The sequence below is a fragment of the Paenibacillus sp. JCM 9796 genome (assembly GCF_055379675.1).
Map to the genome: position 1 here is coordinate 230,143 of NZ_AP043723.1, position 115,343 is coordinate 345,485.

99 protein-coding genes and 2 pseudogenes (1 of these 101 running past the window's edge) are annotated in these 115,343 nt (G+C 53.9%); 13 read left to right on the top strand and 88 right to left on the bottom strand.

Translation table 11 applies throughout. The features are described from left to right. The first annotated feature begins 84 nt into the window (after window positions 1–84). Complete coding sequence (locus tag ACZ439_RS01165) at window positions 85–1,788, top strand: NTTRR-F1 domain (RefSeq protein ID WP_464620527.1); 1,704 nt, start codon at window positions 85–87, stop codon at window positions 1,786–1,788. 277 nt (window positions 1,789–2,065) lie between these two features. Next, window positions 2,066–2,506, top strand: coding sequence for a hypothetical protein (locus tag ACZ439_RS01170; protein WP_464620528.1), 441 nt, complete (start codon window positions 2,066–2,068; stop codon window positions 2,504–2,506). A 151-nt stretch (window positions 2,507–2,657) separates the two neighbouring features. Here the strand turns inward: ACZ439_RS01170 and ACZ439_RS01175 are convergent, their stop codons facing one another. The 16 genes from ACZ439_RS01175 to ACZ439_RS01250 form a co-directional block, all read right to left on the bottom strand. Then, window positions 2,658–3,209 (bottom strand): hypothetical protein, encoded by a 552-nt coding sequence (locus ACZ439_RS01175; RefSeq protein WP_054797989.1) that lies wholly within the window; start codon window positions 3,207–3,209, stop codon window positions 2,658–2,660. A gap of 152 nt (window positions 3,210–3,361) precedes the next feature. Further along, window positions 3,362–3,877: a hypothetical protein gene (locus ACZ439_RS01180; RefSeq protein WP_054800220.1), complete on the bottom strand. Its 516-nt coding sequence runs from the start codon at window positions 3,875–3,877 to the stop codon at window positions 3,362–3,364. Window positions 3,878–3,907: 30 nt separating this feature from the next. Continuing rightward, a complete protein-coding gene (locus ACZ439_RS01185) occupies window positions 3,908–5,947 on the bottom strand; it encodes an ABC transporter transmembrane domain-containing protein (protein WP_464620529.1) in 2,040 nt (679 codons plus the stop codon). A 239-nt stretch (window positions 5,948–6,186) separates the two neighbouring features. Beyond that, entirely contained in the window at window positions 6,187–7,044 is an 858-nt protein-coding gene (locus ACZ439_RS01190; protein ID WP_464620530.1) for a sugar phosphate isomerase/epimerase family protein, read from the bottom strand. Next, entirely contained in the window at window positions 7,037–8,032 is a 996-nt protein-coding gene (locus ACZ439_RS01195; protein ID WP_054797983.1) for a DUF6005 family protein, read from the bottom strand. Before ACZ439_RS01195 ends, ACZ439_RS01190 begins: the two co-directional genes overlap by 8 nt. A gap of 17 nt (window positions 8,033–8,049) precedes the next feature. After that, window positions 8,050–8,328, bottom strand: coding sequence for a petrobactin biosynthesis protein AsbD (gene asbD / locus ACZ439_RS01200; protein WP_054797982.1), 279 nt, complete (start codon window positions 8,326–8,328; stop codon window positions 8,050–8,052). Then, the gene (locus tag ACZ439_RS01205; protein ID WP_464620531.1) at window positions 8,328–9,608 is read right to left on the bottom strand and encodes an AMP-binding protein; all 1,281 of its coding nucleotides are present in this window, start codon (window positions 9,606–9,608) and stop codon (window positions 8,328–8,330) included. Before ACZ439_RS01205 ends, asbD begins: the two co-directional genes overlap by 1 nt. Before the next feature lie 24 nt (window positions 9,609–9,632). Continuing rightward, window positions 9,633–11,492, bottom strand: a complete 1,860-nt coding sequence (locus tag ACZ439_RS01210) for an IucA/IucC family protein (RefSeq protein WP_464620532.1) — start codon at window positions 11,490–11,492, stop codon at window positions 9,633–9,635. Then, window positions 11,465–12,712, bottom strand: coding sequence for an MFS transporter (locus ACZ439_RS01215; RefSeq protein WP_464620533.1), 1,248 nt, complete (start codon window positions 12,710–12,712; stop codon window positions 11,465–11,467). The genes ACZ439_RS01210 and ACZ439_RS01215 overlap by 28 nt, the downstream gene beginning before the upstream one ends. Further along, entirely contained in the window at window positions 12,709–14,055 is a 1,347-nt protein-coding gene (locus tag ACZ439_RS01220; protein ID WP_054797978.1) for a lysine N(6)-hydroxylase/L-ornithine N(5)-oxygenase family protein, read from the bottom strand. The genes ACZ439_RS01215 and ACZ439_RS01220 overlap by 4 nt, the downstream gene beginning before the upstream one ends. Further along, window positions 13,982–14,563 (bottom strand): GNAT family N-acetyltransferase, encoded by a 582-nt coding sequence (locus tag ACZ439_RS01225; RefSeq protein WP_464621180.1) that lies wholly within the window; start codon window positions 14,561–14,563, stop codon window positions 13,982–13,984. The genes ACZ439_RS01220 and ACZ439_RS01225 overlap by 74 nt, the downstream gene beginning before the upstream one ends. 85 nt (window positions 14,564–14,648) lie before the next feature. After that, window positions 14,649–16,490 carry an IucA/IucC family protein gene (locus ACZ439_RS01230; protein ID WP_054797977.1) on the bottom strand — a complete coding sequence of 614 codons (1,842 nt, stop codon included), beginning with the start codon at window positions 16,488–16,490 and terminating at the stop codon, window positions 14,649–14,651. Further along, window positions 16,435–18,021: a pyridoxal phosphate-dependent decarboxylase family protein gene (locus ACZ439_RS01235; protein ID WP_464620534.1), complete on the bottom strand. Its 1,587-nt coding sequence runs from the start codon at window positions 18,019–18,021 to the stop codon at window positions 16,435–16,437. Before ACZ439_RS01235 ends, ACZ439_RS01230 begins: the two co-directional genes overlap by 56 nt. Beyond that, on the bottom strand, window positions 18,018–19,382 hold the full coding sequence (locus ACZ439_RS01240; RefSeq protein WP_054797976.1) for a diaminobutyrate--2-oxoglutarate transaminase: 1,365 nt from the start codon (window positions 19,380–19,382) through the stop codon (window positions 18,018–18,020). Before ACZ439_RS01240 ends, ACZ439_RS01235 begins: the two co-directional genes overlap by 4 nt. 229 nt (window positions 19,383–19,611) lie before the next feature. Then, window positions 19,612–20,607, bottom strand: coding sequence for a FecCD family ABC transporter permease (locus ACZ439_RS01245; RefSeq protein WP_054797975.1), 996 nt, complete (start codon window positions 20,605–20,607; stop codon window positions 19,612–19,614). After that, on the bottom strand, window positions 20,600–21,610 hold the full coding sequence (locus ACZ439_RS01250) for a FecCD family ABC transporter permease (protein ID WP_054800225.1): 1,011 nt from the start codon (window positions 21,608–21,610) through the stop codon (window positions 20,600–20,602). The genes ACZ439_RS01245 and ACZ439_RS01250 overlap by 8 nt, the downstream gene beginning before the upstream one ends. Before the next feature lie 209 nt (window positions 21,611–21,819). Between ACZ439_RS01250 and ACZ439_RS01255 the strand changes: the two genes are divergently transcribed. Then, entirely contained in the window at window positions 21,820–22,821 is a 1,002-nt protein-coding gene (locus tag ACZ439_RS01255) for an ABC transporter substrate-binding protein (RefSeq protein WP_141335673.1), read from the top strand. 52 nt (window positions 22,822–22,873) lie between these two features. On the opposite strand, the gene ACZ439_RS01260 is transcribed toward ACZ439_RS01255, so the two are convergent. Then, window positions 22,874–23,704, bottom strand: coding sequence for a uroporphyrinogen-III synthase (locus tag ACZ439_RS01260; RefSeq protein ID WP_127608938.1), 831 nt, complete (start codon window positions 23,702–23,704; stop codon window positions 22,874–22,876). Window positions 23,705–23,853: 149 nt separating this feature from the next. Next, window positions 23,854–24,778, bottom strand: a pseudogene (locus ACZ439_RS01265) (nitrite/sulfite reductase); the annotation flags it as partial. Window positions 24,779–25,202: 424 nt separating this feature from the next. On the opposite strand from ACZ439_RS01265, the gene ACZ439_RS01270 reads away from it, so the two are divergent. Next, window positions 25,203–25,529, top strand: coding sequence for an ArsR/SmtB family transcription factor (locus ACZ439_RS01270; protein ID WP_127608937.1), 327 nt, complete (start codon window positions 25,203–25,205; stop codon window positions 25,527–25,529). Window positions 25,530–25,683: 154 nt separating this feature from the next. Continuing rightward, window positions 25,684–27,456: a SulP family inorganic anion transporter gene (locus tag ACZ439_RS01275; RefSeq protein WP_464620535.1), complete on the top strand. Its 1,773-nt coding sequence runs from the start codon at window positions 25,684–25,686 to the stop codon at window positions 27,454–27,456. Window positions 27,457–27,634: 178 nt separating this feature from the next. Here ACZ439_RS01275 and ltrA (ACZ439_RS01280) read toward each other — a convergent pair whose 3' ends face one another. The 6 genes and pseudogenes from ltrA (ACZ439_RS01280) to ACZ439_RS01305 all read right to left on the bottom strand — a co-directional run bounded on the left by ltrA (ACZ439_RS01280) (window position 27,635) and on the right by ACZ439_RS01305 (window position 35,973). Then, window positions 27,635–28,801, bottom strand: coding sequence for a group II intron reverse transcriptase/maturase (gene ltrA, locus ACZ439_RS01280; RefSeq protein ID WP_464620536.1), 1,167 nt, complete (start codon window positions 28,799–28,801; stop codon window positions 27,635–27,637). A gap of 924 nt (window positions 28,802–29,725) precedes the next feature. Further along, window positions 29,726–30,991, bottom strand: a complete 1,266-nt coding sequence (locus tag ACZ439_RS01285; RefSeq protein WP_201318757.1) for an L-lactate MFS transporter — start codon at window positions 30,989–30,991, stop codon at window positions 29,726–29,728. Between the two features lie 357 nt (window positions 30,992–31,348). Further along, window positions 31,349–33,151: an FTR1 family iron permease gene (locus tag ACZ439_RS01290; RefSeq protein ID WP_464620537.1), complete on the bottom strand. Its 1,803-nt coding sequence runs from the start codon at window positions 33,149–33,151 to the stop codon at window positions 31,349–31,351. Window positions 33,152–33,179: 28 nt separating this feature from the next. Beyond that, window positions 33,180–34,388, bottom strand: a pseudogene (gene efeB, locus ACZ439_RS01295) (iron uptake transporter deferrochelatase/peroxidase subunit). 105 nt (window positions 34,389–34,493) lie between these two features. Beyond that, window positions 34,494–35,354 (bottom strand): iron uptake system protein EfeO, encoded by an 861-nt coding sequence (gene efeO / locus ACZ439_RS01300; protein ID WP_127608933.1) that lies wholly within the window; start codon window positions 35,352–35,354, stop codon window positions 34,494–34,496. Window positions 35,355–35,634: 280 nt separating this feature from the next. Further along, window positions 35,635–35,973 carry a metal-sensitive transcriptional regulator gene (locus tag ACZ439_RS01305; protein WP_230876248.1) on the bottom strand — a complete coding sequence of 113 codons (339 nt, stop codon included), beginning with the start codon at window positions 35,971–35,973 and terminating at the stop codon, window positions 35,635–35,637. A gap of 169 nt (window positions 35,974–36,142) precedes the next feature. On the opposite strand from ACZ439_RS01305, the gene ACZ439_RS01310 reads away from it, so the two are divergent. Then, window positions 36,143–36,352: a hypothetical protein gene (locus ACZ439_RS01310; protein ID WP_054800488.1), complete on the top strand. Its 210-nt coding sequence runs from the start codon at window positions 36,143–36,145 to the stop codon at window positions 36,350–36,352. Between the two features lie 99 nt (window positions 36,353–36,451). On the opposite strand, the gene ACZ439_RS01315 is transcribed toward ACZ439_RS01310, so the two are convergent. The 6 genes from ACZ439_RS01315 to glgB all read right to left on the bottom strand — a co-directional run bounded on the left by ACZ439_RS01315 (window position 36,452) and on the right by glgB (window position 46,153). Then, complete coding sequence (locus ACZ439_RS01315) at window positions 36,452–38,137, bottom strand: GAF domain-containing sensor histidine kinase (protein ID WP_464620538.1); 1,686 nt, start codon at window positions 38,135–38,137, stop codon at window positions 36,452–36,454. Between the two features lie 174 nt (window positions 38,138–38,311). Then, entirely contained in the window at window positions 38,312–39,478 is a 1,167-nt protein-coding gene (ltrA, locus tag ACZ439_RS01320) for a group II intron reverse transcriptase/maturase (RefSeq protein ID WP_464620539.1), read from the bottom strand. 926 nt (window positions 39,479–40,404) lie between these two features. Further along, window positions 40,405–41,844: a glycogen synthase GlgA gene (gene glgA / locus ACZ439_RS01325; RefSeq protein WP_141335679.1), complete on the bottom strand. Its 1,440-nt coding sequence runs from the start codon at window positions 41,842–41,844 to the stop codon at window positions 40,405–40,407. Window positions 41,845–41,918: 74 nt separating this feature from the next. After that, complete coding sequence (gene glgD, locus ACZ439_RS01330; RefSeq protein WP_164751902.1) at window positions 41,919–43,028, bottom strand: glucose-1-phosphate adenylyltransferase subunit GlgD; 1,110 nt, start codon at window positions 43,026–43,028, stop codon at window positions 41,919–41,921. A gap of 7 nt (window positions 43,029–43,035) precedes the next feature. Further along, window positions 43,036–44,205: a glucose-1-phosphate adenylyltransferase gene (locus ACZ439_RS01335; RefSeq protein WP_141335680.1), complete on the bottom strand. Its 1,170-nt coding sequence runs from the start codon at window positions 44,203–44,205 to the stop codon at window positions 43,036–43,038. After that, window positions 44,198–46,153, bottom strand: coding sequence for a 1,4-alpha-glucan branching protein GlgB (gene glgB / locus ACZ439_RS01340; RefSeq protein ID WP_464620540.1), 1,956 nt, complete (start codon window positions 46,151–46,153; stop codon window positions 44,198–44,200). The genes ACZ439_RS01335 and glgB overlap by 8 nt, the downstream gene beginning before the upstream one ends. A 332-nt stretch (window positions 46,154–46,485) precedes the next feature. Between glgB and ACZ439_RS01345 the strand changes: the two genes are divergently transcribed. From ACZ439_RS01345 to ACZ439_RS01355, 3 genes are all read left to right on the top strand, one after another. Beyond that, window positions 46,486–46,698: a cold-inducible protein YdjO-related protein gene (locus ACZ439_RS01345; protein WP_164751906.1), complete on the top strand. Its 213-nt coding sequence runs from the start codon at window positions 46,486–46,488 to the stop codon at window positions 46,696–46,698. 312 nt (window positions 46,699–47,010) lie between these two features. Continuing rightward, a complete protein-coding gene (locus tag ACZ439_RS01350; RefSeq protein WP_054800273.1) occupies window positions 47,011–47,874 on the top strand; it encodes a class I SAM-dependent methyltransferase in 864 nt (287 codons plus the stop codon). 3 nt (window positions 47,875–47,877) lie between these two features. Next, window positions 47,878–48,567, top strand: a complete 690-nt coding sequence (locus ACZ439_RS01355; protein WP_054798109.1) for an RluA family pseudouridine synthase — start codon at window positions 47,878–47,880, stop codon at window positions 48,565–48,567. A gap of 56 nt (window positions 48,568–48,623) precedes the next feature. Here ACZ439_RS01355 and ACZ439_RS01360 read toward each other — a convergent pair whose 3' ends face one another. Together ACZ439_RS01360 and ACZ439_RS01365 are read right to left on the bottom strand one after the other, a co-directional pair. Further along, entirely contained in the window at window positions 48,624–51,266 is a 2,643-nt protein-coding gene (locus ACZ439_RS01360) for a PAS domain-containing hybrid sensor histidine kinase/response regulator (protein WP_464620541.1), read from the bottom strand. Window positions 51,267–51,393: 127 nt separating this feature from the next. Further along, on the bottom strand, window positions 51,394–51,813 hold the full coding sequence (locus ACZ439_RS01365) for a MarR family winged helix-turn-helix transcriptional regulator (RefSeq protein ID WP_155615343.1): 420 nt from the start codon (window positions 51,811–51,813) through the stop codon (window positions 51,394–51,396). A 191-nt stretch (window positions 51,814–52,004) separates the two neighbouring features. Here ACZ439_RS01365 and ACZ439_RS01370 point away from each other — a divergent pair, with 191 nt between their 5' ends. Further along, window positions 52,005–52,172, top strand: coding sequence for a hypothetical protein (locus tag ACZ439_RS01370; protein WP_164751901.1), 168 nt, complete (start codon window positions 52,005–52,007; stop codon window positions 52,170–52,172). Window positions 52,173–52,176: 4 nt separating this feature from the next. Here the strand turns inward: ACZ439_RS01370 and gyrA are convergent, their stop codons facing one another. The 16 genes from gyrA to ACZ439_RS01450 form a co-directional block, all read right to left on the bottom strand. Next, entirely contained in the window at window positions 52,177–54,612 is a 2,436-nt protein-coding gene (gene gyrA, locus ACZ439_RS01375) for a DNA gyrase subunit A (protein ID WP_464620542.1), read from the bottom strand. Window positions 54,613–54,627: 15 nt separating this feature from the next. Next, entirely contained in the window at window positions 54,628–56,601 is a 1,974-nt protein-coding gene (parE, locus tag ACZ439_RS01380) for a DNA topoisomerase IV subunit B (protein ID WP_054798115.1), read from the bottom strand. 147 nt (window positions 56,602–56,748) lie between these two features. Beyond that, window positions 56,749–57,741 carry an ABC transporter permease gene (locus tag ACZ439_RS01385; RefSeq protein WP_054798116.1) on the bottom strand — a complete coding sequence of 331 codons (993 nt, stop codon included), beginning with the start codon at window positions 57,739–57,741 and terminating at the stop codon, window positions 56,749–56,751. Beyond that, the gene (locus ACZ439_RS01390; protein WP_054798117.1) at window positions 57,734–58,705 is read right to left on the bottom strand and encodes an ABC transporter ATP-binding protein; all 972 of its coding nucleotides are present in this window, start codon (window positions 58,703–58,705) and stop codon (window positions 57,734–57,736) included. Before ACZ439_RS01390 ends, ACZ439_RS01385 begins: the two co-directional genes overlap by 8 nt. 17 nt (window positions 58,706–58,722) lie before the next feature. Beyond that, a complete protein-coding gene (locus tag ACZ439_RS01395) occupies window positions 58,723–59,688 on the bottom strand; it encodes a GDSL-type esterase/lipase family protein (protein WP_054798118.1) in 966 nt (321 codons plus the stop codon). 223 nt (window positions 59,689–59,911) lie between these two features. Beyond that, window positions 59,912–61,351: a peptidoglycan DD-metalloendopeptidase family protein gene (locus ACZ439_RS01400; protein WP_464620543.1), complete on the bottom strand. Its 1,440-nt coding sequence runs from the start codon at window positions 61,349–61,351 to the stop codon at window positions 59,912–59,914. A gap of 159 nt (window positions 61,352–61,510) precedes the next feature. Continuing rightward, window positions 61,511–65,230 (bottom strand): dynamin family protein, encoded by a 3,720-nt coding sequence (locus ACZ439_RS01405; protein ID WP_464620544.1) that lies wholly within the window; start codon window positions 65,228–65,230, stop codon window positions 61,511–61,513. Between the two features lie 84 nt (window positions 65,231–65,314). Next, on the bottom strand, window positions 65,315–65,587 hold the full coding sequence (locus ACZ439_RS01410) for a hypothetical protein (RefSeq protein WP_054797738.1): 273 nt from the start codon (window positions 65,585–65,587) through the stop codon (window positions 65,315–65,317). Window positions 65,588–65,594: 7 nt separating this feature from the next. Then, window positions 65,595–66,326: an endonuclease III gene (gene nth / locus ACZ439_RS01415; RefSeq protein ID WP_373423893.1), complete on the bottom strand. Its 732-nt coding sequence runs from the start codon at window positions 66,324–66,326 to the stop codon at window positions 65,595–65,597. 187 nt (window positions 66,327–66,513) lie between these two features. Then, window positions 66,514–69,279 (bottom strand): S-layer homology domain-containing protein, encoded by a 2,766-nt coding sequence (locus tag ACZ439_RS01420; RefSeq protein WP_464620545.1) that lies wholly within the window; start codon window positions 69,277–69,279, stop codon window positions 66,514–66,516. 57 nt (window positions 69,280–69,336) lie between these two features. Further along, window positions 69,337–69,924: a GerMN domain-containing protein gene (locus ACZ439_RS01425; RefSeq protein ID WP_155614858.1), complete on the bottom strand. Its 588-nt coding sequence runs from the start codon at window positions 69,922–69,924 to the stop codon at window positions 69,337–69,339. A gap of 12 nt (window positions 69,925–69,936) precedes the next feature. Next, window positions 69,937–71,514 carry an N-acetylmuramoyl-L-alanine amidase family protein gene (locus ACZ439_RS01430; RefSeq protein WP_054797739.1) on the bottom strand — a complete coding sequence of 526 codons (1,578 nt, stop codon included), beginning with the start codon at window positions 71,512–71,514 and terminating at the stop codon, window positions 69,937–69,939. A gap of 158 nt (window positions 71,515–71,672) precedes the next feature. After that, complete coding sequence (locus ACZ439_RS01435) at window positions 71,673–73,028, bottom strand: AAA family ATPase (RefSeq protein WP_372814461.1); 1,356 nt, start codon at window positions 73,026–73,028, stop codon at window positions 71,673–71,675. A gap of 139 nt (window positions 73,029–73,167) precedes the next feature. Continuing rightward, window positions 73,168–73,704, bottom strand: a complete 537-nt coding sequence (locus tag ACZ439_RS01440; protein WP_054797741.1) for a hypothetical protein — start codon at window positions 73,702–73,704, stop codon at window positions 73,168–73,170. Window positions 73,705–73,892: 188 nt separating this feature from the next. After that, window positions 73,893–74,390: a cell wall elongation regulator TseB-like domain-containing protein gene (locus ACZ439_RS01445; RefSeq protein ID WP_054800084.1), complete on the bottom strand. Its 498-nt coding sequence runs from the start codon at window positions 74,388–74,390 to the stop codon at window positions 73,893–73,895. Between the two features lie 25 nt (window positions 74,391–74,415). Continuing rightward, window positions 74,416–75,714: an amidohydrolase gene (locus ACZ439_RS01450; RefSeq protein WP_464620546.1), complete on the bottom strand. Its 1,299-nt coding sequence runs from the start codon at window positions 75,712–75,714 to the stop codon at window positions 74,416–74,418. A gap of 272 nt (window positions 75,715–75,986) precedes the next feature. On the opposite strand from ACZ439_RS01450, the gene ACZ439_RS01455 reads away from it, so the two are divergent. Next, window positions 75,987–76,607, top strand: coding sequence for a DUF47 domain-containing protein (locus tag ACZ439_RS01455; protein ID WP_127607985.1), 621 nt, complete (start codon window positions 75,987–75,989; stop codon window positions 76,605–76,607). 59 nt (window positions 76,608–76,666) lie between these two features. Next, window positions 76,667–77,665 carry an inorganic phosphate transporter gene (locus tag ACZ439_RS01460; RefSeq protein WP_054797743.1) on the top strand — a complete coding sequence of 333 codons (999 nt, stop codon included), beginning with the start codon at window positions 76,667–76,669 and terminating at the stop codon, window positions 77,663–77,665. A gap of 60 nt (window positions 77,666–77,725) precedes the next feature. Here the strand turns inward: ACZ439_RS01460 and ACZ439_RS01465 are convergent, their stop codons facing one another. From ACZ439_RS01465 to ACZ439_RS01530, 14 genes are all read right to left on the bottom strand, one after another. Continuing rightward, the gene (locus tag ACZ439_RS01465) at window positions 77,726–78,346 is read right to left on the bottom strand and encodes a redox-sensing transcriptional repressor Rex (protein WP_054797744.1); all 621 of its coding nucleotides are present in this window, start codon (window positions 78,344–78,346) and stop codon (window positions 77,726–77,728) included. After that, a complete protein-coding gene (gene dinG / locus ACZ439_RS01470; protein WP_127608000.1) occupies window positions 78,343–81,207 on the bottom strand; it encodes an ATP-dependent DNA helicase DinG in 2,865 nt (954 codons plus the stop codon). The genes ACZ439_RS01465 and dinG overlap by 4 nt, the downstream gene beginning before the upstream one ends. Window positions 81,208–81,312: 105 nt before the next feature. Continuing rightward, complete coding sequence (locus tag ACZ439_RS01475; protein WP_155614856.1) at window positions 81,313–81,969, bottom strand: tetratricopeptide repeat protein; 657 nt, start codon at window positions 81,967–81,969, stop codon at window positions 81,313–81,315. A gap of 75 nt (window positions 81,970–82,044) precedes the next feature. Further along, window positions 82,045–82,428 carry an aspartate 1-decarboxylase gene (gene panD, locus ACZ439_RS01480; protein WP_054797745.1) on the bottom strand — a complete coding sequence of 128 codons (384 nt, stop codon included), beginning with the start codon at window positions 82,426–82,428 and terminating at the stop codon, window positions 82,045–82,047. Between the two features lie 66 nt (window positions 82,429–82,494). Further along, on the bottom strand, window positions 82,495–83,361 hold the full coding sequence (gene panC / locus ACZ439_RS01485) for a pantoate--beta-alanine ligase (RefSeq protein WP_054797746.1): 867 nt from the start codon (window positions 83,359–83,361) through the stop codon (window positions 82,495–82,497). Between the two features lie 2 nt (window positions 83,362–83,363). Beyond that, a complete protein-coding gene (panB, locus tag ACZ439_RS01490; protein WP_127607983.1) occupies window positions 83,364–84,224 on the bottom strand; it encodes a 3-methyl-2-oxobutanoate hydroxymethyltransferase in 861 nt (286 codons plus the stop codon). Window positions 84,225–84,534: 310 nt separating this feature from the next. Next, window positions 84,535–85,506, bottom strand: coding sequence for a biotin--[acetyl-CoA-carboxylase] ligase (locus tag ACZ439_RS01495; protein ID WP_054800082.1), 972 nt, complete (start codon window positions 85,504–85,506; stop codon window positions 84,535–84,537). Next, on the bottom strand, window positions 85,503–86,834 hold the full coding sequence (locus tag ACZ439_RS01500) for a CCA tRNA nucleotidyltransferase (RefSeq protein ID WP_054797747.1): 1,332 nt from the start codon (window positions 86,832–86,834) through the stop codon (window positions 85,503–85,505). The genes ACZ439_RS01495 and ACZ439_RS01500 overlap by 4 nt, the downstream gene beginning before the upstream one ends. 16 nt (window positions 86,835–86,850) lie before the next feature. After that, on the bottom strand, window positions 86,851–88,017 hold the full coding sequence (gene bshA / locus ACZ439_RS01505) for an N-acetyl-alpha-D-glucosaminyl L-malate synthase BshA (protein ID WP_141335493.1): 1,167 nt from the start codon (window positions 88,015–88,017) through the stop codon (window positions 86,851–86,853). A gap of 48 nt (window positions 88,018–88,065) precedes the next feature. Continuing rightward, window positions 88,066–88,761 (bottom strand): bacillithiol biosynthesis deacetylase BshB1, encoded by a 696-nt coding sequence (gene bshB1 / locus ACZ439_RS01510; protein WP_054797748.1) that lies wholly within the window; start codon window positions 88,759–88,761, stop codon window positions 88,066–88,068. Then, a complete protein-coding gene (locus ACZ439_RS01515; protein ID WP_174817584.1) occupies window positions 88,758–89,177 on the bottom strand; it encodes a methylglyoxal synthase in 420 nt (139 codons plus the stop codon). Before ACZ439_RS01515 ends, bshB1 begins: the two co-directional genes overlap by 4 nt. Before the next feature lie 111 nt (window positions 89,178–89,288). Beyond that, window positions 89,289–90,095: a 4-hydroxy-tetrahydrodipicolinate reductase gene (gene dapB, locus ACZ439_RS01520; RefSeq protein ID WP_155614855.1), complete on the bottom strand. Its 807-nt coding sequence runs from the start codon at window positions 90,093–90,095 to the stop codon at window positions 89,289–89,291. A 30-nt stretch (window positions 90,096–90,125) separates the two neighbouring features. Then, a complete protein-coding gene (locus ACZ439_RS01525; RefSeq protein WP_464620547.1) occupies window positions 90,126–90,650 on the bottom strand; it encodes a tetratricopeptide repeat protein in 525 nt (174 codons plus the stop codon). A gap of 88 nt (window positions 90,651–90,738) precedes the next feature. After that, the gene (locus ACZ439_RS01530; protein WP_054797749.1) at window positions 90,739–91,077 is read right to left on the bottom strand and encodes a nucleotide pyrophosphohydrolase; all 339 of its coding nucleotides are present in this window, start codon (window positions 91,075–91,077) and stop codon (window positions 90,739–90,741) included. 215 nt (window positions 91,078–91,292) lie between these two features. Here ACZ439_RS01530 and ACZ439_RS01535 point away from each other — a divergent pair, with 215 nt between their 5' ends. Next, window positions 91,293–92,114 carry a YitT family protein gene (locus ACZ439_RS01535; protein WP_155614873.1) on the top strand — a complete coding sequence of 274 codons (822 nt, stop codon included), beginning with the start codon at window positions 91,293–91,295 and terminating at the stop codon, window positions 92,112–92,114. A gap of 10 nt (window positions 92,115–92,124) precedes the next feature. Here the strand turns inward: ACZ439_RS01535 and ACZ439_RS01540 are convergent, their stop codons facing one another. From ACZ439_RS01540 to ACZ439_RS01665, 26 genes are all read right to left on the bottom strand, one after another. Beyond that, a complete protein-coding gene (locus ACZ439_RS01540; RefSeq protein ID WP_141335491.1) occupies window positions 92,125–92,997 on the bottom strand; it encodes a sporulation protein YpjB in 873 nt (290 codons plus the stop codon). A 44-nt stretch (window positions 92,998–93,041) separates the two neighbouring features. After that, window positions 93,042–93,731, bottom strand: coding sequence for a DUF1405 domain-containing protein (locus ACZ439_RS01545; protein WP_054800079.1), 690 nt, complete (start codon window positions 93,729–93,731; stop codon window positions 93,042–93,044). A 62-nt stretch (window positions 93,732–93,793) separates the two neighbouring features. Further along, complete coding sequence (locus ACZ439_RS01550) at window positions 93,794–94,681, bottom strand: c-type cytochrome (protein ID WP_127607973.1); 888 nt, start codon at window positions 94,679–94,681, stop codon at window positions 93,794–93,796. Between the two features lie 59 nt (window positions 94,682–94,740). Further along, entirely contained in the window at window positions 94,741–95,412 is a 672-nt protein-coding gene (qcrB, locus tag ACZ439_RS01555; protein WP_127607972.1) for a menaquinol-cytochrome c reductase cytochrome b subunit, read from the bottom strand. Window positions 95,413–95,431: 19 nt separating this feature from the next. Then, the gene (locus tag ACZ439_RS01560) at window positions 95,432–95,977 is read right to left on the bottom strand and encodes a QcrA and Rieske domain-containing protein (RefSeq protein ID WP_054797750.1); all 546 of its coding nucleotides are present in this window, start codon (window positions 95,975–95,977) and stop codon (window positions 95,432–95,434) included. Between the two features lie 238 nt (window positions 95,978–96,215). Then, complete coding sequence (locus tag ACZ439_RS01565; RefSeq protein WP_054797755.1) at window positions 96,216–96,674, bottom strand: DUF2487 family protein; 459 nt, start codon at window positions 96,672–96,674, stop codon at window positions 96,216–96,218. A 120-nt stretch (window positions 96,675–96,794) separates the two neighbouring features. After that, window positions 96,795–96,986: an IDEAL domain-containing protein gene (locus tag ACZ439_RS01570; RefSeq protein ID WP_054797751.1), complete on the bottom strand. Its 192-nt coding sequence runs from the start codon at window positions 96,984–96,986 to the stop codon at window positions 96,795–96,797. Between the two features lie 91 nt (window positions 96,987–97,077). Further along, window positions 97,078–97,590 (bottom strand): gamma carbonic anhydrase family protein, encoded by a 513-nt coding sequence (locus ACZ439_RS01575; protein WP_464620548.1) that lies wholly within the window; start codon window positions 97,588–97,590, stop codon window positions 97,078–97,080. A gap of 59 nt (window positions 97,591–97,649) precedes the next feature. Then, complete coding sequence (locus ACZ439_RS01580) at window positions 97,650–98,768, bottom strand: hypothetical protein (protein ID WP_054797752.1); 1,119 nt, start codon at window positions 98,766–98,768, stop codon at window positions 97,650–97,652. A gap of 166 nt (window positions 98,769–98,934) precedes the next feature. After that, window positions 98,935–99,525, bottom strand: coding sequence for a histidine phosphatase family protein (locus ACZ439_RS01585; protein ID WP_054797753.1), 591 nt, complete (start codon window positions 99,523–99,525; stop codon window positions 98,935–98,937). A gap of 17 nt (window positions 99,526–99,542) precedes the next feature. Further along, window positions 99,543–100,172, bottom strand: a complete 630-nt coding sequence (locus ACZ439_RS01590) for an anti-sigma factor (RefSeq protein ID WP_054797754.1) — start codon at window positions 100,170–100,172, stop codon at window positions 99,543–99,545. Beyond that, the gene (locus ACZ439_RS01595) at window positions 100,169–100,762 is read right to left on the bottom strand and encodes an RNA polymerase sigma factor (protein WP_127607969.1); all 594 of its coding nucleotides are present in this window, start codon (window positions 100,760–100,762) and stop codon (window positions 100,169–100,171) included. Before ACZ439_RS01595 ends, ACZ439_RS01590 begins: the two co-directional genes overlap by 4 nt. Before the next feature lie 450 nt (window positions 100,763–101,212). After that, window positions 101,213–102,613: a group II intron reverse transcriptase/maturase gene (ltrA, locus tag ACZ439_RS01600; RefSeq protein ID WP_054798696.1), complete on the bottom strand. Its 1,401-nt coding sequence runs from the start codon at window positions 102,611–102,613 to the stop codon at window positions 101,213–101,215. Between the two features lie 432 nt (window positions 102,614–103,045). Beyond that, window positions 103,046–104,134, bottom strand: a complete 1,089-nt coding sequence (locus tag ACZ439_RS01605) for a prephenate dehydrogenase (RefSeq protein WP_054799571.1) — start codon at window positions 104,132–104,134, stop codon at window positions 103,046–103,048. Further along, window positions 104,131–105,231, bottom strand: coding sequence for a histidinol-phosphate transaminase (hisC, locus tag ACZ439_RS01610; protein WP_054797288.1), 1,101 nt, complete (start codon window positions 105,229–105,231; stop codon window positions 104,131–104,133). Before hisC ends, ACZ439_RS01605 begins: the two co-directional genes overlap by 4 nt. 139 nt (window positions 105,232–105,370) lie before the next feature. Next, complete coding sequence (trpA, locus tag ACZ439_RS01615) at window positions 105,371–106,180, bottom strand: tryptophan synthase subunit alpha (protein WP_054797265.1); 810 nt, start codon at window positions 106,178–106,180, stop codon at window positions 105,371–105,373. Continuing rightward, the gene (gene trpB / locus ACZ439_RS01620; protein ID WP_054797266.1) at window positions 106,167–107,372 is read right to left on the bottom strand and encodes a tryptophan synthase subunit beta; all 1,206 of its coding nucleotides are present in this window, start codon (window positions 107,370–107,372) and stop codon (window positions 106,167–106,169) included. Before trpB ends, trpA begins: the two co-directional genes overlap by 14 nt. Beyond that, a complete protein-coding gene (locus ACZ439_RS01625; protein WP_464620549.1) occupies window positions 107,365–108,072 on the bottom strand; it encodes a phosphoribosylanthranilate isomerase in 708 nt (235 codons plus the stop codon). The genes trpB and ACZ439_RS01625 overlap by 8 nt, the downstream gene beginning before the upstream one ends. Window positions 108,073–108,079: 7 nt before the next feature. Then, window positions 108,080–108,889, bottom strand: coding sequence for an indole-3-glycerol phosphate synthase TrpC (trpC, locus tag ACZ439_RS01630; RefSeq protein WP_054799572.1), 810 nt, complete (start codon window positions 108,887–108,889; stop codon window positions 108,080–108,082). Further along, window positions 108,879–109,922 (bottom strand): anthranilate phosphoribosyltransferase, encoded by a 1,044-nt coding sequence (gene trpD, locus ACZ439_RS01635; RefSeq protein ID WP_054797267.1) that lies wholly within the window; start codon window positions 109,920–109,922, stop codon window positions 108,879–108,881. The genes trpC and trpD overlap by 11 nt, the downstream gene beginning before the upstream one ends. 32 nt (window positions 109,923–109,954) lie before the next feature. After that, window positions 109,955–111,496, bottom strand: a complete 1,542-nt coding sequence (gene trpE, locus ACZ439_RS01640; protein ID WP_054797268.1) for an anthranilate synthase component I — start codon at window positions 111,494–111,496, stop codon at window positions 109,955–109,957. Between the two features lie 331 nt (window positions 111,497–111,827). After that, window positions 111,828–112,205, bottom strand: coding sequence for a chorismate mutase (gene aroH, locus ACZ439_RS01645; protein WP_127607964.1), 378 nt, complete (start codon window positions 112,203–112,205; stop codon window positions 111,828–111,830). Between the two features lie 4 nt (window positions 112,206–112,209). Continuing rightward, entirely contained in the window at window positions 112,210–113,307 is a 1,098-nt protein-coding gene (aroB, locus tag ACZ439_RS01650; protein ID WP_054797270.1) for a 3-dehydroquinate synthase, read from the bottom strand. Window positions 113,308–113,323: 16 nt separating this feature from the next. After that, complete coding sequence (gene aroC, locus ACZ439_RS01655) at window positions 113,324–114,487, bottom strand: chorismate synthase (RefSeq protein ID WP_054797289.1); 1,164 nt, start codon at window positions 114,485–114,487, stop codon at window positions 113,324–113,326. A 200-nt stretch (window positions 114,488–114,687) separates the two neighbouring features. Continuing rightward, entirely contained in the window at window positions 114,688–114,852 is a 165-nt protein-coding gene (locus ACZ439_RS01660; RefSeq protein ID WP_164751817.1) for a hypothetical protein, read from the bottom strand. 90 nt (window positions 114,853–114,942) lie between these two features. Continuing rightward, on the bottom strand, window positions 114,943–115,343 hold the 3' portion of the coding sequence (locus tag ACZ439_RS01665; RefSeq protein ID WP_127607962.1) for a CheR family methyltransferase. The gene runs 376 nt beyond the window's last position; only the last 401 of its 777 coding nucleotides appear in the window; the start codon falls outside the window, past its right edge; the stop codon is at window positions 114,943–114,945.

Here is a 115,343-nt window from a genome sequence, read left to right on the forward strand (position 1 = left end):
AGCTATAGATGACGTAGCAGAAGAAATTGGACAACATATAATACTATTGCGTCCTAGTTATGGCGCTAAAGGAGGTGAGAACATATGTCTATCACTAACATTATTGTCAATGGCGGGTTTGAAACAGGGTCTTTATTGCCCTGGATTAATTTTAATGCAACCATTACAACCGATTTCTCGCATTCAGGTTTTTACGCAGCGCGTTTGCTCGGCGGAGATTTAAACTCCTTTATTACGCAGTTTGTGCCCGCAACCCCCGGAGAGTCATACGAATTCCTGGTTTCACTTGCGAAGGTCGGAACTGCGCCAAGCCCTCCCATTTCCTTGACTGTCGCCTTTTATAACGATTCATTCACATTTCTGGGATACGGATTGATTACTACGATTCAGACCGACCGATTGCCTGATGTAAACGATGATACTTGGCTGGAAATCTACCAAACAACCTCTGTGGCGCCGGCAGGTACTACGCAAGCTTTAGTCCTGATCAATAAACTTCCTCTGACGGGTAGTCCGGATGTCATTGCGGATGACGCAGCGTTACTGGAGGCGGCAGGGGGTGGAGCTACCGGACCGACGGGACCGACAGGGCCGACCGGAGCAACGGGCGCGACAGGCGCAACGGGCGCAACGGGCGCAACGGGCGCAACGGGCGCAACCGGAGCAACGGGCGCGACAGGCGCAACGGGCGCAACCGGAGCAACGGGCGCAACCGGAGCAACGGGCGCGACAGGCGCAACGGGCGCAACGGGCGCAACGGGCGCAACTGGGGCGACTGGAGCTACGGGCGCGACAGGACCTACGGGCGCAACGGGCGCAACGGGGGCGACTGGAGCCACGGGCGCGACAGGCGCAACGGGCGCGACAGGACCGACAGGACCTTCCGGCGGGCCGCAGGGACCAACTGGAGCAACAGGGCCTACCGGCGCGACAGGACCTACGGGGGCGACCGGACCGACGGGACCGACCGGAGCAACGGGGGCGACAGGGCCTACTGGACCTTCCGGCGGGCCGCAGGGACCAACTGGACCAACTGGAGCAACAGGGCCTACCGGCGCGACAGGGCCTACCGGAACGGTTGAGCCCAATCCGTTTCAAGTTTATGTTCAGGCAGGCGCAATAGGCGGGGATGGATCGCAAGCAAGCCCGTTCGGTACAATCCAGCAAGGCGTAACGGCAGTATTGCCCACCGGAACGGTTCACATTCTGCCGGGAACGTATCCGGTCACATCCACCATTTTGGTTAACAAAGCCGGCGTCAGTTTAGTTGGTTATCCGGGCGCGATCGTCATGCTGCAAGCGAATGTCATTCCAATTATCGTGTTGGGAAGCGGAGTAACGGTCAAAGGGCTGACCATGACCAGCGATATCCCGTATGCAAGGGAATTTATTCAAATTGGAGGTAACAATCATCGAATACTGGACAACACCATATTCGGCCCTCCACAAGCCGGGCCTTCAACGGGCTGGGTAGTCAATCGCGGCTTTGTGACACAAGCTGGCAACATGAACAACCTGTTGGTGCAAAATAATCTCTTCTATTCTCTTCGCCAGCCAGCGTATTTAAATCCGGGTACAAACGGCAATATCCTGGATAATGTTGTCTATAACACCCGCGGATTTGTTGTTGAAGCAGCTGTATTTGTCTTTTCCGGAAATTCATGGGGCATCCCGGAAAACGCTGTAGATATCGCGCTGATACCTGGAACAGTGGTCGGTCCTCCATACGATCCTTTGACAGTACTGGCCGAGAATAACAGTAATGCTTCGATACAAGACACTCGATAACTACAAGCTGCAAGTTTCACTGAAGAGGATGGTAACGTTGTAAAAAGATTTTGGATAGAAAATTGACCTGAAAAGGGTGGCATATGATGCCACCCTTCATTAATTTCTTGAAAATCAACATTAAAATTTAACAGAGCCTTAAAATAAAGAAACGCTGTTTTCGCAAAGATTGTTGTTTTAGGGTAAAGTTTTATAATATCCAGATTTTCTGTAATATTGTAAATAAGAAATAGGATAAATCCGTCTTGTCTCTAAATCAATATTTGGTGGTGATTAGATGATGAAACATCTTTCTTGGATAAAAGGTCTTATCTTCGGTGCTTTATTTTCATTCATTACTGCATTATTATTTATGTTAATAGGTCAAGTTTGGGCTGGTGGAATTACTTCATTCTGGGGTGAAGAGTGGCTATATTTCTCAGTGATAATTCCTTTTGCTATTACCTTTGCAGTTTTAGGTGGATATTTTCACAATAGAAATGTATTATCTAACAAAAAACTTTGGCTGATAAGCCTTATAAGTGCATTTCTCGTAACCTTATACAGCGGAACAGTTGGTGCGATTTTTGGCGAAACTATCGTTAGGGGCGGATTGGAAACGATAAACGTTGAAGGTACATTCGTTTGGGGTACAATCTATGCTTTTATTTTACTTCCCCTTACAACACCATTCGCAAGATTTTTGATAGGAGTTTTTTATAAAATCATTAGAAGATAAACCACTTTCGTGCTGTAAACCTTTATCCTTAGCGAATCAGGGAACAAGTCATTCTTAATCGCTCTGAACAGCTCTATTTGGTCTGCTTTGCTCACGAAAACAGCGTAAAGAAAAGACCATCGAGAATTTCCCAACGGTCTGAAGCACGTGTTCAGTAGACACGGCCTTCGTTTCCTCTAAGTCCATCAGCGGCTCCAAAACGAAGGCAATAGGCCTCCAGCTCATGAAACGAAACCGTATAGAGAGCCAAGTTGTTCACGATGGATTTTGTCGAACCAGGCAGTGCGCTGAATTTCGTGAAGAGCCTTTCCAGCTCCCCCTGACCCTCAGAAGCCCAGAACTGAACCTTCTCGACATTCGGGTTTCCCGCTTTCATCTGGTCAATCAGCGCTTGCAATCCTCGTGCAAACACAAATGTGCGCCGATAAGCCTTCTGAATAAAAGCAACCTCCACCTGACATACTTCCCGGTCCTCATATTGGTTGGCGCCGGTACCATAGACGAAACCGGCCGCACCGACAATCTCGTAAGGCTCTTCACTGAAGATGAGCATGGCTTTGCCAAAAATTAAAGGGCTGCTGATAAAACTAAGCTTAATGGCAAATGAATAAGGCAAATTCAGTTCATCGTGATGCTTGATTACAAACTTTACATACGATTCATAGTCCATTTCCAAATCGCAAGGACGAAATTCGTAGGGCATTACTTCGGTTGTGCTCTTAAGGAATCATTGATGATGACTGATTGCCCAAATCTGTCACCTTTGCCGCCGGTTCCTTTAGAACCAAATCCTTTTGGTGGAATCATTCGGTACCCCTCCTTTTCGAAATCAATCCTTTGTTTTCTTTTTCCTAATTATACCTTGTCGAAAATTTTTAAGATAGTCCTAATCTGGTTAATTTTCACACAAAAGACCAATTCTTTTCCAAGCATACCCTCACGTCTGTTGCTTGTTTCGGAAAATTTGGAATACAATTTGCATAAATATTCATTTTCCTCCAGAGCGGCGAATCTCAATTCCTGCACCTCCGGATGCTCCTTCACGATCTCACGAACCCAAAACCGCAGCCCGGTAATAAATAGCCGCGTCCCCCTGTGGGCTTTGTCGAAAATGACCATATCCGCAAAAGCAACCTCTTTATCCTTAAATTCCTCTTCCGGTGTACCCTGATAATAAGCCAATACTCCGATCACCCGGTTGTCGGCATCCGTGGCTTGAAGCAAATGGCCCTGCGTCAAATAGGAATAAAGCAGGCTAATCGTATCCATGGTTGTATAAGAAAGATGCAGGTCGCGTCTGTTCTCAAGAAAGAATAAACTGACTTTGGCGAACTCATCATCATTGGAACAGCGTCTGCAAAGCGTCGTCATTGCGATCCTTCTTTCTGTCTCCACGAGACGTCAAATTCGCTTCTTCAGCGTTTGCTCCAGCGTTTGAAGAATTTGAGTGTATTGGTTTGTTAATATTTGAAATTGTTCCCGTCTTACAGATAGCAGCACCGATGGGCCCATGGCCCTCACCGTAGCGGTCCTTGGAATATCCCTGAGCAGGGCGATTTCGCCAAAGTGATCACCGTCCTGCAGAACGGCTACCCGCTTATCTCCCTCTTCGGGAACCTGCTTCAAGATTTCAAACTTGCCGCGGACAATAATGTAAAATTTATGGCCTTCCTCTCCCTCACGCACAATAGCCTCGCTCTCTTTGCACGTTTCGGTGGAAAACAGGCTAGCCATGTCCTGGAGCAGCGGAAGCTCGATCCCTTCGAAGAAGGGCAGCTTCGCAAGCCGGTCAACCTCCACCGTTGCATGAAGGCCATCCTGAGACAAGTGAAACCCATGCTGCTTTTCCCAAAGGCTATAGTATAGTCCGTTTTGCTGCAGAAGTTCCTGGTGGGTACCGGATTCGACGATTCGGCCCTCCTTGAACACATGAATCCTATCGGCATTCACAACAGAGGCTAACCGGTGGGTTACGGAAATAATCGTAGTGTGCCTGCGAATCTGTTGAATCCATTGATTGATATCCGCTTCCGTAGCCGGATCCAGTGCCGACGTCACCTCATCAAGCAGCAGCAGCTTCGGATTTCTCAGAATCGCCCGCGCAATCGCGATGCGCTGCCGTTCACCCCCTGACAAAGATCCCCCTTCATGGTGGATCATTGTCTCATAGCCCGCAGGCCAGCTTGCAATGACGTCATGTATTTTCGCCTGCTTCGCGGCTTCAACCATGTCCGCATCCGTGACGTCAACCCCGTCCAGCAGCAAATTATCCCGTATCGTTGTGTTAAATAAAAAAGTATCCTGAGTAACCAACGTGGACAGCTCTCTTAAGGAAGCCTCGCTTACGGTACGCAGGTCATAATCATCCATCGCAACCGTGCCCTGCCTGGGATCGTAGAAACGGGACAGCAGCTGCAACGCGGTGCTTTTGCCGGAGCCGCTTGGACCTACGAATGCCGTATAGCTGCCGGCTGCGATGTGCAGGCTGACGTCCCGCAATTGATCGGTTTCCTCGGTATATCCGAAGGTGACCCGTTCCATCCGGATCGAAGTTATGGAAGCTGGAAGCTCTATGGGGTTGGCGGCTTCCGGAACGCCGGGCTGCTGATCGAAAATTTCCCCGACGCGCCGGAAGCTAACGCTCGAATCAATGAGGTTCGGGATCAGGAACGATAAATTGGAGGCCGCCTGACCAACGCTCATAAACAATGTAAAAAAGGCCATAAAGCCGCCGACCGTCATATCGTCATGGAGTATCAAATATCCGCCGAAGCCGAGCATAATCCCGTTCAAGATCAATAAAGCCGTTAGAGGCAAGCGCTCCATCAGGGAGTTGGTCATGTGCATGTTCAAACCAAAGGAAAACAGCTCTTGAATTTGCTTACGGGCCCGCTCCCGGAACCTGGCCTGCTGATGCAAGCCTTTAATCGTTTTATGACCCTTGACCATCTCGTCGATCGTATTGGAGAAGCGCTCCTGGGCTTCTTTATAGCCCGCATTGGCCGTTTCCGCACGGGCTTGAAGGAGTCTGGGCCCGACAAACATCAGTACGGAGCCGGCAAGCACGGCCAGCGTGAGCTTCCATTCGATTGAAAACAGCATAAAGAGTCCGAGCAGGATGCTTAAAGCCTCCTTCAGAAAGAAGGGACACGAGATGCGGATCACTTTCTCCATGGACGCCATATCCGCTGCGAAACGAGTAACAAGGTCGCCGACTCTGTATCGTTGATAAAAAGGCAGCGATTGCTGCTGCAGATGGATAAACAGCTCGGTTCTCAGCTTCCGAATCACCTCGCCGCTCAGCTTGCCTAACGAGTAATCCCCGCATGCACTTGCGCAAATGTTGAAAAATCCGCCTCCGAGCAAAATGCTCAGAATGATCGTGAACGCTTGGAAGTCCTTAGGTGTGAATGCCTCATCCACCAAGTATTTCAGGCTCAAGGGGGCTGCCACCGCATAAGCGACTTCAAAGAAGATGCTAAACAAAAAAATGGAGAACAGTAGTTTATATTGAGTAAAATGGCGCAACATGGTCCTTATAAAATCCAATTTTAATCGCCGCCTCCCAGTACCCATAGATTACCGCAGTTTCGTCAGGCTGTAAACGATTTCCATGATAGGAGCGAGATTTGATTGCAAAAAAAAGACAGCTTTTAGCGCTGCCTTTCATTCACGAGCATTTACGGAGCTGGCGCGTATAAACGGTCCAGCCTGCGACGCAGCCACCCGATTTCCCCACTCAGCATCCGTCCAGGTTCGGCCCCGAACCATTCCAAAGAGGCGAACTTGCCGCTCGACCCGATGCGGTCGATAATACGACGGTAATCGACCGCTCCGTCCGCCAGCGAAACCATCCCTTGCCGGCTGCCGTTAGCCGCATACACCTGATGGGGTTGAAACACGCTGCAGTGAGCAAGAGAGAGGACATTTTTCAGATGGAAATGCTCCACCCATGGCTCCAACTGCTCATAGCTTTCCAACGGGTCGTCCCCAGCCTCCCATAAGTGAAGGAAGTCCATATTCAGCTTAACCGCTTCATGGCTCACTTCCGTCATCAGCCGATGAGCCGCCGCTTTGTGATCGGCCAGCGTCCCCGGATGTGTTTCCACCAGCAAATCGATTCCATGATCCATACACAGGTCGCCAAGGATTCGAAGCTGCCGAACCGTATCCTCGAACTCGCCTGCGCTCACCTCTCTGCTGCCGCGCCTCCCCGCAAAAGTACGAATCCGCCTCGTTCTAAGCCAGCCCGCCAACGTGAGCAGTTCCTCGCATCGGGTAACGGTATCCGGGAAATTCACCCGGGATCCCACTTCCAAATAATCGCTGATCATTGAAACCGTCAGCCCGGCGGCTTCCGGCAAATGCATCCTGGAGCCCTTGCGCTCCTCATACAGGTGACGGGCGTGAACTCCCCATACTTCCAGTCCGTTGAAGGCATGGACTCGGGCAAATTCGATCAGCTGCTCGAAAGAAATCAACGTGTGGCGAAAAGAGATGGTGCACAACGAGCACCCTAATCTGAATGAATCAGACATCAATAAGACGCCCCCCTGCGTTGGAGTAGCGGGCAGACCATAAGGCAAGCTCCCGCTCCAGTTCCTGTTTAAGCCCACGTTCGATCGCTTCGGCCTTATCCAATGTTTCCAATAGTGAAGGAAGCAGCTCGGTACGGCCGGTCAGCGATAGTTTGACAGCCATATATTGCATCGTGTTGAAGGCTTGAACCAAATCGCGGATTTGCTGCGCCCAATGCTCATAATGTTCCCGTGGCAACTGCAGCTCATCGTGAAAGTACATGAACGCGTAATCATACCCGTATTTGCGAATCACAATCACGTGCAGATGCTTGAGCGCATCCGCGAGCTGAGGCAGCTTCTCAGGCTCCCCGGCCAATCTTGAGACAAGCGCTCGCAGCTTGGATACCAGCTCATTGCCATGGAGATTAAATCCGTCATAAAAGTAAGAAACGACCGTATTCGGTGTCGGCGCCTGGATAGCGAGGGCTTCGATATAAAACCCGTCCGGATAAGGGTTATGAACAAAAGCCTGGAGCACCTGCTCCCGGCTGACGACCCCCTCCCACTTCATATCCGCGTCAAGCATGAACCATTCGCCCTCTCGTTCGGTAGACGAAACCAGCAAATAATGAGGGAACGGATTCAGATTGAACTTATTTTCCCGCTCCGGCATGAGAGACATGTCAATCTGCACGACGACATGCCTGTGCTTAGGGGCATTCTCAACAAGTTCCACCAGTCTGGCCGCATTTGCTGCCGAATCCTGATGCCGGTCATGCCACTGGATCACCCGAGTTCCGAACATTCGTTCATACCACTTCATCGATCGCTCATGCTGAATGGTATCTGAATAATACGACAAACCCGCCTCCGTCCAGGCAAACTCCGCATCCCACACGCCAAAATAAAAAGGGCGGTAATCGACATCGCTGTACCTTTTGACCACCTCGCACAAGCAGCTCACCACACAGTGAACCTTAATGCGCTGCTCCTTCCATCCGAACATAAATTCGCCTCCTTCTGTTACGCTCTTTGCTCCTCGTCAGTACCGGCGGGAGCCAAACGTTCCATGAAATCAAGAAGTGAGCCCACCGTATGAAAGACCCGCGGATCCACCTCCTCCTCCGGTATACGAAGCCCGAATTCCTCCTCAATCCAGACCAACAGCTGCAGCATCATCACCGAATCGACGCGAAGGTCCTCATTCAGCCTGTGCGTTTCCTCCAAGGGAGACAAGTCTGTCAGAAGAAGCCTGGTTTTCATCAATGAATGCAGCTCTGTTATCCGTTGATTCCGTCTCATCAGCTTAGATCCGCCTCCTCCAACATTTTACGGCTGATTTTACCCGTCGCATTCCTTGGCAGCTTCGTGACACACTCCACTTTGGCCGGCACTTTATGGGGAGGCAGCTTGCGTATGCACCATGCGCGAACCGCCTCGGGCGTAACCTGATGATCGGCCGCCACCATGCAGCAAACGACCTCGCCCATCACCGGATGCCGCCCTCGGTAGACGACGCACTCGCGGATGCCGTCCAGTTCGGAGACGACGTTTTCTACCTCCGTAGGATATACTTTAAGGCCGGATACGTTGATCACATCGTCGGCCCTGGCTAGAAGCCGCAGCTCTCCCTGCTCCATATACCCAAGATCTCCGGTGCGGATCACCCGGTCTTGCACGGCTATGATCAGTTCTTTCGGCATGTCTGCTGAAGCCCCGGCTTGCCTAATCCGAAGGTGGCCTAACGGCTTGCCGATATCTGCGCTAAACCGAAGGGAGCGGCTGACACTGATGCATCCGGCTTCGGAGCAGCCATACTGCTGAAGCACACCGTCCGCCAGAGGAGCAAGCTTATCCAACAAACCTTGCGGCAGAGGAGCGCCCGAGCTCATCAACTGATGATAACGAAAGCCGGAAGCGAAAGATGTCAGCACATGCAGCGTCAACGGTACCCCATACACGATATGCTTCGGCGTGTCCCGAAGGAGAGCCAAAGTCAGCTTCGGATTCGTATAGGCCGCGACGTGAGGCACCGCTTGCCGCTTCATAGCGGACAACACTCCGCTGATCAGGCCGTAAGCATGGCTTACCGGCGAGATGATGACCGGGGTAACCGAACCGTCCAGATCAATCGCTTCATTATTAGCCGTGATTTCCTCCGCTACAGCCGACCACGTTCGGCAAATGAGCTTAGGCTTGCCGGACGTACCTGAGCTGAACATACAAAGCGAAGCCTCCTGGGCGGAGTCAAGGGTATCGTTCGCTCCTTCCGGCGGCGTAAGCGTCAGAAAGCCGTCCTCGACGGATCGGTACACGAGGCCGCTGCACCCTGCTTCAATCGCCAGAGACTTGGCCGTCTCCAGCGGAGTTTCTCCGTGGAGCAGAAGCACCGATCCCCCTTGCTCCCGCAAAAAAAGCACCAGTATAATCAACTCGGCCGCGTTCGCCATGCAGACCGCGATCCGGCTTCCAGCTTTCCCCGCGTCCCGATAATGCGGCAAAAGCCCCCAGGCTTTCCAGCGTACATCCACATCCTCTTGGCCCAAATACAATTGGTTGACGGCAAACAGCTTCCCATTCACATGCGGACCTCCTCTCTACTTGTACTAGTCGGGCGATTGGAAAGCCGACAAAGGATTGGGCACCCTGTGCGATAGCCCTTTTGATTGAACCGTCAATCGTTTATACGTCAACTGCTCCACTCTGGTGGTCGGGGCAAACAAATCCAAAGCCTCAAACCGCTCTTTCCAATGCGGATCTTTTGCCTGATGGCGATGTATACATGCAGACGTCATCCGCCAAAATCGCCTTTCCTCAAAGCCGTACCGGTCCGCTAGCATTATAGCCAGTTCACCGAGGTTGACGAAAAATAGCGCCCCCAAAGTCAAATACCGCAGCGGCGTCACATCCTCCGTTTCAAAATTGGCTCTCTCCTCCTGGACAGCATACCGTTCGTGAACAACCGTTAAATCCGGGCAAAACTCCGGTTGCTTCAGAAAGGAACGGCAGTACAGCACATCCTCATGAAAATCTTTGAGCGCCAACCGCTCTGGCCAACCTTCCCGGTGCACCATCACCATATTTTGCGCATGCGATTCCGTAGCGACGCCATGAACTGCGGCCAAGTGGAGGACAGGCAGCACACACCGCTCCAGAAGCCGGTTCAGCCACGCCTCGATCCCATAGGCTTGAAGCCATGGCTCAATGAGCGGGGTGCCATCCCGTTCCGAAGCACAGAGCGCATAGAAGGGCACGCATTCTTCCCCCAACTGTAAATAGCGGTGCAAGCTTTCCCGCCAAATGCAGCCCACTGCTGCGTACAGCGGGTGCGGGGCCTGGTCATGCTCCCGGCCCGAGCGTCTTCCGTCGCCCTTGTGATCCTGCGGATCATACGAGACGGCAGCCACCTCCCGCAGCAAAATCAGTTTCGCTTCCTCCTTCAAATAGCGGTCTCCATCCACTAAGCTTTGAAGCCAGAAGGACAAGACCGGGGCCGTTACCGTATAGTGGGGCAGCAATTGACGGGAACTTGACGTATTCAACAGATTCATCGACAGCTTGATATACGCTTTATGCGGCTCTGTCCGGTTCGCAAGCGTGCGAATCGACTGCTGGGCGCGATAAGCATCAGGAGAACATCCCAGCAGCACCATACGTTTCGTGCGGAGCTCTTCCGCGCAAGCCGGAACGATCGCCCGGCGCCATTGCCACGGGTGTACCGGCGCGAAGAAATAGTCGGCAGGGTCGCAGTTCTCGCTCCGCAACAACGCTTGAAAGGAATCGACAGCAGCATCCCCCAATTCCTCACGCAGCAAGCCGTCGAGCGACATGCCCGGCAGCACGGCCGCCCGGCTCTCCTCCTTCCGCACGGCCAGCCATATAGGCGTCACATCCCGGGCAAACTCGGGGCCGTAAGCAAGATGGTCGGCATAATCAAAGCCGATCCGCGACTTATAGCTCGGATGATACCGATGCCCGTCCATGACCGCCGACTCCAAGTCATCACCGCTTAACCGCCGCAACTCACGGCCTTCCGAATTCCGATGAAACTGAGCTATGGCATCCTTCAGCAGCGTCTGCTCCAGCTCCTCCGCAAACGAGATCAGCTTGGACCGATCCACACCCGGCACATCCAGCACTTCCTCGACAAATAAACGCAGCGAAGACGCCTCCGCTTCTACGCCGCCGCCAAGCCGGATGAGCGGAGATTCCGTTAACATCCGAATCCGGCCGAATGTGAACCTTCTTTGCCCAAGACACCGGTAGATCACCTTCCGGCCCGCAGCATCTTGACCTTGAAGGCTGTATAATATCTTTTCCCCTTCCGCTTCCATCAGCGGCGTGACGATTCCTTCATAGATGACCGACTCCGCCAATTGCCGGAAAATTCTTCTGCGCACCTGCACGCAGGCCTCGGATCGTAAAGCTTGAGCAGCCATTAGGTCTTGCTGCCATGTACATTCCACTTCACTGCCTCCTTCGGCGATCTGTGAATAGCAGACCATCTGAACAATAGGGTATTCACCAGGCACAACAAGGCGGCGGCAAGCAGCGGCGTATTCAACCCCGCCTGGATCGACAGGAACGAGGCAAGCAGCGGAGACAACAACTCCCCGGCCGTCTGAAACGATACCATGACACTGAAGGTCATAGCAGCGCCCGTCCCTCGTTCCCTTTCAAACAGAATGACGTCCAGCACCGCCATCGTTATTGCCAGAAACATGCCGTACAGCATACGCCCAATGATCAATCCTGTAATGCCCTCCGACAGCGCTTGAATCATCAAGCCGGCGGCCATCGTCGCAACGCCCAACGTGTACGCGACATGCAACCGCCCCGGTTTGCAAATACTGCGAAGAAACGGCAGCAGCGTTAAGGCGCATGCATGCGGCAGAAGGAACAGCACCCCGGCTATGCCCGTCGACAGGCGGAAGGCTTCCTCTACGTATGGTGTAAAAAAGGGCCTGACCACTTGATTCGCGACCGTCAAAGTAAAAAACAACAGTCCCAGCGTTACGATGTATCGATCACGCAGCAGCCCTATTAACGAAAGTTTCGAGCCTGCAGACTCAGGTTCGCCCGCTTGCCGGGAGCCGCCCCGCCACCCCCAAAGCACCCCTATGCATACGAGCAATTGAACGACATCGGCGGCCGCCGCTCCATAAAACAGCGTTAGAGGCCGTTCCATTTGGAGCATGTGGGCGCCGGTCAGCGCAGCTAACAGAACGGCTGTATGGTGCACGGTGTGAAACTTGGCCGCCGAACCCGCCTGACCGCCCCTATCGGTCAGTTCCATCAGAATAGGATAAATCAGCATGTAGCTGCTTTTGAACAGGAGCAGACATACGGTCAAAATCAGAAACTCCGTCGCACTATCCGCCGACGCCAGCAGCGCTGTCGTCAATGCCGTGCCGGCCTGACCTGCAAACAGCAGCCGCTTGGCTCCCGCCTTGCGGGCCAGCCAGCCCCAAACCGGGGAGCAGAGAACGACGGTCAACCGGCAGACGAACAAATAAAAGCCCGTGTAGCTGTAGTCCTCGACGCCGAACACCTGACGAAAAAACTGCGGGTAATACGGCGACAGAAGCACTTCGGTGAAAAGGCCGAGAAACACGCAGCCAAGGAGCGCAGCCTGCATGCCGGTTCTCGAGCGAAGCCCTCCCGCCTCTTGAGCAAGCCGCCTCATACGTTCGCTCCGAACTGCTGAAATACGTTTCGTTCCCTTCGAAGATACACCGCGCGTCCCGTCAATTGTTCGATGATCAAGCTGTTCCGGTATGCGCCCAGACCCAGATCCGGGGCGCCGACGCCGTGCGTATGCAACTCCCCATTTTGAATAAATATGCGGTTGCCCCCGCCGATTCGAAGCTTCAGCGCGTAATTCTCGGAAATGTCATACCGGCCTTTCGCATCCCGGCAAATATACGGCTCCAACGGGCTCAAGCAAGCCGGCTCGGCATGCTCGTAGCCAGTGGCCAATATGACGACATCGCTGACATGCTCGAACGAAATGTCCTGCTGCAGTTGTCGGCAAACCAGCCTGTATCCATCGCTTCCCCTCCCGGAGAACGGAAGTAGCTGCTCCACTTCCGTGGAGGCCATGAGCCGAACACGGGGGCTTTCCTCCCCTCCGGCTCCCGCGTCGTACAAGGCATCGTAGATGTCAGCGATGGTGCGGGCGCTGATCCCTTTGTACAGCAGGCTTTGTCCTGCTCGGACAGCATCCTTGCGCTCGGGTGCAAGCCCGTAGAAGTACCGCGTATAATCAGGGGAAAAATGCTCTAGTCCGAGCTTGGAATATTCCATCGGGAAAAATCCCGCCGACCGCGTAAACCAGTCCAGCCGATACCCGTATTCCCGCTGCCCGCTTAGCAGATCAAGCGTAATCTCCGCTGCGCTCTGCCCGGAACCGACCACCGTAATCGAACGGGCTTGAAGGCAGCGCTCCCGATGCGTTAAATAATCCGCCGAGTGAAATACATGCGGACCGCACAGCGATCGGAAGCGAGCCGGCATTTGAGGACGGCTCCCTACGCCTATAACCAGATTACTGGCAAGATAGCTTAACATGCGCGGAGTGCCAAGCTCTCGCACCTCCACCACAAACCGGGCGTCTGATCCGGCTTCTTCCAGCCGGATCCCGGTCACCTCGCAGCCGAAACGGCAAGAGGCCAGCCGCTCTGCCGCCCACCTGCAGTAGTGGTTGTATTCCCGGCGCGAAATATGAAACTTTTCCCGAAAGTAAAAGTGGTACATTCTGCCATGCTCATGCAAATAATTCAAAAAGCTGAGCGGATGCGTCGGATCAGCCATCGTTACCAAATCCGCAAAGAATGGAACCTGGAGGGTCGTGCCCTCGATCATCATGCCGGAGTGCCAATCAAACTGCGCTTTCCGCTCCAGAAAGACAGCTTTCGTCTCCGGTACGCGATCCAGCAGCGCAGCTAAACCGAGATTAAACGGACCGATTCCGACGCCCAGCACATCCAGCACGTCTGAATGATTCAGACCGGCGCCCGTCCTCGACATAAGCCATTCCCCTTTCTCTATCCAAAGCTTCAAAGATCTCACGCTCGCAAAGCATCAGCGCTGCCGTTTTATCCGGAAGCTGCACTTGCCGTTGGAAGCGAAAGCCGCACTTTTCAAAAATATGCCGCATCTTCGCATTCCGAATATCCGGTTCGGCGACGATTCGCATAGTCCCCGGGTGCAGGAACTGCAGACGTGCGAGAGCAAGCAGCAGCGGGAGCGCATAACCTTGCCCGAGATAGTTCGGCGGGCCGATGAGCAGATGCACACCCTGATCTTCCGGAGCCGCCTCGTAATATTGACCGATCAAGTCGGACGCCGCCCAATACGATTCGAAATAGCTCATCGGCTCCCCATCCAGCAGACCGATGCACAGCGTCTGATGCGGGTCGGCCAAGAAGCGCTCCAAGTGGTTGCGGTACGCATCCAGAGGAATTTGGAGCTGCCAAAAGGGAACGACATGAGGCTCCTGATGCCAGGCGTGCAGCCGCAGCAAATCGTGCTCCATCGTGACCGGACGAAAGGAAATCGTTCTACCGATCGTTCGATCCTGGATAGTAGCTAGAGGATGATCCTCGTAAAGCTGGTTTAAATTACGAATCAAGACGCCCGACATCCTCCGGCACCTCCAAGACAAGCGGATTATCCACCAGAACGTAAACCGACTGGTTTTCGAGCGATCCGACCAATTCGTCCATGTCATACAGCCGGGTAAGCAAGTTGGCCTTGCACGGAAGCTTCTCCTCCGCTAACAAGCTTTGGAGGAAGGTGGACGGCTCCCTGTTCATAGGGAGAAACCCGGCCAGCACGGATCGCAGCTCGCGAAGCAGCAGACGTTCATCAACAAGCCCTGCGGTGCCGAAGCCGTTAATTAAGCCAAACAAATGGTTGAAGACCAGATAATAACGAAACCGCTCATCGGCAACGGCGTCATCGCAGAACGTCTGACTTTTGACTCCAAGATCAGGAAGCTCTTGCTTCAAGCGCTCTGACATGGAACGGCAGAAATAATAGCCTTGATTATCCCGATAATAGAAGCGGTTAGGGTACCCTTCACGCAGCTGAACGACGCTGTTTTGCTGATGCGCCTCCAGAGCGATGCCATACGTGAAATACAGCCACAGCATCGGCTTCAGCGACATCTCCAGATAAAGGCGGAACCAGTCCAGACTGACGGCTTCCGTCGTGCGGTCCTCCCGTTCAGCCAAACGGCGGACGATGCGGCTGAGGCGGGATTCGGAACCGGGCAGCGGATCCTGAATGAGTGAAGCGACTAGCGCCGCTTGAAGCGCCCGATCACCCTGAAACGGATTTTCACGCAGCACCACTTCAAAGCCCGATTCCTCCTCCCCTTCCAAAGCAATCGACACATAAGCCGGGTCCTTCACGATTGAAAACGCCGGATAACGGCTTGAAACCTCGCCGATTCGCGTGTTCATCAACCGTGCTAGCTCAACGCCCCGCTCCAGTTCTTTGAATTTATTCACCCGCAGCGAGTTTGTAATTTTCACGGGAACGGATCCTTTAGCCATCCATGGCGACTCCGGGTGATACACGGTCCGAAACGACGATGTCGCCGAATAGAATCGTCCCCGTGCACCCAAATCTTGAAGCAAGCCCTCCCCGATCAGCTTCAGTACGGACGGTTTACGCAGCATATCCCGGGCCTGCAGAGGGTGAAGCGGAATCAATGTGTAGTCGTCGAGCCCCGTATAGGCGGATATAAAATCCAGGTCCGTCTGCGGACCATCCCGCAGTTCCGATTTAATCCATTCCGTCGCCGTCATGCGGTCAAGCGCCGAGTCTTCACGAACAATGGATCGGTGCGCCCTGAAGTAGTGCAACTGAAATTGTCCTTTCAGCTCAGGGGAATACACCGACTGTGCGTTATCGGGAACACCCTCGCGGCTCTTCGGTGCAGGATGCAGCAGATGTCCGAACAGCAGCGATTGCTCTGCAGTAAGAAAATCACCGTCATAGCCGTACAGCTGCTCGCGGTCCCCGTCACGGGCGGAAACAAACTGTTCGATACGTTCACAGCTTTCCCTGATTCGCTGCAGCAGTTCCTCTGTTCGCCCGGACGCGTCAACCTGAACCCGTTGTCCCAATTCCCGGACCAGACGCTCCGCGATCGCCAGCTCGTCCTCCATAACCGCCCCAAGGTCTTCGCTCCCTTTCCATTGAAGTGGAAATTGGAGCAGATGCCTTCCGGTCGGAGATTTATACTTCACCGGGACGATTACCGTCCCGTGTTGGTTGACCAGAGGAAGCTGAAGCATCCAACCCTCGTCTGATTCATGCCAATCTCCCAACCCGGTCTCCCTGAGGAAACTGTTAAGCAAGCTTTGCAGCGTAGCCCTTGCTGCGATTGTACGCGTCTCACAACCCTCTTCCCATAAAACTTCCGTAAGTTCCAGCGGCCGTTCCCCGATCATGTGACAACACTCCTTTCCGAGCAAGCAGCTCCGCAGCATATTGACATTCCAATTCCTTGCCGATGCGTATGACATGCCTCAATATTCCGGCCGTATGCTGCAGCGTCGCTAACGGATTCAACAGCGTAAATTTTAAGCAAGCCTTCCCCTTCGCCTTCGTCCGGGCGACAACCGCTATGCCGCCTTCAAGCAGCCGATCCCGAATCCGGCAGTTCAACTCATCCGTCCAGCCAGCGCCGTCTTCCGCTCCAACTGAAGGTACATACCGGAAAACAACAGCGTTCAATGTCGGCTCTGCTATCAGTTCCAGCGCGTCCTCCTGTCGAATCTGCTCTGCGGTTTCCTCCGCCAGCTTCAGGGTATGATCGATCATCGCGGCAAACCGCTCGCGGCCGACATGCTGCAGCGACATGTACAGCTTGAGCGCGTCAAACCTGCGCGTTGTCTGGACCGACTTGCCTACAAGATTAGGCACTCCCGCCTGATCATCCGCTTCCGGGTTTAAGTAGTCGGCATTAAGCCTCAAATAACGGTAATGCAATCGATCCCGAAGCAAAAAAGCTCCGCAGCTGATCGGTTGATAAAACAGTTTGTGAAAATCAACGGTAATCGAATCAGACAAAGCGATCCCCTTAAGCAGGCAGGCGTGTTGATCGCTCAAAGCGAGCGCGCCGCCGTATGCCGCATCGGTATGGAGCCATAGACCATGCCTTCGAGCCGCTTCTCCCAATTCCGGAAGCGGATCGATACTGCCGAAATCAGTGGTCCCGGCTGTAGCTACGAGTACGAAGGGAAGCAGTTCGTCTTCGCGCAAACGGGCGATTGTGCTTTCCAGAAGATCGCTGTGCATTCGGCCCTTCGAATCCACGGGCACCGTGATGACGGATTGTTGTCCCAGACCTAATAAAGCCGCCGATTGCTTGACTGTAAAATGGGCCTCTTCCGAGCACAGCACCCGGAGGCGGTCAGCCTGTGGAGGCAATCCCCGCTGCTGCACATTCCAGTTCCAGCGCATGCAGCAATAATGGTCTCTGGCAAGCAGTAATCCCATGAAATTGGACTGCGTTCCCCCGCTGGTGAACACGCCGTCGCTGCCTCTGCCTGCGAATCCGAACAACCCGCACAACCAGCCGATGACCTCTTGCTCCAGCATCGTGGCCGACATACTTTGATCCCACGAATCCATGGAAGGATTCACCGCGGAAAGCAGCGCCTCCGCAACCAATGAAGCCTGCAGGGGCGGACAGTGAAGGTGAGCCATACAAGCCGGGTGGGTCACTACCGCTGAATGTTTCAGTACAGCCTCACCTATGAAATCCAGCAGCTCCGCCATACCGATGCCCTGCTCGGGACAAACCGGCCGCTGCCGTAAGGAAGCCGCCAATTGATCAGGCAGAGCTCCGCTGTAGGGATGCTTGGCACTTGCAAAATCGCGAATTAACACGCCCAAAGCCGTATTCATATGCTTGCGGAAGAGCACCTGGCTTTCCTCGCTGTGATTCAAAAAATCCGTTGCGAAGGTACCGTTCACCTGAAGACCCCCTGGGGAATGCGGTTATGGCGTTCCGCCGCCAGAACAGCCTCATGGAAAATTTCCGCGATTCGATCGATTTCTTCTTCCGTTACGATTAACGGAGGCAGGAAACGAACTACGCTGCCATGTCGTCCGCCGAGCTCCAGAATGAGGCCTCGTTTCAAACATTGCCGTTGAATTTCGCGAGCCAGCTCACTGTAGGCGGGATAGCTTCCAAGCCTGTCCGAAGCGCGTTCATGATCGATGATCTCCGCGCCGATCATCAGCCCTCTGCCCCTCACTTGCCCAATGCAATTTACGGCAGAACGGGTTTGCTCCAAGTGCTTGACGAGGCGCTGACCGACACGGGCCGCATGCTCGACCAGCCGTTCTTCGCGGATAAACCGCAGCGACGCTGTACCTGCTGCCATCGCCAATTGATTTCCGCGGAACGTACCCGCATGCGCTCCCGGCTCCCATCGGTCAAGCTCCTCCCGGTATACGATCACGGACAGCGGAAGACTTCCGCCCACGGCTTTGGAAATAACGATCACATCGGGCTGAATGCCCGCATGCTCGATAGCAAACATGCGGCCTGTTCGGCCGATCCCCGTCTGCACCTCGTCAATGATGAGCGGAATCTCCCTTTCGCCCGTTATTCGCCGAATCTCCCGAGCCCAGGCATCGGGCGCGGGAATGACCCCTCCCTCTCCCTGAACTAACTCCATAATCATGCCGGCGGGCGGCAGCACACCGCTCTCCGGATCGTCGAGCAAATGCTCGATATAGCGGCTTCCGACTTGATGCCCTTCCTCCCCGCCGATTCCAAAGGGGCAGCGGTAATCATAGGGATAAGGCAGGAAGTGTGCGCCCGGCATCAACGTACCTACCTGGCGCTTAGGCTGCAAATTCCCCGTCAAACTAAGCGCGCCGCCCGTCATACCGTGGTATCCCCCGTGAAAGGACATCATGACGCTTCTTCCCGTTGCCGTCTTGACCAGCTTCACGGCCGCTTCAACGGCATCTGCTCCCGATGGGCCGCAGAACTGAATACGGGCTTTACCCGCAAATTCCGATGGCAAGGCTTCGAAGAGCTCATCGACGAATCGCTCCTTGACCGGCGTTGTCAGATCAAGCGTAAGCAGAGGCATACCGGAGTTTAAAACATCCTTCATGGCCTCGACCACCACGGGGTGGTTGTGGCCTAAGGCAAGCGTTCCCGCTCCGGCAAGACAATCGTAATACATCCGGCCGTCCGCATCTTTCACCTGCACTCCTCTGGCTTCAATAATGGCTATGGGAAGCTTGCGCGGATACGTACGGGCATTAGATTCGCGTCGCTGCTGGCTTTCAAGATATATCGCATTGCCCTTCGTCATATAAACTTTCCTCCTTTGGGGAATTGTCTCTAACCTGCCTGTTCTTAACTGTCGAGGCATTGGTAATATTTTACACCGCCATAGTTGCTAATTGTAAATGATAATCATTATCAGTGCAATAGTTATTTTGTCCCTCTAACTTGATCCGTCAAACCTACTTTTTGGCCCGAACGCAAACAAAGGAACCCTTCCCTGCGGATGGGTCCCCTCTTCGGAACGGACTGTCGGTTTATCTGCGTTTATACAAAAGATACATGAAAAACGGTGCGCCGATCCCCGCCGTAAATACGCCCGCAGGGATATCCAGCGGCTGGAAAAGCATTCTCCCCGCCAGATCCGCTAACAGTACGATGATTGCTCCAAGAAGCGCGGAAATCGGAAGCAAAATTTTATAGGAATTGCCAGTGAGCTTTCTGGCCATGTGCGGCGCAAGCAGACCGATAAACGAAATCGTCCCCGCTACGCCGACAGCAGCCCCGGCCAGGGAGACGCTAATAGCAAGAAGCATAAAGCGGTTAAGCTGAAGCCGGCTTCCAAGACCGACGGCAACGTCCTCCCCCAGCGATTGAACATTCAGCTCTTTGGCGAAGAGGAAGGCAAGCGGCAGGAACACGGCAACCCACGGGAATAGTGCAGCTATATATTTCCAGTTTGTTCCGTATATACTGCCGGTTATCCAGTTCAGCACCTGGGAGGCCAGATAAGCGGGGCCGCTTATCAGTATGAACGTCGTCAGCGCGCCAATTGCGGTCGATATACCGATACCGATCAGCACCAGCCGAAATGGGGAGACCCCCTTCTTCCATGCCAGCATGTAGTTTAATGCAGCTGCAGCGAACGCCCCCACAATTGCGATGACGGGAACCCAGTGGATGCTGTAGGCGCCTGCGGACAAGGTCATGAACGCCACAACGGCAACAGATGCTCCTCCGGTTACGCCCAACAAATCCGGAGCGGCCAGCGGGTTGCGGATGACCCCCTGAAGCAATGCGCCCGAAACCGCCATGGCGGCGCCGATTAATATAGCGGCGACAACCCTCGGCAGCCGAAACTCCACGACGACCACCCCGCTGCTTTCGCCGTTATGCCCGATGACCGCCATAATCACTTCGGTAAACGGAATACGGACACTGCCCATCGACAAACTGACCAAGGACAGGACGAGTAAAACCAGGCAAAGCACGAGGGCGGTAAGGAGCCCCTTTCGTTTTCCGGATTTAAGCATGGGCCCTCCTTCTTGCCACATAAATCAGGAACGGAACCCCCAGAAGGGCCGTTGCGACACCTACGGGGACTTCCTTCGGCATGATGATAAAGCGGGAGGCGAGATCTGCCGCAACAAGCAGTACCGCGCCTGTGATCGCGCAATAGGGCAGGAGCCACCGGTGGTCGTTCCCCACCAAATAACGGCACAGATGCGGCACAATAAGCCCGACAAAGGCGATCGGACCTGCTACGGCAACGGAGCCACCGGCCAGCAATACAATAGCAATGGCGGACGTCGTACGGATCAGCACAATTCGTTGGCCCAATCCCTTCGCTACATCGTCTCCCAAGGCCACGACATTCAGCGACCCGGATAAAATCATCGACAGCACCCAGCCAGCAGCAACATACGGAAGAACGACCGCGAGATGCTTCAACTCCCGGTCCGCAACAGAGCCGATCATCCAGAACAGCGCTTGATCAAGCGACTGCTTGTCGATCAGGATGACGCCTGCTGTAACTGAAGAAGCTAAAGCAGCGACGGAAGCACCCGCCAACGTCAGCTTGACCGGATCGAAGCCTCCCCTGCCCTGCGAGCCCAGCAGAAACACGAACATCGCGGTGAGCGCCGCCCCCGCAAACGCGACCCAGATCATGCTTCCCAGGGTAAGCCCCGAACCGAGGACCGAAATGCTGAGCACAAGGAACAGTACGGCCCCTGCATTGATCCCGAATACGGAGGGAGAGGCGAGCGGATTTTTCGTCAGTACTTGCATCAAGGCTCCGGCAATGGCCAGGCTCGCGCCTACCACAGCTCCGATCAATGCCCGGGGAACTCGCGTATTCGTAATAATGACGTGCTCATTGGAGCCGTTAAAATGTACATAAGCCTGCCAGACTTCGCTCAGTCCAAACTGTTGAAGGCCGAACAGAACGCTAGAGAGTGTACAGCCGAGCAACAAGAGCACTCCCGCCGCCAATCCGAACAGCTTCATCATGCGACTGCTCATCGAATGAGCCATACAAGTTCATCCCTCCACAAGGTGCAATTTTACTAAAAAAATGACATTTTCATTGTATGGGCGGGCTACCCCCTTGTCAATGATTTTGATTCTCATTATCAATTAGTGGTTGACATCCAAAGTCTAATCCCTTATATTGGCAATGATAATGATTCCCATTATCAGTCTGCGTACGCAGCGAAACTAAATCATTAAGGAGAGACGAAATCATGCTTTCGATTGTTCGACTCAACCGCATTCCCTTGCTGTTCATCCTTATAACTGTTCTGTTCTTAACGGCGGTCGGCTGCGGCAGCGCAGCGAAGGAAACGCCCCCCGCCGCATCCCAACAGGCTGCGACGGAGTCCGCTCCACCCAAAAGCGAAGCCGCAAGAACCATTAAGCATGCAATGGGCGAAGAAACGATACAGGGTACGCCGAAGCGCGTCGTCATTTTGACCAATGAAGGAACGGAAGCTCTCCTTACCGTAGGCGTGAAGCCGGTCGGCGCCGTCCAATCCTGGGTTGGAGACCCGTGGTACGATCATATCAAAGCGGAAATGCAGGGCGTTACGGTGCTGGGGGAAGAAACGCAGCCTAACATCGAGCTGATCGCCGGTCTAAAGCCGGACCTGATTATCGGCAATAAAGTAAGGCACGAGAAAATTTACGAACAACTGAAAAAACTCGCTCCGACCGTCTTCGCACAAGACTTGGCAGGCGACTGGAAAATCAATTTCAAGCTGTACGCCGAAGCGGTGAACAAGAAGGAAGAAGGGGAAAAGGCGCTGGCAGCATTCGATAAGCGCGTCTCTGATGTGAAGGCCAAGCTGGGCGCTAAAGCGGCAACCCAAGTATCCGTCGTACGCTTTTCCGCCGGCGATGTGCGGATTTATCAGAAGCAGACGTTCAGCGGCGTGCTGTTTAATCAATTAGGCATTGCCCGTCCCGCTTCCCAGGATAAGGACCAGTTCGTCGAGAAGCTGACCAAGGAACGTATCCCGGATATGGATGGCGATGTGCTGTTCTACTTCCTGAACGAAACCCCGGGCAAGAACGATGCCGCCAAGATAGCTGAGGAATGGATGACGGATCCGTTATTCAAAAACTTGAAAGTGGCCAAAACGAACAACGCCCATAAAGTGAATGAAGTGGTCTGGAATCTGGCGGGCGGCTACAAAGCGGCCAACCTGCTCCTGGATGAAATCAGCAAATACTTTGAAATCAAGTAGGATCTCATGGCGGCTTCTGCCACATTAAGACACAAAAACCCACCGCTCAGCTTTATCGGTGGGTTTTTACTGTAGATTTATTCTGATAATAATGAGCGAGCTCGATAATCATCGCGCCCATCCGCTCGCTTTCAGGGGCTAATACACGCTCGACCCCTTCCTCTTTCAAAGCTTCAGCCGTCACTTTGCCAACCGCTGCCGCCAGCACCTTCTTTTTGAAGCTTTCATGAATAGCCGGATAATACCCGTTGCTTTTGACAAATTGAAAAAAATACCGGACTTGAACCGCCGTCGTGAAACAGACCGCATCCACGGAACCATCGGCCAGTTCTTGGCACAATTGGCGCGACACGGTATCATCCGGAGCCATATGTTTATAAGGTAACAGGGTCCTGACAACGGCTCCTTTGTTCTCCAGAAAGTTCACTAACGATGGCATAGGCTCGCCATGCAGCTGAATAGTTACGCCTTGACCCGTAAATTCATAAGTTTCAAGCGCTTTAATAAGTCCTTGTGTCGTTCCGTCATCATCAACGGCAACGGGTTGAATTCCCATTTTTTTCAACAGGGCATAGGTTTTATACCCTCTTGCCGCTACTTTGGACTGTTTCACAATTTCGAGAAAAGCGGAGCGAATACCGATTCGTTCCGCCTGATTGAACAAAGCTTCAAGCCCGGTTCCCGTTGTGAACATCATCCAGTCCGATCCACTTTCCACTACACGAAGGAGATCGCGCTCTACCTCGCTTTCTGCAAGGAACAAGGTCCCTTGCTGTGAACGAACAACGGGGATGCCTCCTTGCTTTTCAATAATGGTGCTCAGTTCACTTATTTTTCGGGACCCCGCAATGACAATGCGTTTTCCCTCCAACCCTCCAGTCATTCCGGATACTCCTCTCTTAAGCAGCGACACTGATGTTATGAAATCAAACTTTTTGCTGGACGAGCTATTGCCTCATCGAATCGTTGTTGAAATTGTTGAATGCCCACACGCTTGAAAAATTGATGAAAAGTTTCCTGACCCGTACGATGCGGATGCACACCGTGAAAATAAGCTGCGTGCCATCCGATAGTCTGGTCTTCTCCACGCTCGGGCAGCGACCGACCAGCTCCTCCAGCTTGGCCTGAAACTTCTCGGGTCCCCAGTCGGCTACAAGGAGTTTCATCCGGGCATGATGCCGTTTTTCTCTAAACCCATAATCGCTAAAGATGGTCGTCACAGCGATGGAGACCTTCAGTACCTCTTCCGGACGCACAAAAATATTCAACGGTTTGGCGAGAAATGGTTTAGCCGATAGCACGCCGCCCACTTGGACATGAAAACCGATGACGGTCTCTCCATCCATCACTTTCGTAGCCGGGGTAAAAGCCAAATCCTGAATTTCCGCATGGGCATTGTTGTAACGGTTTGCCGAAATCGATATTTTATACTTCCGAGGCAGATTTGAAAAATCGCGGTTTAGAACAAAAAAAATCATTGACCTGCTGTACAATTTCGGACGTATCCATCATTTCATCCGGGTCAATGCCCGCTAATGGATTACCGACAATGGCCCTCGGGCAATCGCCGCAAGCCTCATAGGAGTACAAGCCAACTTCTTCAAGCCGATTAAAGATGTCGGGCAAGTGTTCTACCAAAAGATTGCCGCGTCGTCACGTCCAACAGATTACGGCCATAATCGAGTGAAATACCTGCAAGTGTCCGCGCTTGCCTGGCAGTGAGCATGCCCGAAGGAATTCGAATGCGCATCATGAAATGGCCATCCCTCGGCTTCTGCTCATACACGCCGGCCCATTTGAACCGGTTCAACTCATCTTCAGGTATGGATTCATATCCTTACTTCGCATACCTTTCAATAATGGTACGAATAACATCCAGACCGTCCTTTTCGAGCTTCATCATTTCGATTTTGTTAAGCTTCGATGGATCTTCTGCCCAAACGGTTTCATAAGCCATCTTATCATCCCCCTAACCCTATGAATGTACTTCAAAACCAAACGAGAAAGGAATTCCAACTTAACAACTATAATAAAAGAAAAAGCGATAAAACGAACCATCCAAAAGGTCACTAATTATGACCATCCATTTCGCTGGAAGAACCCATCCAATGATGAGCCCATATCACCATCCATGTTCAACAGATTGATATACATTCGTCATTTTTTTTGATGGAAAAAGAAAAACGCTTTATTTCAAATCAAATGTTATGATAAAAACAAATCACGGGCATTGATTAGCGGCCTCATGAAGTCCCTCCGGCTCCGGGGATATATTCGCTGCTGCCCGGATGCCCCCATTCTCTGAAACTTTATTCAACGATTGCCGGTTTGTGATATGATATCTGTATATTCAAATTTCCGATCATGTAGGAGAGAACGTTATGTATCAAGAAATACAAGATTTTAAAGCCGACTTTTTCAAGGCGTTAGCCCACCCCTTGCGTATTAAAATTCTTGAAGTTTTAGCCGAGGGCGATAAGAACGTGAATGAGATTCAAACGATTTTGGGAAGCGAAGGGTCTGCGGTTTCCCAACAGTTAGCCGTACTAAGAAATAAGAACGTGGTCTATGGGATTAAGGATGGAACCTCTGTTATTTATTCTTTAACCGATCCTTTAATTAAGGACTTGCTGCTGGTTGCGAAACAAATTTTTGACAATCACCTTGTGAATGCCATTTCCATGCTGGAAAACATTAAAAACAATTAAATCGCTTCTTCATAAGGAGGAATTGGAGTTGTTATACTCGATTTTCTCCTTTTTTTTGAACATTTCTACGGAATCCGAAATTGACAATTAAACGTTTTCCTTATATGTTTGTATATATTCAAATATTCAAATATTCAGAAAGGCGATGCTGGATATGAAATTTTCGTTTACCGGCAGATTTCAGGGCTATAACAGAGAAAGCTTTCAGAAGGACTTCATTTCGGGGTTGATTGTAGGTATTATCGCCATTCCATTAGGAATGGCGTTTGCCATTGCTTCAGGTGTCAAGCCTGAATACGGGTTATACACAACGATTGTTGCTGGAATCATCATATCCTTATTGGGCGGGTCAACCTTTCAAATTGGCGGTCCGACTGGAGCTTTCATTCCTATTCTGTTTGCCATCGTGATGCAGTATGGATACGAAAACTTGCTTATCGCCGGTTTTATGGCTGGGGTCCTTCTGGTAATCATGGGTCTGTTCAAACTTGGTAAAGTGATGAAATTTATTCCGCGCCCCGTTATTATCGGCTTTACCTCTGGCATCGCCGTTACTATATTTACAGGTCAAATTGCCAGTTTCCTTGGTTTGCACCAGCTTGAAAAGCACGAGAATTTCATGGCCAACATGAAGGAATTAGGTATACACATGGCGTCAACCAATAGTTACAGTGTAGGAACAGCGCTGATATGTCTCGTGTTTATCATCCTAACACCAAGACTGTTCCCGAAAGTTCCCGGATCCTTAGTCGGGTTATTGATTTCGACTGTTGTCGCTTCTTTGTTGTATCCTGACAAGGTTGCAACGATTGGTTCGACCTACGGCGCAATTCCAAACAGCATCCCCGCCATTCGCATGCCTTCGCTTTCCATTGAACATATGATGTATTTAATAAAACCAGCTCTAGTCATTGCCATGTTAGGCGGCATCGAATCCTTGCTTTCAGCCATAGTTGCTGACGGAATGACAGGCACTCGACATAACAGCAACCGTGAACTGATCGGTCAAGGCATCGCCAATATGATCACTCCGTTGTTCGGGGGGATTCCTGCCACCGGGGCTATAGCCAGAACGGCAACGAATATAAAAAGCGGCGCGGCGTCTCCCCTCTCCGGGGTCATTCACGGTATTGTCGTCTTTTTAGTCTTGTTCCTATTTGCTCCATACGCTTCGAATATCCCTCTTGCCAGTATGGCTCCGATCTTAATGGTTGTCGCTTGGAATATGAGCGAACGTAAAGAGTTTGCCCACATCCTGAAAACCCGAACTGCGGAATCTTTCGTTTTGGTAAGTACATTTCTTCTTACTGTCTTTACAGACCTGACGACCGCGGTTGAAGTGGGATTAGTATTATCAGGCATAATCTTTGTGAAGCATATGAGCGTTCTCCTTAGTACGACCAAGGTACTGCCCGACCCTTCCGACAACAACAAAAAAGTATCCGCTCACATCATCCACGAGCAGCGTAATTGCCCGCAAATCAGCATTTACACCGTAGAGGGAGCTTTATTCTTCGGGGTTGCCAATCGTTTTGAAAAGTCCATCATGGACGAGATTCATAACAAACCTAAAGTGCTCCTATTGAAAATGAGCCATGTTCCATATATGGACGCAACCGGAGAAGCCCATTTAGCAAGTATAGCCAAACACTTAAAGAAGCACGGCGGCGTCGTGATCATTTCTGAAATCCAGGACCAACCGCGCCAACTGCTGAAAAAAACAGGCTTGGACGAAATCATCGGGCAAGATCACTTTTTTGACCAAACAGGCAATGCCATTAGCTTTGCCTTAACCAAACTTAATCACGCTCAATGTCTTGGTTGCGAACATGATGCTTTTCGTGAATGTCAACAATTATCAAGGCCCAGGGCTATTCCGGTTCAACCCCAACTGGTTCATTCCTCTTCGCTTCAGGTCTCCGATTAGGTCCCTGATACTCCATTATTCCATTTCAGGGAGTAGGGTAAGACGGGGAATTACTTCCCCGGACTCCCCGTCAAACCGTGCATGCGGATTTCCCGCACACGGCTTTCCTTCGTCAGTTCCCCATCTTCAGGAGCGAGTCGTCTTCACCCGTCACCGGGCTGCATATTTCACACCTGAATTAGAAACGTGTGGTGAGTAGGTTTGTTAGAAATACCATGCCAGCTTCTTCCAACGCTTTGTTCGGGATAAGCCTGTTTGAAACCGTAGACTTCTTTTTCCGCATGAAAGCTCGTACTCTCATGCGTGACCATTCGTCTAGCCGCTGAAACTTGCTCTTTACGTTCCCAATCCCAAAGTAATTTCCAAATCCTCGCGACACTTCATTCAGCTTCTTGATCATTTCCTCAAGGTTGTTCCCTTGCTGCCTACGGGTGATCTTGCGGACTTTATCTTTGTACTTCTTTACTTTGGCGTCCGGCAAGATGAGATAATTCTTCCAGAAGTCGAACCCCAAGAAGCGGAACCCTTCGTCGAAATGCACCACTTTCGTTTTCTCCGGATGCATCCGCAGCCGCAGTTCTTCTTCCAGTATCGTCCTCGCCGCTCTATAGGCTTCTTCTGCCTGTTCCATTGTCTTGCAAAGAATGACGGCATCATCCGCATATCTGACCACGGCAAAGCCTCTCTCCTTCATTCCCCAGTCGAAATGATTCAAGTACAAATTCGCAAGCAGCGGACTGATGGCACCACCTTGCGGGGACCCGACTTCCGTTTCATGGAACTGGCCATCTTCCATGACTCCCGCGGTAAGCCATCCGCGAATGAGCGTCAGCACTTTCCCGTCAGTTATTCGTTCACGTACCTTTTCCACCAGCATGTCATGCGGTATTTCATCGAAAAAGGACATGATGTCGAGGTCTACCACATAGTCGTATCCGCCGCGTTTTGCTCGCCGAATCGTATGAATCGCTTGGTGCGCGGAATATCCAGGTCTAAAGCCAAAGCTGTAGTAGTAGAAGTCCTGCTCGAAGATCGGCTCTATGATTTGGCGTACCGCCTGTTGGCATACGCGATCTCGAATGGTGGGAATACCGAGCGGTCTTTGCTTCCCGTTGTCCTTCTCAATGTAATGTCGCAGAACAGGGTCGGGCTCATAACGCCCTTGTTGTAGCAACCTTTGGAGCTCCCGTAGGTTCATACCCACATTCTTCTCGAACATTTCGATGCTTACTCCATCGATTCCGCCGCTTCCTTGGTTCTTCTTGACCGATAGCCACGCTTCGTACAGATTGTCCATTTGGTATACTTTGTCGATCAAGGAGTAGTATCTTCGTTTCGGTTTCATTGGTGTTTCACCACCTTTACCGCTACTCACCAAGCTGATCTTGTCCTTGCTACAAAGATCGATTCCTTGCTTGTTCAGCCCTTCGCGGCTGCGTATTAGGCTTTCGCCAATCGCTTCAACCTCGCAGTGCGTACTCAGGTCGCCAGCAGTCCTATGTCCTTTGACGTTCTTTCGCCATCGGCGGGACGCACCCTCTTGGCACTGCCCTTCTGTTTAAGGCGCTTACGATCTCCATTCACTCGAACTCACAGACTTTGACGAAGCACGTTCCCTTTGCCTCTGTCTTCCCTCTTTTGAAGTGGAAGCAGGTTATGCGACTCGCAGTTTTCAAAGCTTACAACCGCTTCAAAAAAAAATCCGCGCATACTCATCCGAGTTTTCCCCTCCAGTCTGTTACCAGCTTTCATCGGCTCGGACTTACTCGCTACTATGGAACGATCCGCCATCTCGCAGCCCGTCGGCTTGGCTTTCCCCTTTGGGTTATACCTCCCCTACCTTGCCCGCGTTTGCGTCAAGGAGACTACGAGACTTCCCTCGGTCATCTGCACATTCTGTTCCATCCATCCTGACCCTAATCACGTCGATGAGCCTTGCAGGTCATATCCCTTTCGTGCTTTCCTGCAAGATATGCGCATTCGCACAGGTTTCCCCGTTTTCTGGGCGGGTCACCCAACATCGCCGCCACCTCTGGTTCACCGCATTCCGGGCTGGACTTTGCCTGTAGGCCCTTCAGATTCTCCCTCGCGAGAGACACCCTGCCAGTCCTTCTCCTTCCGGAGGTAGGACCTCTGCTTCGGCTACGGCACTTTAAAGGGTAAAGTTACCGAGTGGATTTGAACCACCTAGATTGTGCGACTGTGAGGCGCACCAAAAAAGGCACTAACGCCGTGTTAGTGCCCGGGGGTCCTCCCTGTAGCCTGGAGGTTATCTTGCCGGTTCGGTAGCAACGCTCGGATTAACCGACTGAAGCTTCCTGATCTCGATCCGGATCAGCAGCGAAACCACGAGCGCAATGGCAAACAGTCCCGCAAAAATATACAGTGTGCCGATATAGCTGTTCGTCGCGGTGCGCACCCAGGCCGCGATAATAGGTCCGGCCAGCCCTGCCGCCGCCCATGCGGTCAAAATATAACCATGTATCGCCCCGAGCTGTTTGGTGCCGAACAGGTCGCCGATATAGGCCGGTATGGATGCAAAGCCGCCGCCGTAACATGTAAGAATCAAAAAGATCAAAATTTGAAACAGCCAGGCGTTGGAAACGGCGGGGAGCAATAAGTAAGCTCCGATCTGAATGACGAAAAACGCTGTGTATGTATTGGGTCTGCCGATATAATCGGAGAACGACGCCCACCCGATCCGTCCCAATCCGTTAAACAAGCCCATCAGCCCGACCATGGAGGCCGCTGCGAGCGGTGCCATTTTGGCAATTTCCTGTGCCATTGGAGAAGCCACGGAGATGATGGCGATACCGCAGGTGACATTGATAAACAGCATCAACCAAAGCATCCAGAAGCGCGCCGTCTTTACCGCTTCGTTGGCTGTAAGCTGTGAGAGATCGACCTTTATCTTCTTCCTGCCGGACTCGATCGCAGCCTTAAATTGTTCCGGCATCCAACCGGCAGGCGGCGGAGAAAGATAGAGCGAGGAGCCGCCCATCAGAATGAAATAGACGGCGCCCAAGATGTAAAAGGTGTTGGCTATGCCAACCGAGTCGATCAGACGAGCCATGACCGGACTGCTGATCAACGACGCAAAACCAAAACCCATAATCGCAAGTCCGGTGGCGAGGCCCCTTCTGTCCGGGAACCATTTGACCAAGGAAGAGACCGGCGTGATGTAACCGACGCCCAGACCAATGCCTCCGAAAACGCCGTAGAATAAATATAACAACGGCAACGACGATAAGTTCACGGCAAGGCCGGACCCGGCAATGCCGATCCCGAAGAAAACGGTAGCCAGCAGCCCTGCCTTTCGGGGACCGTGCTTCTCGACAAAATGACCCAGAAACGCCGCAGACAAGCCAAGAAATAAGATAGCCAAGCTGAACGTGAAAGTAACCTGTTTAATACTCCACCCGAATTCATTGATGAGCGGCTTCGTAAACACACTCCAAGCGTACACCGAGCCGATCGAGATGTGGATGCCGACCGCTGCGGCAGCGATCAGCCACCGGTTTTTCGTTTTTTCCATAAATCCATTCCTCCCTTTTGTATCAAATAAAAAAGCCGCGAATCGCTTTACACGGGAAGCCCGAAGTAAACCGAATGCGGCGGTTAGCCTTAAGCAGAAATTCTACCAAGCGCCAACGGCACACTGTTCAATTGGTGTGAACCGTTAATCGGTAACAGGATCGCTGTCCCGTGTGAACGGATTTCTACTCGGCTGATTTTGTGAACATTCTGTGTCCTGCTTATCCATTACAATATACCATGAAAACGCTGACAGCGTAAATAGCCATGATTACATTTTGTTCTGTCCAGCAAACGTCTCTTGGTGATAAGGGGATCAAACGAAGGCAGCCGTTCCTTGAAGGAATGGCTGCCTTCGTTACGCCGGCCTGGACTCCAGGCCGGTCGTGCCGGCTTTGCGCTTGCGTTCGAACCTCACCAGCTGGATCACGATGAACAGCAATACGAGCAGCTGCGGAGCCAAGGTCTCCCATGTCGGATAGACGCCAAGCCCCGGGAAGGTCGGCAAGTAACCGGGCACATGAGCGGGTACTCGCCCGGCCACCTGCAGCGAGTGAATGCTCTCGCCGAGAAACTTAACGACCAGATAGTAAATAAGCAGCGTCGCCGTTAAGAAAAACGGTCGGACCGGCAGACGCACGATCCCTTTGACCAGCAGCACACCGAGTACGATCAGAAGCAAAGCTGCAGCGCCGATGCCGAGCAGCAGCTGTAGAGGCTCGATGGAAGGCGCCATCCCGATGTAGAAGATCGTTGTCTCCGCCCCTTCGCGCAAAATAGACAGAGCAGCAATATAGAACAGCGACCACAAGTTGCCGCTCGCCAGCGCAATGCCGATTTTGTCGCGGATGAACCGGTTCCACGATTCAGTCTGCGATTTGCTGTGCAGCCAGGCGCCAACCGTAAACATCAGGACGACAGATACAAGGCCCGTCACGCCCTCCAGCATCTCCCGGGTGCTGCCTGCCTCCGCGCTGGCGAACGCAAGCGTCAACACCAAGGCAAGAGCGCCGCTCACAACCAAACCCGCGACGGCCCCGCTCCAAATCCACTTCTGCTTGGAGGCGTTCCCCGTCCGGTGCACGAATGCGAGCAATGCTGTCAGCACGAGCAGCGCCTCCACCCCTTCGCGGAGCAGGATTAAGGCCGCGTCCGAAGCCGAATAAGCCGCGTTGGCCGTATAAGGCGCCAACGCCTGCTCCATCTCGATCAAGAGACTTTCGGCTTCTGCCGTTCTCGGAGGTTCCGACAACAGCAAGCTGGCGGATTGCGTCATTAACGTTTCAATACGCGTATACGTCTCCGGGGAGCGGGTTTGCACGCTGCCTTCCACCGCAGGCCATAGTCCAATAAAGCTTTGCAAGTCGTCCGTCGCCGTTGACACGCTGCCGTCACGCAGCTCGCGCTGAATGTTCTGCAGCAGTGCGAGCGCACCCGCAACGCTTTGCCCGCCGCCCGACGCCTGCGCCTGGACCGATTTGCCCTGAGCGTAATCGTCGACGAGCTTGATCAAGTCGGCGACGCCGTTCTTCGCCGCTTCCGCTCTCGGCGGTTCGGCCTGCAGCGCGATACGCGTCAGGCTGACTTTCGTTTCAATGCTGCCGTACACGCTTGTGTTATCGGAACGGATCGCGGCTTCGACTTTAAACCAATGATTGACGAACTGTTTGTAGTCCGCATTTGCCTTTGTCCATTGGTTTTGCCCGATTTCAGCCGATATTTGCTTCAGCATCGGCAGCAAAGACGCTGCCGCCTGCTTGCCTGCATCCGGATGCTGCTGCTTCTCGTAGGCAGCGACGTAATCGCCCGTCGCCTTCGCAAGCTGCGATACCGCTTGATAGGCGGCATCCGGCTTGATTTCCGCTTCGGCCAGCGCCGTCTTCGCCGCTGTCAAAGCGCTCGCGACCTGTCCGGCCAAATCCGAGCCCGGCGCTTGCAGCGCCTTCCACTCGGTGTCGAACAGCTCCAGCTCCTCGTTCGTTCTCGGCCAGTGGCGCTCGCCCGCTTCGACCAGCGCTCCCCCTACAAGCGGCAACAGCCGCTCGGGGCTCGCCTCTGCTGCCTGTGCTCCCCTGGATCCATACAGCCCCGTCAGCAGAAGGAGAACCGCAAGCACAGCTCCCCATTTGCTGCAGCCGCCGGCCAATCGATTATTGCTCATACGGATCACCTCGAATGTCTTTTCTCCACTAAAATAACCCATCACCGATATAACCGCCCGGCTGCACGCCCGGGAAACAGGCAAATACCGCGCTTCCCACATGCGATATGTATTCGTTCAGGGCGTCCATCTTTGCCAGTCGCTGCTGCATCGGAACAAATTGTTTGAAAATATCCCTCTAATAGCTAATAAACAGAAGTCCGGCATCCAACTGTCCGGTCTGCCTATCTATTCCGCTTGAATACGAGTAGGAGCGCCGCAAGATTTGCATTGAGCCGTCTCCGCGCGCAATCCGCACGTGAGCGTTGACCGGGATCACCGGGTCGCCGGCAGCCGTCTTCGCGTCAAGCTGCACCGGATCGAATTCACTCTTCGCCCCTAAGGGCGCACCGCTATCGCGATGACGGCCGAACGTCGCCTCTTGCTCGTTCAAATGCGTACGGTCCCACACCTCGACCCGTATCCGGATGCGCCGCACTACCATATAACTGCCGCCTCGCATCCACCCCTGTTCATCCGAAGGCTGCACCCAGACAACCTGATTCATCAGCTTCGCGTCCTTCGTATCGGGGTTGGCCGTTCCATCCTTGAAGCCGAGTAAATTACGCGGCGTATCGCCGCTGCCCGAAGCGGCAGCCGTGCGTTGAAAGCCTTCCTGTGTCCAGCGCAGAACGGCAGTGCCGCGAGCAATTCGCGCCAAGTTGCGCACTGCATGGAAGGCAACCTGGAGATCGTCCGCGCATACCTGCACCCCGATGTCCCCTCCGCACCATTCGGCGCGCAGCTGATCGCCGGGAAATCGCGGCAACTCGCCTAAGGCCGAGGGCCGTTTGGCCGCCAGCCCGAATCGGCTGTCGAACAGCGCAGGGCCTACGCCGAACGTGAACGTCAGCTTCGACGGGCTGAGCCCAAATGCCTCTCCCGTATCCGCCGGCGGCAGGTTGGGATTGCTGTTCTCGTCGCCGACAGGACGGCCTTCGGTCATACGGGCGGCGGCGTCCGTCCATTTCCGGAGCAACACCGGAAGATCCTCCGCCCGTGTCGTGATCAGATCGAAGGCGGCGAAGCAAACAAAGTTTTGCGAAGGGGTTACAATCCCGGCTTGAACATCTCCGTGAAACGGAATTTGCTCGTTCGAACGGGGTGCGGTGCGTCCCCTCCACATACCGGACTCCGCAAGCACGCTGCCGACGCCAGCCGAGCCGACCAGTAACCCGAGCCCGCCGACACCGGCCATTTTCAACAATTCCCTGCGGCTGACAACCGACTTCCCCGACTGGCCGGGTCCTCGCCCTTCGTCCGCAGGCGGCAACGGTTGTTGATTTCCGTTAAGCTTCACGTCTTAGCCCTCCAGTACTTTGCCCATCTGGGACAGCGGCTCGGCGAGCGCATCGAGTGCCTGGCTAAGCTTTTTTGTCTGATCCGGCGTCAATTCCGTATACAGCACATACCCGTCGCCTTTTTTATAAGGTGCCAACGCGGTGCTTAAATCGTTGAACCGGTCGGCGATTTGCTTTGCAAGTACGCCATCCTTTTTCTCCACTTCCGGCTTGAGGATGTCAAAAATTTTATTCGCCCCCTCAACGTTCGCGGCAAAATCGTATAAGTCCGTGTGCGAATACCGCTCTTCCTCGCCCGTCACTTTAGAGGAGGACACTTCATTCAAGAGCTCGACCGCACCGGTTACGAGCATTGACGTATCAATCTCCACATTCTCCACTTTAGCCCGCAGCAGCTTGCTGTCGCTCAGCAATTGGTCGGCGTAGATCTCCTGTCCCTTGGTCGTCTTGTCTGTCCATAACGCTTTTTCGATCCGATGGAACCCTCTCCATTCCTTCTCGTCGACGTCCCCTTCGCGTGCATCCAAGTTAGGATCCAGCTCCCCGAGCGATTCCGCGATCGGTTCGATCCGCTCGTAGAACATGCGGGTAGGCGCGTAGAGCGTCTGGCTCTTGGCCACGTCGCCCGCTTTGACAGCGGCTGCGAATTCGCCCGTAGATTTCACGAATAAGTCGCACTGCTCAATGACGTATTTGCGGTAAGTTTCGGCGGCTTGCTTCAGTGCGGCGTTGTCTGCGGCATCGGCGGGCTTCTTCGCTTCCGTCCCTTGCGTCGCCGCAGGCGTTGTTTGGGCAGCGCACCCGCCGAACAGAAGCGCTGACCCTAGTAAAACGGATGAAAGTATACAGCCTTTATGATTCATAACCTCATAACCCCCCACATATGATAATGATAATTATTCTCAAAATAAAATATCATAGAATACTGGGGCTGGCAAGTTGTTTAATGCTAAACTATTGAATGTTCAATTATTTGCCACAAGCAAGGTCAAGGTTGTATGATTGGTGGAGGCGCCCATTATCCCCTCTCTTGCTATGACAGCCGCGACTGAAACAGGAGCACCTCTTGCGCTGCAAATCAAAAAAGCCCGCGGCAACCCATGCGGACTTCTAAGAATTTCGATTGTCGTCAACCCGGCGCAGCTACTTCAGCAGCTTGTTCATCGTGACGAGAATTTCGTCGATGACCTCCCGGTCGCCCGACTGAATCCGTTCGACTACGCAGCTTTTCATATGCCCTTCCAGGAGCAACTTTCCTACGCCGTTCAACGCCGATTGAATGGCCGCGATCTGGTTCAACACGTCGTCGCAGTATGTATCTTTCTCGATCATCCCGCGAACGCCGCGAATTTGGCCTTCGATCCGGTTGAGCCGGGTGACGAGGTTGCTTTTCATTTTATCGGAGTGGTGGCTCTTGCGTTCGCTTCCGGCATCGGCGCTCCCGTTCTCCGTATGACATCCGTTCTGGTCTTGCGTCTCCATGGCCATTCCTCCTATCAACCTTCATTATAACCGCTCCCGAATCGAATTTGAAGCGTCCCTCCCGTGATACGGGAAAGAGTTGTCATATTCAATCCGATCCTCGCATATACTTAATCTCGCGTCCGTAAACAGGACGACCGAATAACAATAAGGGACAGGTGATACCGTTATGTGGGAAAGCGTATTAAAAATGCAGCAATTGGAAATTCAAATCAACTCCGGAGACAAGGCCGTCCGCTTACGCATCAGGGAGGAAGCGGCTGCGGCGTCGCCGAAGGCGCTGGAGCTGAGCCAATCGGAGTTATTCGAACTGATGCATACGTTCCTAACCATCAATCGCACATTCAACCAAGAAGTGATGTACTACGACGAAGCATAGATGCAGCGCCTCCAAACCGGATGAACCCGCCGATTTATAGATGGTCCTGAATTCCTGCACACCCTCCCGGCAGCCGTCTTTCGGACGGTTTGCTGAAATTCAGGGGGAGGGTATTGCATACTTATCCATCGCAAGCGTGAATGAAGAGCCTTGACCAACCTCCGATACATAATGAATGGAGCCGCCGTGCGCGGTGACGATTTGTTTCACAACGGCAAGACCGAGTCCGGTCCCCCCCATTTTACGGCGATCCGAATTGTCGACGCGGTAAAATTTCGTGAAAAGCTTCTCCCTTGCCCGCTCCGGAATTCCCAGCCCGTAATCGCGAACCGTAACGTGAATCCTTCCATCCTCTTCCATCAGCTTCACTTCGACCCGATCCGACTCCGGCGAGTATTTCACCGCATTGCTGATCAAATGAACAAGCGCCTGCTTCATCCGTTCCGGATCCGAAAAGACAAACAACGGGTTCGGGCCGGCTTGCAGCAGGATGCGGTGCGTCGCATGCTCCTTCCAGCCTTCGACGGCCTCGGCCGCAAGGCTGCGCATGTCCGTTGGCGAGAACGAATAACTTTGCTGCCCCGCCTCCATCCGCTGCAGATCCAGCAGATCGTTCAACAATAACGTAAGCCGCTTCGCTTCCCGGTGTATCGTTTGCAAATAGCTATGCCTCTTGTCCGCCTCCGGATTCCGTTCCTTGATGATTTCCGCGAAACCCATGATGCTTGTCAACGGTGTCCGCAGTTCGTGCGAAACGACGCTCATAAACTCGCTTTTCATCCGATCGATTTTCTCCTCGTCCGTCCGATCGCGAATGCCGATGTAATAGTGCTGCGGCGAGGTTTCCGTTAAGCCGATGACATATCCCGTCACCTCATAGACACGGCGCTCGCCGTCCTTCAACCGGTAATCAAGACGTTCGGCGAACAGCTCCACATGTCCGTTTAACAGTTGCTCAAGACGTTCAAGCAGCTGGGGGGAACGAGCCTCGCCGCTTTGCAGCAGGTGCTCGGCGAAAGCTCTGACATCCGGATAATGGGCCGGTTGAACGCGAAACCATTCCACCAGCTTTTCGTTATGCAGTACGATACGGCCGCTCCCGTCGCACAGCAGCCTTCCCTCCAAGCCCGACTCAAACGCTTGTCGGATCAATACCGCTTGAGACTCGCTCTTCGCGATCACCTGCTGCAGTCGTTCGGCCAGTAATTCCTTTTCCCGCAAGTCCCGGCGAAGCTCGATTTCGGTCACGACCCAACGGCCAAACTCGACAAGCCGGGCCAATTCGCGCTCTCCGATCGTTCGCGGCTCCGTATCGATGATGCACAGTGAGCCGAGAATGTTCCCCTTCGATGTCTGGATCGGGACCCCGGCATAGAAGCGGATCCCGTTCTCTTGGCGTACGAACCGGTTGTCCGCGAACCGCTCGTCCAGACGGGCATCCGTCACAACGACCGGTTCCCGTTCCGCGACCACATATTGACAGATGGCGGCTTCCCGCTCCGTCGAGCGGGAACGCTCTAATTCTTCCTGAAGCCCGAAGCACGACTTGAACCATTGCCGGTCTTCGGTAACCAGCGTAATTAAACAGGTCGGCACCTGGAACACGTCCGCAACCAATCGAGTAATCCGATCGAAGGCCGGCTCGCCGGGCGTATCCACGATATCTAAAGCATACAGCTCCTGAAGTCTTCGTCGCTCGTCTTCATCCGAGAACTTTACGATGTTCAACCGCACCCTCGCCCACGCACCCTCGACTTGAAATGTAGTCTTGATATTATTCGACACAATGCGGTCCAGCTCCTTCATCCATGCAGTAGGGTAAGACGGGGAATTACTTCCCCGGACTCCCCGTCAAACCGTGCATGCGGATTTCCCGCACACGGCTTTCCTTCGTCAGTTCCCCATCTTCAGGAGCGAGTCGTCTTCACCCGTCACCGGGCTGCATATTTCACACCTGAATTAGAAACGTGTGGTGAGTAGGTTTGTTAGAAATACCATGCCAGCTTCTTCCAACGCTTTGTTCGGAATAAGCCTGTTTGAAACCGTAGACTTCTTTTTCCGCATGAAAGCTCGTACTCTCATGCGTGACCATTCGTCTAGCCGCTGAAACTTGCTCTTTACGTTCCCAATCCCAAAGTAATTTCCAAATCCTCGCGACACTTCATTCAGCTTCTTGATCATTTCCTCAAGGTTGTTCCCTTGCTGCCTACGGGTGATCTTGCGGACTTTATCTTTGTACTTCTTTACTTTGGCGTCCGGCAAGATGAGATAATTCTTCCAGAAGTCGAACCCCAAGAAGCGGAACCCTTCGTCGAAATGCACCACTTTCGTTTTCTCCGGATGCATCCGCAGCCGCAGTTCTTCTTCCAGTATCGTCCTCGCCGCTCTATAGGCTTCTTCTGCCTGTTCCATTGTCTTGCAAAGAATGACGGCATCATCCGCATATCTGACCACGGCAAAGCCTCTCTCCTTCATTCCCCAGTCGAAATGATTCAAGTACAAATTCGCAAGCAGCGGACTGATGACACCACCTTGCGGGGACCCGACTTCCGTTTCATGGAACTGGCCATCTTCCATGACTCCCGCGGTAAGCCATCCGCGAATGAGCGTCAGCACTTTCCCGTCAGTTATTCGTTCACGTACCTTTTCCACCAGCATGTCATGCGGTATTTCATCGAAAAAGGACATGATGTCGAGGTCTACCACATAGTCGTATCCGCCGCGTTTTGCTCGCCGAATCGTATGAATCGCTTGGTGCGCGGAATATCCAGGTCTAAAGCCAAAGCTGTAGTAGTAGAAGTCCTGCTCGAAGATCGGCTCTATGATTTGGCGTACCGCCTGTTGGCATACGCGATCTCGAATGGTGGGAATACCGAGCGGTCTTTGCTTCCCGTTGTCCTTCTCAATGTAATGTCGCAGAACAGGGTCGGGCTCATAACGCCCTTGTTGTAGCAACCTTTGGAGCTCCCGTAGGTTCATACCCACATTCTTCTCGAACATTTCGATGCTTACTCCATCGATTCCGCCGCTTCCTTGGTTCTTCTTGACCGATAGCCACGCTTCGTACAGATTGTCCATTTGGTATACTTTGTCGATCAAGGAGTAGTATCTTCGTTTCGGTTTCATTGGTGTTTCACCACCTTTACCGCTACTCACCAAGCTGATCTTGTCCTTGCTACAAAGATCGATTCCTTGCTTGTTCAGCCCTTCGCGGCTGCGTATTAGGCTTTCGCCAATCGCTTCAACCTCGCAGTGCGTACTCAGGTCGCCAGCAGTCCTATGTCCTTTGAAGTTCTTTCGCCATCGGCGGGACGCACCCTCTTGGCACTGCCCTTCTGTTTAAGGCGCTTACGATCTCCATTCACTCGAACTCACAGACTTTGACGAAGCACGTTCCCTTTGCCTCTGTCTTCCCTCTTTTGAAGTGGAAGCAGGTTATGCGACTCGCAGTTTTCAAAGCTTACAACCGCTTCAAAAAAAAATCCGCGCATACTCATCCGAGTTTTCCCCTCCAGTCTGTTACCAGCTTTCATCGGCTCGGACTTACTCGCTACTATGGAACGATCCGCCATCTCGCAGCCCGTCGGCTTGGCTTTCCCCTTTGGGTTATACCTCCCCTACCTTGCCCGCGTTTGCGTCAAGGAGACTACGAGACTTCCCTCGGTCATCTGCACATTCTGTTCCATCCATCCTGACCCTAATCACGTCGATGAGCCTTGCAGGTCATATCCCTTTCGTGCTTTCCTGCAAGATATGCGCATTCGCACAGGTTTCCCCGTTTTCTGGGCGGGTCACCCAACATCGCCGCCACCTCTGGTTCACCGCATTCCGGGCTGGACTTTGCCTGTAGGCCCTTCAGATTCTCCCTCGCGAGAGACACCCTGCCAGTCCTTCTCCTTCCGGAGGTAGGACCTCTGCTTCGGCTACGGCACTTTAAAGGGTAAAGTTACCGAGTGGATTTGAACCACCTAGATTGTGCGACTGTGAGGCGCACCAAAAAACCAATGTCCATGCGGACATTGGTCGTTGATCGTTGATCGTTGATCGAGGGATTACACTTTCACGGATGGAACTAACGATTCGTACAAATCGATATATTGCTGGGCCGACTTGCGCCAGCTGAAATCTTTCTTCTTTATATTCGCCAGCAAATTCGCCCACACGTCCGGCTGCCGATACAACCTGACCGCACGGTCGATCGTATACAGCATGTCATGCGCGTTGTAGTTGGTGAACGTGAAGCCCGTGCCTTGTCCGGTCTCCTCGTTATACGGGCTCACCGTATCCTTCAAGCCGCCCGTCTCCCGTACGATCGGCACGCTGCGGTAACGCATCGCGATCAGCTGGCCGATGCCGCAGGGCTCGAATAACGAAGGCATCAGGAACATATCGGAGGCCGCATACACTTGCCGTGCAAGCGACTCGTCGAACAATATTTGCGCCGACAGCTTGTCCGGATTTGCGGCAGCCGCCCACCGGAACAGCTCCTCGAAGCGCGGTTCGCCCGTTCCGACGATGACCCATTGCGCGTCAAGCTGCATCAGTTCCGCGATGACGCGGTCGATCAAAGAGAGCCCCTTCTGATCGACCAAGCGCGTAACGAGCGCGATTAACGGCACCTCTTTGTTGACGGGCAGGCCAAGCCGTTCCTGCAGCTTCAGCTTGTTTTGCTGTTTTTTCGGGTAGGAGTCGCGGTATCGGACCTCGAGGTTTGGATCGGCCATCGGATCGAACTCTTCGTAATCCAGCCCGTTGATAATGCCTTGCAACCGGTGATTTTGGCTGCGCAGCAGACCGTCGAGACATTCGCCGTAATAAGGCGTTTGAATCTCCTCCGCGTAGGTCGGGCTTACTGTTGTCATATAATCGGAGTAAAGCAGCCCGCCCTTCAGAAAGCTGGCTCCGCCGTGCAGCTCCAGCGCATAACCGTGCAGATGCTCGTCGCCGAGCGCGAAGTAGTCCTTGAACGCCTCCTTGTCGAAGACGCCCTGATACTTGAGGTTGTGAATCGTAATGATCGTTTTGATGTGCGCGTACGGGGGCTGGTAGCTGAAATGAGCCCGATACAAGACCGGAATCATGCCGGTCTGCCAGTCGTGGCAATGGATCAAATCCGGTATGAAGCCGATGTGCGGCATCGCGTCCAGAACAGCGCGACAGAAGAACGCGTAACGTTCGGCGTCGTCCCCGTAACCGTAGCAGCCTCTGCGGCGATAGTAATATTCGTTATCGACAAAATAAAAGACGATACCCTCGTGCACCAGCTTCAAGATGCCGCAGTACTGCTTTCTCCACCCCATCTGAAGGTCGAAGGAGGCCACTTGCTCCATCCGTTCGACGTACTTGGCCGGAATGTCTTCGTATTTGGGTAAAATGACGCGAACATCCGCACCCTGCTTGACGAGCGCTTTGGGGAGCGAGCCGATCACGTCGGCGAGTCCTCCCGTTTTGACAAAGGGGACGGCTTCAGAGGCTGCAAATAACACTTTCATGGCTTCCTACCACTCCTTTATATAGAGCGCATCCGGCCGTGCGCTCGGTTGCAAAGGCCGGACGCGCCGATTTATTAAATCACTTTGGTTTTGGAAGCGATAAACGGTGCTTGTTTGTCTCCGGTAAGCACGCGGCCGCGATTGATGAACACGTCCTTGTCGAGGATAGCGTTCTCGATGATGACGTTCTCTTCAATTTCGCAGTTTTGCAGGATAATACTGTTTTTCACGTAGGCGCCTTTGCGAATCTTCACCCCGCGGAACAAGATACTGTTCTCTACCTTCCCTTCGATCATGCATCCGTTAGCGATCAAAGCGTTACGGGCGTGGGCGTTCTCGGCATACCGTGCCGGCGGTTCGTCCTTCACCTTCGTATAAATGAGATTGCGCTGGAAGAACAACTCTCGCCACACCTTCGGGTTGAGCAGCTGCATGCTGTGCTTGTAATAGCTTTGGATCGTATTCACAATACCTGTATACCCTTGATGGTGATACGCGTAAACGCTTAGTTTATCGATATTTTTCATAATGCCGTCGCGCACGAGATGATCGTAGCCTTGCGCCAGGCAAGATTCCACCATATCGAGCAGCAGCTCCTTGCTCATGATGTACATCTCCATGGAGATGTTGTCGGTGCGCAGCCGCCCGGACTGGTCCTCCATCAGCGTGACTTTTCCGTCATCCTTGACGGCCATCCGGCGGAATTTGGCGTATTCGGTTTCTTCCGCTTTCTTATAGACAACGGTAATGTCCGCATTTTTTTCCAAATGGTAATCGAGCACTTCGTTAAAATCGATATTGCACACCATATGAGAGCGGGTGATGAGCACATATTCCTCGCGTCCGCGGTAGAAATAATCGCGATGGTTGTAAAATTGGAACAAATCGCCGCGCGCCATACCGGTCGTCTCGTGCAAAACCGCGGGAAGAATGAACAAACCGCCGCGTTTGCGGTCCAAATCCCATTCCTTGCCGGAGCCGAGATGGTCCATCAGCGACCGGAACTTGTGCTGCGTGAACACCGCAACGTTGCCTATGCCGGAATTGACCATATTGGACAAGGCAAAATCGATCATGCGATAGCGGGAGCCGAACGGTACCGATGCGACGCAGCGCGAGTAAGTCAGCTCCTCCAGTTCATCCGGTTCGTTCACCAAGTTGATTACGCCCATCAAACGTTTCATACGCCCGTCATCCTTTCACCGAGAACGAAGTGTTTTTGCCAATGTACTCGTTGCTGCCGATTAATACGATGGATTCGTCGCCTTGCCCCTCCGGACTGCCGACGACCGCACCGTCCTCGATGACCGTTCCTTCGCCAATAATCGCTTTGTGGATACTCACATTGCTGCCGATCTTCACGTTCGGCATAATAACCGAATCGCGGACAAGGCTGCCTTCGCCCACCTGAACGCCATAGAACAAAACAGAGTGATCGACTTCCCCGAACACCGCGCAGCCTTCGTTGACGAGCGAGCGTCTGACCTGTGCGGTCGGCGCGATGTACTGTCCCGGCTGGAACGGATTGACCGAGTAGAAGCGCCATTCGCGATCGTTCAGATTAAACTCGGGCTCATCCTCAAGCAAATCCATATTCGCTTCCCACAAGCTTTGAATCGTTCCGACGTCCTTCCAATACCCGTCGAACGGGTAAGCGAACATCTTCTGTTGATCCCGCAGCATCGCCGGTATCAAATCTTTGCCGAAGTCTTTGCTTGACTCCGGATCCACTTCGTCTTTGATCAAGTAAGACTTAAGCACCTGCCAGTTAAATATGTAAATGCCCATCGAAGCCAGGTTGCTCTTCGCTTCCTTCGGCTTCTCGGCGAATTCGGTAATCCGCTGCTCCGCATCGGTGCTCATGATGCCGAACCGGCTCGTTTCTTCCCATTTCACTTCAATGACGGCGATGCTTGCGTCCGCGTCCTTGCTCTTGTGGAAGTCGAGCATCAGGTCGTAATCCATCTTGTAGATGTGGTCGCCGGAAATGACGAGCACATATTCCGGGTCGTATTGATCGATGAACGGAATATTCCGGTAAATGGCATTGGCCGTTCCTTTATACCAATCCCCGCCGCTTTGCTCCATATACGGAGGCAGGACGGTTACCCCGCCGTGCTTACGGTCCAAGTCCCACGGCGTGCCGATGCCGATGTACGTATTCAGTACGAGCGGTTGATATTGCGTAAGCACGCCCACGGTATCGATTCCAGAGTTCGTGCAGTTGCTTAGCGTGAAATCGATGATGCGGTACTTGCCTCCGAAATGCACCGCCGGTTTGGCCAACTGTGTCGTCAGCACGCCCAACCGTCTTCCTTCGCCTCCTGCAAGCAGCATGGCTACACATTCTTTTTTACGCATCGGTTTGACCCCTTCCCCGCTTCGCATTCGTTGCTTTACGATTGACAATCTTGATCGGTTTGAAAATGACCGTGGCCAGCGGAGGCAGCGCTACATGCAGGCTGTCCGGATGACCATGCCACGCTAACGCTTCCGTCTTCAGCCTGCCGGGGTTCAGCTTGCCAGAACCGCCGTATTCGCCGGCATCGCTGTTGAATTGCTCGACATACTCTCCAGCGAACGGGACGCCGATTCGATATTTCGCATGGTACACCGGCGTAAAGTTGGTCACGATGACAAGCGCATCCTCCGGCTTGCGCGACTTCCGCATAAACGTCGTGACGCTTTGCGCCGCGTCGTTCGGGTCGATCCAGGCGAACCCATCGGGCGAGTGGTCGAGTTCCCACAACGCCGGCTCGCGCAAGTACAGATGATTCAAGTCGCGTACATAACGGTGCATGCTGCGATGGCTGTCATAAGCCAACATCTCCCAATCGAGATCCTCGAGATCCTTCCATTCGTCGAATTGGCCGAATTCCCCGCCCATGAACAGCAGCTTTTTGCCGGGATGGCTCATCATGTAGCCGTATAAGGCGCGAAGATTGGCAAACTTTTGCCAGTAATCCCCGGGCATTTTATTTAATAACGATTTCTTTCCGTGCACAACTTCATCATGAGACAGCGGCAGCACGTAGTTTTCGGAGAAGGCGTACATGAAGCTGAACGTCAATAAGCGATGACTCCCGCCGCGGAAGTACGAATCGGTTTCCATATACTTGAGCATGTCGTTCATCCAGCCCATGTTCCATTTGTAATTGAAGCCAAGTCCGCCTTCGTGCACCGGAGCGGTGACAAGCGGCCAGGCGGTGGAATCTTCCGCCATCATCAGCGCGTTCGGATAATAACTGAATACCGTATGATTCAGCTTCTTCAAGAATTCGATGGCATCCGGATTCTCGTCCCCGCCATGGGCGTTCTTCACCCACTGATCGCGCGGCTTGCCGAAATTAAGATAAAGCAAGCTTGCGACCGCATCCACGCGCAGCCCGTCAATATGGTACGCGTCCATCCAGAAAAGCGCATTGGAGATTAAAAAATTCACAACTTCACGTTTGGAAAAATCGAAGGTCAGCGTGCCCCATTCCGGTTTCTCGGCCAGGCCCGGATCGTTGTACTCGAAGAGCGGTCGCCCGTCGAACTGGCGAAGCCCGTGCTCGTCTTTGACGAAATGGCCCGGCACCCAGTCCATAATGACGCCGAGACCGGCGTTGTGGCAGCAGTCGACGAAATACATGAACTCGTGCGGCGTACCGAATCGGCTGGTAACCGAATAATACCCGGTAGCCTGATACCCCCAGGATCGGTCGTAAGGATGCTCGGCCAGCGGCATCAGCTCCAGATGGGTGTACCCCATATCCTTCACATACGGGACGAGCTCATCAGCCAGTTCGCGATACGTGTAATAGGCGCCGTCCGGCTTCTTTTTCCAGGTGCCCAGATGTACTTCGTAGATGTTCAGAGGAGATTCGTAGACGGAAGCGCTCTGCTTCCGGTCCTGCCACGCTTGATCCGACCAAGCGAAATCGCCCAGATCGAATACGCGCGAGGCGGTGCCCGGCTTCAGCTCGGACCAAAAAGCGTACGGATCGGCTTTATACAGGAGCGCCCCGTCGGGGGTAAGGATTTCGTACTTGTAATACTCGCCGGGTCTGACCCCGGCAATGAACGTCGACCAGACGCCCCAAGTGCTCACCTTATGCATCGGATGTCTGGTTCCGTCCCACTCATTAAAGTCGCCGACAACGCGAACTTCACTCGCGTGAGGGGCCCATACGGCAAAACGGACGCCGACGGTTCCGTCCCATTGCGTGACATGAGCGCCGAGAAGCTTGTAGCTCCGATGCAAGTTGCCTTCATGAAACAGATACAAGTCCTCCGGACCGGGGATTGCGGTGTTCAAAGTAGACATCCCCCTCAAATAAAGTATTCTGTCACTATTACACAAATACTACATGACAGCTAGAAAATCCTTTCCGTTTAGTAAAAATCTTCTAGAAATTGTTTCGAGTCTCTGCCGGATGGCGAATAGCGGGAATGGAGGAGCGGTGTTGGAGGATGGGGACGGGCTGCCCGATGGATGACGAACGGCGGACAAACGACGAAAACCGTCATGGTTGGCGTAAAGAAACCCGTTGTTGGGTTTCGGCTGTTTTTCTTGCGTTTTTTTTCGCGCAGGTACTGGCATAAACCATCCAACCTCGGTTAAAATACAGAGGTTTGGAGAGGAGGTGTCACAACAAGATGCAGCAGAACAACGAACAGAAACCGGAACTCAAACCGACCGTGATTTGGAAATGCAGGGATGCCTCCTGTAAAGCCTGGGTTCGGGAAGATTTCGCGACCGGCACTTACCCGCCTTGCCCGATTTGCAAAGGAGAGACGATTCGAAGCTATAAACATTTACCGGCGGTGGCGATTAAAAAACCCAGAAAATCAAAAAAGGTCTCCCCTTAGTTGACGGGAAGACCGGGAACCAGCCTTATTTATTTGTTCTTCGATTTGTTGCTTGATTCCGCTACTTCGGAGTCCTGGTTGTTGCCTGGTTGGGACTTTTTACCATTGTTATTGGCGTTGTCACGAGACATACCTGTTTGCCTCCCTTCGATTCGATGCCCTTCAGTATTTCCTCTGCCCAAGAGGGCTATTCGAGTGGAATTGCGTCTCTCCTTCATGTAAAATAGATAGAATGGCGCAAGCTTCGCAGCGGTTGACGCATGACCTGAAACTTGCCATACATATGAGAACGCAAAGGATGGACGAAGACGCATGTATGCAGCTCAAGATTGGAAAGATTACGAAGTGATCGATACCGGAGACGGAGAAAAGCTGGAGCGCTGGGGGACGGTCGTTCTGCGCAGGCCTGACCCGCAAATCATTTGGCCTCTGATCAAAGAAACGGGCGAGTGGCGCCAAGCGGACGCGCATTATCACCGGAGCTCGAGCGGCGGCGGCCAATGGGAGTACAAGAAGCAAATTCCGGAGCGGTGGACGATCTCGTATCGCAACCTCTCTTTCCACATCAAGCCGACCGGCTTCAAACATACCGGACTGTTCCCGGAACAAGCGGTCAACTGGGCGTGGATGATGGATAAAATTCGCGGCGCAGGCCGTCCGATCCGCGTGTTGAACCTGTTCGCCTACACCGGCGGCGCCTCGGTTGCCTGCGCGGCGGCCGGAGCCGAGGTTTGCCACGTGGACGCTTCCAAGGGCGTCGTCCAGTGGGCCAAGGAAAACCTGCAGCTGTCCGGCCTCGGCGACCGCCCGGTACGCTTCATCACCGACGATGTATTCAAGTTCGTGCAGCGGGAGCAGCGCCGCGGAAGTAAATACGATGCGATCATTATGGACCCGCCTTCCTACGGACGCGGCCCGAACGGCGAAACGTGGAAACTGGAAACCAACTTGTATCCGTTCGTTGAATCTTGCATGAGCATCTTAACGGACAAGCCGTTGTTTATGCTGATCAATTCGTATACGACCGGCATCTCGGCGTCCGTGCTCAAGAATGTGCTGTCGCTATCGCTTGGACGCCGGTACGGCGGCACGATCACCTGCGGCGAGATCGGACTTCCGATTACCGCTTCCAAGCTGATGCTGCCGTGCGGCATTCTGGGACGCTGGGAGGCTTAACGAATGGCCGGTGTTCCCTCTATCCCCGTGTTATATGAAGACAATCATGTGATTGTCGTCATCAAACCGCCGAACTTGCCGACACAGGAAGACGATTCGCGGGATCCGGATTTGCTAAGCTTGATTAAAGCGGACCTGAAGGTCCGGCACCGAAAGCCGGGCAACGTGTATCTCGGTCTGGTGCAGCGGCTTGATCGTCCCGTAGGCGGAGTGATGGTGTTCGCCAAAACGTCGAAAGCCGCCTCCCGGCTATCCGATGCGGTACGGACGCGGACGATTCGCAAGCAGTATCGCGCCGTCGTGAACGGCAAACCGAAGGAACCAAGCGGAACGTTGCGCCACCATCTGCTGAAAGATTCACGCACGAATATGGTTAAGGTCGTACCGGCCGACAAGGAAGGTGCCAAAGAGGCGATTCTCGATTACCGGATCGTCGGCTCTCAAGACGGCCTGTCGCTCCTCGAGATCGAGCTGCATACCGGCCGGCCGCACCAAATTCGGGTGCAGTTCGCCGCAATCGGCTGCCCCTTGGTCGGCGACCAGCGCTACGGCGGCGCTTCGGCAGTCCCCGGCCAGCAGATCGCGCTCTGGTCGGTAAGCCTTGCGTTCGAGCACCCGGTAACGAAAGAGGCGCTGCGCTTTCATTCGCAGCCGCCGACAGCCTATCCGTGGCTGCTGTGGGAGCAACGGTAGCTCGATGTCTGCGCCGCTCCGCTCGCGGTTCTGACCCCTGAAAAATAAACACATACCTAACGAGGTATGTGTTTATTTTTATAGAATTGTTCCATCAGATTCGAGACAACATCACATTTAATGGGCTTACTTATGTATTCATCCATGCCAGCGGCTAAACATTGTTCGCGATCGCCATTCAGCGCATTGGCGGTTACGGCGATAATGTAAGGGCATCGTTCCGGCGGCAGCGATGCTTTTATCGATTTTGTGGCTTCCAGACCGCTCATCACAGGCATTTGAATGTCCATAAAAATAAGATCATAGGTCTCGCGGGCGACAGCCTGGATCGCCTCTTCGCCATTCTCAACAATGCTGGCGCGATAACCGAGACTTTCCAGAATCCTTTGCAGGACCAGCTGATTGATGACGTTGTCTTCTGCAATTAAAATGTTCAGAGGCTGTCGAACATAATTATCCTCCTCTATAGACGGATGCTGCTGCAGCGACTCCTTATCGCCTTCCGCCTTAACCATAACCGTAAATACAAAGGTTGCCCCGGATCCATGCGTAGGCTCAATCCATATTTCCCCGCCCATCAGATCGACGAGCCTCTTGCTAATCGCCAGGCCTAACCCGGTTCCTTCCGGTTTGCGGTTCAAGAAGTGATCTATCTGGTAAAAGGGCTCAAACAACCGATGGATCTTATCTTCCGGTATGCCGATTCCGGTGTCCCTAATCATAAATTGAAGCTGCACCTGATTCCGGGCTTCCATTACTTTCTTCACGGAGATGGTGATTCCGCCGCTATACGTGAACTTGATGGCATTGCTGATCAAATTCAACAGCACTTGCCTCAGCCTGTTCGAATCTCCGATAACGGTTTGAGGAACTTGGGGATCGATGAATACAGTCGATTCCAAATTTTTTGCAAGCGCTTTTGAAAGCAGGACGTCAAGCGTCTCGGAAATATTGTCCTGCACACTAAAAGGCTCTTCCGCCAGTTCCGTCTTGCCGGCTTCAATTTTGGAGAAGTCCAGAATATCGTTGATCAGGGCTAGAAGTGTATGTCCGCATTTGCTTATGATTTCGACATACTCTTGTTGTTGAGCGTCGAGATCCGTCGTTTCTATAAGCAGGTCTGTCATCCCGATAACACCGTTCATGGGCGTGCGGATTTCGTGACTCATCATAGCTAGAAACTCGCTCTTTGCTTTATTCGTGCTTTCCGCCGCTTCCTTTGCGATTAACAGCTTTTTCTGTTCGGTTATATCCTTGGCAATAATATAATAGCCAACGGTTTCCCGATTGATGATGATGGGGGCAATGGTTGTTATCAGCTCCACGACATGACCAGCTTTATGTTTGAATTTATCAATGTGTTTTTCTGCGAATGTATGGTTAGCGGAATCTAACAATATTCTTTCCAGATTGCGGACCCCAATGAAGGCTGCAATCTTCATGCCGATCATCTCATGAACACTATAGCCGGTCAGCTGTTCGGCCCTTACATTTGTGTTCGTGATCTTGCCGTTCAAATCAAATGAAATGACAGCATCGTGGTTATATTTTTTTAATGAGGTATATCGTTCAATGGTCTCTTGCAGTTTTAATTCGATAGTTTTACGTTCGGTAATATCCTGGATAATTCCTTTTACGATCAGGGGACGACCGTGATCATCAAATGAAACAGATACGCGAATATGCAAATATTTGGTCGAGCCGCCAGGGTTCAATTGACGAAATTCCGAGCTGAAATCATGACCTTGGAAGGCTTGTTCCATGCAAGCTGCAAACCGCTGCCGATCGTCCGGATGAATCAGAGACGCAACATCGCTTGGAAGAAGTTCATTTTTGTTCAGGCTGAATATTTCATAAGCTTGATCCGATAATGAAAGTTTATTGCAGGAGATATTCCATTCCCAGCTTCCCACCAGCGCAATGCGCTGTACCTCGGCAAGATTATCCTCGTTTCTCTTTCGTTCTGTTATATCGCGGGCAATCCCCAAAATTTTTTCAATTTGGCCGTGCTCATTCCTGATCGTTCTAAGCGTGGATTCAAACCAGATATAGCTGCCGTTTTTATGACGCACCCGGTAGGTAATGACATCGTTATCGGATAGAGACATCGTCCGCAATTTTTCCAGGTCGTCAGGATGATAAAAGGCAGGGCTGCTTTTTCCAATAACCTCTTCCGGCTCGTAACCTAGTATTTCGCGAATGGAGGGGGAAATATATCGGGTTATTCCATCCGGCGTGTTGTACGATATAATGTCTAATGCATGTTTCGTTATCAGATTGTACAATTCCTCTGTTGCAAGCAATTTCTGTTCGGCAGCTTTTTTCTCAGTAATGTCAATAATATGGGAAATGAAATAGAGGGGAGTTCCATGCGGTTCTTCGCGAACAAGCGAAACATGCAGGGACGTCCAGAGCTCGCTGCCGTTTTTTTGGACATACCGTTTTTCCATTTCGCGATTGGATGAGCCCCCGTCCAGCAGCTCATCGATGAAATCGTCCGTCCTTTGCAAATCATCCGGGTGGGTGATGTCCCTAATGGTAAGCTCAAGCAATTCTTTTTCCGAATAACCCATAATTTTGCATAAAGCGGGATTCACCTTAATCCATGTTCCGTCCATGGACACCAAGGCGATGCCGATTGGAGCAAAGGTGTATGCTTGCTCAAAATAAGTATGGTGATCGAGTTGTATGTTCCGCATACAAAGATCCTCCCGTTCAAATGTAGTACGTTATATTCAGGCCCAATACGAAGCAGACCTCCTCGCCATGTCGGCACGGGAGGTCTACTTCGTATTCGGCATTCGTATATATACAAGGGCACAACTGTTAGGCGTTCGCCACTTTACCGAGCAAATACACGAGCAGTTGCTGATTGTGCGATGAAATCCGGCTTAAATATTGCTGCAGAAACTGTTCGCGGACTTGCACGCCGCGTTCACACTCCGTCCGTCCGTGCTCCGTTAAGATTACCCAAACAATGCGCCGGTCTTTCTCGTCCCGCTCGCGGGCGATCAAGCCGCTCTTCTCCATCCGATCCAGTAGCGTTGTAATCGCCGCAGGCGTCGTGGCCAAATAATCGATAAAATCGGACGGCTTCATCTTCGTCTTACCGGCGACCTGCAGCAGCTCGAGCACGGTTAATTGACCTTCTGTCAGCGAAGGCGCCAGCTCTGTTTCCATATGCGTGCGGAGGTCTTTGGACAATTTCCACCATAGTTTGGCGAATTCTTGAGTTATCACTACCATCACTCCCGAGAATCCTATCGTTTTCCTTATTATAACATCTCTTCCTGTCCTATAAAAGGTTAATCACCTAAATATTTTATGACATGAAACGATAAATTCGGGTACCATTTGACGGGCTTCAACATATCATGCAGCAGAGGGCGATCGCCCATAGGGGCAGCTTGTCAATCCTTGTAGCAAGGAGGAACATTATGGAGGACTGGAAAACAAAAATCGGAGAAATCGCTTTGCATAAAGGCATCATTAAAGACCCACACTGGCTGGATCGCTTGGACGATCCGATGCCGGTGTGGGCCGTGTTGGAGCTGATGCTTGAATTGTTGGAACGGGTGGAACCGACGTACTCGAGTTACGATTAATCCGTCACGTAATTTTTAGCAGATCGACGATCCAATCTTTCTTGTCCAGCGCGATCATCTGCTTCCCTGACGACTTTCGCTCATCGATCGGCGTTTGCTCCGTGGAGAAAGTCGCTTTCTCCCCCGAGTTTAGAATAGCGGTCAAGTCGAACGGTTCTTTTACTGTAAACGCGCCGAGCAGCATGGAACCGTTCGGTTTCACACGCTTGCCTTCTTTGAACTCGAAGGTGAGAATCCCCTTGCCCCCGCGTCCTTGAACCGGATAATCGGCGACGAGCGAGCGTTTGGCGTACGCAAGCTCTGTCACAACCACCACTTCGCCTTCATCGCCTTCCACCAAATCGGCCGCAACCACTTCGTCGTCTTCCTTCAACGCGATGCCGCGAACGCCCGCAGCCGCCCGGCCCATCGGGTTTACTTCCTCTTCTTTGAAGCGAATGGCCATTCCCTGCTTCGTAATCAGCAGGACGTCCTTCGTTCCCGTACTGAGCAGCACGTTCAACAGCCCGTCCTGTTCGCCGACCTTGCACGCCACGATTCCGCTCGAGCGGTTGGTCGCGTAATCCTTTAATTCCGTACGTTTGACCTGGCCTTTGCGCGTAAAGAACAGCAGCGACTTCCCGGGCTCGTCGAAATCTTTCAACGGAATCACGTTCACGATTCGGTCGTCCTTCGGGATCGGAATGACGTTGACGATCGCCGTTCCGTTTTCCTTCCATTTGTACTCCGGAATCTGATGGACGGGAAGCAGGAAGTACTGCCCTCTTTGCGTGAAAATGAGCAGATTTTCCAGCGTGTTCACGTCGAACAAATGCCGGAGATAATCGCCTTCCTTCAAGCCCGTCTTATCGATCTCGCCGCCCGAGCGGATAAACGAAAGCTTGCCCGTTCGTTTAATATACCCGTCTCTGGACAGCGTAACGAACACGTCTTCCGCCGTTACCATGACTTCGAGATTGACCTTCAGCTCTTCAACCTCGTCCTGAATGACCGAACGCCGGTCGATGCCGTATTTATCGCGAATTTGCGAGAGTTCGTCCTTGATAACGCCCAGCAGCTTTTTCTCGCTGCCCAGAATGCTCTGCAGGTAAGCGATCGTCTTCTGAACTTCCTTCAGCTCTTTCTCAAGCGAATGGATCTCCAGATTTGTCAATCGGTACAGCTGCAGCGTAAGAATGGCGTCCGCTTGCCGCTCGGTGAAACCGAACATCCAGACCAAGTTGTTCTGCGCGTCTTGGCGGTTTTTGGAAGCCTTGATCGCGGCAATCACTTCGTCCAGTATATTCAATGCTTTCACGAGGCCTTCCAGCACGTGCCCGCGGTCCTCGGCCTTCTCCAGCTCATACTTGGTGCGGTGGGTAACAACTTCCTTCTGATGCTCGATATACGCCTGGAGCATATCCAGCAAACCAAGCTGCTTCGGCGTTTTGTTCACGATCGCGACCATGTTGAAGTTATAAGTGATCTGCAGATCCGTTTTCTTCAGCAAATACGCCAAAATCCCCTGCGCATCGGCATCCTTCTTCAGCTCCACGACGATTTTCATGCCTTCGCGGCCGCTTTCATCGCGCACCTCGGCGATGCCCTCGATCTTTTTCTCCAGCCGTATATTTTCCATCGCGGTCACGAGCCGGGACTTCACCACTTGATACGGAATCTCCGTAATGACGATTTGCTGCTTGCCGCCGCGCAGCTCCTCGATCGCTGTCTTTGCCCGCACATAAATGCGGCCGCGGCCCGTACGGTACGCTTCGCGTATGCCTTCCGAGCCCATAATGATGCCTCCGGTCGGAAAGTCCGGACCTTGGACAAACATCATTAGCTCCTCCAGCGTACTGTCCGGGCGGTCGATCAGCGAGATGCAGCCGTTAATGACTTCCCTCAGGTTATGCGTCGGAATTTCCGTGGCGAAGCCCGAGGAAATACCGCTGACGCCGTTAACAAGCAAATTCGGATAACGCGAAGGCAGCACGACCGGCTCCTTCGTCGTGTTGTCGAAATTGTCTTTGAACAGCACGGTCCGCTTATCGATGTCCCGCAGCAGCTCCATGGCGATCTGCGACAGCCGGGCTTCCGTATACCGCATCGCGGCCGCCGGGTCGTCGTCCATCGAGCCCCAGTTGCCGTGGCCGTCTACGAGCACATGCCCCATCTTCCAAGGCTGTGCCATCCGCACCATCCCGTCGTAAATGGACGAGTCGCCGTGCGGATGATAGTTGCCCATCACATCCCCGACCGTCTTGGCGGACTTGCGGTATGTCTTATCCGGCGTGTTGCCGGCATCGTACATCGCATATAAAATCCGCCGCTGCACCGGCTTCAGGCCGTCGCGTACGTCGGGTATGGCGCGGTCTTGAATAATATATTTGGAATACCGGCCGAAGCGGTCGCCGACAACCTCTTCGAGAAAGGCCGGCAAAAAGTTCTCAAGTATGCTCAACTTGCTGCCCCCCGTTTATTCTTCATATTCCGTGAAGTCGACGTTCTCGATAATCCAGCGTTTGCGCGGATCGACCTTGTCGCCCATGAGCGTAGACACCCGTCTCTCGGCTTTGGCCGCATCCTCGATCTGCACCTGAAGAAGCGTGCGCGTCGCCGGATCCATCGTCGTTTCCCACAGCTGATCCGGGTTCATCTCGCCGAGTCCTTTATACCGCTGAAGCTCAACGCTCTTGCCGAGCTCCTTCATGAGCGCTTGCAGCTGCTCGTCCGTCCAGGCGTAACGCACTTCGCTGGATTTACCCGATTTCTTGGTCACTTTGAACAGCGGAGGCTGGGCAATATACACCTTGCCGGCGTCGATCAACGGCTTCATGTAACGGTAGAAAAACGTAAGCAGCAGCACTTGAATGTGCGCGCCGTCGGTGTCGGCGTCGGTCATGATGATGATTTTGGCATAATTGCTTTCGGAAACTTCGAATTCCGGTCCGACACCCGCGCCGATAGCGGCGATAATCGCCTTGTACTCGTCGTTCTTCATGATGTCGGCCAGCTTCGCCTTCTCGGGATTCATCGGCTTGCCCTTGAGCGGCAAAATCGCCTGATGCTTCGAATCGCGTCCTTGCTTGGCCGAACCGCCTGCCGAATCCCCTTCGACGATAAACAGCTCGTTGCGGGTATAATCTTTGGACTGCGCGGGCGTCAGCTTGCCGCCGAGGTTCGAGCTCTCGCTCTTGCCCTTCCTGCCGCTGCGCACTTCCTCCCGCGCCTTACGGGCCGCCTCGCGCGCACGGGCCGACTGGATCGCCTTCTTCATGATCATTTGCGCGACCTGCGGGTTTTCCTCGAGAAACACAGCCATCTTATCGGACACGACCGCGTCGACCGCGCTTCGCGCCGAGGCGCTGCCGAGCTGATCTTTCGTCTGTCCGACGAATTCGACCTCGCCCATCTTGATGTTGATGACTGCCATCAGTCCCTCGCGCAAATCCTGACCGTCGAGATTTTTCTCCTTCTCCTTGAGCAGTCCGGCTTTCCGCGCGTAATCGTTCATAACGCGCGTATACGCCGTCTTGAATCCGGTTTCGTGAGTACCCCCGCCGCGCGTCGGAATCGAGTTGACGAACGAAGCGAGCGTCTCCGTGTAGCCGTCGTTGTACTGCAGCGCTACTTCGACCTCGATCTCGTCGCGTTCCGCCATAAAATGAATGACGTCGTGCAGCACGTTCTTCTCTTCGTTCAAAAACTGGACGAACTGACTCGCGCCGCCCTCGTATTGAAATACGTCCTCTTTATTGTTGCGCAGGTCGGTCACCGTTACTTTCAGACCCGAGTTCAGGAACGCGATCTCCTGCAAACGTTCAGATAACGTATCGTAATTGATCGTCGTGCCGCCCTGAAATACCCGCTTATCGGGCTTGAACGTCACTTTCGTGCCGGTTTTGCGCGTATTGCCGATCACTTCAAGACCGGTTACAGGCTCGCCGACATGCTCTTTCCCGGTATCGTCAACCCAATATTCAAACCGCTGGCGGTGCACTTTGCCCTCGCGGTAAATTTCCACTTCGAGCCATTCGGACAGCGCGTTCGTCACGGATGCGCCGACGCCGTGCAAGCCGCCGGATTTCTTGTATCCGCCGCCGCCGAATTTACCGCCCGCATGCAAAATTGTAAACACCACCTGCGGTGTCGGAATGCCCGTTTTGTGCATACCGGTCGGGATGCCTCGGCCGTTATCCTGCACCGTCACCGATTGGTCCTTATGTATGATCACATCGATTTGCGAGCAGTGCTTGGCCAAGTGCTCGTCCACCGCGTTATCCACGATCTCCCAGATCAGATGATGCAGACCGGACGTCGTGGTGCTGCCGATATACATCCCCGGGCGCTTGCGCACCGCAACGAGTCCTTCGAGCACCTGAATATCGTCCGCCCCGTAATCCGCAGGCGCCGCCGTTGTATTTCCAAACAAATCGAGTTGTTCCGTCATCGCAGCCTCCCAAACAACACAGCACGAGAAATCAAAGTTTCGCTGAGTTTTCATTAGCCGAAGGTGACGAACTTGGACCGCTTGTCCATTTCTGCCAAATCGTCCAAGTATGCTTTCAGCTAACATGCATTATAACATTTGAACGGATTAGTTCAACACATCTTTTTTCGTGAAAACGGCAAATGATACGAGGATCGACAACGCGACCCAGACGCTGAGCACCGTTAACGAAAACGGCAGGTCCATCCCTTTGATGGGCGGAAGACCGCCGGTCAAGTAATCCGTCAGGTCAAGATTGACCATAAATAAATATTTCGCCGTCTCCCACGAGGAGACCATGCTTGTCAAGATCGTGCCGGAAATTAGCACCGCCAGCATGATGCCCATACCCGCCGCCGTGCTGCGGACGAGCACGGAAATCATCATCGTCATGATCGCCACGGCAACGGCCGCAAACCAGACGAGCCCCAGCTCAAGCAGCAGGTAAAACCACTGCTCCACCACGCGAACGCGGGAGAAATCGACGTCCGTTCCCGTCACCGAGAAGCCGAGCAGCCGCGGCATATCCCATCCCCCGTAACCGAAGAAGAGCCCCGAGATCAAGTAGCTGAGCAGCGCTGTGGCCACGACGACGACGGAAGTGAACAAGATGAGCGTGATCAGCTTGCTGAGAAGCACCCGCCACCTGGGCACCGGCCGCGTCAGCAGCAGCTTGATCGTCCCGCTCGTATGCTCGCCGGAGACGATATCGGCGGCGATGACCATGACCATCAGCGGAATAAACAAGCCGACGGCGTTCTGAACGAACGTTACTGTAAAGGTTACCCCGTTCGGCGAAGCGGGATTCACATCTTTATCCAAATAGTATTGGGCAAGCTTCACTTCAACCTGCAAACGCTGCTTCCACTCCTCCGGAAGTCTCGCGCTGCCGAGCCTTTGCGTGTAATCGCGCACCTTCTGACGCTGCTCCACGCGCCAGTCGGTCGTGCCGAACTGCTTCTGATTGTTTTGCGCCACTTTCATCTGGGCGTAGGTGAACATCGGAATGATCGCCGCGAGGATGAGCAGCACGACGAGCAGCCGTTTCTTTTTGACCATCTTGATGCTTTCGTTCATCACAAGCCCGTACAAGCTAGCCAATGCGCTCACCCTCCGTCACTTTCAAGAATAAATCTTCCAGCGTCGGAAGCTTGATTTCGATGCCGTGCAGCTCAACCCCCGCTTCAATCAGACGCTTGGACAACAGCGGGATATCGTCCGGGTTCATCTGCATGGCGATCCTCGCCGGCTGCTCGTCCGAACCCGCATCTGCGCTCAGACCCGGCGTGTCCGTACCCGCGCCGTGCGGCTCCAGCACCTGCAGCGCCTTGCCGGCCGGCCGCACGCTCCAGACGACCCTGCTCGCCGATTCGTCGACGAGCGAAGACACTTCGCCAACCTGCAGCACCTCGCCGTGGCTTATAATCGCAACGCGGTCGCACAGCTGCTGAATTTCGCTCAGCAGGTGGCTCGACACGAACACGCTTAGTCCCGTCCGGGCGAGGCGGCGAATAAATTCGCGCAGCTCCTTGATGCCTTGCGGATCGAGACCGTTCGTCGGCTCGTCCAGGATGAGCAGCTTCGGATCGTTCAACAGCGCCTGCGCAATACCGAGCCGCTGCCGCATGCCGAGCGAGTATGTCTTCACCTTGTCGCGGATGCGCGCGTCCATGCCGACGATCTCCACTACCTCGCGGATGCGCTTCTCCGTCACCCCGGGAAGCATGCGGGCGAAATGCTCCAGGTTCTCCCAACCGCTTAAATACGGGTACAGCTCCGGATTTTCGACGATACAGCCGACGTACTGCAGCGCTTCCTCGTGCTGCTTGAGCACGTTGTACCCGCAGATGTGAATCTCGCCTGCCGTCGGCTTGATTAAACCGACCAGCATTCGGATCGTCGTCGTTTTACCGGACCCGTTCGGGCCCAAGAAACCGAAGATTTCGCCGGCACGAACATCGAACGAAATGCCTTTGATAATAAGCTTGTTCCCGATCTTCTTCTTAACCCCTTCCACCGACAAGACGATGTCGGCGTCCCTGCCCTTGCTCGTCCGCTCCGCCATGACCCTCTCTCCCCCGTTTACTGTAAAATGTCCGCGATCCTCTCGGCAATACGCTCATAGCCTTGCTGGTTCGGATGAAAATGATCGGTGTATAAATATTTCGAGCCCTGCAGCTCGAAAAAATCGTACGTCGGAACGACCGTTACATTCGGGTAACGGCTTGCGATTTCGAAAGCGGCCGTATTCCAGCGCTGGATGATCGGAGCGCCGGCACGGTCTTTATCGATGTCGAGAAAAGGATGGTACAGCCCGACGTACAAGACGCGCGCATTCGGATTCGCCTTGCTCACCCGGTCGATGATCTGCTCCAGCCGCTGGAGCGCCTCCGGCATACGCGTGAGTGCCGCTTGCGGGTTGAACGCTTCACCCAGCTGAACGTCGGAGCCTGACGGGACGGGCGCTGCAGTCCGGCCGGCCGTTCCTTCGCCGGGGTTCGCTTCATCAGGCTTGGACGCTTGGCCGGCTTGGCCGTTCGGCGCGTTGAAGATGCCTTCGCCGCCTTGAAATAAATCGTTCCCGCCGATCGTGAGCAGAACGAGATCCGATTCCGAGATCGACCTCGCGATGTCCTTCTTGGCCTCCCAATCCTTCAACAAATCGGTCGTGCGGAACCCCGGAATCGCAAAATTGTTATAAACGTACACCGGTTTGCCGAGTCGCTGCTCCAGCTTGTCCCGTACGCTGCGCACATACCCTTTGCCCGTAATATCCCCCGTACCGGCGGTTAACGAGTCGCCGAGCGCTGCGATCCTTATCTGCGTTTTCGCTTCCCAGGCTTGACCGGATTGTGGTTCGGATGGCGCCGCCGCCCCTTCATTTGCAGCGGGTGCAGGTACGGTACCGACAAGACCGGTGCCTACCCCTGAAGCCGCTTGCGGGAATATGATTTGATTGACGGCATACGCAAAGCCGGCAGCGCATACCGCTGTGGACAGAAGCGCCCCGAAGCCGACGGAACGCCATAACCAGCGTGTAGAGCTCATGCTTCTCCCCCGATCCCATGTCTAATTTTGTCACAGCATCCACTATACTTTTTAGAGTAGCCGTTCATTGACCGATTTGCAAATGTACGGACTTATGCCTATGCTGTATACTACTTGTATAAGGTGCGGACAGAGAAAGTCAGGCAGAAATATAGGATGGTGTATAGGGCCGGAGTGAACTAACATGCCCAAGGGGGATTTATAGCGGCGGAGGTCCTGCGGGTCAACTCAAATATTTCATCGGGTTTTGCTGGGAACCGTTCTTAATAATTTCAAAATGCAGATGGACGCCCGTTGAATTTCCGGTGCTTCCCATCACGCCGATTTTTTCGCCTTTAGTGACGAATTCGTCCTTCTTGACTTCGATTTTGCTTAAATGTCCGTAAAGCGTCTCATACCCGTTCCCATGGTCGATCACAATGCAATTGCCATATCCGCTCTTCCAACCGGCATAAACGACCTTGCCGCTGTCGGACGCCATAATCCCCCGCTGCTCGGACACAAAATCGGTGCCGTTGTGCGACTTGCCCCAGCGCAGCCCGAATTGGCTCGTCACTTCGCCCCGCAGTACGGGCATGGCGAACTTGCCGGACCCGGCGCCGGCAATCACTTTCGTACCTTGTTTGACGACGGTTTGCACCGGCGCTTCCAACAACTCCGCGCCTACGGTCGATTGTTCCGTAAACCGCCCGTTCACATGGATCGATTGAACCGTCACCTTCTTAAGCCCGGGCTTGCCTTGCGATACAATTTGAATGACGCCGGCCCTCAGGCTGTCATCCTTCTCATAAACGACGCCGCTGGGCACCTTCCTCTGTTCGGTGCGCAGCTCGGTCGTTTTGACCGTAAGCAGCGGCTGTTTCACCGTAATCGCAAGCTTCTGCCCGACGCGGATCAAATCGCGTTTAATTTCCGGATTGTTCGCCCGCAGCGTCTCGAGCGGGATCTCAAACTTCTGGGCGATTAAGGACAAGCAGTCGCCGCGCTCCACCGTATACGTTTGCGCTTCGTAGGCCCCTGATAATATGCGAGCCTTCACTACGTCGGAAGCCTCGACCTTCCCGGGCTCGACGAGCGTCTCGTTGATGCTGACGTCTTGGACGAACGTACCGGTTGTCCGCGCTTCGGCTGCGGCAACTGCGGAATCCGGGGAGGATCCGACGAATTCGGCGGATAACGCCCGCACTCTTTTGTTCTTCCCGTCCGGGGACGGCAGGAATGGAGCTTTAATCTGCTCCAGCAGTTCGGCGGCCGCAGCTACATCTTTCACAACCCCGACCGATTTGCCGTCAATGCGGATTTCCGCAGCAAAGAAATAAAACACGATTCTGTCTTTCAGCGCGGCAATAACGGCTTCGTTATCGATAACGCCGTGAAACGTTTCGTTGCCCACGAAATGAAGCCTCTCCATATTCGAGGTTACCCGTAAATTCGGCTGTTGGCGTTCCATTTCCTCGTAACGTTCGTTCTTCCACCTTTTCACCACATCGGGATCCGAGACGGTTCCCATCAGCTGTTCGTCCAGAAACACATCATAGCGCGGAATGGTTTGCGCCTTGATAAACCACCGGCCTGACAGCACAACGGTGACAATGACAGCAAAGGCCGTGACCCATTGAATCGTTCCTAACGTACGCTTCCACAGACGTGTCGAGTTCTTCAACGTCTCTACCTCCCTGAAATTTACGTTCTTCGCGCTCCCGGGCGGGTGTGCTCCGCATCCCCACATGTATATGAGACCTTGCGTCGAAAAAGACAAAAAAATACCCCCGACTTCGCCGTAAGGCTAGAAATCGGAGGTTTGGACGGCCCGCCACCCGGATTAGCTCGGCGGCAAATACTGCAGCAGGCGGCTATGCTTTTCTTTCAACGCTTCCAAGTCAAGCTTCATGTCGAGCGCCTCAAGCAGCCCTTCGGCCTGCTCTTCAAGCGCCGTGCGCCATTGCCCCGCCAGCTCGGCGATGACGCTGCGCAATTGATCGGCGTAAGCCTCCTCCAGCCGGGCGGCTTGCGCTTCCGTAAAGCGGCGCATCGGATCGTTCAGCTTCGCTTCCAGCTCCTTGCGCAGCTGTGACTTGCCCTCTCCTTCGAAAAACTGCTTCGCATTCTTGAAGAAGGACGCCAACCACTTCGTCTGCACCTCGTCCGCCAGCAGCGTGTCCGTCAACTCCGGCGTACGCAGCTTGAACGGCGGCACATCGGCAGGCTCGAATGAAGGAATTTCCGTACGTATCGTCTCCGTCCACGAGTCAGCCGCCTGCTTCGCCATCCGGTTGATTTTGTTCTCGATACGCAGCGTCGTGGCCAAAATCTCTTGGGACAAATCGAAGGAGATCATCCGGCGCAGGTCTTCCCAAGCCGATTGCAGCACCACTTTGGCGTCGCGCGGGTCTTCACGGAACAGCGAAGGGTTAAACGCCACGTTGAACAATTCGCCGAAACGGTATGAAGATCGCTGCTTGACGTAATACAGCAGCTCCTCGATTTCCTTGCCGAGCTCCCGGACGTCAGCCTTATCGGCGTCCTGCTCCAGCCGGGCAGCGCTCGTTCGCAGGGCGCTGCGCAGTTCTTCCGCCTGCTTGGCCCGGTCGGCCGCATCGCTCTTCGCGCTGTTGATCCAGCGCTGCAGCGTGTCCGCCGCGCGGCGGATGTCCGCTTCGCCGGCTCTGACCGCGATGTCGGTCAGTTCCCCGAAGGTGAAGCGGACGAAGTCCCGCTCGAAGCGAACGATGCCCGATTGCTCCGTCGTCTGCGGATCGCCGTTCTGCTTGCCTTCCAGGGCGTAATAACTGGAGAGCGGATAAATGCGCGGATGGCGAATGCCGTGCTGAAGCAAATTGCTTTCGACATGACCGACGACACCTACCAGCTCCTCCGCCGAGGAAGCGAGGTCGGCGGCGTTGACGATGAAAAACATTTTATCCAGTTCGAAGCTGTCCTTGACCCGGCCGAGCTGCAGCAGAAATTGCTTGTCGGCGTGGGAGAACGCATGGTTGTAATACGTGACGAACAGAATCGCGTCCGCGTTCTTGATATAGTCGAAGGCGACGCCGGTATGACGTGCGTTGATCGAGTCCGCTCCCGGCGTATCGACCAGCACGACGCCCTGCTCCGTCAACGGGTTCGTATAATATAATTCGATGAGTTCGACAAAGCACGATTTGGATTCGTCCGCGGCGTAACCGCCGAATTCATCCGATGTGATGCGCAGCTCCTGCCCGAGGAAATCGCTCATGCCGCTCCAGCCCTGCTGAACGGCACGGAGAAACGCATAATGCGGCTTGCCCTTGCCCGGAATCCGGTCGGCCTTCAACCCGCCGATCGCCTGCAGCGCCTGCTCGATCGTAACGGCCTTCTCGCCAAGCACCTCGAGCGAGTACAACACGTCGGCGATCAGCCGGTCGCGGCTCTTCATGCGCACTTTGGCCGTTCCGTGCGGCCAGCCCGCTTCCGGATCGGGCGGCATGATTTTGTTGATCGCCGCCGTCGTCGGATTCGGCGAAACGGGCAGCACCCGTTCGCCGATCAACGCGTTGGCGAACGACGATTTGCCTGCGCTGAAAGCCCCGAACAGCGCGATCGTGAAGCGGTTGCCGGCAAGCCGCTCCGCCTTCTCCAGCAGCGAACGGCGCAGCGACTGCACCGCCGCAACGTCCGCGAGCTCGCCCGCGGCGAGGCGCAGCCGCTCGGCCGTCTCGCGCAGGCGCTCGCGGTGGCCGCCAGCCGCCAGCGCCGCAGCGGCATCGCCGCGCTCGCCGGCGGCGAGCCACGCGAGCGCCTGCGGCTGAGCCGCAGCGGCGGCCGCAGGCGCGGCGACGGCGCCCGCTGCGCCCGGCTGCGGCGCGTCCGCGAGCGACGGCAGCGCGGGCGCTGCGCCCGCAGGCAGCGGCGCCAGCAGCGCGTCGCGATACGCGGCCTCGGCCTGCGCGAGCTGCTCCAGCTCGCGCACGGCCGCCAGCCGCGTGTCAAGCTCGCGCATCCGCGCCTGCAGCGCCTCGCGCTGCGGAGCGAGCGCCGCCGCGAGCTCGGCCGTCAGCCGCTCGGCCGCGGCCAGCGCCAGCTTGCGGTAGGCCGCCTTTGCTTCAGCGGCAATCTGCTTCGAATACGTCAGCGTGTATTCGCCCCCGAACACCGCCGCTTCGTTCACCTGTGCGGCCAGCCAATCCGGCGTCAGGTCGAACGTCACCTCGTCCGCGACAAGCTGGACGCGCTCCTTCGGCAGCCCTTGCCCGTCCAGGTGCCGCTTCAACGTCAGCTGCACATGGCGTTCGATCTGCGTCTGCACCTGCGAGACGAAGTCCTGATGCAAGGCGGCCAGCCGTTGCTCCCGTTCGGCAGCCGTCTTCGCCGCCGAACCGAGCCAGCCGACCTTGAAGCCGGGCCGGCGGCTCTCCAAATACGCGTGAGCGAGGTCGCGCGTCGCCGCCGGGATGACGTTGGCGTTGTCAAGCAGCGCCGTCACATCCTTGCGGAGTAGAGTGAGCAGCGCATGGGGCAGCCCTTCCAACCGCTGCAGCTCGGCGGTGGCCTCACCGTATTCACGCTGCGCCGATTCCGCTTCTTCGTCTTCAGCCAAACGCGCATGCAGCGCTTCCTTGACCGGCTCGTTCGCCTCGGCCTGCTTGGCCGCATGAGCGAGCGCAAGCGCGCGGGCGGACTTCTCCAAGCTTTGCGCCACGAGTCCCTCACGCCGGCCGATCAATTCGCCGATCAGCCAGTCAAGCTTGCTCCATTCGCTGGCCGGATGATCGGGGACCTTGACGGACGTGTAAACGATCCCGTCCGTCCGTACGCCCCAGCTCGCGAACGCTTCCTGTACGCCGGCTTTATAGGTCTCAAGCTTCACTTCGTGCTCGCGATGTTTATCGATCATATTCACGATCAAATAGAGCGGCTTGCCCCATTCGGTCATTTTTTTCGTAAAAGCCAAATTGACTTCCGATTGCACATGATTGTAGTCCATCACATAGAAGACGACGTCGGCCAGATGAAGCGCCGATTCCGTCGACATTTGATGCGCGTCATCCGTCGAGTCGATCCCCGGCGTGTCGAGCAGCGCGGCATGATCCTTCAGGAACGGGATCGGGTACGTGATTTCTACCGTTTCAATCTGTTCCCCGTTGCGGCAATGAGCAGCCAGATCTTCCAGCGGCACCCGCTCGGACCGGGACGCATCGGCAGCTCCAGGCTCCGAATCCGTTCCCCCCCGGTACACGACTCGCGCTCCCGCCTCCCCGCTTGCGATGCTGACGATGTTTGCGCTCGTCGGGATGGGACTTGAAGGCAGCAGCGGATGCCCGCACAGCCTGTTGATTAAACTTGATTTTCCTGCGGAAAAATGCCCGCAGAACGCCAAATTCAGCCGTCCGCTCTCGGCTTTCGCCAGCAGCTGCTTCAGCTTGTTCGCGTGCTCGTAGTCGCCCGCTTGTTCCATAATAGCCTGTAACGCGTTAACCGCTTCAACGGGCGAAGCCGTGACTGCCGGCTTATTGCCCTCCTGAATCGCGGCCAGGTCCGATGATGTTGTCAGTACGCTTTTCATCCGATTGTCTACCCTGCCCTCTCTCTGATCGAAACAATCCGTACGAAGAAAAAACGAAAAGAAAAAAACCGAATCGCTTCGGTTTTAGTGTATCACATTTTCCGTCTCGGGAATAAATATTTCGAACACGTCGCGGTGTTGTAAAATCGTGATGTCCTTATCCTTCACTTTCATCACTACGACTTCCGGGCGCTGTTTCATACGGGTCAAGTAGTTTTCCGGCACGCTGCCGGATTCGGACACGATAATGCCGTCTACCTGCAGCTCTTCATTTTCTTGAAGCGGTGTCTGGAGCACCTTTTCGTAAATATCTGAAAATACCTCAAAGTCGTTCGTATACACCGAAATGCATTTCATTGTAATCCTATCCTTTCTTCGCTTGAATCTCGCGTTTGGTTTCTCGTTTAGTTTCTCGTTTGGGTCCCTTTGGTATAGGTTTCCTGTTTGTGCCCGTTTTCATACGTTTCTTTCCTTCACGGCATACTTCGACGAGCGGACAAATCTCGCATTTCGGCGTTTGAGCCTTACAGTGGTAACGACCGAAAAAAATGAGCCGGTGGTGCGTCTGCGTCCATTCCTCGCGCGGAACGATCTTCATCAGCTTCTTCTCGACTTCAAGCACCGAGTCGTTCGCGCCCGCCAGTCCAAGCCGCTTCGAGACTCGTTCGACATGCGTGTCCACCGCGATGGCGGGAACGCCGAAAGCGTTCGAAACGACGACGTTAGCCGTCTTGCGTCCAACCCCGGGCAGCTCCACCAGCTGCTCGTGCTCATGCGGCACTTCCCCGCCGTGCTTGTCCAACAATATGGCGCACAACGCTTGAATGTTCTTCGCTTTGTTGCGGAACAACCCGATCCGGCGAATGTCCTGTTCCAATTCCTCCAGCGGCACGGCCAAATAATCTTCCGGTTTCTTATACTTCTGAAATAACGTCGCGGTCACTTTGTTAACCGTCTCGTCGGTGCACTGCGCTGAAAGCAGGACGGCAATCGTCAACTCGAACGGATTGGAATGAGTAAGCTCGCAGTGGGCGTCGGGAAACATTTCTGCCATCGTGTCCAGGATCGCTCGCACTTGTGTTCGATTCAATGGCATCCCGCCCCCTCCTTCGAAGCTGCTGTCTATTTAGTTTACCGAATCATGGAACCCGAATCAATGAAATCTGATAAGAAAATAAGAATTTTTTACGAAATTCGTGTTAATCAGCGAAAAACCGCCTAACCAGCAGGAAATCCTACTAGCTAGACGGTTCCAATGCGTAAAAAGTTTCAATAAAGTGCGGTTAAGGCTTCTCAATTTCAACAATTTTATCGTCGATCACGAATACGTTCACTTCTTCGCTGTCGGCGAATGCGCCTGGCGTTACGGTTTGGGCGCCTTTATGCAGATAAGCGCGGGCAAACAAGTTATAACGATCTTTGCTGCCGTTTCCGATCGGTTTGAATACGACCTGATTCAAGACGCTGTCGAAGGAGGCGAAGGTTCGTTTCGCTGCGGCTGCAACGCGCAGGATCGTCTTCTCGCTTGCATCTTTCACGATCTCGACACGATCGTTTGCTTTCAACGAGGTCAAGGTCGCCGTGACGGTGCCGTCCGCTTGTTTGACCGTAAAGTTTTGTCCGAGCGGCAGCACGTGTACGCCGCCCTGGAAGTCTTGAACCGTTACCGTGCCGATGGACGCATCAACCGCGTTCACTTTCCCGCGAATCGTATTCAATATCGTAAGCTGATCCAGCTTGGCGCCGGTGAAGCTCACCTTCACATACTCATCGGTCAGAATATCTTCGAACGCGGCCGCAGGTTTATACGGGTTGACGATTTTATCGAGACTGTCCACCGTGAACGTCACCAGACCGCCGCCGTTCTCATCTTTTACGCTAACCTGTTTCGTGTTCGCATTCGTCACTTGCGTTTTGTACAGACTCGATTTCTTCACGGCGAATGAACCGATCATATCCTGCGTGAACAGAAGCGTTGCGCGTACGGGATCGCCTACCTTCAGATCGGCCAGCGTGCCGTTTGCTTTATCCTGCATTTCGACGGTAGCCCCCGGCGCTTTAAAGACCAGACTCTTGCCGCCCGCCGTACGGATCGTCACTTCGAAGGTCGCCGTATTCACTTGCGTGACCGTCGCATCCAGCGTTTGAGTCATTTCGAGGGCTACGATACGTTTTTTCGATACCTTCAAGTTGACTTTCTTGTTACGGTCCGTGTTCGTTGCGCCCGACTGGGTTCCAATAAACGTCGTTTGGAACTGCGAGACCGGCAGCGTCGAACCGGCATACTTGATCGTCGTTTCATCTGTGATCTGGAATGCATCGACCTCATCGTTGCCTTTGGTCACCGTCAGCACTTTAGACGTCGGTTCGTAATTGATAATGCCGGCGAACTCAATCGTTTCAACTTCGCGGCTTGTCACCGACACCTTCACGACCTTGTCGTTCAGCAAATCAAGCGTAAGCTCGTCGCCTTTCTCCAGATCGAACAAGCTTGCGGCCGATAACCCGTTGATGGACACGATCGCGTTGTCGTTGACGAAATAAGAAGCGAGCGAGCTTCCTCCCGATTTCGTGATCGTAATGATTCGCGAATCTTTGCTGACATCGGCCGTGAGCGTCCCTTGTACCGTCGTCACCACGTCCGCCTGTTTCTTCACGGAAACGGACACAAGCTTATTCGCTTTCACCTCATACCCGACCGAATCGCCCACATGAAGCCTCGATAAGTCGGCCGGCGTTCCGTCCTGCAGCGTCACGAGAATGGGATCGACCAGGGAATACGTTTCGCTTTGGCCGCTCGTTTTCTCCAGCAGACTGATCACGTTCTGCGTCTTGTCGACGCTGAGCACCGTGCCTTCCGCCGTCTTGCTCAGCGGCACCTGCTTCACGACAATATGCGTAATTTTCGTTTCCTTCAGCAGCGTATTGCGCTTCAACTCGATGACACTGCCGAGCGAAATGGAGCCGATGCTTTGGCCGCGACCGTCCTTATCCGTAACGGATACATTGGACGAAAGCTCGAACAGCTTCTTCTGATTGCCCTGCTGAACCGATACGATCATCTGATCCAGGAATACGTCGTTCAGGGTCGCTTCGACGATTTCCATTTTTTCCGATTCGTCCGTCAGTTCCACATACAAGGCGTTATTCAAGTTTTGCACCAGATACACTTGATTCGTCAGCTTGATTTGCGAAAGCGGTATGCGGCTGTCGTCTTTCGCATTGTAAATCACCGTATCGGCCGAAAGGTTGTATGTAATCGTTTCGTTTTTATCGTTCAGGACACTGATTTTCTTATCCGTCAGCACCATCACGTATCCGATCGTAACACGCTCGGAACGCGTCGTCAGCTCTTTGTCCGCCCGGCTCAAGAACGTGGCCATCTGCGCCCGCGTTACTTTCCCGCCCGGTTTAAAGCCCCCGTCCTCGAAGCCTTGCACGATGCCGAGCAGCACAGCCGCATTCACGTAACCTTTGGCCCATGCCGAGAAATCGGCTGCGTCCGTGAACGGCACGGTCGAACTCGCGTGCTGCTTCGCCAAATCCGTTTTGCCGATTGCGCGGATAACCAGCTTGGCCACCCATTCGCGTGACGCATCGCGGGAACCCCAGACCGACTTGGCAGGCGTGCTCTCAAGCTCTTCCGCCGGCAAAATCAAGCCTTTGTCGAAAGCGTACGCGACGTAAGGTTTGGCGTAGTCGCTGACGAGCACCGGAAGCACGGTTTCCGCTTTGTTCGCCAGCGCTTCGTCCTCAAGCCCCATCATGCGGATGGCCATGATGATGACGTCCTGCTGGGAAACCGTATTCTCAGGCCGGTATTCCGCTTTCTCGTACCCTTGTATGATACCGAGCGACGCCAGCTTGGTTACGTGTTTGATCGCCCAGTGACTGGCTTCGACGTCGGAGAAGCGCAGCACGAGGCCGCTGCTGCTCGACGTCGTTGTCGGAACCGGATCCGCCGCGAAAGCGGATCCGCTGAAAGCCAGCGTCAGCGCCAGTACGGCAGCCGTCAGCTTGCGGGTTTGTTTCTTTTTCTTTCTGTTCATGTAAGGGCGAACTCCTCTCGGTCTCTTCGGATGTCAGTTATCGGATGGCTCTTACGGCTATCGTTTGATAGGATGCGGAAGCTCCATATGCCCCATCAAGCTTTCGACTTGTTTGCCGTCGAGCAAAATTTCAATCGTCTTCACTTCGCTGAATTGAAATAACGTTTTCTTCAAAGCGTCCAGCAGCATTTCTTCGCCCGGCGAGCCAAGACGCGCCGCGTCCGGCAGGGAGAGGTCAACGGTGACTTGACCGTCTTTCAGCACGGCCGATTTGAACGAGATCTCTTTGCACAAGGAGATCGTTGTATCGTCCGGCGTTTTTTTCAACTGATTCAACGCGGTCAAATATTGATCGGCCTCGTTCTTGAACTCGATCTTGGCTTGCTGCTCTACGAGCTTCGTGAACTCGGCGTCGCTGTAATACGTTTTAATGACCTTCGATATCTTGGACTGCTCGGACGCTGCGGCAGGCGCTTGTGAGTTCGAACCGCCGCCGGACGTTTGGCCTTGTTCCGTTTGGTGGGCGGGCTGCTCAGCCGTTTGGTTCGGTTGTGTTCCGTTTAACGGTTTGGCTTGTCCGCACCCCGACAGCACGACCGCGAGAATGGCTGCGGCGGTTAAGGTATGACGCCAATGGTTTTGCATGGAAACCACTCCTTATTCCAGATGAAGCTGCTTCTTGATGCCTCGTACGATGGCTGCAGCTACCTGGTTTTGAAAAGCATCTTGAAACATTAGTTCTTCTTCGGTCTTGTTGCTCATAAATCCGATTTCCAGCAGCACCGACGGCATGGTCGTTTCGCGGACGACGTGCAAATCCCCGAACTTTACCTTGCGGTCCGGAAAACCTGTGGCGTTCAGCAGTTCCTGATGCATAATCTTTGCAAAAGGCAGGCTTTGCTCCGTGTTATAGAACGTTTCCGTTCCGCCGATTGATTCTTTGCTGCCGGAGTTGGCATGGATCGATACGAACAGATCGGCGTCCGCATTGTTCGCCATCGCGACACGGTCCTGCAATTTCACGAACGTATCGTCCGAGCGCGTCATGGCAACCTGAATGTTCGGCTCCTTCTCGAGCAGCGCGGCCACCTTCTTGCCGACCGCAAGGACGAACGTCTTCTCTTGACGTCCCGTCGCTTTAGAGCTCGTGCCCGGATCTCCGTCTCCATGACCCGGATCTACATAGACGAGAAACTTCGAACGCCGCTCCGGGAATTGAATCGAGAACTGACCCGGCTTATCGGAAGGCGTATAGCTGAATGGAACCTTCTTAGCCAAATCTACTACTATTCTAACGATAGAATCTTCTTTTGAAAATAGAGAGTAGCGAATTTTTGATACCTTGTCGTTGGCAAGCGCCAAGATTCCTTCGGATTGGCCGTTCATTACAGCCGTTAATGCGGTATCGAGCTCTACGCCGGGCACGTCGATCACAAGACGGTCCGGATTCGATAAACGGAAAATTTTCGGGTTTAACACGCTCTCGCTTGACGTGTGTACGACAAGCTCGTCGTTGTTCAGGGCAATCGCATAAACCGCATTCGGCAAAGTCGCGGCGTTACCCGCCCCGACCGGCAGCTCGCCTGCCTTCACCGGCTGTCCGTCCGGTACGGGCAGCACCGCCGTTTGATCTTTGCCTGCTCCGCCGCTCGCCGGGAGCTCTTGCTGCGATCCGCTTCCCCCGCCGTTCGGTTTCGGGTCGTCTTTCGCCGCGGGCGGCTGTCCCGAATTCGGGCTGCCCGGCTTTGAGGCAACGCCTCCGGCGTTAACGTCCGGTTGACCGGCTTCAACAGGCTTGGCGCCGCTGTCTTCTTGCTTGTACATAAAGACCGAACGCGTCAGCTCGTCCCACGTCACTTTCGTATTCAATTGTTCGACCACAAAACGAAGCGGCAGCATCGTATTCCCGCCAATAATGACCGGCGGCGCTTCCAACTGATGCGTTTTTCCGTTCACCACGGCGGATGTTTTGTCGATAAACAGCTGGATACTCGTTTGTCCTTGATCGACGCTGACCTTCCGCTGCTTGGCATCCCAAGACACCTTGGAACCTAGAGATTCTGCGATAATCCGGACCGGCACGATCGTATTGCCGTTGACGATGCGGGGGGATACTTCGGGGACCAACTGCTTTCCGTTCATAAACAATTGAATCGACGGCGATTCGGCAAAAACGGCCGGAATCAGCAATAACGACAGCAGCAGCAGCGTAAACCAAGACGTTAGAAACTTCATCGTACACCTCGAACCTCAAAAATTTGACAATTTCTATTACTCTATTAGACTATGATTCGCCAAAAAAGTTGCAGGTTCGGTCATTTTTTTTGATTTCGCCGGAAATCATGCGAAAAAGGGGCAATCTCATCGGATTGCCCCTTGTTATTATCTAAAATCTATGCGGTTTGCTGTGCAGCTTCAATCTTCTTGAGCAGTTCGCGGAATTGATCGCCGGACAACACTTCCTCAGCGGTCAAAATGTCCAGCGATTCCATGAACACCTGGCGATGACGCTCCAGCAATTCGCGCGTCGACTGCGTCAGCTCGTCCAAAATCGCCGCATTCTCCCTCATCAGCTCCTGCTTCGTCACCATATTGCGGTCGATGATCCCGAGCTTCGTCAAACCGGAATCCATCATCGTGCGAACCATCTGCAGCGCCTGCTCGAAATCGTTGCGCGAGCCGGTGCTGCGGCTACCGTAGAACATCTCTTCGGCCACGGAACCGCCAAGCGCGATCATGATCTGCTCTTCAATTTGCTGTTTCGTGTACAAATACTGGTCGGCCTGCGGATTGTGCCGTACGAATCCGAGCGCCTTGCCGCGCGGACTAAGAGACACTTGAGATACCGATCCCGGGCGAACGCATTCGGCCACGATGGCGTGTCCAAGCTCGTGCAGCGCGACCCGGTCCCGTTCCTCCTTCGTCGATTCGCGGTCCGTCTTCTCGCCCAGCATGACTTTATCGACGGCGAGCGACAAATGCCGGGCTTTGATCGTCTCGGATTGTTCGCGCATCGCATAAATCGCGGCTTCGTTCATGACACTCTCAAGCTGCGCGCCGGAGAACTGGAACGTCTCTTTCGCGACCGCCTCCAAATCGACATCCTCGGCGATCGGTTTATTTTTCGCGTGAATCTTCAGTATATGCAGACGCCCCTTCTTATCGGGCAAATCGACCTCAATATGCCGGTCAAATCGGCCGGGACGCAGCAAAGCGCTGTCGAGCATTTCCTTGCGGTTCGTCGCGGCCATAATCAGCACGCGCGGACTTTCAGTCGTATGAATACCGTCCATTTCGGTAAGAAGCTGGTTCAAGGTCTGGTCATATTCGCGTTGTTGACCGCCTTCCCGCTTCCCCCCGATGACGTCAATCTCATCGATAAAGACAATCGCGCTTTCTTTATTTTCCTTTACGGCGCGAGCGCGGGCTTCTTTAAATAAATCGCGAATTCGGCTTGCCCCGACACCGACATACATTTCAACAAACTCACTGCCGGAAGCCGCCATAAACACAGAATTCGTATAGTGCGCGGCCGCTTTCGCCATCAACGTCTTCCCCGTTCCCGGAGGTCCTGTCAGTAATATGCCCTTCAACGGCCGTATGCCGAGCTTCTTAATATCTTCATGCCGAATAATAAAATCAAGCGCTTCTTTCAGTTCCCGCTTCGCCCGCTCTTGTCCGCCAATGTCGTCGAACGTCATAAATACCGGAGATTTCGCTCTTGCCTTCCGGTCCGAGCTGAGCCCCATGCCGCTGCGGGCACGGCTCATATACAGGAAGGTACCCAAAATGACAGACATAAATACAATCGGGATGATGTTCACACCCAGGAAATATAAGAAAAAGATCACGACCGGCACGGCGCCGATCAAAATTTCTTTACCGTACTTACTCACTTGGCCACACCCCCATTTTCGCAGGCGTTCTAGGCAGCATGATATATTTGCTCGATTCACCGTCCGTTAACGTAATATAAACATACCGATCGTCCATTTCAGTCGTCGCGCGGATCCCGTTCGGGTCAGCTCCCGTATGCGCCTGCAGCGTCTTCGGAATTTGCGCGTATTGCTTCGTTTCCATCGCTTGCGCGACCTCGAACAACACCGAAGACCACCAGGCATCAAGCCGCGGCGAAGAACCGTTTTGCACCTTGATCTGAAGCTCGCGGTCGCCGATGACCGGCTTTCCTTCCGTTTGAATGGTGCTGTACACTTCCCGCAAGCTCTTGCCCGCGGCCAGTTTCACGTCAATGGCAGCCTTGTCCGCAGTCAAATGTGTAGATACGAGCTCAACGCCCTCAATCCCGTTGACGATCTTCTGCAGCGGATTTTCCATCGCATAGCTTTGATAGGCGAAATACCCTCCAAACAATAACGTAGAGGAGATTACAACGCTCAATATGACAGGTAAGAGACGTAACTTCATAAGCTGACGTCCCCCTTTCTTTGAATATATTTAATTGGGTGCGCACAATTCGTATATCAACATTTCTGTATTGAAAGTATATCATATAATATATACGCGTTGTGTATACAAAGTGTGGCAATTCCAAAGCAACGCAAAACCGCCTCGGCTCGTGCATATGCACGAACCGAGGCGGCTGAGGCCGGACTTTATTGGATGGACAAACGCCATGTATCGATCCAGGCGCCATCCTGAAACTGATAATAATCGTAAAAATGCTGTTCGCGATCTTGCCCTTCCGGTGTCAGCTTGTAGAACACTTCCCATACCGGCTTGTCGTTCATGATGCCGGGTGTCGCCCTGAGTATAGTCGCCGAAGGGTGCTTGGCCGTTACTTTAGCCGCAGCCTCGGACATCGGGATGCCGCTGGCAGCCATCTCCGTACGTATCTCGTTCTCGCCCACCCATACGTATACCGGCTGACCGAGCTTATTTTCCCCTGTAATGACCGTATACGACTTATCGCTTATAAACCTCTCGACCTTAACTGCTTTCGTCAGTACGGTCTTCTCATAAGCGCTGATTACAGCTGCGCGCTGTACGGTCCACTCATCGGCCGACACCGCGCGGTACAGCCAATTGAAACCGACCGCGGCGACAATCAATATAGCGGCCGCGGATAGCGACCATTTCCATCGTTTACGCACGGACGGCGCTCCTTTCTGGCGTTCGTTACACGCTCGTCAAACGTTCGAAACTGCGCTGCGCCTCAGCTTTGATTTTCTCTTCGTCCAACGTAAGACATTCCCCCTTGCGCACGACCCAGCGACCGTTAATGCAAACATCGGTCACATCGCGCGAGCTTGCAGCGTACACCACATGAGAGATGACGTTCGTGCGCGGATAATAGTGCGCTTGGTCCAGATCCAGCGCGATAAAGTCAGCCTTCATCCCCTTGCTTAACGCGCCCACGTCGTTCAGCCAAATCGATCTCGCCCCGTCCAGCGTCCCCATTCTTAACGCTTCCGCAGCGGAAACCGCAACCGGATCACCGGATACCCCTTTATGAATTAACGCTGCAAGACGCACTTCTTCGAGCATGTCCAGATTGTTGTTGCTCGCCGCGCCGTCCGTTCCGAGCGATACCAGTACGCCCGCTTTCATTAAATCCGGCACACGCGCTACCCCGCTCGCCAGCTTAAGATTGCTGCCGGGGTTGTGAGAGACCCGGACGTCGTATCGCTTCAGAACGGCGATCTCCTCATCGGTCAAATGAACGCCGTGCGCAACGAGCGTCGGCCGCGAGAACACGCCGAGCTTCTCCAAGTGAGCAACCGGCCTAGCTCCGTACTGGTCCACATTGTCCTGCACTTCCCGGGCCGTTTCGGACATATGCGTATGAATCGGCAAATCAAGATCGTGCGCCGCCTGCACAATTCGCTCAATATAGTCGGGCGGGCATGTATACGGACCGTGAGGCGACATCATCGCCGTAATGCGTCCTTCGGCTTGTCCGTGCCAATCTTTGGCGAATTGGACGGCTTCAGCTAATTTAGCGTCCTGCACATCGCGCGGACATAAACCGATCACCCCGCGCGTCAGGCAAGCGCGAATTCCGCTTTCCGCGGACGCCTGAGCCACTTCGTTCATATGATCGTACATGTCGACGAAGGTCGTCGTCCCGCCTTTAAGCATCTCCAGTATCGAAAGCAGCGTCCCCGCGCGAACGTCCGCCGCAGTGAACCTGGCTTCCATCGGCCACATTTTTTCCTGAAGCCATACCTGCAGCGCCATATCGTCACCATAGCCGCGAAGCAGGGACATCGCCGCATGACCGTGCGTGTTGACGAATCCGGGCATAAACAGCTTGCGGCTGCCGTCGACCGTTTCGTCGAACGAATCGCTTGGATCCGGCGTGCCTTCCCCAATATGTACAATTCGCTCTCCTTCTACAATCATAAATCCGCGAACGAGCGGCTGCCGTTCATCCATTGTAATAAAAAGTCCGTTCGTAATTACCGTTCTCTTCATCGTTTCCGTTCCTTTCCTCTTCGCTACATTCCCGTTATCAATGTACAATTTCAACGACGCAAAATCAAGCAGCAAGCGGTGCGAGAGCCTTTCGCACCTTCACATGGAAGGATGCACATCATCATAGACGATTCTGGAGAAACTAGGATTGCATTTCGACATTCGAGTGTGTTATTTTTAATTTTGTGTTAATTTACCCCTTATTTCTACATAAACCGTAGTTACAGTATTTATATATTGTAAATTTACGATAAATTTAGGAGGCGAAAGCCATGTTGTTTACAAAAAAGAACGATACCGATTTTTTACTGCTGCTCATTAAGGCTTCTGAAAACACGCTGCAGGCCGCTCAAGTTTTCCGAACCGCCATGATGGGATCGGAGCCGCCGGCGAACTTCTACCCCCAGCTGCGGGATTTGGAGCATGCCGGAGATCAAATCACGCATCAAATTTTCAAGGGCTTGAATAAAGTGTTCATTACGCCTTTGGACCGGGAAGACATTATGGAGCTCGCTTCCAAGGTCGACGACGTGCTCGACGGAATTGAAGCATCGATCGCACGTTTTGACTATATGAACATTACGTTTACCGATAAATATATGAAGGAATTTTCTGCGGTGCTCGTAGCCAGCTGTCAGCATATCCTCGATGCCTTCAAGCTGCTGTCCAAGAAAAAGTATATGCAGCTGACGGAGCATACCGTGCAAATCAACAGCTTGGAAAATGAAGGAGACCGTTTAATGCGCGAGGGCATCCGTGAAATTTTCACCAATCCGAAAGATCCTTACCACGATTTTAAATTGAAAGAAATGTACGAACGCCTTGAGCAAACGACCGATGCCTGTGAAGATGTCGCCAACATCTTGGAGAGCGTTGTGCTGAGATACTCTTAACCTTGCCGGCCAGTCCGGACCGGTTAGTGGTAATATGCACAATGACTTAGGAGGAAATTATGTTAACCATATTGATTGTAGTCGTTGCTTTGGCGCTTCTGTTCGATTTTATCAACGGATTTCACGATACGGCCAATGCTATCGCTACTTCTATTTCAACCAAAGCGCTGTCACCGAGATTCGCCATCATCTACGCGGCCGTTTTGAACTTTCTCGGCGCAATCTACTCGTCAGAAGTCGCTAAAACGGTGGGCGGTAAAGTCGCGAATCCGGCTACCATTGAGAACGGTATTTATATCGTCATCGCCGCCTTGATTACGGCTATACTTTGGAACTTGCTCACCTGGTATTACGGCATTCCGTCCTCTTCTTCCCACACACTTATCGGCTCGCTTGCCGGCGCCGTCATTGCAGGCGCAGGGATGGACGCTTTAAATTGGTCCGGGTTTCGTGAAATCATTCTGATTCTTGTCTTATCGCCAATTGTCGCGTTCGCTACCGGTATCGTGATTATGTGGATTATCCGGTTCTTTATTATGTCGACCGGTAACCAATCGCGTTCCAAGCTCAATCGCACGTTCCGCATTTTCCAAATTTTCTCGGCCGGACTGCTTTCCTTTTCCCACGGCGGGAACGACGCTCAGAAAGCGATGGGGATCATCGTATTCGCCTTGGTTGCGATGAACCAGCAAGACACGCTGGACGTTCCGCTCTGGGTTAAATTAGCCGCTGCAACCGCTATGGGCCTCGGAACCTCAATCGGCGGATGGCGCATTATCAAGACGATGAGCCGTAAGCTGCTGAAGATCGAGCCGATCAACGGCTTCGCTTCCGACCTGAACTCATCGATCGTCATTCAAACGTCGACCCATCTCGGGATGCCGTTATCGACAACCCACGTCATTTCCTCCTCGATCATCGGAACAGGTTCCGTGATGAGATTCCATGATGTCAAATGGGCAACGGTAACACGAATGATCTTGACCTGGATCATCACAATTCCGATCAGTATGGTGATTGCGTTCCTCATCTACAAAATCATTTACGCATTCGTATAATAATAGGACAAGCCCGTGCCGGTTCGGCACGGGCTTGTTGTTATTCATTTATCGGATAAATTAATCCAAATAATAAGCGAGGCTTTGCAGGTCCGTCGTGAAATCCGCATGGTGTACCCGTACATCGCTCGGCACTTTAATAATGAGCGGCGCAAAGTTCAAGATCGCTTCGACGCCCGCTTCGGTGAACTGGTTGGCGACCTGCTGCGCTTCCGGCGCAGGAACGGTAATAATCCCGATCCTGATCTGCAGCTCGCGAATCGTCGTCCCGAGCTCTTCCATCGGCTTTACTTTTAAGTTATTGATCGATTCGCCGATTTTGTTCGGTTGCGCGTCAAAGACAGCGACAATTTTCATGTTGTCTTTTAAATAAGCGTTGTAATTGCATAACGCGCGGCCCAAATTGCCCGCTCCGACCAGCGCGACGGGAATCACTTTATCAAGCTTCAAAATTTGTCTGATTTTCTCGATTAAATAATCGACATCATACCCGATGCCCTTCTTGCCGAATTCACCAAAATAAGCGAGATCTTTACGGATTTGGGCCGGATTCAGATCAAGTTTTTGTCCAAGATCCTGTGAAGATACGGTTGAAATATTTTTCTTGCTCAGCTCATTCAAGAATCGCAAGTAAATCGGCAGCCGTCGGACGACCGCCTCGGAAATTTTCATCGTTTTCATGCTTCGTTCTCCTCCATCCACCGCTTAATACGTGGAACCAACTGATTCGCAGTCATATGCTCGATCTTAGGTCCCGGCAGCGAATACAAGAAGTATTTCCCATAGTTCGTATCGATGACCCGGGTATCGTAAATAATGACGATCCCTTTGTCCGATGCGGTACGAACCAATCTTCCGAATCCCTGCTTGAAGCGAATAACCGCCTGTGGTACCGACAGCTTCATGAACGGATTCATATTCTTGGCCTTAAGCTTTTCCGTCTTCGCTTCCACAAGCGGATGCGTCGGCGGCTGGAACGGCAGCCGGACGATGGCCAGACAGGTGAGCGCGTCGCCCGGAATGTCGACGCCTTCCCAGAAGCTGCTCGTGCCCAGAAGCACGCAAGCAGGACTGCTCTGGAACATGCGCGTCAGCTTGCTTCGATTGCCGCTGTCCACGCCTTGTCCGAGCACGTTCACGCCGAACGGCGCCAGCATTTCCTTCAAACCGGCATGAACCGTCTTCAGCATGCGATTGGAAGTGAAAAGAACCAGCATGCGCCCTTTCGTTTCCAGCGCGACTTCGGCCAGCGACGGAATCAGGCGGTCGATAAACTCTTTGTCGCCCCCGCTTCCGCCGCGCAGCCCCGGAAAGTCCCGGGGGATAGCGACAAGCGCCTGCTCCCGGTAATTGAACGGCGAGGGAAGCTGCACCGTTCTCAATTGTCCGGATGGCTGCGATTCGTTCAGCCCCAGCTGTTCGCAGGTGTAAGCGAACGATTTGCCTACCGAGAGTGTGGCCGAGGTCAGTATTACGCTATCTTTCGGCTCGAAGAAATGCTGCTGCAGCAGCGAGCTGACATCGACCGGCACGCAATGCAGCTGAAGCGAGCGATTTTTGTTGTACAACCCGCCCTCTAACCAATACACATAGTTGTCGTCCGGCATCGTCATAAAGAAATGGAGCGCATCTTTATAACGATGAAGTTCTTTCACGGTGCCGCTTAAGTCGGTTACGACACTCTGCACTTCGAATTCGTCCTGCACCTCTTTCAGCTCGCTGACGACCTTATCCAGCTTCTTAAGCGCTTCAAGCGCGTGCAGCTGAAAATTCTCTTCAAGCACCGCGAGCTTATCCCACCCGAGGGGCAGCGCGTCCTTCCTCACCCGAAGCACGAGGCCGCCGCCTTCCTGCTGAGCCGCCGACTCCCCGCTGCGCGATGTCAGCAACTGATACAGCAGTTCCGTCAGCTGCTCCCACTCTTCTTTCATCTCCATCACTTTCTCGACCGCGCGGTCGATCTCAGCGCTCCAGCCAGCCACGCGCGGATCTTCGTCCGCCTTCTGCAAACGAAAGCGGAGGCTTGACAATTGCCCGGAACGGCCGTCCTTATACAGCCAATGAAGCGTGTTCATTAACCCGTGATAGTGAAGCTCGATCCCCAGATGCTTGCTCGCCACTTCTTCAAAATGATGAGCCTCATCGATAACAAGATGCTTATAAGCAGGCAGCAGGCGGTTGTCCGCTTTCATATCCGTAAATAAGAGCGAATGATTCGTGATGATGACGTCGGCCGTGTTCGCCTCGTGGCGGGCTCGATGGTAAAAGCATTTTTTAAACCAGGGGCAGGCGCGATTCAGGCAAGAATCGGTGTCGCTTTCCACCGTATGCCAAAACGGCTTTCCTTTGTTGGCAAAGAAAAGCTCCTCGTCGTCGCCGTGTTTCGTTTCCCCGAGCCACACGAGCATCTGCCCGGCGGTAATCCGGTCTTCCTTGCCGTTCTCGAAATCGAGCGTGTTGATTTTGTGCTCGAACTTGCGCAGGCATAAATAGTGGCTTCGCCCTTTCAACAGCGCGGCCCGGAACCCGATCGGGAACAGCTCGTGCAGCAGCGGAATGTCGCGTTCCCGCAGCTGCTCCTGCAAATTGATCGTATGCGTGCTGACGAGCACCTTCTTATCGTGCTTGAGTCCGTAGTACAGCGAAGGAATCAAATAAGCCAGCGATTTGCCGGTACCCGTGCCCGCCTCCACCATCAGATGATGTCCCGCTTCAAAAGCGCTCTCCACCTCGCTGAGCATCGTCACCTGGGCTTCCCGCTCTTCATAAGCGTCAAACCGCCGTTTAAGCACATCCTTCAGCTGCTCGTAAAAGGCGGAGAAAGGCTCCTTCAACGTCTTCGCCTCATCCTCTTCGCGAATCGATTCCTCTTCGCCCCAATCGCCGACGCCCAAAGCGAATTGGCGGAAATACCGGTCCGCATCCGGATCGAGCGGCTGGTGCAGCTCCCGGTATTGAAGCATCTCATGCACGATCCAGCCGAAGTCGTTGGTGGATTCGGCAAAGATCATATCCAGCCGCTGCAGCGTCAACAAAGGAAGCCCCTGCAGCCGCTCCATGCAGCGAATCCAGATAAGCGCCGTTACTTCGGCGTCGCTGTCCGCTTGATGCGGCCGCTCGTGTTCGATGCCGAAAGCGTGAGCCACCATCGACAGCTGCAGGGTCGACAGCCCCGGGTACAGGACGCGCAGCGCATCGAGCGTGTCGAGCACGCGTCCGTCGAACGAGAAATAACCCGTTTCATCGAGCGCCCGCTGCAAGAACCCCAAATCAAACCCGATATTATGGCCGACAAGCGCCGTATCTTGCAGCAGCGGCACCATCTCGGCCATAACCGTGTCGATTGACGGCGCATCCTTCACCATAGCGTCATCAATGCCCGTAAGCGTTGTAATAGAAGAAGGTATACTCATACCCGGATTGACGAGGGAAGTATACCTATCCGTTATTTGCATATCCTCTATAATCATGAGTCCGACTTGGATAATCCGATCGGTTGCCAGACTCCCCGTCGTTTCAAAATCCAAAACCGCAAATTTCATCGGTGCCTTTCTCAATCCCTTCCTCCACTGTTCTCAATAAGCATACCACACAACGTGGAAAAAGGAATAGCAAACTTATTTCTGCAGCACAATCGGATGAGCGTTCTAAAGCGGCTGGCCCGACCTGCGGGACTGCGAGAACGTGAAGTGAAGCCCGCCCTGTTTCTCCCGGCACACGCCCAGGTCGATCAATGGCTCGACACTGGAAGGGTCAGTGCGGTAAGCTAAATTGAACAGCTCGCAAGCTTTTTCCAGATTGTTCTGCTTCACCTGAATACACCCCATCGCGTTTAACGAGATGGCTTTCAGCTTCAGGTTTTCCGTTAACTGCGACAAAAATTGGAAATGGGAATAGCTGTCTTCCGTATGTCCTTGATGAAAATACGACATGGCGAGGTAGATCCGGGCTAGCGTGAAGTCAGGCTGATTGTGCAGCAGCTCGGCAAACTGATCGATCGCTTCGCTATACATGTGCAGCTTGTAAAAGCCTTGCCCGCGCACGAATAGATCTGATCGTTTCGCCGCAAATTCCGGATCGAGCGGATCGGCGCTGTCCAGCAGGGAAACCATGCCGGTCGCCTGCATCATTTGACCCAGCTTCTCTTCGAACAACAGCCATTCTTCAATACAGCTGTCACTCATTGCCTTCAAAGCCCGCAGCTTTTCCTTCAAATGCTTCCGCTTCACAGCGGTTGAGGACGGGTATTCCGACATCACTTCATCCAGCATTTCATTCATCGATGCAAACAGATGCTTGAACATACGCACATCCCACCTTTACGCCGCTTGGTAACATGGTATCTTCATTGTGCGTCTCCCCGTCCCGTTTCATTCGGCTTAGAGCACGGTGGAATGAATTTCTTCCTTCAATACGCTGACGACCTCGTTGCCTTCGCCCATAATGGCGATGCTCGGGGTATGCTTGCGCGCTTCTTCGTCCGTCATCATGGCATAAGATAAAATAATGACTTTATCCCCCGGCTGCACCAAGCGAGCCGCGGCGCCGTTCAGACAAATAACGCCCGAACCTCTCGAGCCTGGAATAATGTACGTTTCAAACCGGGCGCCGTTATTATTATTCACGATTTGCACTTTCTCGTTCGGGAGCATATCGAGCAAATCCAGCAGGTCTTGATCGATCGTAATGCTCCCGACATAGTTCAGATTCGCTTCCGTCACGGTAGCGCGGTGTATTTTCGCTTTGAGCATCGTGCGAAACACGGCGTTCGCCTCCTTATAGTTGGGTGTCCGCCGGCCTCTCGGGCCGGGACATGGGATAGGTGTAGGTTAAGGAATTCGGACGATACAATTATCGATCAAACGTGTCTTACCGAATTTGACCGCCAGCGCCACAATGATGCGTTCACCTTGTGTGAACGATTCGAGCGGTTCAAGCGAAGGGAACGCGAGAACCTCGGCATAATCGATTTCGGCTAACGGTGACCGGCGGATATGCGTTCGCACGTTCTCGATAAGCTGCTGCGGCGTTAAGCCGACGCCGCTCTCGGCAAGCGCCGTCTCCGCTTCGCGCAGCGCGGCCGACAATACGGTCGCCTGCTTCCGCTCCTCTTCGTTCAAGTAAACGTTCCGCGAGCTCTTGGCCAAGCCGTCCGCTTCGCGAATCGTCGGACACGGGACGATCTCCACCGGCAGGTTGAGGTCGAGCACCATTTGCTCGATGACGGCAACCTGCTGCGCATCCTTCATTCCGAAAAATGCGGCATCCGGCTGTACGATATGGAAGAGCTTGGCGACAACCGTCGCCACCCCGTCAAAGTGCCCCGGCCGCGAAGCTCCGCAAAGCCGTGTGGTGACCTCGCGCACCGACACCATCGTCTTGATCGGCTGCGGGTACATTTCGGCGACTTGAGGCAGGAAAACGATATCCGTTCCAGCCTGCTCGGCCACGGCCAAGTCCCGCTCTTCGTCGCGGGGATAACGTTCGAAATCTTCGTTCGGACCGAACTGCAGCGGGTTCACGAAGATGCTCAGCACCACGATATCGCAGGAGCGCCGCGCCGCTTCGAGAAGCGAAGCATGTCCTTCGTGCAAAAAGCCCATCGTCGGCACGAAGCCGACGCGAAGGGACGGCTGCTCCGCTCTCCGCGAGCGGATGCTCTGCCGTAAGTCTGTTATATGCTGGATGACTTGCATCGTTATCGGATTCTCCCTCCGCCGTACAGATGGCTCGCTTCCTCTTCCGTCATGCGGAACGAGTGTCCTTCAGCAGGAAACTGTCTGGCCTTCACCTCATGCACGTACTGCTGCAGCGCACCTCGTATTGTCTCACCGACGTTCGCGTAAGCCTTGACAAACCGCTTCGGCTGAACGTCCGCTCCGTAACCGAGCACATCGTGAAAGACCAGCACTTGCCCGTCACAGGACGCGCCCGCCCCGATCCCGATCGTCGGTATGGTCAACCGCTCGGTGAGCTGCTCCGCCAACTGGTCGGTCACCAGCTCCAGCACAATGGAGAACGCGCCCGCTTCTTCCAGTGCCCGGGCATCCTCCAGCAGCTTCTGAGCCTGCTCGCTCGTCTTTCCCTGCACCTTGTAACCGCCGATTTGATGAATCGATTGCGGCGTTAAGCCGACATGTGCCATGACCGGAATGCCCGCCTGCACAAGCGCCTTCACGACAGGCGCAATTTCCGCCCCGCCCTCCACCTTGACGGCTTTCGCAAGCCCTTCCTGCATGATGCGGGCGGCGTTGCGCAGCGTCTGGTCCATACTGCCGTGATACGTCATGAACGGCATATCCGTGACGACGAAACTGGATTGAACGGCTCTCGTCACGGCCTTCGTATGATAAATCATGTCATCCAGCGTGACCGGAACGGTCGATTCGTAACCGAGCACAACATTGCCGAGCGAATCGCCAACCAGAATCACATCGACGCCGGCTTGGTCGGCCAGCATCGCGGATGGGTAATCATACGCGGTAATCACACTAATCGGCGTTTTCTCTTGTTTCATTTTCCGCAGCTTGGCGGTAGTAATCGGTTTGCGCGTTTCCATGGGCAGCACCTGCTTTCTTCCGATTTTCGTCCGATGAACATAGTATTGCGATTCTTTGCCGGATTGTTGCGGAAGAACAAAAAAACCTTCCAGCTTGCCCGGGAAACGGGAGCTCAAAGGTTCACATGTCTAATTTCATATGATCCTTCTGTCTCGGTCCAATAGGCTCAGAGCAGAATCCGACATATTGCAAAAAAGTATGAAATTTTCGGTACATCATTCCATCATACCGTGAACACGGAACAAAGTGCAGTTCCTGCGAGGATACCGCCTTCGTTACTGCTCATTATACCAAACTTAACATGAAAAGTCATCTAAATTCAACGTCGCCCGAAAACATTTTGCGCACGCTGCCATCGTTTAGCCGGACGAGCAACGCCCCTTGCTCGTCGATCGCCTCGGCAAACCCTTCAACCGTCTCCTGCGGCATTCGGCACACGATCTCCCGTCCGAGCGAAACCGTCAACGCTTCCCACAGCAGCTTAATGGGCGCGAAGCCTTCCGAACGATACAGCGCGTACAAGCGCTCCCATTCCGCCAGGAGCTCCACGAACAGCAGCGAACGGTCGATTCGACGACCGGCCGCGATCGCGAGCGATGTGGCAATTGCACGAATGTCGGGAGGATAGTCGTCCTCCGTCAAGTTGACGCTAATGCCGATGCCGGCGACAACGTGCTGCAGGGTGCCGTTCTCCACGTTCGCTTCCAGCAAAATCCCTGCGACCTTGCGGCCGTCGATCAACAAATCGTTCGGCCACTTAATCCCCGCATCGAGTCCGGTCACCTGCCGGACGGCACGGCATAACGACACGGCGGTCAACAGGGTAAGCTGCGGCGTTTGAGAAAGCGGCAACCAGTCCGGACGTAAAATAAGGCTGAACCACAGCCCCTTCCCTTTCGGAGAATGCCAGCGTCTGCCCATGCGGCCGCGGCCGGCCGTTTGCAATTCGGCAAGCACGACGGCTCCCTCCGGCGCTCCGGCTGCCGTAAGCTGCTGGGCGACGATTTGAGTCGAGTCCACTTCATCGCGAAGATGAAGCTGCCTGCCGAACCGCTCCGTACGCAGGCCGGCCAGCAAGGAAGGCAAATCAAACTTCTCCGGCGCCGACAGAAGCCTGTAGCCTTTGCGCGGAATCGCTTCGAATTGAAACCCCTGCTGCTTCAGCCGCTCAATCTGCTTCCAGACGGCCGTGCGGCTAATGTTTAGCTTACCGCTAAGCTCCTCACCCGAGATATAATCGCGGTCCGACTGCTTGAACAGCTCCAATAACCGATCTGTCATCGTATTCCCTTCTCCTGCATTTCGCCGTATAGTTCCCTTGCCGCTTGGATTAACGCTTCCTTCCGATTCGGCAGCGAGCCTAAAGCCGCCTGCCGGAGCAGCGCTTGCAGCAGCTTGCCCGTCCAGGGACCGGCTTTGCCCTGCAGCGCCTCCAGCACCTCTTGCCCAGTCACCGCCAAATCCCGCAGCCGCGCAACAGGCATTTCTGCAAGCCACGCTTCGCCATGCCGAATCCACTCCGTGAATATGGGGTGCGTCACCGTATCCGTACCGGCAGCGTGGCGTATATTCCGGTCCAGCTTATAAATAGTTCTTAACGTTTGCAATCCGTCGATCCCATATCGAAGCGCCGCTTCCACCCATAGCTCTCTGGCCTCATGACTCGGTTCTCCAGCATCCCTCACCGTGTATGCAGCCAGTTCATGCATAAGCCAGGCATTCGCCTCCACGATACGGCCGACCTCTTCGATTTGTTTCTTGGCGAACGTCAGCTTCCGCATATCCGTGTCATAGTCGCCTTGACCGGCGCCCAGTTTCAAGTACAGGTAAGCCAGACGATCCTCAAGCCGCGTAAGCTTCCTCAGATCGAGTTCTCCGACGCAATCGATCTCATCGAGTCTTGCCCAGCAAAGCTTTTCTTTGGTATGCGCAAGCAAACGGCAATCCTTCAGCAAGAGCATGGCTCCGCTCGGGTCGCTTCCGGTCAGCATCCGTTCCAATTCGGCTCGAATGCGTTCCATGGCGATATGCCTAAGCAGCGGCGCAGCCCCCAGCAAAGCCAACCAGGTGCCGGACTCCGGCTTCAGGCCGTACTCCGCGGCGAACCGAATACAGCGCAGCATCCGCAGCGCGTCCTCGGAGAACCTTTCTTGCGCCGAACCGACGCAGCGCAGGATGCCGCGCTCCAAATCCGCTTGTCCGCCGAACGGGTCGATCAGACGCCCGTTCAAATCCATCGCCATGGCGTTCATCGTAAAATCGCGCCGCTGCAAATCTTCGTGCAGGCTGTCGATATATTCGACCGAATGCGGGCGACGATAATCGGAATAATCCCCTTCTTTACGGAACGTCGTGACCTCAAACGGCTGCCGATGGACGACCACCGTAACCGTTCCGTGCTGAAGTCCGGTCGGCACGGTGCGCTGGAAAAGCGCCTCCACCTGCTCCGGCCGCGCCGATGTAGCGATGTCGTAATCTTTAACCGGTCGGCCGAGCAGCTCGTCCCGCACACAGCCGCCGACGAAGTAAGCTTCGAAGCCGGCTTCATTCAGCCGGGCCACGATTCCGAGCGCATGTTGTTTTAACGCCTGCCCCTCCGTCTCTTTCATGCCGCACTCATCCCTCTTAGCATTGTAGCGGCTTCTCCTGAAGCTCGCTCGGTACCGGTTTGCCCAAAACCCGGTAATACAGCGCTTCATACTGTCTCGAAATCACATCATTACAGAACGTATAACGCGCCCGGTGCAAGCAAGCCTCCCTCATCGTACGGTAAGCCGACTCATTCTTCAGCAGGTTGATTGCAAGCTGTGACATCTGCTCTACATCGCCGATTTCGGCGAGATACCCCGTTTCCCCATGCGTAATAAGCTCAGGGATGCCGCCTGCATTGGAAGCGATCGTCGGCACGCCGCACGCCATCGCTTCGAGCGCCACCAGGCCGAAGCTCTCCTTCTCCGAAGGCAGAAGCATCAAATCGGCCAATGACAGCAACTGCGCGACATCATCCTGTTTGCCGCAAAACGTTACGCGATCCAGCAAGCCGAGCTCCTTCACTTTGCATAACACCTTGGACAGCTCCGGACCTTCTCCGACGAACAACAGCCGCGCAGGCATTTCCTGGCGAACCCGGTCGAAAATTTCAACCACATCGGTCACCCGTTTAACCGGGCGGAAGTTGGAAATATGTATCAATATTTTTTCGTCCGGATGCGCAAACTCCTTGCGTAAGCTCGTCACCTCGCGCGGATAATACACCCGTTTGTCGACAAAGTTGTAAGCGAGCTCAATCGGCTTCTCGATCCCGAGCAGCTGTCTCGTCTCTTGAATCAAATCTTGGGAAACGGCCGTCACCGCATCGCTTTCATTGATCGCGTACCGGATCAGGTCGCTGAGCGATTCATCTTGGGCGAGCACGGTAATATCCGTGCCGTGGAGCGTGGTCACGACCTTCAGCTCCGGCCCTACCATTTGCTTCGCCAATAAAGCGCAAACCGCATGCGGAATCGCATAATGGACATGCAGCAGGTCCAAATCCTCCAGCTTCACGACTTGCGCCAGCTTACTGGCTAGCGATAAGTCGTAAGGCGGGTATTTAAACACATAGTAATCATTAACCTCGACTTCATGATAAAAAATGTTCTTATCGAATTTACCGAGCCTAAACGGCATGCTGTGGGTAATAAAGTGCACTTCATGCCCTTTTTCCGCAAGCAGCTTGCCGAGCTCTGTCGCGACCACCCCGGAACCTCCGAGCGTAGGGTAACAGGTAATCCCGATCTTCAACCGCTCCATGGGCGCTGCCTCCTTCTGCTAACGCTGCGATTCGCTTGACGTCGTTGGTTATAATAGCTCCGTCATATAAGGCAGTTTGCTCATAAAGCCTTCGGCATACAACACCGAGCGTTTCTGTCCCAGCAGCAAATCGCGCGCTTCCACGCGTTCCATATAACCTTGATTCAACGGAGTGCTTACATAATCGCCGCCCGGCGCCGCCGTGAACTGCGTGCGGTAAGCTTGTAAAGCCAATCGTTTCGTATCGTAATAAGCGGTTACATCGACCATTACGTCAGGATCGATCGTATCGTTAATGAAATAGAAATAAGTCTCTGCAACTTGATGCGCCGGGAGCTCCGGCATGTAACGGCGAAGCTTGGCATTGAATACCGCCTCCTGCACCAGCTTGCTACAGGCGATATGATCCGGATGCCTGTCCTCCCAGTAAGGCGCAAATACGACGCGCGGCTTGCGCAGCCGTATTTCGGCCACGATCCGATCGATGAAGTCCGAACTTAAAGTAAGACCCCGATCCGGAAGCTTCAGATTGCTGCGGGCGGATAGACCCATAATGCGCGACGCCTCCTCGGCTTCGGCCTGCCGCGTATCGACTGTGCCGTTCGACGACATTTCGGCGAGCGTCAAGTCGCATATTCCGATCCGGTAACCGGCTGCCGCATGCTTGGCGATCGTGCCGCCCATGCCGATTTCCGCATCGTCGGGATGCGCCCCGAATATTAAGAAATCGAGCGTATCCGTCATTCTTCAATACCCGGCTTATATTTATGTACGAGCTCACGCCAGGCGAAATCGCCGCGGTCGAGCGCTTTAACCAATATTTCGCCCGTGGCGATATTGGTTGCGCACGGAATGCCCTGCACGTCGCACAAACGGAGCAGCGCGATAATATCCGGCTCGTGCGGCTGAGCCATTAACGGATCTCGCAGAAAGATGATCAAGTCCATTTCGTTGGTGGCAACCATGGCGCCGATCTGCTGATCTCCCCCAAGCGGACCGGACATGAATCGGTTGATTTGCAGCTTCGTCTTCTCCATAATGCGCGTGCCGGTCGTGCCGGTCGCAAACAGCTTATGATGCTGAAATACATGTTCATAGGCGGTCACGAAATTGACCATTTCGTCTTTTTTGCGGTCATGCGCAATAAGCGCGATATTCATTGTCATACGGATTTAGCTCCCCCTTAGGCTGTTGCAAACGGTGTTTTCGCGGTTCAAAAACGATTGGCATCGGGGCGAAACCGCAAAGATCGGCCTTGTCCCCGACTTCCGTCAATCAATGAAATGCTCGAAGCCGTAAACCATGCCTGCATATGTCATCACTTTCTTCACCGCAACGTTCACACCGGGCATATAACCCGCCCGGTCGTACGAATCGTGCCGGATTTTCAGGGTTTGGCCGAAAGCGCCGAATACCACTTCCTGCTGCGCAAAAATCCCTGGAAGCCTCACGCTATGTATCCGAAATCCGTCGTAGTAGCCGCCTCTCGCCCCTTCGATCGTTTCTTCCTCTTTCGGGTTGCCTTGTCTCAACTCGCCCCGCACTTGCGCAATCATCTCCGCGGTCTTGACGGACGTGCCTGAAGGAGCGTCAAGCTTCTGATCCCCATGGTATTCGATAATTTCTACATGTGGCATATATTTGGCCGCTTGCGCCGCGAATTTCATCATCAGAATCGCGCCAATCGAGAAGTTCGGCGCAATCAGCCCTCCGATCCCGGCAGCTTTACACTGCTTGTCCAGCGCTTCGATGTCTTCCGGGGTGAAGCCTGTCGTGCCCATGACCGGACGAACCTTGTGTTTAATGGCAAGCGCCGTATTAACGACGGCCGATTGCGGCGTCGTGAAGTCGACCATGACATCCGGGTTCGTTTCCACAAGCGTTAATTCCAAGTCGTTCGTCACCATGATGCCGCACGGATCGAGCCCGACAAGCCGGCCCGCATCCGTGTTCTTCGTCGATCGGTCCATCGCCGCTACGAGCTCGAGTTCCGGATCGGCAAGAACCATTTTTACAACCTCTCGTCCCATACGGCCGCTTGCGCCGGCAACCGCTACTTTAATCTTCGTTTGTCCCATAATCTCTTGAGTCCTCTCCTTCTGCACTCCCTAGGATGAAGTACGCCTCATATATTGTTTCCATTTGTATTCATATTCCGAGAGCAGCCGGTTCCCGATCGAGTGCCCGGGATCAAGCTTCAGCAGCTCTTTCACGGCCCCGATCGCCAAGCTGTATTCGTCAAGCCGCGCATAAGCGATCCCTAGCAGCAGGTAAGCTTCTAACGACAGCGGGTCATTCTCTACCGCTTGTTTCACTAAAGCAACGGCCAGCCAGAGCCGCTCATCCGATTCTTCGAACAATTTTTCCGCCTCAACCAACAACGCTTTTGCGCGCAGATGCTGCAAATGAAACGTATAGTGCTCATCCGTCGGCTCGAGCTTCACCGCTTGTTCCGCATGCCGGATCGCCTTCGACAATTTATTGCTGCGCGCGTAGGTAATCGACAGCTTGTAATGGTAAGAAGCGTTATTGGGATTCAAGGCGATGGCCCGTTCGAACCAACCGATAGCCTGTTCGAAATCGTGATTTAAGATCGATTCGTACGCTTTTTTAATCGCAAGTTCGCCATCCATTCCCCCATCTCCTTCCTACGTGCATACGGAGCCGGCGCATGGTACGACCGTACGGAAAAAAGGGTGATGGTACAGCATATGTAAGACGTTACGAATCGGTGTCCACTTTAGTCCAACGGTCGGCGTCCCGCGTACGGAATTTATGCATGACTTGATCATGCGCCTTCGTTAGATCGATGCCAAGCGAATTGGCAAAGCAAATCGTTATGAAAAGAATGTCGCCGAGCTCCAGCTCGATTGAATTGTCCGCTTCCGTCGGCTTTTTCGGTTTCTCGCCGAACCGGTGGTTCACTTCCCGCGCCAGCTCGCCGACTTCTTCCGACATCCTTGCCAGCATCGTCATCGGACGGAAGTAACCTTCCTTAAATTGAGATATGTATGCATCCACTTCGTCCTGGAGGTCTTTAAGCGAGCGTTCCTTGTCCATGGTTCGATCCGTCACCAGCCTTACTCAGGGTTCTGATGCTTGCATCACCGCAGAACATCAATACCATGTTAACGCAAATGGAGGTTCCGTGACAAATTTTTTTTGTTGCGAAGCATACCGCCATGAACGGCGAGCCATATTAGGGAGGAACAGGAGGTGTTTCCGCCATACTCTCCCCCCTATGGACGCCGCTTCGAAACCTTTTGCCTATCGCCATGGGGACTGCCGTTTATGCATTCGGTCTCCACTATTTCGTCATTTCCAACGAGTTCATGGAAGGCGGCATCACCGGTATCGCCCTATTGCTGAACTATATATTCGGCTTCCCCCCTTCCCTGACAACCCTTGTTATCAATATCCCGTTATTTGTTCTGGGCTGGCGTGTCCTGGGCAAATCATCGATGTTCTATACGATTGCCGGTACGCTGCTGCTTTCATTTTTTCTTTGGTTAATGGAGCATTTCATTCGCGTGGGATGGATTGAACCGTTCCGGACGGAACATGATTTTTTTCTCGTATCCGCCTATGCCGGACTAACGTTAGGCATCGGACTCGGACTAGTGTTTCGGTACGGGGGAACGACCGGCGGCTCCGATATTGTGGCGCGCATCGCTCATAAGCTGAAGGGGTGGAGCGTCGGACGCATTATTTTATTCTCCGACGCGATCGTGCTTGCGCTTTCGTTGTTTTTTTTGCCGAAGGAAAAAATTATGTATACGCTTGTAGCCGTGTTCATTACGACCAAAATGATCGATATCTTCATCGAAGGTGCCTACGCGGCCAGGGCATTCACGATAATCAGCGAGCGCGCCGACCGGTTGGCTGACGAAATTACGAACAGCCTGGACCGCGGGGTTACGCTGTTTCCGGCGATCGGCGCCTTCTCCAAGCAAAGCAAGAACGTCGTCTACTGCGTCGTTGCCCGCAGTGAAATGAGAAGGCTTAAAGACCTCGTCCGAGCCGTCGATCCCCGTGCGTTTATTATCATCACAGAGGTGCACGACGTCGTCGGCGAAGGCTTTAAGCCTCTTTCCTAGCATCACAAGCTTATATGTAGCCGTCTTCGTTGCGGCGTACCGTAACAATCCCGTCGTTCTTCTTCGATAAACGCCAACCGGCGAAGCCCAGGGCGGCCAAGATGACCGAACCGAAGGCAAGCGTCCATAGAATCGGATTTTGTGGTTCCGGATACGGCAAGTAAGCAGTCGCTTCGCGCTTCATAAACAATTTGTCCAACATTTGCCGCATTGGCGGGACCGCGTTTAACACGTTACGGAACGGCATGCCTTGACTCATCGATTGCGATTTCACAAAAGCGACAAGCGAATCCATTCGCTCGACATCTTCGGCCGGCCGGCTGATCAGCAAGCTTGGGTGAATGATGCTGTAATGCTGCTCGAAGTGTGCGCTGGCATGCTGCAGGGACGTTTTATCGCTAGCTTTGGCCGTCTGTTCGATCACATTCACGTCATCCTGCAGCTGCTTGTAATATTGCAGCCAAAGCGGTTGGCTCGCGTGCGTAAGGGAATCGGTCGCCAAGCGAACTTTGGCCGCGGATATTTTCCCTGCATCCGGGTTAAATTTAACCGCTTGAAAGACGCGTTTAGCTTCGGTGATCGTATCGGTCAGCGCGTTCAGACCTTCCACCGACGTGATGCCCTCGAACCGTATTTGCGTGACCTGGTCGCTAATCTGCTGCAGCACCGCGCGGCTTCCCGGAATATCGCCCTGCTGGACCTTCTGGTACATCGTTTCCGCCGTTTCATTCAACAGCTTCACCTTCTGGAGCTGCTCTGGCGTCGGCTTAACGGCTGCCGCAGCATCCTGCTTGGCGGATAATGCGCAGCCCGCCAATAGCGGCAAAAACAATATGAGCGCCATACTTACCCCGATCCACTTCATTTTCCCGAATCCGATCATCGGACATCCCCTCCTAAGTACAATTTATGGAGGGGTTGTCTCATTTAGACCGATTTGTGCTGTAAAATCCGTCCGTGCTTCCTATAGCGGATCAGCCAGATGATGATCGCGATTGCAATGCCGATGAAGCTAAGTCCCATTGTAAACAGTCGAATGGCGCCAAGATCGTCCAGCAAGGTTTCCGGCAGCCACGGAAATACCCCGGCGCCGTAATCCATCGCATCGTTCCAAAGCGTCCAGGCGGCGACGATCAACACCGCCCCAGGCGTATACCGATAAAATCTCGCATAGAGTAACGCTTCGGCGGCCATCCCCAGATGAGAAATCGTCAGCATCCAATCCTGCCAAACGATGCCGTCCCCTTGATAAGCGCCCGCCCAAATCATCGCTACGGCCCATACGCCGTATTTGAACGAAGTAATGAGCGCGAACGCTTCTATACATCCGCGCAGCCATCCGACCCGTTCGGGCGGCACCGCTATACCGGTCTGCTTATCGACATTCCACAGCAGCAACCCAATAAAACAAGTAAAGAACAGGCTGGCCGTAGGACTATCCGGCACGAAGGGCAAGTACGCGTTGCCGAAATTTTCGGATGTAAAGAGGAGCTGCTTCCAATACCATTCATACCCGTAGACCGTGCCGAGGAGATTGATCACAAACAAGCTCCAAAGCATCAGCCTACTGCCCAAGAACGGCGTTGAAACATAGTACGACAAACGCCAATTGGTCAACGATAACCCTCCCAGCTTACTAAAAAACCTGACCGCTGCAAGCGATCAGGTTTTGTTCATGGTTATTTCTTCTGTTTGGCCAACCAATCGGCCAATTTGTCCATATCGTCTGCGGAAAGGCCTTTGGCGATGTTGGCGTCGTATTGCGCCGTCATATTGCCCTGGCCATTCTTGATGATACCGATGATTTCATCTTTACTATGCTTGTCGCCGATGCCGCGAAGGGCAGGAATTCCAGCGGAAGGCATTCCTTTCAACTCGCCGCCATGGCATTGCAAGCAAGTTGACTTCTGATAAATCGCTGCTGCCGGGTCATCCGGAGCGACGATTGCCGCAGCCTGCGCAGCGGGCTTCTTCGCCCCTCCGCCGCCAGCACCGCCGGCACCCTTGGACGCATGCATCTCTTCCTCGCGCTTAATGTGCTCCGGAACGAGATTTTTCTCTTTCAGCTCATGCTGATAGTGCTGCCAGGAATAAACCGTCAAGTAGGTGCATGCAATCAAGCTTACGAACATCAACGTCGAGGCGATTGGACGTTTGTAGAAACGTCTTTCTTTACCGGTATCGAGGAATGGTGCGAGCAACAAAGCACCGAACAAGATACCCGGAACGCCGACCGTACCGAGTACGACGTAATCGCCGGACGTGTATGGATATTTCAACAATTGGTACATAAACAGGAAGTACCAGTCCGGCATCGGAATGATTTGCGTGTTGGTCGGATCCGCCGGATAACCAAGCGGCGCCGCTTCGGACATAACCAATACCAGAATGCCGAGCAAGACGACAACCCCTACCATCCACTCTTTCAACAGGAAGTTAGGAATGAACACTTCCGATTTACCGGGATAAGCGGAGAAGTCTTGCGGAATCAAGCGCGTATCTTTCGCCCGTACGCGAGAGTCTCCCACGTAAACGATTTTTTCGTCAGATTTAGGTCCGTGAGCCACGTATCGCCCCTCCTTCTATTTTTTTCATGAACCGTAAACGGTGATCGTTCCTCCCCATCTTAGAGCGGCCCGGAAATCCCTTGCTTACGGATCATCAAGAAGTGTCCGGCGAGCAGACCAAGCAGGGCAGCCGGCAGGAAGAACACGTGTAAGGCGAAGAATCTCGTCAACGTTTGAGCTCCTACGATCTCGCCGCCTTGCAAGAACGACTTGGCGTAAGGTCCAATATACGGAGCGGATTCCACAATCTTCAACGTAACGCTTGTCGCGAAATAGGCTTTGTTATCCCAAGGAAGGAGATAGCCTGTCAACCCGAGACCCAACATAACGAAGAAAATCAACATACCTACAACCCAGTTCATCTCGCGAGGAGCTTTATACGAACCAGTGAAAAAGACGCGGAGCGTATGTAAGAACATCATCACGATAACCAAGCTCGCACCCCAGTGGTGCATCCCGCGAACGATAACGCCGAACGCCACTTTATGCTGCAGATAGTCAACGCTTGCATAGGCGTTGATAATATCCGGCACGTAATACATCGTTAAGAACATACCGGACAAAATTTGTATAACTGTGATAAAGAACGTCAATCCGCCGAAACAATAAACGAAAGCAGAGAAGTGATGAGCCGGGTTAACGTGCTCAGGCACCTCGTGATCCGCTACGTCCCGCCACAGCGGCGTGATATCCAGGCGTTCATCGATCCAGTTATAGACACTTTTAAACATCTGATGTTACGCCTCCTTATTACACCCGTTTGTTCGGACCAAGCTGACCGAGGTACACAAAGCCTTGCTCCACTTTCACTTCATACTCATCCAGCGGCGCCGATGCGACAGCCAGCTGTTTGCCGTCCGGCGTGTAGTGCGCACCGTGACAAGGACAATAATATTGATCCTTGTATTCCGGATTCGCATTCCAGTTTACGGTGCAACCTAAATGTTTACAGGTCGGATTCAACGCAAAAACTTTGCCGTCCTTGCCTTTCGATATCCACGCTTCCAGCTCGGGGTCGCTTTCAAACCAACCGTCGACCTGATGCACCGCGAATTTGAAAGATTTCGGCTCGTTCGTAATCTTGGATTCTTCCACAACCTTCACCCAATCGGCTTTCTTCTTAGGTTGAAGGACCGGATCCACCGCAAACCGAACCATCGGCACCAGCATCCCGGCACCCATGAAAGCTCCTGCGCCGCCAAGGGTGTAGGAAAGAAACTGGCGTCTGGACATTTCCCGACGTTTCACCGGTTTCTCGCCATGATGCTGCGAATCGTGATTCGTGTGATCGTTCATTCTCGTTCTACCCCCTTTTGCAACATATATCAGTCGTTCGACATAACTTTACACCATATACTAGGACATAACTAATAATAGCTTACGTCACTGGGTGCGTCAAGAATGGAGACATGACTATGCGCCTTGGAAAACGAGGCGGATCAAGCAGTTTTAACATAATTGTCACAACTGCTGCCGGCCGCCTCCAGCGTGCTCTTACATAGAATTTACACCCTTGGCGCAGAACATACATCGTTTACACCGATTGCCTGTCCCGCCAAAGCTCCGTCAGCTTGTCAGCGACCGAACGCCTCGCTTCTGCGCCTAACGCCGTCAGTTCTTCCTTCGTCATGGCTATGATCAGATCCGCCCCTTCCGCACCCACCGGCAGTCCGGCTTCCGCATGCCGCGATGCGGACACAAGCACGACATATCGGAACCCCGCGTCCTTTAGCCTTGCGCAGACGTCCTCAATCAGCTTTCGTGCCGAAGCAGCCGCTTGTCCCGTACCGATATAATGCATCGCCGGAAACGTCACGATCCGTCCTTTGAAAGGAATTTCGATCAGGTCCAGCACATCGCGCAAATCTTCCAGCGCCGCCGCGGCTTCCCAGGGAGATTCGGAACCGTCAAGTCCCGTAACAGGCAGCACGCACGTGTCCAGATAGGGCTGAAGCTCCGACCAGTTTCCCGATTCGATTTCACTGAATTTCATCCGTTTCACCTTCTTTCCCGTTCCTTACTTTAACACAAAAAAAAGACATATGAAGGGGTTTCATATGCCTTTCGATAAAATGTCACGATTTGCCTTCTCTAGCAAGCCTGTATGAAGAGATCATATGCCCTGGGAGCGCAGCGTGTTTAGTTCGGTCGTTAGGGCAATAAAGGATTGTTCGTCACCCGCAGCCAAGGCCTGATCGATTTCGTTGTACAGCTTCTTTTCTCGATAGTCGCGTATAGCTTCATCAAGCATCATTTCAGCAAACAAACTTAGCATCATGTCGTTTGTCACGTTCATTTTGCCCATGAGTACCTACCTCCAAACCGGGTCATAATGAAATTTCATCTTTTTCCGAAAGCGGACGGGCCGCCTGCATTCCATTCAGGCGGACAACGGATTACGCCTGCAGGTTGCGATATTCCTCGCGCTTGAGGCAGTAGCTTTCCATCGTTCGTTTCATCCTGGCCAAGTCCGGTTCTGCAAGCTCGCGGACAACTTTGGCCGGCGAACCGAGGGATAGCGTGTACGAGGGGATCGATTTGTTTTCCGTAATTAGCGACCCCGCTCCTATTAAAGCATATTCAGCGATCGAGGCACCGTTAAGTACAATAGCCCCCATCCCGATTAATGTGCCTTTGCCTATCCGGCAGCCGTGGATAATGGCGCCGTGTCCAACGGACACCTCCTCCTCGACAATAAGCGGTTCATCCTTGTTCACATGGCCGATACAGCCGTCCTGAATATTGCTCCGCTTGCCGATCCGTATGGGGGCCAAATCGCCCCGGAGCACCGTGTTGTACCAGATGCTCGCCCCTTCTTCAATCACCACATCGCCGATTACCTGAACGCCTGCGGCCAAAAACACGCTCTCGTGCACTTGCGGAAAAATCCCGTTGTAACTATGCAGCATTCCAACCACTCCATTTCATATATAAATTGGAGTGATTGTAGCAAGCCGATACCCGCTTGTCAAACATCCAGCACGAGGGGATTCTCATCCGGCACATACGTACCTTCAATGATACGGGATCCGAGTTTGGATATTTGGATCACCGTGCCCTTATGCTCGTCTTCCCCGATCCGTAGAAGCCCGAGATGCATCATCATCTGCAAGATACGCTGTTCCAGAATAGCGTCCGCTGAATCGTAGTAAAACGGCCGGATCAACGGACCCAGCGTCTCTTTCAGCGACGACAGCGTCACCCACGAGCCTCCTAGCCGGTTCAGCCACTGGACGATGGACTGCAGCTGGGGAATAGGCCCTTTATAGAGCCTTAACCAGAATCGGTACACGTGAACCGGATCTTCCTTCCGATTCTCGATTACGGCCGCTTTCCCGCGCTCGGTCAACGCCAGCACCTGATGATGCTCGGTAATGAGATCGCTGAAATAGCAGTAATCGTAAATAAACGAGAAGCGGTTCGGATAATCCCGAAACATGCGTCCGTACCCGAAACGCCATGCCGTTTTGCCGACAGGCTCCTCCCGCACGGCCAAACGCTCGAGAATCTGCTGCAAATTGCGCTTGTACATAACCAGCTCCGAGGTTAACATCACCTCTTGACCTTGCAAATAATGCAGGAAATGCCAAATGTCGTCCAAAATCAGCTTCTGTTCGTCACGATAGACGGACGGCTCATCCGTCAGCAGCATCCTCTCCTCGAACCGCTTCGAGAGCGCGGTAATAAATCTTCTCTTCAAATCCGCAGGAATCTGAAACAAATAGCGGGTTTGCTGCGAGTGCCCGTTGAACAACCAGCCGCGATGCTTAAACCTTGTAATCATCTCTCGCGGATTCCAATCGGTGTCGGCCTCATCTTTAACAAATTTGCTTTGCTGCACCCTCGCGAGCAATTCTTCCAAGCTGAATGAGCCTCGTTGATCGAACAGCAGCGAGTTCAGGAACCGGATGTCCTCGATGGTCAATTCATCAACGTACCGCTCGAACACGTCGCTTCGTCCCACTCGGGATAAAATCGACTGGATCAGCTCATGTTTGGAATGGTCGTTACATTCGCAATCATACGTGCCGGCTATGCGGCTCAGATCATGAATGTCCGCGTAACTCAACATGTCGGCTAAATTCATGCTTGAATTCCCCCTAAACCCTCCTCCTGCACCTGCTGGAGTCGTTTCAACCTTACTATCCATTATGGGAATTTGTGCCGTTTTTAAACGTAGAAAAACAAACAAAGCTTTCACCTGCTTCATAAAGAAGCTGGTGAAAGCTTGAGTAGTCGTTATTTACGCGGGTTTACGGGCTAGTTTTAAGCGATGCGAGGTGTGCCGTACAATTAAGAAGACGGAGCCGCCATCCGTCGTCAATCCGTTCCATGACCGTCAACGACGTATTCATGAGATGGCTTTCAAGCGTCAGTCGCCCGATCGATTCGATCACCGGTACGATATAACCGCCATGGCTGACGATTAAGATCCGTTTCCCGCCATGATCGCGTTCCAAATCGCTCAAGAACGACTGCCACCGCATCAGTAAAAGCTCGTCGCTTTCCAATCCAAGATCAAGCTGACGCCATTGTTCGCCCCAACGCGCCAATCGCTCATCCAGCGTCGTTCCTTCGAGCTGCCCGAAAGCCCGCTCTCGCAGCCGCGCATCGACGCCCAGCACCGGAGTACCTGTCGCTTGCGCAATTCGTTCCGCCGTTTCTCTTGCTCTCATTAAATCGCTGGTTACGATGCCATCCCAGGGCTCGCCTCTCAGCCGTTCGCCCAGCAGCCCGGCTTGAACCCGTCCGACCTCCGCCAGCGGCGTGTCCATCTGCCCCTGCATCCGTCCCGCCAAGTTCCATTCCGTCGTTCCGTGACGAATAAATCCGATGGTCGTCATGAATTACACTCCTTCTTTCAGTAACGGGTCCGGGATAACCAGTTCATAATGAGCAGCGTGCACGTCAACCCGAGCAACGACAGAAAGAGCATATAATCCTGAAACGTATGAATCGGTCCGACCTGGTACATGAACGGTTTGTTGAACCCCTTCAGGCTGGCTACCGCCGTCGGCATCGCGTGGACATTCAACGACTCCGCTTGGCTGGATGCGACTACGACCGGATCGCCGATGCGTCCGAACACGGACGACTCCGGAGCGGCTGCTGTATCGTAGTGATGCTGCTCGTTGTTCAGGGATATCCAGAACGTAAACATAAACACGGTCACGCAAACGATAATGGCTGCCGTCAAATTCCGGCGAAGCTTCGCGGAAAAGTGATACAACCGTTCATTAACCGGAGTGCGCCAGCCTTCCTCTTCGAAAATCCGGCTCATAACAGCTGACGAGACGGTGCGTTCGCTCGCTCCGGCGGATTCCTCCACCGCAACGGATCGGATCAGCATCGTGCTTTCCTTCCATATGATATACTCTTCAGAGCAGCATTCGCAGTGCCTCATATGCGCATCCGCCGCCAGCCGTTTCGGATCGTCCTCGTGCAAATCCCAATACACGCCGAACAGCTCTTGAATGTCTTCGCATTTCATCGTCGATTCATCCCCTCATACTCCTCAAAGAGCGGTTCAAGAAAGTATGGCTCCAACTGGAGCTTGACGCTAGCTCTCGCCCTAAACAACAAAGACTTGACCGAACTGACCGTCTGCCCCAAAATATTCGCGATCTCCTGATAATCGAGCTGATCGTATTCCCGCAATATAAGGGCCGATCTTTGCTTCTCAGGTAAATTGTTGATCGCATCTCGAACCATCGTTACTTTTTCGTTCCGCAGCACCGTTTGCTCGGGCAGCGCTTCAGCCGCCGTCTGGGGAACGTAGCCGCTTTGCTCGAGCGAAACCTTGATGTTTTTATGTTTACGCAGCTCGCTTAGAACCGTATTGCGTGCAATGGTATACAACCAGGTGGAGAAGGTCGCCTCGACTTCCCGAAACGAATGCAGGCTGCGATAAGCCTTGTAGAACGTTTCGTTGCAAAGATCCTCTGCCAATGATTCCAATTGCGCGCTTTTCAGCATGTGAAAGATGAATGCCAATATTTTACGTTCATAGCGGCGCATCAATTCGTTATATAGTTCGACGTTTCCGTCTTTAATTTCTCGGATCAACTGGGAATCGGTCATGCCCTCGGCGACCCTCCTTGTGATTCCCCGCCTGCTCCCTTCGTCGCCACATGTTTGTACCGTCCGGGGAGCCAAAAAGTTGCGGTGATTCTTAAAAAAAATTTAGAATTTGTACTTCTATTCCGTATTCATTCGAGATCGGCAGTTAAAAATCCTGCTTTATCGACAGAAACAAGTATTTCTCATAAAAAAAGACCGCCTGAATATCAGGCGGTTGCACACAGTGCCATTATTCGGATAGGAGTGGAGAGAAACCATACTGTACTTTTATTATATGTATCCGTTTTCATTTTGTCAACGTTTTTTTGAAAACGTTTCCTTCCCGGGTGTAACGGGTTGTTCCGGCCAGCCGGACCTCCGGGTTCCATGGCAAAATCGAGTAGGAGGCTACCCATTAGTTGAGTAGCCGACCTCTCACACCACCGTACGTACCGTTCGGTATACGGCGGTTCAACCGCTTGAGTGCAAGTTACGAAGACGCTCGTATTGGGCAGGGAAGTCATAATACCCTGCCTGTACGAGCTTTTCGTTTGTTATGGAACGAGACAGCACTGGGCTTCCGGCCACGCGCCAGTATCCCAGACGAGTATTTCCCCACTGGTAAGCCTGCCACTCCGGTATCCCCAACTTGCGCAGGTTTTGTACCTTTGTTTTCGGCTTCTTCCATTGTTTCCAGATGTACATGCGGAATCGTCTTCTCAGCCACTCGTTCCAGCTTTGCAGAATCCGTTTCATGTCAGCCACGTAGAAGTGACCGATCCAGCCGCGAATATAGACCTTTACGTCCTCCATGACCTGTCGAACATTCCTGCCTTGACTCCGACTCGTTAGTTCTTTCAGCTTCTTCTTCGCTTTTGCGAGAGATTGTGAATGAACACGGATATATATCCCGCTTCCGTTCTTCCCCAGAGCAAAGCCAAGGAATTTGAAATGTTTCCGAGCCACTACGCTGACGACCTTGCTTTTCTGCGCATTCAGTTTGAGTTTTAGCTTGTTCTCCAAGTACGCCCTACAGGATTCCAGAAGCCGCGTTGCTGCCCGTTTGCTCTTCGCCAGCACGACGATGTCATCCGCATAGCGTATGACCACTACGCCTCGGCGTTTCATCTCCTGATCAAACTCGTTCAGGTAGATATTGGCGAGTAGCGGCGATAGCGGGCCGCCTTGCGGTGAACCTTCTTCGGTCTCACGTCGCACTCCGTTTTCCATGACTCCGCTTTTGAGATACTTCTTAATCAGATCGGTTACTCGCTTGTCACGGATTTGCTTGCGCAGCAAGTTCATCAGCAGTTCGTGGTTCAAGGTGTCGAAATACTTCGAGAGGTCGATTTCTACGGCATAGCCGTGCCCCTGCTCCGTATAAGCTTTCACGTTCTGGATCGCTTGCTGCGCACTCCGTCCGGGGCGGTAGCCATAGCTACCCTCCGAGAAAAGCGGTTCGAACAGCGGTTGCAACTGTTGGGCAATGGCTTGCTGGATCACACGGTCCACTACGGTGGGAATGCCAAGTTTTCGCACTCCGCTTCCATCCGGTTTGGGGATTTCCTTGCGCCGCACAGGGCTTGGCCTGTATCTTCCTTCCCGAATGCTTTGCAAGAGTTCGTCTCTATGTTCCCGCAACCACGGTAGTGCCGCCTCGACGGTCATTCCGTCGATTCCTGGCGCTCCGTGATTGCTTTTGACCCGCTTGTAGGCTCTGTTTAGGTTGTCCCTGCCCAGTATCCTCTCCAGCAGGTCTGTTGCACTGTCTCTTTCTCTGCTTTCCCGAGCTCCGATACTCCGCGCTCCTGCATACTCTTCGTGTTCCACACTATCCCTTTGCGGGCAGCCCTTTCGGTATTCTGCTTTCATCGTATCGGTTCTCCTTCCTGCATGTACTTGAGGCTTACGATTGTTCGGCCCTTCCCGAAAAAAAAAATTTCCGGTAGTATGGCCTCTGCTGACTTCTCACAGCAAGCTTTACTCCGCCTTTCGAATGGTCTACTTGACGTCTGTGAGATCTCCCCGGGTAAGAGCGATAACTTTCCCCTCATCCATCTGCCACATCTACATGATGAGATTCGGGCAGTATTGGACTTCGCTTTGTACTGCAAGCTCGTCCGCCTCATCATGCCTTCTATGTGATTTCTGTTCGTCAGACCGAGGGTTTGCCTCCGGCTTCCTTCAGATTCCGCCTCGCGGCGGACACCCTTGCCTTTGGCTAACAGTTCCTACTGCCAAGCCTGTAGCGGACTTTCACCGCCAAGTTATCGCCCATGCCGGGCGCACAGCCAAGAAAAAAGACTACACGTGAACCGCGTAGTCTTTCTTCAACAGCTCGAGCGCCTTGTCCATATCGGCTTCCTCGCGGAAGGATAATCGCAGTACGCCCGGCACGTCTTCCCGGCTTTCAATGATTTGAATATTGCTCAGGTTTACCCGATGACTGCCGAGCTGCGTTGTGATTTGACCGATCACGCCCGGATGGTCGGGGACGTCGACATAAATCTCGTAGAAGGAATGAATAACGCCTTTACGCCGCTCCGGAAGCCCGTTACGGAATGCCCCCGCACGCTGGAACTCCCGTTCGATTCCCGGCCCGTCCTCCTGCTCGATGAGCCGTATGAACCCAGCGATCTCCTTGTTCCAATCCTTCAGCAGCTGCAGCACGACTCCTTTATTATTGAGTAAAATGTCGCGCCAAATGATCGGATCGCTCGAAGCGATCCGCGTAATGTCGCGAAATCCGCCTGCCGCCAAAATTTGGTACAGCTCGTTCGATTCATTGTAACGCGCAATCTGATTGACCAGCGCCACCGCTATAATATGCGGCAGATGGCTGATCGCGCCGACGATCTCGTCATGCAGCACCGGATCCACCTTAACCAAATGCGCGCGCGTATGCTGCAGCAGCTCGGCCAGCCGATCGTAGGCGGCTTCCGGTGTAGAAGGATCCGGCGTCAGCACGTAGAATGCGTTCTCGAACAAGCGGGAGCTCGCCGCCTCGACGCCGGACTTTTCTTTACCTGCCATCGGGTGGCCGCCGATAAAGTGGGCACCGCTGAATTGCAGCGCGGCCGCGCATGACGCAACCGACGCTTTGGTGCTGCCGACGTCGGTGATGATGCAGCCCGGCTTCAGCGGAAGCTTCGCAAGCCGGTGCAAATATTCTTCCAGCTTGCCGACGGGGACGCACAAAAAGATGAAATCGGCGTCCAACGCCGCCTCTTCCAGCGAGGTCGTCGCATAATCGACAACCTCGCGTTTTAAATATTTCTCGATAGAGCCAGGGTTGTTGGAATGACCCACGACTTGCAGTCCGGGCTTCCCTTTGAAGGAAAGCGCCAAAGAGCCGCCGATCAAGCCTACCCCGAATATGGCGATTCTCGTCATGAAACCGCCACTTCACGGAGCGCCAGCTTAAGCGCGTCTACAAACTTGTCGTTCTGTTCTTCGCTGCCTACCGTTACCCGGATCATGGTCGGATAACCCCAGCTCGGGTCATGGCGGACAATGATACCTTGGCGCAGAAGGCTTTGGAATACGTCATTCCCCGGACGCTTGACATCAACCATAATGAAGTTGCCGTTCGCGTCGAAATACGGCAGGCCCATTTCATCGAAGGCAGCGGTCAGCTGCGCAATGCCCTTGGCGTTTGCGTCACGGCAAAATTCGATGAACGCTTTATCTTTCACCGCAGCCAGCGCCGCTTTCTGCGCGTAGCTCGTCGTATTGAACGGCTCGCGCACTTGATTGACGGAACGGATGACGTCCGGGTGACCGACGCCATATCCGATCCGCAGCGAAGCCAGGCCGAATATTTTGGAGAACGTGCGCAGCACGACGATGTTTTTATACTTATTCAGCAGCGCGATGCTGTCCGGAAATTGTCCGTTTACCGTGTATTCGACGTAAGCTTCATCGAGCACAACCATCACATGATCCGGAACGGCATCCAAGAACGAAACGATTTCTTGCTCGTTCAGTATCGTCCCTGTCGGATTGTTCGGATTACAAATCCAGACGATCTTCGTACGCTCGTTCACCTTCGCCAGCATCGCTCCGAGGTCGTGCTTCCCGTCCGCATCGACGGAAACCTCGATCACGGTCGCCCCCTCCACCTCGGCATTATGCTTGTACTGCGGGAATGTAGGGAAAGCGGCAATGGTCTCGTCCTGCGGCGTCAGGAACGCACGGGCGATCATCAGAATAACTTCGTCCGAGCCTGCGCCGAAAATGATTTGGTTCGGCTGCACGCCGAGCTCGGCCGCTACCGCTTGAGTCAACTCGACGGCTCCGCCGTCGGGATAAATGCTCGTTTGTTCGACGGCGGCAATAATCGCTTCCTTCGCTTTCGGCGAGCAGCCGAACGGATTTTCGTTGGACGCGAGCTTAATGACCTCGGTCAGACCGAGCTCCCGCTTCACTTCGTCAATCGGTTTGCCCGGTTGATAGACGGGAAGATGCATAATATTTTGTTTAGGCTTCACTTCGTAAGTCACCTCATCGATCATAATCCGAACTGGGACCAGTTCCCTATCAATTCTCTCATAACTGCGGCTAAATGTTAAGCATTATATAAAGGCTCACCGGCATTGCCGTTTACGAAGCAGGCCCATCGGGTTTCGTTTATTCGATCAAGGCTTTGACGAAATTGCGAATTTGCAAGAGTCCTTCCGATTTGGCGTTCGGATCGGTAAGCTGAGGCAGCGCCTCTTCGATCTGCCGGACCAACGCGCTGCCGACGACGATACCGTCGCAAACCCCTGAGAAACGCTTAAACTGCTCGTTGTTCGAAATGCCGAAGCCGATGGCGACCGGCAAATCGGTCGAAGCCTTCACCGTGCTCAGGAACTCGTCGATCCCCGTATGGAACTCCGTGCGCGTGCCCGTCACCCCAAGCGACGATACGCAGTAGACGAAGCCGCTTGCGCGGGAAACGATTCGCTGTACGCGTTCTTTGGACGTCGGGGCGACAAGCGGTATCAAGTGGATGCCATACTGCGCGGCCATCGCACGCACCTCCTCGTCCTCCTCCATCGGCAGGTCGGGGATGATCAAACCGCTGATATCGCTCTCCTGCAGCAGCGGGAATATGCGTTCGAGCCCGGTTTGCAATACCGGATTAAAATAGGTGAACAAGATGAACGGCAGCTCGCAGCCTTCGCTGCGCGCCTGTTTCGCCACCTGAATGCAGTCGAGAATGGAGATGCGGCCGCCTTGCAGCGCGCGCAGCGAGGAGCGTTGAATGACAGGTCCGTCCGCTAGCGGATCGGAATACGGAACGCCCAGCTCCACCATGTCCGCTCCCGCTTCCTCCAATGTTTTGACGATATCGACGGACGTCCGCAAATCCGGATCGCCGACCGAGATGAACGGAATAAACCCGGACTGCTTCTTCTCACGCAATTCGGCAAACTTCTGGTCAATGCGATTCATGCGCGTTCCCTCCCAAATAGGACATGATCGCCTCAACGTCCTTGTCACCGCGTCCGGACAAGCTTACGACAATGATCTGATCTTTGCCGAGCTGCGGTGCGCGTTTGATCGTCTCGGCAATGGCGTGCGCGCTCTCGAGCGCCGGGATGATGCCTTCCGTACGGCTGAGCAGCTGCAAGGCGTCCAGCGCTTCCTGATCGGAAATCGGTACGTACTCGGCGCGCCCGGTATCCTTCAAGTGCGAATGCTCCGGACCGATGCCCGGATAATCGAGACCCGCGGAGATCGAATGCGCTTCCTGCACCTGGCCATACTCGTCCTGCAGCAAATAACTGTACGAGCCTTGGAAGACCCCCTTCGTCCCGCGCGTCATCGTTGCGGCATGCTTCTCCGTCTCTACCCCGTGCCCGGCGGCTTCCACGCCGACCAAACGCACGTTCTCATCTCCGATGAACGGATAGAACATACCGATTGCGTTGCTGCCTCCGCCTACCGCGGCAATGACCATATCCGGCAGACGTCCTTCCAGCTCAAGAATTTGTTTGCGCGATTCGTCTCCGATGATCCGTTGGAAATCGCGCACCATAAGCGGATAAGGATGAGGTCCAGTGGCCGAGCCCAAAATGTAGTACGTATCGTCAACGTGGCTTACCCAGTAACGCAGTGTTTCGTTGCAAGCGTCCTTCAGGGTGCGCGTCCCCGAAGTGACGGGCACGACTTCAGTGCCCAGCAGGTTCATCCGGAACACGTTGAGCTGCTGACGCTTAATGTCCTCTTCGCCCATGAACACCTTGCATTCGAAGCCGAATAAGGCGGCAACCGTTGCCGTCGCGACGCCGTGCTGGCCTGCGCCCGTCTCGGCGATAATTTTCGTTTTGCCCATCCATTTGGCGAGCAGCCCTTGTCCTAGGGCGTTGTTGATTTTGTGCGCGCCCGTATGGTTCAAATCTTCGCGCTTCAAATAAATTTTGGCGCCGCCAAGCTGCTCGGACAAGCGTCCGGCATAATAAAGCGACGTCGGACGGCCGGAATAACGATGCAGCCAGTAGTGAAGCTCTTCTTTGAACTTGTCTTCCTTCGTATACGTTTTGAAGGCTTGCTCCAGCTCGATCAACGCATTCATCAGCGTTTCCGGGACGTAGCGTCCCCCGAATTTACCGAAGCGGCCATGCTCATCAGGACCGTTAAACAATCGATTTCACCCTTTCGACGAACGTCTTTATTTTCATCAGATCTTTGGCCCCGTCGGTTTCCACCCCGCTGGAAACGTCAACCCCGTCGGGATGGTAAGCGTCCAGCAGGCTGCCCACGTTATCCGGCCGCAAGCCTCCGGCCACGAGCAGCGAAATTCCCGCTTCGCGGCTCCACGCCAGATAGGACGGAATGACATGCCAGGCGAACGTCTTGCCCGAACCGCCGCCGTATAAGGGATCGAGCGTATCGAGCAAAATCCCGTCTATCGTCCCGAGATAAGGGTTAAAGCGATCGGCTATCGCCGAAACATCCGGCCCTGCCCCGGACGGTCCGTCCCCCGCTGCCGCGGCTTCATGCGGCAAAGAGAAGGCCTTTATCACTTTCACGCCGGGGTAGCGCTCCTTCACCGTGCGGCAGTAGTCGGGCGTTTCTTGCCCGTGCAGCTGCAGCACGTCAAGCGGCGCCTCCCGGAGTACGGCATCCAATTCCTCCAGCGCCGGATTGACGAACACGCCGGCCGCTTTCACGCGCCTCTCCGGGCTGGCTTCCCGCATCGCGGCGATCATCGCGCCCGCCTGCGCCGCGCTCACCTGCCGTTTGCTTCGGGCAAACACGAAGCCGACGTAGTCGACGGGGAGCCTGGCCACCTCGGCAGCCAAATCCGGCGTTTGCAGCCCGCATATTTTCACCAAGGCCATCTTCCGCTCACTCCTTGGACAACGCAGCGCCGCTCAGCGGGCCCATCAAGCCGTGCACCGCTTCCGTTACGTCGGGCTGACGCATGAAATATTCACCGACCAGCACCGCATGGGCGCCTGCCGATTGCAGCCGGCCGATTTCGGCCGCCTGCATAATGCCGCTTTCGCTGACGACCGTCACACCGCTCGGAATATAGCCAACGAGCTCTTCCGTCGTCCCAAGGTCGGTGACGAACGTTTGCAAGTTCCGGTTGTTGATGCCGACCATCGATGGCCCAAGCGTCAGCACGCGATCCAGCTCCTCGCGGTCGTGCACCTCAATCAAGACATCCAGTCCGATCGAACGGGCAATCGCCTGGAAGTCGCGCAATTGCTCCGTCGTCAGAATGGCCGCAATCAATAAGATCGCGTCCGCTCCGATGCAGCGTGCTTCGTAAATTTGCAGCGGGTCGATCGTAAAATCCTTGCGCAGCAGCGGTACGTTCACCGCCTGCCGAACGCGGCTCAAATAATCGTTTGCGCCTTGAAAGTACGGCGCGTCGGTCAATACGGAGATGCAATCCGCTCCCGCCGCTTCATAGGCTTGCGCCAAACCGACAGGATCGAAGTCCTCGCGGATCAACCCCTTGGAAGGCGAGGCCTTCTTCACTTCCGCGATAAGCCCCATCGGGCGTCTCCGGCCCGTACTTAACGCGCGCTCGAACCCGGCGCACGGCGCCAGACCGGCGATCTGCTTCTCCATTTCGGCGATCGTTACCGATTCCTTTAATAAAGCGACCTCTTCGCGTTTCGTCGCAACGATTCGATCAAGAAACATGGCTCACGTCTCCCGTAAATTGAACTAGTTGGTCCAGCTTCAGCTTGGCCGCGCCGCTGTCTATCGCCGCTGCAGCCAGCTCTACCCCATGGCGGAGCGAGTCGGCTTTGCCGGTTACATAGAAACAAGCTCCGGCGTTAGCCAGCACGATATCCCGGCATGCGCCCCGGCTGCCGGATACGATATCGCGGATAATGCCCGCATTCGTCTTCGCGTCTCCGCCGACAACATCTTTCATCTTATAACGAGACAGCCCCAGCTCTTCAGGCGTCACTTCAAACGTGCGAATGTCGCCGTCTTTCAACTCGGTCACCTGTGTCGCGTCGGAGACGCTGATTTCATCGAGACCGTCCAGGCTGGCGACGACCAAAGCGCGCTTCACGCCAAGCGCCTGCATGACGTGGGCGATCGTTTCCGTCTTGCCGCGGTCGAATATCCCAAGCACCTGCCGGTCCGCCCCGGCCGGGTTCGTCAGGGGCCCGAGCAGATTGAAGACGGTACGGAAGCCCAGCTCCCGGCGCGGTCCGGCAACATGCTTCATCGATTGGTGATAAAGCTGCGCGAACATAAAGCAAATACCGACGCGCTCCAGGCACAAAGCCGCCTGCTCCTGATTCAATTGAATGTTGACGCCGAGCGCCTCCAGCACGTCCGCGCTGCCGCTCTTGCTGGACATCGCACGATTGCCGTGTTTCGCTACGCGGATGCCGCCGGCCGCCGCTACGATCGCCGCTGTCGTCGAGATGTTGAACGTATCGGCACCGTCCCCGCCTGTCCCGCACGTATCGAGCAGATTCGTCTGCCCGGTTTGCACGCGGTTCGATTTGGCGCGCATCGTCTCGGCAAAGCCGGCAATTTCCTCGATCGTTTCGCCTTTTATCCGCAGTGCGGTCAGCAGCGCCCCGATCTGTGTCGCCGTGGCTTCGCCTTCCATGATGACGTCCATCACATCGCGCGCTTCCGCTCTCGTCAAATGCTGCAAGCCGATCATCTTTTGGATCGCTTGCTGCACCGTCAATGTCGCCGTTTCCATCCTCGTATCCGCTCCTCTCAGCTTCGCTCGCCTTACTCGTAATAATCGTGATTGATCAATGCAAACTCGCGCGCTTCCGGCGCAAATACCGCTTCCGCCACACGAATCGATTTCAGCATGCCCATCGCTTTATTGACCGTCTCCTGGTATTCGCTCTCCGGTACGGAATCCCACACGATTCCCGCACCCGTCTGTACGTAAGCTTTGCCGTTCTTGAAAATAATCGTGCGAATCGTAATGCACGTATCCAAATTGCCGGAAAAGCCAAGATACCCGATCGCTCCGGCGTAAGCTCCGCGGGCTTCATTCTCCAGCTCGGCGATGATTTCCATCGCGCGCAGCTTCGGCGCGCCGGAGACGGTACCGGCCGGCAGGCAGGAGATGAACGCGTCGTAGAAATCTTTATCCTTGGCCATTTTCCCGGTAACGTTCGAAACGATATGCATAACGTGCGAGTAACGCTCAATTTGCATGAAGGTATCGCATGTGACCGAACCGAACTCGGACACGCGTCCGATGTCGTTCCGACCGAGATCGACCAGCATCAAGTGCTCCGCGCGTTCCTTCTCGTCGGCAAGCAGCTCTTGTTCGAGCGCCAGGTCCTGCTCCGGCGTCTTGCCGCGCGGCCGCGTGCCGGCAATCGGACGCGTCTCCACCTTGTCATCTTCGACGCGGACGAGAAGCTCGGGGGAGGTGCCGACGATGACCTCGTCGTCCATTTTCAACACGTACATGTAGGGCGACGGATTCATCGTCCGCAGAATGCGATACACTTGAAGAGGCGATACTTTCGTTTCGATTTCGAACCGCTGGGACAGCACCACCTGGAAAATGTCGCCGGCGCGAATGTATTCTTTCGCCTGGTTCACGTTCGAGATAAACTGTTCCTTCGTCAAGTTCGACTTGATTTCGCCAAGCTCGACTTCGTCGGGAATCGCCCGGTGCGACATCGAGAGCGCCGGCAGCGGCCGGCGAAGCCGCTCGATCGTTGCCTCGATTTTCGCGCAGGTCGCTTCATACGCGGCCATAATATCGGCATCGGTGCCATGCTGCGGCACGTGAACGTTGGCGATAACCTTCAGCTGTTGTTTGAAGTGATCGAATACGATAACCTGATCGCAGAACATGAATTCGATGTCGTTCATCTGCATATCGTCGTGACGATGCTTCGGCAGCTTCTCATAATACTGCAGCAGATCGTAACCGAAGAAGCCGACCGCACCGCCGGTGAAGCGCGGCAAATCCGGCAGCGAAGGGCTGCGGAAGCCGCGAAGATAGCCTTTCAGCACTTCGAGCGGCTTCTCCTGCACGGTTTTCGTCCCTTCCGGCCCTTCGATCACCGTTTCACCGTGCTTCGCACGAATCATCATGAACGGATCCGTTCCGATGAACGAATAACGCGCCCACTTCACACCGCCCTCCACGCTTTCCAGAAGGAACGAACGCCGTTCTTCGTAAAAGTGCTGGAACACGCGGATCGGCGTCTCCGTGTCGGCCATTAACGTGCGGGCCACAGGGATCAAGTTATACTCTTTCGCGAGACGGATGACCTCTTTGGCTTCCGGTGTGTACATCGCTTCATCTCTCCTCTACTCGTCTTCCACTCATCTTGGACAAAACTTGTGCCGTTAGATGCAAAATAAAAAGCCTCTACGCGAACGTAGAGGCGGTATTCAGCAGGTTTCGATGCATAAAAAGCGAACCACGGTACGCGAACGAAAACAAGCAAGGAAAGAGCCTAATGAAAACTCATCAGGTCTGTCTGCAACTGGGCGCTCCGCTTCGGTCGCATGATTCATTACGCTAGGACTCGACTCATCTCTGCTAAACTCGGCTATACTCTACTCGGCTCGTCTGCACCCGGCGACTCTCACCGGCTGATTACTTTCAACTATACTACCTCAATTATGATTTTGTCAATTTGGATAAGTCCGGACGCAAACGCATCGCATTTTTCAAATAAACGTGTTTTACTTCATCCTGTTTCTTGTCCGTGTTGATCATCACCATCAAGCGGATACATTTGGGCAGGGCGCCCTCCACCGGAATTTCCACCGAGCACATCAACGGAACAAGCTCCCAGCCTTCCATTTGACGTATCGTGCGCGCCGGGAACGTAGCTGTCAAGTCTTGCGTAACGGTGACGAACACGCTGGCAATCTCATCCGGAACGATGCCGTTCTCGAGGATGATTTGATTCAGCAACTCGTTCGTTGCCGACAAAATTTCTTTCTCATCGTTATGCTCCACCGTAATCGCACCGCGAACTCCCCGTACAAACATGCCGTCAAGCCTCCTGTTTTAGGCGATCCACGATGTCTCGAACGAGATCCGCAGATACGTTTTTGTTAATTTCCACTTTGCCGATTTCGGTTGGGACAATATAGACCATCTTGCCTTCGTTAAACTTTTTATCGTGCATCATTGCGCGCATAATGGCATCCGTATCGAAATGCGCCGGAATCCGCGTCGGCAAGCCGAATTTGCGGAAAATGCGCTCGGTCGTCGTATACACGGACTCGGGGTTGCCGAGCCGCACGGATAACATGGCCGCGCCGACCATCCCGATCGAGATCGCCTCCCCGTGTAGCAGCTCATTGTATCCGGCTACCGCTTCCAGCGCATGTCCGATCGTATGGCCAAGGTTCAAAATCGCCCGCAGGTCGTTCTCCCGCTCGTCCTGGGACACGACCGCGGCTTTGACGCTGCATCCCTTGTACAAGCCGTATTGCAGCGCTTCCGGGTCTAAGCCGACGAGACGATCGGCATTGTCCTCGCACCATGCGGTAAACTCGGCATCCCAGATCAAGCCGTGCTTGATCATCTCGGACAAACCCGAACGAACGTCGCGATCCGGAAGCGTTCCCAACGTTGTCGTATCGTATAATACGAGCTCCGGCTGGTGGAACGCACCGATAATATTTTTGGCGAGCGGATGGTTGACCGCCACTTTACCGCCGACGCTGCTGTCATGGGCCAGAATAGTCGTCGGGATTTGCACGAAGCGAATGCCGCGCATATAACTGGCCGCCACAAATCCGGCCAAATCGCCGACGACGCCTCCGCCCAGCGCGATGATCGTCGACTTGCGGTCCAAACCCGCCTGCAGACAAGTCGTCACAACGTCTTCGAGCACTCGCAGCGACTTCGACTTCTCGCCGGAAGCGACGGTATGAACAGCCGTTCGAAAGCCGTCCTGCTCCAGACGTTGTTGAACCGCAGCCAAATGATGCTTGGCTACATGAGAGTCCGTAACGACTAACAGCGGAGACGCTTTGGAAATCCCGTGTTTCGTTAAATAAACGGCAATATCTTGGAGCAGCCCTTGCCCGATATAGATCGGATACGATCTGTCTCCGAGGTCCACTGTAAGCTCTCTGATCATTCTCCGACTCACCTGCTTAGTAGCTCTTGATCTGCGCCAAGTAGCTGTTATAGTTGTTGCGGATTTCCTCCAGCGAATCACCGCCGAATTTCTCCATGAACGCGCTCGCCACTTCCCAGGCGACAACGTTCTCCAGAATCACGCCGGCCGCCGGCACCGCGCACGTATCCGAGCGCTCGACCTGCGCCGTGAACGCTTCTTTCGAATCGATGTCGACACTCTGCAGCGCCTTGTACAACGTGGAGATCGGCTTCATCACGGCGCGTACGACGATCGGTTCGCCGGTTGTCATCCCGCCTTCGAAACCTCCGGCGCGGTTGGTTGCGCGGTAAAAGCCGCGGCCTTCCTCGAACATGATTTCGTCATGCACCGTGGAACCCCGACGTTCGGCCGCTTTAAAGCCGATGCCGAATTCGACGCCTTTGAACGCTTGTATCGATAGCACAGCCTGCGCAATCCGGCCGTCCAGCTTGCGGTCCCATTGCACGTGGCTGCCGAGACCGGCAGGTACTCCCTCGATGATGCACTCGATCACACCGCCGAGCGTGTCCCCATCATTCTTGGCCGCATCGATCGCGGCGATCATCCGCGCTTCCGCTTCCTTGTCGGTGACGCGAACCGGCGACTCCTCGGTGATGCGGATCAGCTCGTCAATCGGCAGTTCCTGGCGTTTCACTTCGACTTCGCCGATGCGGATCACTTGTCCGGCCACCTTAATGCCGAACTCCTTCAGCAGCTCGCGGGCCATCCCGCCTACCGCCACGCGCATCGTCGTTTCGCGCGCGCTGGAGCGCTCCAGGATGTTGCGCAAATCGCGCTGGTTGTATTTCAGGCCGCCGTTCAAATCGGCGTGACCCGGGCGCGGGCGGTTCACGCGGCGTTTCGTTTCGTCGTTGCCTTCGATCGGCTCTATGTTCATCACGGACGTCCAATGCTTCCAATCGTTGTTCTCGACGACAAGGGCAATCGGCGCTCCGGTCGTTTTGCCGTGGCGTACGCCGCCGACGATGTTCGCCGTATCCTTCTCGATTTGCATTCGGCGACCGCGGCCGTACCCCTTCTGCCTGCGGGCCAATTGGAAGTTGACCGCTTCAAAATCGATATTGATGTTGCTCGGAAATCCTTCAATGATAGCCGTCAGCTGCGGCCCATGCGTTTCTCCTGCTGTTAAATATCTCACGTGCTTTTCCCCTTTCGTTCCACGAAAAAGCGCTAAAGTGCGCATATCGGACGCTTTAGCGCTTTTATGTACTCCATTCCTTTGCCTAATTATAGTATAGGCTTGTCCCTTTGACAAGGAAATGCGGATACAAAAAATGCGCCGCCTGCGAGGAATCTCCCCCGGGCTAGCGCATGATGCCGCCTGCTTGTCCTGCCTTCTCAGCCGTTAACCGATTTCTTGCGAAGCGGCCGGCCGCCTTCCTTGCTTTTCGGATCGTCGACCATACCCATAATTTGCGGCGAATCGATTCCGAGAATTTGCGCGCATTCCTGCATGGTAATAATCCCCCGCCTATAGGCGGTGATCACTTTTCGCTTGTCCATTCGAGCCCTCCTGCTGCCGCCAGGCAATCCGCCTCAGACGCATTATATTCCTAGTATGGGATCGAATGGAAAGCTTTATTCACGTACGGGTTACACTTTGCGATAAAAGAACGTTTCCGCCGACTCCATCCCGTATTGACCCGGGTTGAAAATTTGCTCCGTACTGCCGACGAACAAGATGCCCCCCGGTTTCAGCGCGTTCGCAAATTTCTGATACAACAAATGCTTCGCTTCTTCCGTGAAATAAATCATGACGTTGCGGCAGATGATCAAATCGAAATTCGTCTCGAACGGATCGGTCAGCAAATTCCCCTTTTGAAACCTAATGCCTCGTTTCAAGGAATCGACGATATGGAACGTCAGGTTGTCCTGTTTGTAATATTGCTGCAAATATTTCGCCGGCACGTCGCGAACCGAGCGGTCGGAATAAACCGCCTGCTTCGCTTTGTCCAGCGCGCCTTCGTCGATATCGGTGGCGATGACGGTGCTGT

Bases quoted from the DNA above. Each gene is read 5' to 3' on its own strand.
- ACZ439_RS01165 (WP_464620527.1), top strand. From the start codon at position 85: ATGTCTATCACTAACATTATTGTCAATGGCGGGTTTGAAACAGGGTCT.
- ACZ439_RS01170 (WP_464620528.1), top strand. From the start codon at position 2,066: ATGATGAAACATCTTTCTTGGATAAAAGGTCTTATCTTCGGTGCTTTA.
- ACZ439_RS01175 (WP_054797989.1), bottom strand. From the start codon at position 3,209: ATGCCCTACGAATTTCGTCCTTGCGATTTGGAAATGGACTATGAATCG.
- ACZ439_RS01180 (WP_054800220.1), bottom strand. From the start codon at position 3,877: ATGACGACGCTTTGCAGACGCTGTTCCAATGATGATGAGTTCGCCAAA.
- ACZ439_RS01190 (WP_464620530.1), bottom strand. From the start codon at position 7,044: ATGTCTGATTCATTCAGATTAGGGTGCTCGTTGTGCACCATCTCTTTT.
- ACZ439_RS01195 (WP_054797983.1), bottom strand. From the start codon at position 8,032: ATGTTCGGATGGAAGGAGCAGCGCATTAAGGTTCACTGTGTGGTGAGC.
- asbD (WP_054797982.1), bottom strand. From the start codon at position 8,328: ATGAGACGGAATCAACGGATAACAGAGCTGCATTCATTGATGAAAACC.
- ACZ439_RS01215 (WP_464620533.1), bottom strand. From the start codon at position 12,712: ATGAGGCGGCTTGCTCAAGAGGCGGGAGGGCTTCGCTCGAGAACCGGC.
- ACZ439_RS01220 (WP_054797978.1), bottom strand. From the start codon at position 14,055: ATGTCGAGGACGGGCGCCGGTCTGAATCATTCAGACGTGCTGGATGTG.
- ACZ439_RS01225 (WP_464621180.1), bottom strand. From the start codon at position 14,563: ATGGAGCACGATTTGCTGCGGCTGCACGCCTGGCATCAGGAGCCTCAT.
- ACZ439_RS01230 (WP_054797977.1), bottom strand. From the start codon at position 16,490: ATGATCGGGGAACGGCCGCTGGAACTTACGGAAGTTTTATGGGAAGAG.
- ACZ439_RS01240 (WP_054797976.1), bottom strand. From the start codon at position 19,382: ATGACGAAGGGCAATGCGATATATCTTGAAAGCCAGCAGCGACGCGAA.
- ACZ439_RS01245 (WP_054797975.1), bottom strand. From the start codon at position 20,607: ATGCTTAAATCCGGAAAACGAAAGGGGCTCCTTACCGCCCTCGTGCTT.
- ACZ439_RS01250 (WP_054800225.1), bottom strand. From the start codon at position 21,610: ATGGCTCATTCGATGAGCAGTCGCATGATGAAGCTGTTCGGATTGGCG.
- ACZ439_RS01255 (WP_141335673.1), top strand. From the start codon at position 21,820: ATGCTTTCGATTGTTCGACTCAACCGCATTCCCTTGCTGTTCATCCTT.
- ACZ439_RS01260 (WP_127608938.1), bottom strand. From the start codon at position 23,704: ATGACTGGAGGGTTGGAGGGAAAACGCATTGTCATTGCGGGGTCCCGA.
- ACZ439_RS01270 (WP_127608937.1), top strand. From the start codon at position 25,203: ATGTATCAAGAAATACAAGATTTTAAAGCCGACTTTTTCAAGGCGTTA.
- ACZ439_RS01275 (WP_464620535.1), top strand. From the start codon at position 25,684: ATGAAATTTTCGTTTACCGGCAGATTTCAGGGCTATAACAGAGAAAGC.
- ltrA (WP_464620536.1), bottom strand. From the start codon at position 28,801: ATGAAACCGAAACGAAGATACTACTCCTTGATCGACAAAGTATACCAA.
- ACZ439_RS01285 (WP_201318757.1), bottom strand. From the start codon at position 30,991: ATGGAAAAAACGAAAAACCGGTGGCTGATCGCTGCCGCAGCGGTCGGC.
- ACZ439_RS01290 (WP_464620537.1), bottom strand. From the start codon at position 33,151: ATGAGCAATAATCGATTGGCCGGCGGCTGCAGCAAATGGGGAGCTGTG.
- efeO (WP_127608933.1), bottom strand. From the start codon at position 35,354: ATGAATCATAAAGGCTGTATACTTTCATCCGTTTTACTAGGGTCAGCG.
- ACZ439_RS01305 (WP_230876248.1), bottom strand. From the start codon at position 35,973: ATGGAGACGCAAGACCAGAACGGATGTCATACGGAGAACGGGAGCGCC.
- ACZ439_RS01310 (WP_054800488.1), top strand. From the start codon at position 36,143: ATGTGGGAAAGCGTATTAAAAATGCAGCAATTGGAAATTCAAATCAAC.
- ltrA (WP_464620539.1), bottom strand. From the start codon at position 39,478: ATGAAACCGAAACGAAGATACTACTCCTTGATCGACAAAGTATACCAA.
- glgA (WP_141335679.1), bottom strand. From the start codon at position 41,844: ATGAAAGTGTTATTTGCAGCCTCTGAAGCCGTCCCCTTTGTCAAAACG.
- glgD (WP_164751902.1), bottom strand. From the start codon at position 43,028: ATGAAACGTTTGATGGGCGTAATCAACTTGGTGAACGAACCGGATGAA.
- ACZ439_RS01335 (WP_141335680.1), bottom strand. From the start codon at position 44,205: ATGCGTAAAAAAGAATGTGTAGCCATGCTGCTTGCAGGAGGCGAAGGA.
- glgB (WP_464620540.1), bottom strand. From the start codon at position 46,153: ATGTCTACTTTGAACACCGCAATCCCCGGTCCGGAGGACTTGTATCTG.
- ACZ439_RS01345 (WP_164751906.1), top strand. From the start codon at position 46,486: ATGCAGCAGAACAACGAACAGAAACCGGAACTCAAACCGACCGTGATT.
- ACZ439_RS01350 (WP_054800273.1), top strand. From the start codon at position 47,011: ATGTATGCAGCTCAAGATTGGAAAGATTACGAAGTGATCGATACCGGA.
- ACZ439_RS01355 (WP_054798109.1), top strand. From the start codon at position 47,878: ATGGCCGGTGTTCCCTCTATCCCCGTGTTATATGAAGACAATCATGTG.
- ACZ439_RS01360 (WP_464620541.1), bottom strand. From the start codon at position 51,266: ATGCGGAACATACAACTCGATCACCATACTTATTTTGAGCAAGCATAC.
- ACZ439_RS01365 (WP_155615343.1), bottom strand. From the start codon at position 51,813: ATGGTAGTGATAACTCAAGAATTCGCCAAACTATGGTGGAAATTGTCC.
- ACZ439_RS01370 (WP_164751901.1), top strand. From the start codon at position 52,005: ATGGAGGACTGGAAAACAAAAATCGGAGAAATCGCTTTGCATAAAGGC.
- parE (WP_054798115.1), bottom strand. From the start codon at position 56,601: ATGACGGAACAACTCGATTTGTTTGGAAATACAACGGCGGCGCCTGCG.
- ACZ439_RS01390 (WP_054798117.1), bottom strand. From the start codon at position 58,705: ATGGCGGAGCGGACGAGCAAGGGCAGGGACGCCGACATCGTCTTGTCG.
- ACZ439_RS01395 (WP_054798118.1), bottom strand. From the start codon at position 59,688: ATGAGCTCTACACGCTGGTTATGGCGTTCCGTCGGCTTCGGGGCGCTT.
- ACZ439_RS01405 (WP_464620544.1), bottom strand. From the start codon at position 65,230: ATGAAAAGCGTACTGACAACATCATCGGACCTGGCCGCGATTCAGGAG.
- ACZ439_RS01410 (WP_054797738.1), bottom strand. From the start codon at position 65,587: ATGAAATGCATTTCGGTGTATACGAACGACTTTGAGGTATTTTCAGAT.
- nth (WP_373423893.1), bottom strand. From the start codon at position 66,326: ATGCCATTGAATCGAACACAAGTGCGAGCGATCCTGGACACGATGGCA.
- ACZ439_RS01420 (WP_464620545.1), bottom strand. From the start codon at position 69,279: ATGAACAGAAAGAAAAAGAAACAAACCCGCAAGCTGACGGCTGCCGTA.
- ACZ439_RS01425 (WP_155614858.1), bottom strand. From the start codon at position 69,924: ATGCAAAACCATTGGCGTCATACCTTAACCGCCGCAGCCATTCTCGCG.
- ACZ439_RS01430 (WP_054797739.1), bottom strand. From the start codon at position 71,514: ATGAAGTTTCTAACGTCTTGGTTTACGCTGCTGCTGCTGTCGTTATTG.
- ACZ439_RS01435 (WP_372814461.1), bottom strand. From the start codon at position 73,028: ATGGGGCTCAGCTCGGACCGGAAGGCAAGAGCGAAATCTCCGGTATTT.
- ACZ439_RS01440 (WP_054797741.1), bottom strand. From the start codon at position 73,704: ATGAAGTTACGTCTCTTACCTGTCATATTGAGCGTTGTAATCTCCTCT.
- ACZ439_RS01450 (WP_464620546.1), bottom strand. From the start codon at position 75,714: ATGAAGAGAACGGTAATTACGAACGGACTTTTTATTACAATGGATGAA.
- ACZ439_RS01455 (WP_127607985.1), top strand. From the start codon at position 75,987: ATGTTGTTTACAAAAAAGAACGATACCGATTTTTTACTGCTGCTCATT.
- ACZ439_RS01460 (WP_054797743.1), top strand. From the start codon at position 76,667: ATGTTAACCATATTGATTGTAGTCGTTGCTTTGGCGCTTCTGTTCGAT.
- ACZ439_RS01465 (WP_054797744.1), bottom strand. From the start codon at position 78,346: ATGAAAACGATGAAAATTTCCGAGGCGGTCGTCCGACGGCTGCCGATT.
- dinG (WP_127608000.1), bottom strand. From the start codon at position 81,207: ATGAAATTTGCGGTTTTGGATTTTGAAACGACGGGGAGTCTGGCAACC.
- ACZ439_RS01475 (WP_155614856.1), bottom strand. From the start codon at position 81,969: ATGTTCAAGCATCTGTTTGCATCGATGAATGAAATGCTGGATGAAGTG.
- panC (WP_054797746.1), bottom strand. From the start codon at position 83,361: ATGCAAGTCATCCAGCATATAACAGACTTACGGCAGAGCATCCGCTCG.
- panB (WP_127607983.1), bottom strand. From the start codon at position 84,224: ATGGAAACGCGCAAACCGATTACTACCGCCAAGCTGCGGAAAATGAAA.
- ACZ439_RS01495 (WP_054800082.1), bottom strand. From the start codon at position 85,506: ATGACAGATCGGTTATTGGAGCTGTTCAAGCAGTCGGACCGCGATTAT.
- ACZ439_RS01500 (WP_054797747.1), bottom strand. From the start codon at position 86,834: ATGAAAGAGACGGAGGGGCAGGCGTTAAAACAACATGCGCTCGGAATC.
- bshA (WP_141335493.1), bottom strand. From the start codon at position 88,017: ATGGAGCGGTTGAAGATCGGGATTACCTGTTACCCTACGCTCGGAGGT.
- bshB1 (WP_054797748.1), bottom strand. From the start codon at position 88,761: ATGACGGATACGCTCGATTTCTTAATATTCGGGGCGCATCCCGACGAT.
- ACZ439_RS01515 (WP_174817584.1), bottom strand. From the start codon at position 89,177: ATGAATATCGCGCTTATTGCGCATGACCGCAAAAAAGACGAAATGGTC.
- dapB (WP_155614855.1), bottom strand. From the start codon at position 90,095: ATGGGACAAACGAAGATTAAAGTAGCGGTTGCCGGCGCAAGCGGCCGT.
- ACZ439_RS01525 (WP_464620547.1), bottom strand. From the start codon at position 90,650: ATGGATGGCGAACTTGCGATTAAAAAAGCGTACGAATCGATCTTAAAT.
- ACZ439_RS01530 (WP_054797749.1), bottom strand. From the start codon at position 91,077: ATGGACAAGGAACGCTCGCTTAAAGACCTCCAGGACGAAGTGGATGCA.
- ACZ439_RS01535 (WP_155614873.1), top strand. From the start codon at position 91,293: ATGGGGACTGCCGTTTATGCATTCGGTCTCCACTATTTCGTCATTTCC.
- ACZ439_RS01540 (WP_141335491.1), bottom strand. From the start codon at position 92,997: ATGATCGGATTCGGGAAAATGAAGTGGATCGGGGTAAGTATGGCGCTC.
- qcrB (WP_127607972.1), bottom strand. From the start codon at position 95,412: ATGTTTAAAAGTGTCTATAACTGGATCGATGAACGCCTGGATATCACG.
- ACZ439_RS01560 (WP_054797750.1), bottom strand. From the start codon at position 95,977: ATGAACGATCACACGAATCACGATTCGCAGCATCATGGCGAGAAACCG.
- ACZ439_RS01565 (WP_054797755.1), bottom strand. From the start codon at position 96,674: ATGAAATTCAGTGAAATCGAATCGGGAAACTGGTCGGAGCTTCAGCCC.
- ACZ439_RS01570 (WP_054797751.1), bottom strand. From the start codon at position 96,986: ATGGGCAAAATGAACGTGACAAACGACATGATGCTAAGTTTGTTTGCT.
- ACZ439_RS01575 (WP_464620548.1), bottom strand. From the start codon at position 97,590: ATGCTGCATAGTTACAACGGGATTTTTCCGCAAGTGCACGAGAGCGTG.
- ACZ439_RS01580 (WP_054797752.1), bottom strand. From the start codon at position 98,768: ATGAATTTAGCCGACATGTTGAGTTACGCGGACATTCATGATCTGAGC.
- ACZ439_RS01585 (WP_054797753.1), bottom strand. From the start codon at position 99,525: ATGACGACCATCGGATTTATTCGTCACGGAACGACGGAATGGAACTTG.
- ACZ439_RS01590 (WP_054797754.1), bottom strand. From the start codon at position 100,172: ATGAAATGCGAAGACATTCAAGAGCTGTTCGGCGTGTATTGGGATTTG.
- ACZ439_RS01595 (WP_127607969.1), bottom strand. From the start codon at position 100,762: ATGACCGATTCCCAGTTGATCCGAGAAATTAAAGACGGAAACGTCGAA.
- ltrA (WP_054798696.1), bottom strand. From the start codon at position 102,613: ATGAAAGCAGAATACCGAAAGGGCTGCCCGCAAAGGGATAGTGTGGAA.
- ACZ439_RS01605 (WP_054799571.1), bottom strand. From the start codon at position 104,134: ATGACGAGAATCGCCATATTCGGGGTAGGCTTGATCGGCGGCTCTTTG.
- trpA (WP_054797265.1), bottom strand. From the start codon at position 106,180: ATGAATCGCATTGACCAGAAGTTTGCCGAATTGCGTGAGAAGAAGCAG.
- ACZ439_RS01625 (WP_464620549.1), bottom strand. From the start codon at position 108,072: ATGGCCTTGGTGAAAATATGCGGGCTGCAAACGCCGGATTTGGCTGCC.
- trpC (WP_054799572.1), bottom strand. From the start codon at position 108,889: ATGTTTCTTGATCGAATCGTTGCGACGAAACGCGAAGAGGTCGCTTTA.
- trpD (WP_054797267.1), bottom strand. From the start codon at position 109,922: ATGGAAACGGCGACATTGACGGTGCAGCAAGCGATCCAAAAGATGATC.
- trpE (WP_054797268.1), bottom strand. From the start codon at position 111,496: ATGTACACACCGGAAGCCAAAGAGGTCATCCGTCTCGCGAAAGAGTAT.
- aroH (WP_127607964.1), bottom strand. From the start codon at position 112,205: ATGTTTGTACGGGGAGTTCGCGGTGCGATTACGGTGGAGCATAACGAT.
- aroB (WP_054797270.1), bottom strand. From the start codon at position 113,307: ATGATCAGAGAGCTTACAGTGGACCTCGGAGACAGATCGTATCCGATC.
- ACZ439_RS01660 (WP_164751817.1), bottom strand. From the start codon at position 114,852: ATGGACAAGCGAAAAGTGATCACCGCCTATAGGCGGGGGATTATTACC.